We start from the raw sequence: 104741 nt of genomic DNA, 5'->3' as shown, positions 1-104741 counted from the left end.
AATTCTCCAGATTTTGAGCGTCACCTGTTTTGAGAAAACTTCGATTTATCAAATACTTACGGAATCAGCGCGCGAGCCGTCCAACGACGATTCCGGTAACCAATTGCAGCTATTCAACTTCTAATGGGACACTAGTGGACGCCACCCTATTTCCTGCCTGACTTGCCCCTAACTCGCCCATCGTGGCAGGAAATAGGGTGGCGTCCCGGTTTCCTAGAAGCTACCGAGCCGGGAAGGGACTCGATCGCTTATTTTATGGGAAGGGGAACACAGGCGGACTGTGTTCCCCTTCTGGTTCGCGGTAGTAGTTAGAAGTTGATGCGCAAGACGAGCTGGACCAGGCGTCCGCCTGGATCCTGTTGCTGGTTCGCATCGGTATACGCCGATCCCACCGTGCCGCCGCCCAGGCTGGAAACGCTGGTGCTGGGGCTCCAGAAATTGATATTGTTGAAGGCATTCAGGAATTCGGCGCGGAGCTCGAAGTTCTTGCTCTCCGAGAACCGGAGCCTCTTCACGAGGCTCAGGTCGAAGCGCATGAGTCCGGGTCCCCGGAAATAGTGGTGCGAAGCAACGCAGTCGCCGCTTACAACCTGATAGCAGCCGGCGCTGTTACTATTCGCGGGTGCAATGTAGCGTCCGGTGGGCGCGCTGTAGGTAAAGCCCATCGGATTGGACGCGCTATAGTTCGTCACGCTGGACTGATTCGCGAAGTAAGACTGATCGAGGAAGTCCTGCGGGTAGTAGTAGATTTTCTTGTTGGCATCATCGAACCGGAGGCCGGTAATTTTCTGCAAATCCGCATCGGTCATGCCGACCAGCAAGACATTGCCGAGGTCTGTCAGGTTGCCGGCCTGAACGCGCGTCGTCCCCTGGAACTCCCAACCGCCGATAATGCGGTCGACCACACCATGGGTACCGCCCAGGAGCGTCCTCCCACTCCCAATCGGAAGCTCGTAGAGCCAGGTGGCCTTGAAAGCATGCGGCAGTGTGCCGCCAAGAGAGGGTATCAGGTCCCTGCGGAACGAGCGCCGCTGCGAGCCAAAGCTTTTGGCCCAGGTGTAATTGGCCTGAACCATCAGCCCCTTGGACAGGCGCCGGCGCACTTCCACCACCATGGAATCATATTTGTTCCAGCCCTGGTTCCCGTAGATGTAGCCACCGCCATTCTGCACTGTGGGATTCAAGAGGAAGAAGTTGGACGGCAATCCCGCGGTAATGGCGTTGGCCCGGCGGGTTGCGTCACCCTGCAGGTTGCTCGCAAGGCTGCTTGCGTTCGGGCTGTACTTGCTCAGGTAGCCGTTGTAGGAGGCATTGGTAAAGAACCCGCCCTGGCTGGTGCCCAGCTTGGCGGTAGTGTAGCTGGCCGGATCGCTCGGGTCGAGCTTGCCGCCGAGGTACGCGATCGTGATCGGCAACGGATACGTGCCGGTCCCGGTCCCGTAATAGCGGAAGTTTGTCCCCCGTTTGGCATCCATGTTGGCGTACAGATTCTTCTGTGCCAGCCAGAACTCGTTCAGCCAGCCATTCTCGAGCATGTTGTATTCGGTCGAGTTGTAATTGGGTTGAACCCAGTTCTGGACGCTTTTGTTGGCGACATAGCGGATCTCGATCGCCGTGTCTCTGGTGATCTCGCGCTGATAACCGAAGGTCCATGACAATGTGTATGGCGTTCGGATATCCGGATCGAAGGCGTTGATCGAATCGTTGATGGAGGGCGTGAGCGGATACACCGGGGACGCCGCGAAGGAAGGCGCGCCGAGACGGCTCTTATCACGGTACAAGACCGGATAAACGTCGGTCCCGACAAATGTGACCAGGTTCCCGAGATCCTGGCTGCGGCTGGCATCGATGCTCCCACCCGGATTGGAACCGAAGATGCTGTCAAAATATTGCATCCCATAGCGGTTGTAGGCGATCGAGAAGCCGCCGCGAAATACTGTCTGCCCGCCGCTGCCCACGAGTTTCGCCACCCAGCCGCTTCTCGCCTGTGGGCTCCAGGCAAAGCCGATGGTAGGCGAGATCGATTTATAATCCTGGTTATATCCTGGATCGCCGGGATTGTACTTGAAAACCTGTGTCGGCACACCGCCGGTTGCGCCCGGTTTCATGAGGTTGTTATACCCCGATGGCCCCCAAACCTCGGCCGGCGTGGCCCATGAATAGGCATTGTTGAGCGGAACCCATGGCATCTGGATTTCCCAGCGCGCGCCATAGTTGAGCGTCAGGCCTGGACGCATGCGCCAGGAATCCGAAATGAAAAATCCCATTTCCCGCAGATGCGAGCGTGTTACCGAGGGTCCCTGATATGCGTATTTGTCGGTGATTTCATTCAGGTTCGCGCTGCCGCTGATACCGGTTACGCGCCCGGTCATGGACGCGTACAAGCTTGCGGCTGAGCTGATCTGCGACGTGGTCGCCCCGGGGAAATTCTTCGGGCCATTCGTCGCATCGAACATGACGTAGGCCGGGTCATAGAGGCTCGACAAACCGAAGCTGACGGAGGACAACACAGTCTTGCTGTATGTCCACGAACCTACATCTTGCCAGGAGCCGCCGAAGCTGAGGTTGTGAGCACCCTTGGTCCAGGTTAAAGTGTCCTCGAACATGACCACCGGTGTGCAGCGGCGTGATGTGCCGGAGGTAGCATAGGCAGCGCCGGTGTAACTCGGGGTGAAGCGCCAGCCGCCATAATTGGCGATCGGGCCGGAGAACATACCGTCATTGACGTTCGCGCTCCAGAGTGTGGTCCCGCCGTTAAAGCCGGTGCGTGCTTCGTTGACGAATCTGGGCGTCAATGTCGAACGCACAGCGATCGAGGTGGAGAAGCGGTTTCCGCCCTGTGTGCCGAATACCGGGAAGTCCGGGTATCTGGGGTCCAAGCTGTTGAGCATGTCGACGCCGGGTACGAAGTACTGGTAACTCCAGCTCCCCTCCAGGCGATGCCTGCTCGTCAGATTGAAGTCGAAACGAGTGGTAAGGTAGTGGCGGATCCCCAGGGCCTTATTGGTGAAGAGCAGGGTTTGAGAAGCCGGATCGCTCACAATCGGGTAGCTCTGTATGGTGCAGCTGCCACAAGATGACGATGCCCGGATATCAGAATACAGCTTCTGAATGGTCGGGTCCCAGGTCGATACTTGTCCGTTGGCAGCCGCCAGGCCATCCGATCCCAACAGCTTGACCGTCCGGACCTCCTTGGTCCCGCCCCCCTGGTACAGGTACACGTAGTTGCCTTGCTCGATCAGAGGATTCGGCATAGACACCGATCGTGTCCTCTGAGCCGGCAGGCGGAATTGCTCATAGTTGACAAAGAAGAAGGCCTTGTCTTTGCCGTCGAAGCCCAGGGGGCCGAAGAGCTTTTTCGGAAGACTGATCGGGCCGCCGATGCGTCCGCCCGGCTGGTTGAACAGCACCCGGTCGCGCGCCGCTTTGCACTTATCGAATTCCGTCGCGACCTGCTGCGGCGTGCACAGCTGGCCATGGGATGGCCCGTCGCCATAATACGTCGGCTGCTTGTCGCGGTTGTTGAACCAGTAGTTGGAATTGAGCGCCGGGTTGCGGTGATACTCATAGGCGCTGCCGTGGTACTCGTTGTTGCCAGAGCGTGTGATGAACTTGATCTGGACCGCACCCGTACCTGAACTCTCCGCCCCAGGAGTGGCCGTGGAAACGGTCACTTCCTGGATGGCATCCAGGCGCGGGTGAATGTAGCTGAACATATCATTCTTGAGATAATTGTCCTGTGTGTTCACGCCGTCCACGGTGATGTTGAGGGCGGAATAATCCATGCCGGAAATGGTGGAAGCCCGCGCGCCCCCCGTCGTGTTCACGCCCGGGAGCATTACCAGGAAGTCCATGGCGTTGCGGGTCGCCAGCGGAAGGTTAGAGATGTAGTTGGTAACCAGCGTGGTCGCGATGGTGGCCGATTGCGACTGTACGATCTCGAGGCCCGCCTGCACCACAACGGTCTCGGCGGTGCCGCCCACCTGGAGCTGGACGCGGATATTGTGGGGCGTGCCGGCAACCAGGATAATGTTTTTGACCTCCGCCTTTTTGAAGTTCGGCACAGTGACGGTCGCGGTGTAGGTTCCCGGGCTCATGGACGGGATGTAGAAGGTCCCGTTCTCCACGGTGACGGTTTTTAACTCCGCACCTGTGGCATCGTTCTTGACCAGAACCTCCGCACCTGGGACGACTGCACCCGACTGATCGACAACTGTTCCCGCCAGCGAAGAGCTGGAGCCGCCGCCCTGCGCAAACGCAAAGCAGCCGAGCACAGCGATCAGGAAAATTGCTGAAGCCAGCCTGAAAAGACAATGTTTCATAACAGTTCCTTCGTGTAGAAGTTAATAAAACCACGGAACAGGATAAAACCCCCCCCACTCCGTGCCGACAAGCTTTGCGATCGGGCTATGCCCGTTGTGCACGGTCGATCTGAATTTCCTTGCGGTCATATTGAGGTGATCCATCGTGTAATGATCGCGGCCCCGCCGCAAGCACGCCCTCCGAAGTACCGCTGCAAAGACAGGCCACGAAATAATGCGGGATCTGTCAGGGGAACCCGCGTGGATCAGGGGCGTTTCCCCGTTTCAGAGCGTATCTCTGAAAAGCGGTCCCTTCTCCGCCCCCTGGATGCCAAGGACATCCTTTTTCCCATTCTTAATGTTTGAGGCCATCATAGCCATGATGATCCATCGAAGCAACACTTTTATTGGTTATATCTTATCTTTTAATTATTGGTGATAGCCTCAAGCTAATCTAATGCCAGAAATAGAGTCGCGCATCGTCGCTTATGTATCTGAATTCAAAAGATTATTTGGCATTTTCCGGAAAACATGCCACTAGAACTATTTAATTAGTTGATTGGTGGTACCTTAATGATATGTTAGGCGCAATTGTGGTTTTCTAACTTTCCAGCATCTCGCAAACAACACCAATTTCTCCGGCACGACTTGCGCCGGCAGCAGCTCGACCTGCGGCCTGGTGACCTCGGCCTATACGGACCCGAACCAGCAGCAGGATCCGGGCGGACGCCTGATCCAGTTCGTGGTTCGCATCAACTTCTAACCCGCTTTTCTCGGAAGGGGGAGATGGTTGTGCCGTCTTCCCCTTTCAAAATCTCAACGCTGAGGGCGCAGAGATCGCAGAAAAAGAACAAAATCTCTGCGTCCTCCGCGTGCCCTGCGTTGGGATTCTTCCCTGCCATTGCGACAAGCAAAATCCTATAGATTAATAGCACTTAACATTCTAGTACTTTAGCCCCTGTTAAAAGAACTCCTGGCCTGTGGAGGCATGCCAAAAAGGCGCGCCGGCAGCGCGCATCCAGCCGTGACGGCTCATTAGTGACAACTTGCCGGTCGAGATTCCTGGCAGCCCTCCAAATAATCTGGTTAAGTTTTTATAATAAAAACCTTGTAACGCCCGGCCGGGGTGGTTATCATCGCCGCATAATTTGCTGATTTAACGGATCAGCACTCGGATTTTCCATGACAGGGATGGGGAAGCGGGCGCGTTACGGGGGCTCAACGGACTGAGGAAACGCGTGCTCGGCTCATGATTCCGTAGCCGAAAAACTATCCCTGATTCTGGCGGGTTCCCTGGCAAATCCCGCAACCTTAGACGTTCCTGCCCTTGTGGCGCAGGCAAGATGCGGATTCCGCAAAAGCAGGGCGCAGCTGTCACGGGCGAATGTTTTTGCCCAAGTGCATCTGACGATGTTCGCCGGATCACTGAATTTACTCCTATGAGGTCTGTTCGGCCAAAGAGAGAGCGTGGGGCGAAACCGGGCTGCGGCCCGGATTCGAGTAACAACCATTTCAACCCAAGGAACCCTTATGAAACATTATGCATTCAGGATCATTTTCGCACTGATCGTGATTGCGGCGGTGAGCTGCCCGGGCTTCGCGCAGGGCGGTGTGAGTTCAGCGCTGACAGGAACGGTCGTAGATCAGTCCGGCGCCGTGATTCCAGGTGCGGAGGTTGCGGTCAAGAACGACAACACCGGCGCCGAGTATAAGGCAATCACTGCGGACAACGGGACTTTCCTGATTCCGTCCCTGAGCGCCGGCAGCTACACTGCCACCGTTTCGGTGCCCAACTTCAAGCAATCGATCACGAAAAACATCGTCCTGGTCGTAGGTGTGCCCACTACGGTCAGGATCGTTCTCCAGGTCGGCGGCAGCACCGAGACCGTAACGGTAGTCGCGGGCGCGGAGATCATACAGACGGCCTCGGCAACGATTTCGACGACGCTGTCAACTACTCAAATCGCCCAGTTGCCGCTGGCCACGCGCAATGCCCTGGACTTCCTGGTATTGCTGCCGGGTGTGAACACGACGGGAAGCTCGCGCAACGCCACCTTTATGGGCCTGCCGAATTCGACGCTGCATATCACCGTGGATGGCGTTCCCACGCAGGATCAAAACTACATGGGGCAATATGGCGGAGACGGCTTCTATTCCATGATTACTCCTCGGCCGGACTCCATGCAGGAAGTGACCGTTTCCACGGCGGCCTCCGGTGCGGATGCCACGGGCGCCGGAGCAGTCCAGATCAGGTTTGTCACCCGCTCGGGGAACAACGACTACCACGGCAGCCTCTATGACTATGAACGCAACACGGCGTTCAACTCCAACTACTGGTTCACAAACCGTGACGCCGCGGCCGTCTACTGGGGTGACGGCCCCAACCATGGCCAGAAATGCACCCAGCAGCAACTCGCCACCGAGTTTGACAACTGCAAAGCGCCGCGCAGCCGGTTCATTTTGCATCAGGCCGGCGGTCGCTTCGGCGGGCCGATTTCCATTCCGAAGCTCTTCTCCGGTAAGGACAAGGCTTTTTTCTTCCTCAACCTCGAAACCTTCCGTTTGCCTAACTCGTCGACTCGGAGCAATCAAATCTATTCTCCAGCGATGGAACAGGGCATCTACTCTTATGTCTACAAGCAGACCGGCCAGCCCGACCAGGTGAAGACGGCTAACCTCCTCTCCATCGCACAGGCTTTTGGCCAGACATCAACCATGGACCCGACGGTGCAGAAGCTCATCACCGACATCCGCAACTCAACGACGACAACAGGAGGCATTCTCTCGTATCCGACGGTTGCGGATCCTAATTATCAGAGCTACATCTGGCAGAGTAAGGGGCTGGAGACGCGCAACTACATGACGACCCGCTTCGACTTCAACCTGACCAATAAGCACAGGGTTGAACTGAGCTGGAATGGTGAAACAAGAACCAGAAATCCCGACTATCTCAATAGCAGAGGATGGCGCTATCCCGGTTTCCCCAGCTACGGGAGGGTGGACCAAAACCGGGGTGCGATTTCCTATGCGCTGCGCTCCACGATCACTCCCCGGCTTGTGAATGAAGCTCGCGGCGGCATTCTCCTTGGGTCAACGCTTTTCAATCCGAATGCATCCTCCGGGGATTTCTCTGGAAGCAGTCAAGGGGTCGGCAACCTTGGCGGATTTAACTGGACCCCCTACAACATCACTGGCGTTATCGCCGTCACGCAACCGAGCCGCCGCAACGGGCCGGTCAAGTCGGTTGACGATACCTTGACCTGGACGAAGGGTTCGCACAGCATGAGCTTCGGAGGTTCGTTCATGCACATAGGCAGCTGGGAGTGGTGGCAGTCATTAGCGCCTTCGGCCGGCTTCGGCCTGAATTCCACCTACGATCCTGCTTACCTCATGTTTGATACGGTCAACGGGCCGAAGAACTTCCCCAATGCGAATTCAAGCCAGTACGGCACTGCCGGCACGATTTACGCGTCTCTGACGGCACGCGTTACCTCAATCGGCGCCAGCGCGATCATCAATGAGAAAACCAACCAGTACACCTACATCGGGCCGTATACAGAGCGCGCGCGCCAGCGTGAGATGGGGATCTTCGCGCAGGACTCCTGGCGTATGTTTCCCAACTTCACGCTGAACTACGGGTTGCGTTGGGAGGTGCAGTTCCCATGGACGCCGCTCAACAATGGGTTCAGCTGGGCTTCACCTGCGGAAGCCTGGGGGCCCTCCGGCATCGGCAATATTTTCAAGCCGGGTGCAACCGGCGGCAAGCCGACGCTGCTCTACCAATTTCAGCCGGGAACCCATGCCTACAACGTCGACTACAAGAGCTTCGCTCCGAGTGTAGGCTTTGCCTGGAGTCCGAAGGCTACGGGCTTTCTGAAGAAAATCGTCGGCGAGAGTTCCCAGACGGTTATCCGCAGCGGTTTTGCCATTGCTTACAACCGCATGGGGATGTTCGATTATGAGGATTATTTGTTTGCCTCTAATCCCGGCGGAACCATCGATGCCTCACGCAGCCAGAACCTTGGCAATCTGATCAGCGGCGTTGGCACAGATACGTGGCCGCTCCTGTTCAGTCAAAAAAGCCGGCTCGGCCCGCCTCCATTCGCCGCCACGCCAACCTGGCCGCTTAAGCCGGCGATCACCGATTCGATCAACGCGATCGCCACGGACATCCGCACGCCCTATACCATGTCTTGGACGTTCGGGCTTCAGCGTGAAATCACGAAGGACACGGCGTTAGAGGTGCGGTATGTGGCCACACGCAACCTGCAGACATATTTCCAGCGCAATCTGAACGAGTACAACATCGTGGAGAACGGCTGGCTACAGGAGTTCCGTCTGGCGCAGCAGAACCTGTATGCGAACAGGGCAGCAGGCAAAGGGAGTACCTTCCGCTACGACGCCTCGGTTCCCGGCACATCACCTTTGCCGATTACTCTGGCGTTCCTGGGCGGTAAGCTGGACCCGAACAACTCAGCCAATTACACCTCCGCAGTGCTGGGAAGCTCGCAGTATAGCTTCTTCACCAACTCAACTAACGTGAATAGCTACCTGAATAACTATAGCCCTAACGCCGGAAGCCTGGCGAGCTCTCTCTACGGCGATCCCGCGCGGCGGGCAAATGCAGTGGCTGCAGGCTTGCCGGCCAATGAGTTCATCGTGAATCCGGACGTGCTGAGTGGCGGCACCTATATTTACATGAATGGCGGCGGCAACATCTATGACTCGATGGTCGTGGAGCTGCGCCGCCGTCTATCCAAGGGGCTGCTGGTTCAGGCGAACTACACCTGGGCGAAAGCCTTTAGCCGGACCATCATCTCCTGGCGCGCGCCATGGCAAAAGGACCTGGGCGCCACCTTGCCGCACGCCTTCAAAGTCAACTGGGTCTATGAGTTGCCTTTTGGAAGCGGCCAGATGCTGTTCGCCGGCGCTCCCAAAGTGGTCGATCGGGTCATCGGCGGCTGGCAACTCCAGGGCACGAGCCGGATTCAAAGCGGCAACCTGTATGATTTTGGCAACGTCATCGTGGTGGGCATGACGGACCAGCAACTCGCGGATGTTGTGGGCCTGCGGTTTGATGATGCCAAGAGGATACTATATTACGTGCCCCAGGACATCATCGACCAGACGTACAAGGCTTACAGCTTTGACGTCGGCGGGTTTACTTCAGGCGCGCCGTCGGGACGTTACATTGCACCAGCCGGCGCCGCGAATGGCGGCAATTGCGTTCAGGTTGTAGCCGGGGATTGTGCCCCACGGCACCATTACGTCAGAGGACCCGGCTTCATGCGCTTTGACCTGAGCCTGGTGAAGCAGATCAGGTTCACCGAGTCGAAGAACTTCGAGCTCCGTGCGGAGTTTCTGAACGCCTTCAATAACATCAACTTTGCCGGCGCGACCTGCGCCAGCTCCAGCTTAAGCTGCGGCCAGGTTACGTCGGCTTATACCGACAGCAGCAACCAGCAGGATCCGGGCGGACGACTGATTCAGATCGTCATGCGCATCAACTTCTAACCCGCCTTTCTCGGAAGGGGGAGACGGTTGTACCGTCTTCCCCTTTCAAAATCTCAACGCCGAGGGCACAGAGATCGCAGAGAAAAAACAAAATCTCCGCGGCCTCCGCGTCCTCCGCGTTGAGATTCTTTCATGATAGACTGACGCTCATGTCGAGGACTCCGTCGGTATTTGAGTGTCAGTCGTGCGGCTATGCTTCCCCCAAGTGGCTCGGGCGCTGCCCGGACTGCGGCAGCTGGAATTCGTTCGCGGAGGAGAAACCGAAAACCGTCTCAGGGAAGAGCCGGCCCGGCTCAGCCGCAAAGCCGATCCGCCTGAGCGAGGTCTCCACTTCCGACGCCCCTAGAATTATCACCTCCAACACCGAGTTCGATCGCGTTCTCGGCGGCGGCCTTGTCCCCGGATCGCTGGTTCTGCTGGGCGGTGAGCCGGGTATTGGGAAGTCAACCCTCCTGCTTCAGATCGCGCAATCCCTCCAGAAGAAAGGACGCCGCGTCCTTTATGTGTCGGGGGAAGAGTCAGCCCAGCAGATCAAGATGCGCGCCGAGCGCCTCGGCTCGGAAGATGCCGGTGAGATTTACCTCCTGGCGGAATCCTGCCTCGAGACGATACTGGCGGCGGTTGCCGAGGTGTGTCCTACGGACGTGGTCGTCGATTCGGTGCAGACAACGTTTTCCGAAGCGCTCGATTCGGCTCCGGGGAGCATCAGCCAGGTGCGCCATGTTGCTGCCGAGTTTTTGGCCCTGGCCAAGACGGAAAACATCCCCGTGTTTCTGATTGGGCACGTGACCAAGGACGGAAGCATTGCGGGGCCCAAGGCGCTTGAGCACATCGCCGACACGGTTCTGTATTTTGAAGGGGAGCGCCACCACAACCACCGGATCGTGCGGGCCGTCAAAAACAGATTCGGCGCGGCCAACGAAGTCGGGGTCTTCGAAATGACGGGCCGGGGATTGATGCCGGTGCAAAATCCCTCGGATCTGTTCCTGCGGGAACGGGAAGAGGCGGCGCCCGGAAGCGCTGTAGCGTGCGCCATGGAAGGGACACGCCCGATCCTGGTCGAGATCCAGGCTCTGGTGCTGGCCACTCAGTACGGGACTGCGCGGCGCACGGCCACCGGCCTCGATTACAATCGCATTTCCTTGCTGGTCGCCATGCTTCAAAAGAGGATGGACATCCCGGTGATGGGCTGCGACATATACGTGAACGCGGCCGGCGGGCTGCAAGTTGATGAGCCGGCTTCGGATCTCGCGCTTTTTGCAGCCATTCTCAGCAGCTTCCGCAACCGCCCGCTTCCTCCACAGACGGTACTCATCGGAGAATTGGGGCTCTCCGGAGAGGTACGCCCCGTCAGCCAGGCGCATCTGCGCGTGCGCGAGGCGGCTGCGATGGGCTTCCGCCGCTGCATCCTGCCCGCAGGCAACCTCCCGCTCCATGATCCAGTGGAGAAGGTCGAACTGACGCCCCTGCGCACCGTTTTGGACCTGTCGGATGCTATCTTTGATTCCTAGGGCCAGGACGCCGGAAGCATTGCAAGCAAGATAAAGGGTTACCACAAGCAGGCATCCTGTGATAGATTTTTATCCAGTGCTGTTGGACTTCGTCACGGGGCTGTCTCTATCAAACGAATCATTCAGTTGCGCCCCGTGCGCCGGCGAGCCTTATCTATGATCACGATGGACGAACGGTCATTACTCCCGGTCTTGCAGGCGGCTCTGTTCGCGGGTTGCCTGTTGCTCCCGTTGTTTCTCCTCCCGCGCCTCGAATCTGGCCGGCAATTCATCCCCAAAATCATAATGCCCATGCCGAAGGAGCTGATTCATGGACCTCTGGATTATTCGTATCTTACTTTTCTTGACAATCCTGGTGACCGGATATCTGGCCAAACCTTTTGGCCTCCAACCGCCCTTGACGGTGGCAATCAGCGCCGCGCTTGGCCTCCTGGTCGTCTGCGCTGAACTGCGTGTTCGGAGACTCTCCCTCAAGACTCTGATCGGAGCGGCGCTTGGATCCATCCTGGGGATCATAGGCGCAACCCTGATCAGCCTCATCATCAATCACATGGATCTCCATGAAGGCGCCCGCAACTTCTCCCAGGTTTTGATCCTGATTCTCATGGCCTACGTCGGGCTGATTTTGGGCGCCGATAAGGGCGAGTATCTGGATCTCTCGGGCCTCGGAGGTTTTTTCACCGACCGGAGCATCCGCGGTTCCTACAAGGTCCTGGACACGAGCGTCATCATCGACGGCCGCATCGCCGACATCTGCAAGACCGGCTTCCTCGAGGGCACACTTGTGGTGCCTCATTTCGTCCTCAGGGAGCTTCAGCAGATCGCGGACAGCGCCGACTCGATCAAGCGCAACCGCGGCCGCAGGGGACTGGAGATACTCGAGAAGGTGAAGGGAGCGCCGGGCATCACGGTTCAGATCCTCGAGAAGGACTATCCCGAAGTGAAGGAAGTGGACCTGAAGCTGATCGAACTGGCCAAAGAGCTGAACGCCAAGATCGTCACCAACGATTTCAACCTGAACAAGGTCTCCCAGTTGCGCGGGGTTGATGTCCTGAACATCAACGAGCTGGCGAACTCGCTTAAACCGGTCGTTCTGCCGGGCGAGACCATGAAGGTCTTCATCCTCAAGGAAGGCAAAGAGTACAACCAGGGCGTGGCGTACCTGGATGATGGCACCATGGTTGTGGTGGACAACGCGCGCAAGATGATCGGAAAGACAATCGCCACGCAGGTCACCTCGGTGCTGCAGACGACTGCGGGCAAGATGATCTTCGGACGTTTCCCGGAGGAAGAGGCCGGGAACTCGTCGTCCCGCCAGGACCGGCGTCCCTATGACCGGGTGGTCGCGACGGACCGCATTGTCGAAGACGACAAAGAACGGGCCAAGGGACAGGGTCGCCAGTAATTGAGTTTCGATCTGAGCTTATTTGCGACCCAGTCCCTGGTGGGCGGCCACTCGCTGCCGCCTTGTCAAACTGCGATGAAGGCAAGGCGCAAGCAAGCTTGCGCCTTCCAGGGACTTCGTCGCGATTTCGCCCGGGTGTGCAATGCAGGCGAATAGTAGCGACGATTCCACACGGATTACGATCGCTGCAGTCATTGCAGCTGGAGGGACGGGAACCAGAATCGGAGCTTCCCTGCCGAAGCAGTTTCTCCTGCTGGGCGGCAAACCGATTCTGGTGCGCGCGGTCGAAGCCATCCTGGTTTTAGAGGGCATCGTTCAGGTTGTCATTGCCCTGCCCGATGAACACATTTCCCAGGCAGAAGCGATGCTGGCCGGCCGCTCATGGGCGGTGCCGGTCGTGTGCGTGCCCGGAGGGCTGACGCGCCAGGAATCCGTGCGGCGAGGCGTCCTCCATGTACGTTCGGATGTCGATCTCATCCTGGTTCACGATGCCGTGCGCCCTCTTTGCGATCGCGATACCCTTCGCCGTGTTGCGGAAGCCGCCTGGCGCACCGGGGGCGCAGTCCCCGGCCTGCCCGCCACCGAGACCATCCAGCGCGTGTCGTGCCACGGTCGTGTGCTCAAGACGCCGCCCCGGGAGGAGCTATATGCCATCCAGACCCCGCAGGGTTTTCGCGCCGCTCTGCTGCGTTCCGCCCTCGAGCGCGCCTTCCACGAGGGGTTTGAGGGGACCGACGAATCCTCCGTTTTGCGCTGGGCAGGCCACCCGGTCGCAGTCGTAGAGGGATCCCCGGCAAACATCAAAATCACGCGCCCATTTGACCTCGAGATCGCAGAGCGCATTCTCGCGCGCAATCCGGGGCAGGATTCGCGGCCTCCGCGGGCCACAGGAGGAGACGCCATGCTGCGCATCGGACACGGCATTGATTACCACCGGCTGGTGGAGGGGCGCAAACTCATCCTCGGAGGAGTGGAGATCCCTTATGAAAAAGGTCTGGAGGGTCACTCCGACGCCGATGCCCTTATCCACGCCGTTTGCGATGCGCTGTTGGGCGCAGCCGCCCTCGGTGACATCGGTCGGCACTTTCCTGACACGGATCCGGCGCATCGAAACCGCCCCAGCCTGGAGTTTCTCGGCGAGGTCAGGAGCAGGGTCGAGACTGCAGGGTGGACGATCCAGAACGTCGATGCTACCCTCCTGGCACAGCGTCCTAAACTGGCGCCTTACTTTGACGAGATGCGCTGCAATATCTCACGAGCGCTCGGCCTGACGCCGGATGCGGTGAGCATCAAAGCCACAACCACCGAGGGGATGAACGCGGAGGGGCGCGGCGAGGGAATCTCGGCGCAAGCGGTCGCCCTGGTGATGAGTCATGAGTGTTGAGTGAGAGAGAACAAGCAATCGTAGTTTATGCTCATGACTCAAGACTCATCACTTGTAGCGGGGACAAATCATGGAAGCACTAAGCCCACTTACTCGAGTTCGGGTGAGGTTTGCGCCCAGCCCAACCGGATTTCTCCATGTAGGGAATGCGCGCACGGCGTTGTTTAACTGGCTCGTGGCCCGGCACCTTCGTGGAGCTTTCATTCTGCGCATCGAGGACACCGATGCCGAGCGCAGCAGGCCGGAGTACGAAACGCAGCTCATGGACGACCTCCGCTGGCTCGGCCTGGAGTGGGACGAAGGCGTGGACAAAGGCGGCGCCCATGGCCCTTATCGCCAGACCGACAGGTACAGCCTCTACCGCGACCATGCGGAACGCCTGCTGGCGCAGGGCCGCGCCTTTCCCTGCTTCTGCACCGAGGAGGAACTGGAAGAGGTGCGCCGGCAGCAATCGGCCCGGGGTGACATGCCGCGCTACTCCGGGAAATGCCGGAACCTCACATCCGGCCAAGTCGAAGCTTTCCAGCAGGCCGGCAAGCCGTCGGTGCTGCGCCTGCGCGTCAGGCCGGGAACTGTAGGCTTCTCCGATCTGGTCTATGGCCGCATCGACATCGACACACTGCAGATCAGCGATCCCGTGCTCCTGCGCAGCGACGGCAGCCCGACATACAACTTCTCGGTTGTGGTGGACGACATCGCCATGGAGATCTCGCATGTGATTCGCGGCGACGGCCATATTTCCAACACCCACCGTCAGATCCTGATCTATGAGGCCCTGGCGGCTCCCGTGCCGTTGTTTGCGCACTTGCCGACGGTGCTGGGACCCGACGGGAGCAAGCTGAGCAAACGGCACGGCGCCACATCGTTGGAGGAGTTTCGCAGCCAGGGATATCTTCCCGAGGCTCTCGCAAACTATCTGTCCCTCCTCGGCTGGTCTCCACCCGATGCAGGCAAGGAGATCATGGATTTGCAGGAGATCGTCGCGCTTTTCGAACTCGCGCGCGTTTCCCGCAGCCCGGCCATTTTCGACAGCGCCAAGCTGGACTGGATGAACCGGAGCTACATCAACAAGATGCCAGTGCAGGCGCTGGCGGAGCGTGCGGTGCCCTATTTTGCGGCTTCCGGGCTGATCCCGGCCGATGCGGACGCCAGGGTCCGCGCCTGGCTGGCACAAGTCGTGGAGGCTGTGAAGTCCCATGTGGACCACCTCGATCAGCTGCCCCGCGAAACCGCCGTCATCTACGGGTTCCCAGCCGAGCCTCCGGAATTGGACGAGGTGGCGCGCGCGACGCTGGCGGAACCGGGAGCCATCCAGGTTGCCAGGGAGTTTGCGCGCCTCGTCGTTGAGCGGGAAACACTCACGTTCGAGGCGTACAAGGAAATCGTCGGGCTGGTAAAAAAAGCGACGGGCCAGAAGGGCCGGCAGCTGTTTCACCCGATTCGCGCCGCGCTTACCGGATTAGGGTCAGGGCCGGAGCTGGATCGCCTGATTCCAATCTATGAAGAAGGGAGCCGTCTGAACCTGCCGCGACGCGTGATGTCATGCCGCGAGCGCATTACTGCCATATTCAAAACCTTGCGTGATGAGTCATAAGCGAGGGGTCATGAATGAATGATGGCTGCTGAATATTCGTGTTTTTGCTCTTCATTTATCACTCATGACTTATCATTTCTTTTTCGCATATGTCGATCGCATATGGGATTCATTCGGTCATAGAGGCATTGAACGCGGGCGGTGTGGAGAAGGTCTGCATCGAGCGCGGGCAGAAGAATCCGCGCATCCGGGAGATCGTCGACCTCAGCCGGCAAAAGAAAATTCCGGTTTCCATCGAGGAAAGGGCGTGGCTGGACCGCAGAGCAGCGGGTGAGCGCCATCAGGGTGTTGTCTGCTATATCTCCGAAATGCCCACGCTCGGTGTCGAGGAGATCCTTGCGCAGGCCCACGCGCCGGGCCTCCTGCTCGTCCTCGACGGCATTGAGGATCCCCATAACCTCGGCGCCATTCTGCGCTCGGCTGAGGTGGCGGGAGCGCACGGCGTGTTCATTCCGCAGCGCCGCAGCGCCCCGCTCAGCGCGGCAGCGATCAAGGCCAGCGCGGGCGCGGCTTCCTATCTCAAAGTCGCGCGCGTTGCCAATACCGTCAGGCTCCTGGAGCAGTTGAAGGCAGCGGGCTATTGGATTGCGGGGTTCGACGCCGAGTCAGGCCGGCCTATGTGGGAGATCGATTTCACGGTCCCAACCGCATTAGTGCTGGGAAGCGAAGGTAGTGGCCTGCACCGCCTGGTCAAGGAAAAATGCGACTTCCTGGCATCGATCCCTATGCGCGGTAACGTCGCATCTTACAACGTCAGCGTCTCCGCCGGTATCGCACTCTACGAAGTCATCCGCCAGCGCTCAAAAAAATGATGAGTGAGGGGCCTCTATTGGGCCGGTGGCGGGAACGGCATGCTCCAATCCGCACGCATCAGTGAGGTCATTGCCAACCTCAATCGCCGACCTTTATCAGGGGCTGTCACCGGGTTTCGGGCATGCCGCAAGCATTAGAATCATCTAAAAATTGCGTTGCCACGCGCGGTGAAATCGACTATGATTCTGTCATTCTAGATTTATTAGCATACACGAAGGTTGCGGATCTGAAACATCAAGTTTGTGTTTTCCCCAATCGGGAAGCGCGAAAGGGCCGTGATCGGAAGTTCATGCGGTAGTAGATAACACGGCTCCGGCTGGCACTTTCGAACACGATGTGGCGCTCCTGATGCCTGCGGGCGATCCCCGGCACCCCCGCATTCTTTGCCGTTCGTCGTAGTGGCGATTTTGTAGAGGCAGTGGTCGATTCCACCGGCGGCTGCTCTGCTGATTACCATGCTCCTCATGGCCTGCCCGCTGCCTGCACTCACTTCGCCGACTACGACTTGTCTGGAAAAAAGGAGCGAAACTGACCCAATCCAAGTCAGTTGCAGGGTCAACCTTCAACCTAAGGAACCTTCTATGAAACAATGTCTGTTTGTGGTGACACTCACAGTTTTCCTGCTAGCAGCGGTGAGCCCTCCAGGGTATGGGCAGGGGGCAACAAACTCGTCGCTGATAGGAACAGTTGTCGACGCATCCGGTGGCGTGATACCCGGTGCCAATGTCACGATCAAGAACAACGCAACAAGCGAGGAGTTCAAGACCGTGACATCAACGGATGGCACCTTCACGGTCCCCTCGATGTTAGCCGGGACTTACACTCTGACCGTCTCTGCGCCGGGATTCAAACAAGCTCTCCTGAACCAGGTCAGGATTCGTGCGGCCACGCCGGAGACCATCCGTATTCCCTTACAGGTTGGCGGCTCTAACGAAACGATCACTGTTGAGGCGGGCGCGGAGATCGTGCAGTCGCAGTCGGCGACCATAGGTGCCACATTGGAGGTCAAGCAGATCTCCCAGCTTCCGCTTCAGGCCCGCAATGTAATTTACTATCTCATGCAGCTACCGGGGGTGAGTTCGGCGGCTACAGCCAGCCCACGCAACTCCACGGTCAACGGCATGCCTTCCACCGCGTACAACATTACCATCGATGGTCTGAACACGCAGGACAACCTGCTTAAAGATAGCGATGGGTTCTTCAGCTATATCTACCCGACGATGGATGCGATACAGGAGGTAACACTCACCACCGCGACACCAGGAGCTGAGAGTGCCGGCCAAGGCGCGGTTCAGATCAAATTCGTCACCCGCTCGGGAACCAACGATTACCACGGGAGCATATACGAATACCACCGCAACCCGAAATTCAATTCCAACTACTGGTTCAACAACCGGGACAGAACGCCACAGCTGGACGCTTTCCCCCACTCCTATTGCGGCATAGACGTACCATGGGACTCGTCCCAGTGCCATGCGCTGCGCGACCGTGTGCTATTCAACCAATTCGGAGGCCGCGTGGGCGGACCAATATCCATTCCCGGGCTGTTCAATGGCAAAGACAGGGCTTTCTTCTTCGTCAACATGGAAAATTTCCGTTTGCCTAATTCGATCAGCCGAACCCGGACGCTGTTCAATCCGATAACCCAGGCAGGCAACTTTCGATACAATGTGACCTCCGGCGGTCAAACCACCATCCAGTCAGTTCCTCTGCTTACGCTGGCAGCAGCCAATGGGCAGACGGCAACTATGGACCCGACGGTTGCGAAACTGCTGGCCGACATTCGAACGGCGACCGCAGGCGCAAGCCTCACGCAACAGAGCAATCCCAATCTGCAGACCTTCACCTTCGCCAACTACGGCATACAAAAGCGCTACTATCCAACCGTTCGCTTCGACTTCAATCTGTCTTCGAAGCATCGCCTGGAGAGCACCTGGAACTATCAGAGCTTCCTCAGCTTCCCGGACACTCTCAACAACATGGACTCGTCCTACCCAGGTTTTGTGAATGCCGGCGGCCAGAACTCGAACCGGTTCGCCTATGGGCTCGCACTGCGTTCCACCTTGACTCCAAGGTTGGTCAATGAATTGCGTGGCGGGTTGACCGGTGGCACCGTGCTTTTTGCCACAGAGGTAAATCCCGGGCAGTTTGCCAATATTCCGGTCGCCAACCAGGACGGCTTCAGCTTGGGCATCAATGCGGCGGGCATCACCAACGCCACGGCCCGCAACAGTTCAGAGCGGCGCAACACGCCCATTAAGGATGTCGCCGACACCCTGAATTGGTCTCATGGTTTGCACAACCTGAGCTTCGGCTTCCAGTTCACACAGATCAACGGGTGGATTAACGATATCAGCCCCGTTGTGCCCACGATCACCTTTGGTATTGCTACTGGCGACCCGGCGGACAGCATGTTCACGACAGCGAATTTCCCGGGTGCCTCCTCGACCAACCTCAGCGACGCCCGAAACATTTATGCGGTCCTGACCGGGCGCGTTACTAATATCGGTGCCACTGCCTATCTTGATGAGATTACCAACAAATACCAATACCTCGGGGCAGAGGTCCGGCGATGCCGCATGCGTGAATGGGGATTCTTTGCATCGGATTCCTGGCGCGTCCAACCGAATCTGACGCTTACCTACGGTTTGCGCTGGGAATTGCAGCGTCCTTTCCGCACGATCAACGGAGTCTATTCGACTGCCACGGTCGCCGACATGTGGGGAGTCTCGGGAGTAGGCAATATGTTCAAGCCGGGGACGCTCACGGGGAAAACTCCGATGTTCGTTCAGTTCAAAGAAGGGGATGCTGCGTACAATCCTTCGTGGCGTGACTTCGCGCCCAGCTTCGGCTTCGCGTGGAGTCCCAGGGCGCAAGGCGGATTGATGGGACATATCCTGGGTAGTGCCGGACAAACGGTGCTCCGTGGCGGCTACTCGATTGCCTACAATCGGCCCGGAACAAACATGGTCCTCACCATGTTCGACAGCAACACGGGCCTCTATGTGGATGCCACGCGCAGCACCACGCTGGGCAATCTGGTGACGGGCACGGGCACGGATGTCTTGCCGGTTCTGTTCCGCGACAAGAGTCGCCTGAGCGCGCCTTCCTTCCCGGCTGCGCCGAGCTATCCGATGTCGGGAAACATCACGCAATCGATGAACATCTTTGACCCGAACATAAGGACGCCCTATGCCCAATCCTGGACGTTCGGCATTCAGCGCGAGCTCACAAGAGAAATGGTGCTCGAGGTGCGGTATGTTCACAATTTGAACCTCCAAAACTGGCAGCAATATCAGCTTAACGAGGTCAACATCGTAGAGAATGGGTTCCTCACTGAGTTCAAGAATGCAATGGCCAACCTGCAGGCGAACATCGCGGCGGGGCGGGGGAACAACTTCAAGTACTACGGATCCGGGACCGGCACGTTTCCGCTGCCGATCTACCTGGCTTACTTCAGCGGGCTGCCGGCTTCCCAGGCCAGCGATCCGTCGAAGTACACAGCGTCCCAATTCAGCAGCAGTTCCTGGTACAACTCCCTGGCCGCGAAGAACCCGTCTCCTTACACTCCTGCCTCAACAAGTTCCTCAGCAGGTCTATATGGCAGCCAGACGTTCCGCAACAACGCCATAGCTGCAGGCCTGCCCACCAACGAATTCGTCGTCAACCCAGACTACCTGGGCGGGGCCTGGATAATGAGCAATGGCGGTTCCAACCGCTATGACTCAATGCAGGTAGAGTTGCGTCGGCGCATGGCGCGTGGATTGCTGATGAATGCCAATTACGTCTTTGCCAAAGCCTACGCCGGTTCGCGCTATTCGTTCCGCACGGGATGGGTGAACCTTCTCAACACCAGCAATGGCGGCACCGTGCAGCATTCGTTCAAGGTAAATTGGATCTATGAACTGCCGATTGGCAAAGGCAAAGCGCTGTTCAACAATCCCGGCAGCTCTTTCGGCGCTCTGCTGGAACACATCGTCGGCGGTTGGGAGTGGGATGGCACCGCGCGCGTCCAGACCGGGGCTATGCTCAGCCTCGGCAATGTCAACCTGGTAGGGATGACACAGAAGGACCTGCAGGATGCCTACGGGCTATACTTTGACGACGCGAAATATGTCTGGGCGTTCCCAAAGGACATCCGCGACAACACCTATAATGCCTGGAACGTGAGCGCGACTTCGTCTACCGGTTATAGCGCGTCAGGCGCGCCCACGGGACGTTACATCGCGCCCGCCAACAGCAACGGGTGCATTCAGGTCGTGACGGGTGATTGCGCCCCTCAGGCCGTCATTATCCACGGCCCGTTGTTCACGCGCTTTGATATGAGTGCGGTCAAGAGGTTCCGCTTCACCGAGAATGCCAACATCGAGGTGCGGGCCGAGTTCCTGAACGCCTTCAACAACATTAACTACCTGGCCAATACCAACCTGACCGCCTTCACCAGCGCGAATTTCGCCAGGGTGGATTCAGCTTATCGTGACGTCAACAACACACAGGATCCCGGTGGACGGCTGATTCAGTTCGTCCTGCGGATCAATTTCTAACTTTCCAATCGGGGAGAGGAACCCGCCCCTGGCCGGGTTCCTCCCCTCATTACTCATGACTCAAGATGAGGTTGCGGTAAGCATCCACTATGCATAGATAGCCCGGCGGAATTGCGGCAGTGGCGCTGTACTCGAAGATGAGTGCGGGCCCGGTAATGCGGTGGCCGGCACGCAGCAGGGCGCGCTCATAGATCCGAGTGCGTTTGGACTTTCCCTCGAAACGGACGTCTTTTTCCTTGATCAGCGCGCGCTTCGGGTCGGGCGGGCCCCGGCGATCCTTCGGCATGCGCGGTTTGTCGGATAAACCCCGGACACGGACGCGCATGGTTACAATCTCCGACTCGCGCGACGGATCGGCATAGCCGTAGCGCTGCTCGTGGCGCCGGTGAAACTCACCGGCGAAGCGCCGGGAATAGGGGAAGCTCAGCTCGTAGCTCTGGCCGTGATACCGCATATCGATCCAGCGCTCGAGTCGGATTCGCTGTGCCGGGAAGCCTTCGGCCATCATCGACGCCAGTGCTTTGCGCTCGAGTTCCCGGTAGCGCTCCTCCAGCGCGGCAATGCCGGCCTCCTCGCTCGCCAGCATCACGGTGCGGGAGAAATCCTGAACGCTGTCGGACAGCAGGACGCCCAGCGCGGACAGGAGGCCGGGATTTTCGGGGATGAGGACCCGTGGTATCGACAGGCTGGCCGCAAGCTGGACGGCATGCAGACCGCCGGCTCCGCCGAATGTCACCAGCGTGAAATCCCGCGGATCGTAACCTCGTTCGACCGAAATTACTCGCAACGCGGCCTCCATGTTTGCATTGGCCACATCGACCACACCTTGGGCCGCAGCAGCCGGGCTTGCGGCGCCCATCTTGCGCGCGAGAGCGCGGAATGCCGGTTCGATGCGCTGGTCGTCGATGTGCAGCCTGCCTCCCAGGGGGTAACCGGTGTCGAGCTTGCCCAGATAGAGATTGGCATCGGTGACCGTGATGCGTTCTCCCTTACCGTAGCAGATCGGTCCGGGATCGGCTCCGGCGCTCTCCGGGCCCACCCGCAGAGCTCCGCCCTCGTCGACGCGCGCAATGGAGCCGCCTCCGGCCCCGACCGTGTGGATATCGATGACCGGTACGCCGATCGGGCAGTTTGCGATCACAGACTCGCTGGTGATGCGGATTTCGCCTTCGCACAGGGAAACATCCGTCGAGGTGCCGCCCATGTCGAAGGACAGGATGTCGGGGAAGCCTGCCTGGCGTGCGACCTCCCATGCCCCGACCACTCCGCCCGCCGGGCCGCTCAGGATCGTCCGCACCGGCTCGCGAATGGCCCCGCGCGCGGAGACTGTGCCGCCGTTGGACTGCATGATGCGCAGGCTGGCGGTTTTGCGCCGGCGCCGTGCGCGCAACCTCTCTTCGAGATCGCCCAGGTAGCGTCCCATGACCGGCGCCAGGTAGGCATTGACTACCGTTGTCGAAGTGCGCTCGTATTCCCGGTATTCCGGCAGTATGATGTGGCTCAGGCTGATCGGAATCTTCAAGTTTCGCAGCGCGTTGCCGATCTGTTTTTCGTGAGCCGAGTTGGCGAACGAGAAAAGGAGGCAGACAGCGACGGACTGAACTTTGGCGCGCCGGAGCTTGTCGACCAGGGAGCGGAGTTCACCGGGGTGCAACGGAACCAGCACGCTGGCGTCGTGCAAGATTCGCTCCATCACGCCGAACCGCCGGCGCCCGGGCACCAGCGGGTCCGGCCGTGATGGGTAAAGGCTGTAAATCTTCGGACGATTTTGCCGTCCGATTTCGAGGACATCCTCGAAGCCGGCAGTAGTGATCAGGGCCGTTACCGCCCCCTTCCGTTCCAGCAGTGCATTGGTAGCCACGGTCGAACCGTGTCGGATGTCGCACTCGCGGTTGTCCAGAAGCTCCTGCAGGCCCTGGAAGATGGCCAGAGCCGGATTGGACGGCGTCGACAGAAGCTTGAGCGTCCGAACGCGCTTGCCATCGAGAACAATGAAATCCGTGAAAGTGCCGCCGGTATCGATCCCTATTTTGAGCATAGCGGGTGATTATAGGACATTCGTCATTAATGTGTAATTGCCTTTAGCCCGGCTTATTCATGCATATGCGACCAAGATGCAGTCTTGGACGCGGAAAAACGACGACAAACGCCGACGGTTCGGTCTGGGTCGGCGTGCAGGGGCTTCCAAATACGCTATGGCCATCATCGAAATTGAAGGTCTGACAAAGGATTTCCAGGTTGGCTTCTGGAAGAAGCATCCCGTGCGGGCGCTCGATGGGCTGAACCTGTGCGTGGAACAGGGGGAGGTTTTCGGTTTCCTCGGGCCGAACGGTGCGGGGAAGACCACGACCCTGAAGCTCCTGATGAACCTCATCCGGCCCACTGCGGGCTCTGCACGGGTTTTCGGCGAACCCGTTTCATCCGTGTCGATGCGCCAGCGCATCGGATTTCTGCCCGAGAATCCTTATTTCTACGACTATCTCACGGCGGAAGAACTGCTGCTGTATGTCGGGAAGCTCTTCGGCATGCGGGGATCTGCGCTGGGCAACAAGGTGCGCACCTTGTTGGAGAATGTCGGGCTGCTGGATGCGCGCAGGCTACCATTGCGCAAGTTCTCAAAGGGGATGATCCAGCGCATCGGGCTGGCTCAGGCCATGATCAACGATCCCGAGGCCGTATTCCTCGACGAGCCCATGTCCGGGCTCGATCCGCTGGGCCGGAGAGAGGTCCGTCGGGCGATACTGGGCCTGAAAGGAAATGGAGTCACTGTTTTCTTCAGCTCGCACATCCTGCCCGATGTCGAAGCATTGTGCGACCGGGTGGCGATCCTGAACCGGGGGCGCCTGCAACAGGTGGGAGCGTTGCACGACATCCTCAAGGTCAGAATCGAAGCGCATGAGATCGTGCTGGCCGGCATCAGCACCGAGACTTCCGCGGGTCTGAAGCCCATGTGCGAGGAGATGATCCCCATGGGCGAGCGCATCCAACTCCGCGCAGCCAGCCCGCAGCAGGTGGAATCGATCATCTCCTATGCGCTTGCGCACGGCGCGGGTCTGGTGTCCGTGAATCCGATACGGCCCTCGCTCGAAGACCACTTTTTTACACAAGTGACCGGTGACCGGGATAATTGAAATTCTCTTGAAGGAGTCAGGTGCCAGTAGAAAAACCTTTGTAGAACGGCCTTCGCGGCGAGAGTGCTCTTATTCTGACTCCTGACTTCTGAGGCTCTTATGCGGGTACTCACCATTGCCGGGAACACCTTTCGCGAGAATATTCGGGACAAGGTGCTTTACAATCTCATCCTTTTTGCGCTGCTCATGATCCTCAGCTCGTTTGTGCTCGGGCAGCTGACGCTGGGTTATGAGGACAAGGTCATCATCGATCTTGGCTTGTCGTCCATTTCGGTATTCGGGACCCTGATCGCCATCTTCATCGGCATCGGCCTGGTCTACAAAGAACTGGAACGGCGGACGGTTTATGCGCTTCTGGCGAAACCGGTACATCGATGGGAATTCATTCTGGGCAAGTATCTGGGGCTGCTTTTCACACTCCTGGTGAATGTCGCGATCATGACCGTCGGCCTCGCCCTTACGCTCGCTTACCACGGCGGTGTCTCATTGTCCGGCTATCTTCATCTTCTCCCGGCTGTCTATCTCATTTTTCTTTCGCTGGCACTGACCACCGCGGTAGCGCTGCTGTTTTCCGCTTTTTCGACGCCGGCACTGTCGGCGCTGTTCACCTTCTTTCTCTGGATCATCGGTCACTTCAATGCGGATCTCCTGCAGTTCGCGCGCCTGACCAAGTCGGCCGTCGCCGAGTTTGTTTCCATGATTTTCTATTATGTTCTCCCCAACATCTCGAATTTCAGCACTCTGGACAGCCGCAACGTCATCCAGAGCGCAGCCTACTATGAACCGATCAACGCGGCCGCAATCGGCTGGGCTACAGTTTACGCCATTCTCTACTGCTCGGTTCTGCTGGCCGCCGCCGCAACCATTTTTTCGCGCAGGGATTTCAAATGAGATCGGGATTCTCTCTCCGGGTGCAGCGCCGATGGCTTCTGGGTGCGGCTTGCCTGGCGGCCGCATTCCTGATTCGGCCGGTGCAGGATCGAATCGACGCCAGCCTGTCGGATTCTTCAGTCGACCCGGATCTGCTTTATTTCTCATCGTCCTCCCTGGTGAGGGCCCTGGCCCTCGGCTACGACGGCCTCGTGGCGGACATTTACTGGATGCGGGCCATTCAGTATTACGGGCGCCGCGAGGAGGCGGCCCGCAGGCAGGTGCCATATAAGAATCTTCCCGCGCTGCTCGACATCGTCACGACGCTGGATCCGAAGATGCTGGATGTCTATCGGGCCGGCAGCATTTTCCTCGCCGAGCCCAAGCCCATAGGGGCTGGGCAGCCACTGGAAGCCATCCGGCTGCTGGACAAAGGAATCTCACTGCAGCCTCAGGAATGGCGCCTCCGGTTCGACAAAGGCTTTACCTGCTTCTGGTACTTGAAGGACTTCAAGCAGGCAGGGGAGGTGTGGCTTGAAGCCAGCCGCATTGCGGGCGCGCCGCCATGGATGGAAGCGCTCGCGGCCCGGGGGCTCTCGCAGGGCGGTGCCATAGAGACGGCCAAAGACCTGTGGCGCCGGCAGCTCGAGAATTCCGCGCGTGCTGACGTGAAAGAAAACGCCCGAAACCATTTGGCCAGCATCCAAGTCGACGAGGACCTGTGGACCCTGGAGTTTTTCCTCGAGAAGTATGCCGCCGCGCACGGCGATGCGCCGCCAGGCCTGGAGAGCCTCGTGGCCGCGCGATTCCTCACCTATGTCCCCAAAGACCCTTCCGGTGTGCCCTACCATTATGATCCGGCCACGGGCGCGGTCCGCCTGAGCGCTGAAAGCAAGGTACGCTATATTGCCCTACCCTATGCTTACCGTGAAACATTCAGGGACAGGCTGGGGCGGCTATACGACTCGCGAATCCGGCAACATTGAGAAATCCTGTGAAGGGAGTCAAACCCGGATTCCGAGGTTGGACCAAGTCATTGGAATGGGATGAAATCTTGATCCCGCGCCGGAGGCGCGGCAGTTCATAGACCCGGCCGTGAGGCCGGGGTAGGAGAGAAGACCTTTATGAGCGCCGAAGGCTCGGTTGTGGTCGGGATCAGGTCCATAAAACAACTTCGGAATCCGGGTTGCACTACCGGGACGCCGGGAAGAACATGGCTGTTTCTGGCATCCTCGCGGTTTATTACTTTGCGGTGGTGACGTGGTCGCCGCCGAAATCCTTGCTCTGATAGAGTGCGGCGTCGGCCGCGAGCAACAGGGCTTCGGCGGTGCGGCCGTGCTCGGGGAAAATGGCGACTCCCAGCGATGCGGTGATGCGGCCGAGCGGCCGGCCCCGATGCAGCACATCCATGTGCTTGATCGCCTCGCGCAACGCCTCCGCCCGCTGCTGCGTCACATCGGCGCTCCCTTCCGGCAGGATCAGGGTGAACTCTTCCCCCCCGTAGCGGCAGGCGATGTCTTCGCCCCGGATGTTGGTTTGAAGTAAGGTGCCCAGCTCGCGCAGCAGAGTGTCGCCGGCGTCGTGGCCGTAGCTGTCGTTGAAATGCTTGAAGCGATCCAGATCGAGCATGATCACGCCGAGGGGACGCTGATTGCGTACCGCACGCCGCAACTCGAGCGCGAGCGACTCCTCCATGAAACGCCGGTTGAACAGGCCTGTGAGCGGATCGCGGATCGACTGGCTGCGCAGGGTTTCGTGCAGCTTGAGGTTGGAGAGGGCCATCGCGATGTGCTCGGCCATGGCCACGGCCAGCCGCTGCTTCGCCTCCGTCAGGCGGGCGCTGGCAGGCTGCGTGAGATAGAGGATTCCGAGCGCTTCGCTCTGGGCCATCATGGGGACGCAGAGATAGCCCTCGGGGGCTGGGTGCGGAAGGTGCTTGCACAGCAGGCCGACGCCGGAGTCCTCCACCCAGTGAACCCGGCCGCGGCGCAGGCCCCAGCATTCGTCCGGTGCAAACACGCGCTCGACCATGGAGGAGTCGCCCCACACGGCAACGGCTTCCACGAGATTGCGCGACGACGTGATGGCATACAGGGCTCCTGCCTGCACCGGGAAGATCTGCTGTGCCACTCTGACGATAACCGTGTACGCCTCTTCGGTCGTGAGGCAGGCGCGCAGCATGTCGCCCATTTCGCTGAGGAGGGTCATTTCGCGCGTGCGCTGTTCGAGTTCGTGTACCCAGGCCTCGAGGTTCTGCTTTGCTTGCTGGAGCGCCTCCTCGGTTTTCTTTCTTTCCGTAATGTCGCGGGCGATGCCCTGCACCCCTACAGGCTTGCCGTCGTGGAAGATGATGTGGGTGCTGATTTCGAGCGCTACCCGCTGGCCTTCCCTGGTGATGATCTCCAGTTCGTAAGTCGCGGGGCTCTCCTGGCGCGCCATCATCTTGCGGGCGACCTCCTGGCAATCGAGGGCTACAAACTGCGAAAGCTTCATCTGGAGCGCCTCTGCGCGGGAATACCCCGTAATCCTCTCGGCAGCCTTGTTGAGCGAGGTGAGGTTGCCACCGAGGTCCATGGTGAAGACCATGTCGTTGGCATTCTCGAACAGCTCCCGATAGCGTTCCTCGCTCGCGCGGAGTGCCTCCTCGGCCTGCAGCCTGCGGCGGTCAGTGCCGAATTCCCAGAAGTAGTTCCGAAAAAGGGAGGCCAGTCGCGGCTCGTCCCGCAGCATGGTGAGGAGGTGCGCCCGGACCTGTGGGTCGGAATGGTAGGAAATCTCGGGATGGGCCTCCAGCCACAGGTGGGACGCCTTCACATAGGCGAGAAAGCGGATCAGATGCTCGTAGTTTATCGTCGTCAGAAGACGCCGGAGTTCCACATGGGATGCTTCCGCTTCGGCGGGTTTGAGGTAGAAGAGGATGCAGGCGAATACGAGAGTCTCTTCCAGCTCCGAATCCGGATCAGGCCAGCCGGGCAGGGGGTGAGATACTCCCGATAAAATGCCGATAATGTGTGCCAGATCTCCCTCGGTCGAAGGAGCAGGCTTCTGCAGGAGGACGAGAATATCCGTGGCCGGGATCCCAAGGCCGTGGAGATTGCAGCTGTGCGTGACGATGGAATAGGGTGCGGCACAATAGCGCGCGAGCTGGATAAACAGTTTCTCCTTCAGCAGTTCGGGGATGGGATTGTTGTAATATCCCGCGAGGCTCTGCCGCCAGAGGTCCTGGAGCACTTCCGGGAAATCGGCTGCAGGCGCGAAAAAGAGCGGGAAATAGCCAAGCCTCTTGGTGATCTCGTTTTTGATCTGGTCCGGGGTCGCAGGCGCCGCATCCGCGGCCGCATGGCTCAGCGCCAGTTCCGCCTTGGCCAGTTCGAACTCGAGGCTTTCAAGATCGGCGATCTTCTGACGCAGCGATTCGATTTCCTGACTGATCCTGCTTTTGGGCAAGATCGGGTCTTCGAGCTTGTCTCTGTTCCAGAGCGGCGCCAATTTCACCTCGCCATTTCAGGTTCGCTGAACTGCCCGAAACGATCCCAGACTAATACTGATGAAATTCTTAGGGCAGAGACCTTGCCTCAGCGATGAGAGAGAGCCTCAAGACAGCTCAAAGCAAGACTTGGGGAGAGTTGGAGCCTTCCCCGGTTTTGCCAATGCAAAACCCTATCCATCATAAATATGCGGCCGCGTTAAGTCAATCGTTCACATCGATCATTTCTTTAGGGAACGGGCATATTCCAGATTGCGCCGCGCCTCCTCGGAGTCCGGGCTGAGACGCACTGCTTCCGAAAATTCCGCGATCGCTTCGTCGATACGTCCCAGGTTGGCCAGCGCGCTGCCGAGATTGTTGTGCGCGCCGGCATAGTCTGGTTTCAATCGGATCGCGGTCGCGAACTCGGCGATCGCCCCACTCATATTGTCCTGGCGGGCCAAGGTGACGCCCAGATTGTAGTGAGCCTCGGCATTATCGGGCTCCAGCCGGACCGCCTGATAAAATTGAGCTGTAGCTTCGGACAGTCGTCCCACACCGGCGTAGACGTTGCCCAGGTTATAGTGGGCATTCGCGGAGCCGGGCCATATCCTTACTGCTTCGAGCAGTTGCGCTATCGAGTCGTCTGTCTTTCCGAGGGCGCCTAAGGCGATGCCCAGATTAATGCGGGCCTCGGGAGAATCCGGATTCAGGCGTATGGCCTCCGAGAGCTGCTGGATCGCCTCGCCGGTCCGTCGCAGCCTGAGGTAGACATCCCCGAGGTTCGCATGCGCTTCCGGATAGTTGGGTCTTATCCTGATTGCCTCCTGGTAGTGCCAGATGGCATCGTCCATCTTCCCCTGCTCCACCAGCGCAACACCCAAGCCGTTGTGCGCCACCTGATTGTCGGCCGTAATCCTCAGCGCATGCTGGAAGAGAGATGCACTGTCCTTCCAATATTGTATCTGAAACCAGGTGAGTATCAGGCAGGCCGCACAGGCCGCCGTCGCCAGACCCGCGAGCACATATTTCCCCCGCGGCCGGCGCTCGAAAAGGTCGGCCGCACCCCAGGCCAGCATCAGGAGGATCCCGACCGAGGGTATGTAAGTGTACCGATCAGCGCGAGCCTGCATCCCGACCTGAACCAGTCCGATCACAGGGACCAGCGTGCCCAGATACCAGAACCACCCTACAGCAAGATAGGGAAAACGCCTGATGGAGCGCAGCACCAGAACCGAGATGCCCGCCACCGCGAGACCGGCCGTTATGACTTGCCAGGCCGGCAACTCCAACGGATGCGGGTAAAAGGCTGCCAGCCTCCAGGGCCAGAACACCTTCGCGATGTAGACGATATAGGAAATGAGGGCGGTTGCGAGGCGAGTGCCCAGAGGGATCCAGTCCAGCGAGATCACGGCTCCCCCGCGTCGTTGGACCATGAAAGTTACGGCCGCCATGCAGGCCGAAAGCGCGAAGAATGGCACCTTTTCCCGAAGAACACTGCCGACACCAGGCTTCGCTTCAAGGTCGAGCCGCAGCTTTTGCTTCGGCTCGCCCGGCACCGTGGATCCCGGAACCCGGATGCGCCGCAACGGCCAGAAGTCCAGCAGCAGCAAAACAAACGGCAGGGTGATGATCATCGATTTGGACATCAGGCCCAGGCAAAACGAAACGAGAACGATCAGGTATCGGCCCGGCCTCGGCCGCTCGACATAGCGAAGGTAGGCCCACAGAGCCAGAAACCAGAAAAAACAGCTCAGGACATCTTTGCGTTCCGTCACCCATGCAACGGACTCGACGTGCAAGGGGTGAAGCGCGAACAGGCATGCGACAAAGGCACTGCGCCAGCGCGACCCGGTCATGCGCTTGAGGAACGCGAAGAGAAGCAGCGTGCTCAGGGTGTGAAAGAGCACGTTGGTCAGATGGTGCAGCCCGCTGCGCAGCCCGAAAAGCTGGCAATCCGCCATGTGCGAAAGCCAGGTCAACGGAAGCCAATTGCCGTCATAGTCGGAGGTGAAGGCCCAAACCATGCTCTCCCAGGTCAGTCCGGCGCGCACGTGGGAGTTTTCGCTGACGTATTCGCGGTCATCGTAGTTGACGAAATCGTAGCTTCGAACCTGACTGTAGACGGCGAGCGTAGTAAGGAGCAGGAGGATGTATACGAGAATGTCAAGCCGCTGGGCGGGTTGCCGCTTATCCGACCGGACTGCTCCGGCTTTTCGGTGAGTCTTAGCCATGCACCGAGTAGGCTAACAAAAAACCGTCCGGAAAATCAAAAAATCTCCGCAGTCCCACGCACCCGGCCGCACCTACTCGCATATATAACTCATGCATCTCTGGTTGACGAACGTCGGGATCGGTATCCCAGTCGCTGTGGCAATCGCAATCGGAACTCTTAACCGGCAAAAGCCGATCGCGATCACGATTGCGATCCCGATCCCGATGCCGATCTGTCTATTTTCGGAGCCTCACCCCATGCCATGCCAAAGGCAGTCAAGGTGTTCCTGTCATCTGGTGCTGCTTTTGCATTTTCGAAGGAGTTCTGATTCCGGTTTTATTGCGCGGTGACTATGCGGTCGCCGCCTTCCTGTCTGGCGCGCTGGAGGGCGGCATCAGCCGCCCGCATGATGGTCTCGACGGTTCGTCCGTGCTCCGGGAATCCGGCGATGCCGGCGGATGCCGTGACATGGCCGAGCTGGCGGCCGCGATGCCGGATCTCGAGATTCCTGATCATCTCGCGCAGGCTCTCCGCCCTCTGCGCCGTAATTTCGAGGCTTCCCTGGGGCAGGATGACCGCGAACTTCTCGGCGCCGAAGCGGCATGCGATGTCTTCCTTGCGGATGATGGTCTGCAGAAGGCCGCCGATCTCGAGCAGGATGGCGTTTTCAGCGTCCTCGCCGAAGGCCCGGCACTGGTCCTGATAGTTGTCGACTTCGAGCATGATCACGCCGAGGGGGCGCCGGTTGCGGGCTGCCCGTCGCAGCTCGAGCTCGAGCGACTCTTCCATGAAACGCCGGTTGAAGAGGCCCGTGAGCGGATCGCGGATCGACTGGCTGCGCAGGGTCTCGTGCAGCTTGAGGTTGGATAGGGCCATTCCGATATGTTCGGCCATGGCCAGGGCCAGGCGCTGCTTTGCCTCGGTGAGGCGGGCGTTTGGAGGCTGGGTGAGGTGCAGGATCCCGAGCGCTTCGCTCTGAGCCATCATGGGCACGCACAGGTAGCCTTCGGGAGGTGGATGGTGCAGGTGCTTGCACAGGAGGCCGACGCCGGAGTCCTCCACCCAGTGAACCCGGCCGCGGCGCAAGGCCCAGCACTCGTCCGGGGCGAAGGCACGCTCGACGAGTGAAGATTCGCCCCACACAGCCACGGCCTCGACGAGATTGCGGGCAGGCGAAATGACGTACAGCGCTCCCACCTGGACGGGGAAGATCTGCTGCGCCACCCGGACGATGACCATGTAGGCCTCTTCGGTAGTAAGGCAGGCGCGCAGCATATCGCCCATCTCGCTGAGCAGGGTCATCTCACGCGTGCGTTGCTCGAGTTCGTGCACCCAGGCCTCGAGGTTATGCTTGGCCTGCTGGAGCGCCTCCTCGGTTTTTTTTCTCTCGGTGATGTCGCGGGCGATGCCCTGTACGCCCACCGGCTTGCCGTCGCGGGTGATGATGTGAGTACTGACCTCGAGCGCCACACGCCGGCCGTCCTTGCAAATGACATCGATCTCGTAGGGCGCCGGGCTCTCTCCCGCAACCTGCCGCTCGATCATCTTGCAGACAGTCTTGAGATGCTCGGGAGCCACCAGATCGCTTGCCTTCATCCGAAGAGCCTCGGCGCGCGCGTATCCCGTGATGCGCTCGGCAGCCTTGTTGACGGAAGTGAATCGACCCTCGAGGTCATGGGTATAGACGATATCGTTGGCGTTCTCGAACAGCTCCAGGTAGCGATCCTCGGTGGCGCGCCGGCTCTCCTCTGCGTTTCTGCGCTCCGTAATGTCCTGAACAAAGGCGATACCACCGCTGACCTTTGCGGCGGCATCAAACAAGGGGCCGTAATAGGCGTCGCAGAACCCCTCTTTGCCCGTTGCTTCGATGCGAAAGGGGCGGTTCCGGACCGTCACCGTCTCGCCCCTGAGAGCCTCCAGCAGATACTTGTCGTCCCCGGTCTCCGCCAGGAATGGAAAGACGTCAAAAATGACGTGGCCGACGGCATCCCCTTCTTTGATGCCGAATATCCGTTCCATTGCAGGATTCCAGAGTGAACAGACCAGGTCGCGATCAAAGGCAAAAATGCCGTCCTGGCTGTCGTGCAAGACCCTTTCGGCGATCTGCTTTTCCCTGACCAGCGTCTCTTCCGCCTGCTTGCGGTCGCTGATATCCTCGACAAAAACCATGCTGTAGAGCGGGCTGCCGTCTTCGCCGCGAACGGCGGCAGCCGTCAACTCGACCCAGACAAACTCTTTCGTCTGTTTCAGGCAGCGTTGCTCCACCCGCGCACGCGCACGGGCACCGCTCAGGACCTGATCGATGACGTGAATGCAGGGGCTGACGTCCTGCGGGTGAGTGATGGCAGGGAGGCTGAGAGCCTCCAGTTCCTGCTCCGCGTAGCCCAGCAACCGGCAGAGCGCCTGGTTGGCTTTCATGATCCGGTAGTCGGGGTCCAGAATGGCTATGCCAAAAGGCCCCTGCTCCAGGATTAGGGGCAGCAGCGATTCCTCTTTGCCGGTCGCCGCGTCGGCTGTGGCGGCCGGCCGCCAGGGCGGCTGCTCCTCATAATAGCCCCGCAGGAATGGGGCCAGGCGCGGCTCCTCCTCCAACATGGGGCGCAGATTCGTTCGGATGACCTCATCCTTATCCTGGGCCGGCTCTGGGTAGGCCTCCAGCCAGATATGGTGCTGTCGCACATAAACGAGAAACGCGTTGAGCCGGGCGTAATTGGCGGGCCCCAGAAACCCACGCAACTCATCCCGGCATCGTGCGCTCCTCTCCGGATTGAGAAAGAGGTAGATCGAACAGTGCAGCAGCGCCTCCTCGAGCGGCGAGCCAGGCTCTGGCCAGCCGGACAAAGGGCGGGGGGTGGAGGCAAAACGGGCAAAGAATGTCCCGAGATCCTCTTCCGATGCCGGCGCCGGCAGCTCGAGCCACCGCAGGATCTCCCCTGCGTGCATCCCCAGGCGTTTGAGGCCGCAGCTATGCGCCAATATGGCATAAGAAACCGGGCAAGAGCGGGAAAGGCGGGCGAAGAGCTTCTCCTTGGTCAAGGGAGGAATAGGGTTTTTCAAGTAGGAGGAGCGCATCTGTTGCCAGAGCGAGGCGAGGATTTCCGGCACATCCGCTACGGGATCAAGAAAGGGCGGGACGAAGCCGATCTGGGTCTCGATTTCCACCTTCATCCGCTCCAGCGCTCGCCTCGAGGCTTCGGACAGCTGCGTGCGCGTCCCTGCGGCAGGAATAGACTCGAGCACCATACCCTTGAGCTCGGCAATCTGCTTCCGAAGCGATTCCAATTCCTCGGCCAGTCGGTCCTTGGGACTTTCCCCGAAGTCCATTCTCTTTCCCCGTGAGAACGAAAGCTCAATTTTTGGGTGGCACTTATAGCAAATCGGCTGCCCTCTGACGGTATATTACAGAATTTCGCCGACAAGATCCGTATTTCGCGATTTCATAGAGGGGTATAATCTTAGTGACTGATCGGGCGGGAGTCGGAAAACACGTATCCGGCCACCAAATTTCCGGTTTTTGAAATTTGATTCCAGGAAGCTTCCCAAAATTGGGCAAGATGGTATACTTTTCACTTGCTGGTCCCCGAAATGGCATAATTGCCTGGCGCTGCATTTGGCAGGGAGGTCGTTGATGAGCGGTCCTAGACTGAAGTTTGTGGTGGGCGGAGTCGTGATTGTGGGAGCCCTGATCTGGCTGGGTTTCACCGGCTATCAGGAGAGCAAAGCCTACTACATCACCGTCGATGAGTTCCATGCCATGCAAGGCGCGCTTCAGGGAAAGACGGTCAAAGTCGCCGGGGATGTGGTCGAGGGCTCGATCGATCGGGGTAGGAAGCCGATGGAGTTCGTCATCAGCAATCAAAGCACAACACTGCGGGTCCGGTATGTCGGCAAGGACGTGATTCCCGACACTTTCAAGGATGGATCAAAGGCCGTTGTTGAGGGGAATATCGGCCAGGATGGTGTTTTTCAAGCCCGCCGTATTGAGGCGAAGTGCGCTTCCAAGTACGAGGCAGAGTACGAGAAAAGGGTCAAATAAATCCCGGGACCGTCGCCACTGACCCTAAATTGGAGAGGTTTTACATGAGTGAGTTCGGCAACTTCTGTCTGTTGCTTGCCCTGGTTCTCGCCGTCTATGCTTTGCTCTCCTCGCTTTTGGGCGCGGTGCGCAAGCAACATCGCATCGTGCGCAGCGCCGAGCGCGCCGCTCTGGCTGCCTGCGTGAGCATCACGCTCGCAACTGCGAGCATGCTGTATCTCCTGATCACCAGCGATTTCTCCGTATCCCACGTCGCCAGCGCCAGCAACCGGGATCTGCCGCTCTTTTACAAGATCGCGGCGCTCTGGGGCGCGCACGACGGTTCGATGTTGCTGTGGGTGTTCGTCACCTCGATCTTCAGCGGGGCGGTTATTTACCAGAATCGGTACCGCTATCGCGACATGATGCCATACGTGATCGCGGTACTGATGCTGAACCTGTCGTTCTTCCTGGCATTGAATCTCTTCCTGTCCAATCCCTTCAACCAGCTCATGCAGGTCAACGCCGACGGCAGCATGTTCAGATACATTCCAGCCGACGGCCGGGGGCTCAATCCTCTGCTGCAATACTGGGCGATGGTGATTCACCCGCCGATCCTGTATCTGGGGTTCATCGGCTTCGTCGTGCCGTTCGCCTTTGCCTCGGCAGCGCTGATCACCCGCCAGCTTGGCGATTCCTGGATCCGCACGACCCGGCGCTGGACTTTGCTCACCTGGCTGTTCCTGGGAACCGGCCTCATTCTTGGGGCCAAGTGGGCTTACGTGGTGCTCGGATGGGGGGGATACTGGGGATGGGATCCGGTTGAGAACTCCTCTCTCATGCCCTGGCTGATCGCGACGGCCTTCCTGCACTCGGTGATCATCCAGGAGCGCAAGGGGATGCTGAAGGTCTGGAACATGATCCTGGTGTTGATGTGCTATCTGCTGGGTGTCTTTGGCACCTTCATTACCCGCAGCGGCGTTGTGAGTTCGGTCCACGCCTTTGCGGACTCGTCTTTGGGCCGGTACTTCGTCCTCTACATGGGCCTGGTGGCGCTGGGCACTCTCTGTCTGATCATCGATCGTCTCCCTTACCTCAAGAGCGAGCGGCCCCTCGACTCCGTGCTCTCGCGCGAGAGCGCCTTCCTGTTCAACAATCTCATTCTCGTCGTGGCATGCCTCACTGTGCTGTGGGGAACAATGTTCCCGGTTCTCTCGGAGTTGCTACAGGGCAGCAAGATTACTGTGGGGCCGCCGTTCTTCAACAGGGTGAACATTCCGATCGGACTGTTCCTGCTGTTCCTGACGGGCGTAGGACCACTCTTCGCCTGGCGCAAGACATCGATCGAGAGCCTGAAGAAGGCTTTTTTCTGGCCCGGAATCCTGTCGGCTGCATCCTGTGCGGCGCTGCTGGCGGCGGGGATGCGCGAATTCTACACGGTGGGCTGTTTCACGCTCTGCGTATTTGTGACGGTGACTATCTTCGAGGAGTTCTACAAGGCCACCCGCATCCGCGCCAGGATTAAGGGCGAGAACTTTCTCGTCGCCATCACCCGGCTCACGCTGAAGAACAAGAGGCGTTACGGCGGCTATGTCGTTCACTTCGGCGTCGTACTTACCTTCATTGGCCTCGCCGGCAACGCGTTCAACCGGGAGGTCAGCCAGACGATGATCCCTGGTGACGAATTGAAGATCGGCGACTACACGTTGAAGCTGACCGGCTATAAAGAGGGCGAAACCCCGAATTATGTGTACGGCGTGACGATGCTGGATGCGTACAAGGACGGGAAGTTCCTGCGCACCATGAAGCCGGAGAAGCGTTCCTACAAGACCGGTGAGGGGCAGACCACAACCGAGGTGTCGCTGCGGAGCACGCCCAAAGAGGATTTGTACACCGTGTTCAACGGCGTCTCCAACGACGGCCGCGGGTATGAAATCAAGGCGCACGTCAATCCGCTCGTCTTCTGGGTCTGGTTCGGGTCGGCGGTGATGGTTTTCGGCACGCTGATAACGCTGCTTCCCGACCGCAAAGGCGCATTTGGCACGCCGCAGCTCTCTCTGGGCCGGAGCGCGGCCTTCGAAGAGAGCATGAAGCTGAAGTAGGGCAGAGATCCCTGGAGTGCGGCAGCCTGGCGCCGCCTTTCGGTCACGGGCCAAGGCGCAAGCAAGCTGGTGCATTTCAGGGATCTCATTTCGGATTGAACAAGATATGAAAAGGACGGCAAGCACGTTCCTGCTGCTTGGTCTCCTGGTCTTGCCGCTTTGGGCGCAGGCGCCGAGAGACATAAGCAAGGAGTACAAGGAAGCCTGCGACCGGCTCGTCTGCCAGTGCGGCTGCAATGAGCAGCTCAGTGTCTGCGCCATGCAGAACTGCAGCTCGGCCACCCCGATGCGCGCCGAGGTCCGCGGCCGGCTGCTGAAGGGTGAACGCGTGGACGCCATTGTGGAAAGCTTCGTCGCCCGTTATGGCAAGAAAGTGCTTTCGGCCCCCACGATGAAGGGCTTCGACATCACGGCCTGGATCATGCCATTTCTGATCTTTTGCCTGGGCATCGTCGTGGTGAGCCGGATTGTCGTGCGCATGGTGAGGCCCATTCCGGCTACGGAACAGGCCCCCCTTGCGGTCGACCCCAGGGTCGAGCAGGAACTCAAGGATTTTGAAGAGGAGAGTTGATGACATTCCTGGCGGGAACAATCCTGACGGTATTGATGGCCATCTACGTCCTTATGCCTCTATTCAAGGAGCCGAAGGGAAACCTCGAGGTCGAACTGCTGGCGGAGACGGAGCTGGACCGGCTGCTGAATCGAAAGGCGGTCGTCTACAGCAATATCAAGGATCTGGAGTTCGAATACAAAATGGGCCGCCTCGGCGATGCGGACTTCCACAGGCTCGAAGCCGGCTTCAAGGCGGAGGCGGCCGAGATCCTGCAAAAGCTCGATCATTTGGGAGTCGAGGAAAACCTCGATGAAGGCCTCGAGCAGGCCATCGCCGCGCGCAAAGCGAAGCTCACATCCGGGCGGGGGCAGGAGCCCAGGGCTTGTCCTGCCTGCGGTTCCGAAGTCGCTCCCGGCAAGCAGTTCTGCGCCGACTGCGGCCGCCGTCTTTAGTGCGTGCTTAGCCCACGGCCTCTCGCCGTGCGACCCTGGCAGGCTCAGCCGTTCCGGCGAGCCGTGGACTGCTATTAGCCCCGCAGGGGCGTCCGCAGTTTACAACCCAGGCCGCAAGGCCTGGGATTCGACCAGAGTCCAGAGGATGAGCTGACAGGGCGACACAGAAAAAGCGGGTGAGTTGCATCGCCCCTTCAGGGCTCCTTTTTTGCGATCGCCCGGACCCAGGGCTTGCGCCCTGGGCTGTTGGCTGCGATCGCCGCTGCGGGGCGGGGTGAAGATGCTGGGGGCGCGGGGCTGGGTGAAGGGGCGTGGAACTGATGAGAAGACGATTGGCTGGGGATGCGGTGATTTACAGTCTGAACGGCCCCAACGCAGCTTTCTGATATGTAGCTCGCCCCGTTTTGCGGGGCCAGCCAAAGCCACGTACTCCAGGCGTGGTCGATTATTCATGAGTGATGAGTCATGAGTGATGAGCAAGAACGACAATAATCCGGGCTTGGTTACTCATCAATCATGACTCATCACTCGTTACGCGCCATTCTCGGCGGTCGCTGCGGTGATGTTTCTAAAAAAGTGATTCTCATGAAAGAAGTCTTTGATTCCAAGCACTTATGGATTAAGTTTGCCCGCATGACTCTTGTCAGAAGGGCGTTATTGCTGGTGCCGGCGGCTGTTCTGCTCGTGCTCCCAGCCTGGCCGCAAGGGCAAGGCGTCCTGGATGGCCGGCTCGTGAACGCAACGGCCGCCGCGAACACGCCTTCGGGAGTGGCGCTGGATGTTATCGGACTGGCGGGTGGGATGAACGTACTGAAATCGTCGGTCACGGACTCGGCAGGCAGGTTTCGCATCGACGGATTGCCGACCAATACGCCGCTCCTGATCCGCGCCGACTACAAGGGAGTCTACTACTACGGCCAGGTCAACCTCGACGCCGGGGGAAAGGCGCATCTTGAGATCCAGGTGTTCGATGAGACCACATCTGCGCAGGGGATCCGGCTCGAGAGCGTCCGGATCGCGTTCAAACTGACCGGCACCGGCCTGAGTTCCCTCGAATCCTACACCTTCAACAACGAAACCAAACCCCCGCGCAGCTTCATGCGGGAAGACGGCAGTTTCCGTTTCTCCAAGGCGCCCGGAATCACCGAGCCTCCGCGCCTCGACGTAACGGGCCCCGGAGCGAGCATGCCGGTGACGCAGTCTCCGCTGGAAAGCGCGGACGGCCAGAGCTATTACAGCCGGTATGCGCTGCGGCCGGGCATTACGACTTTCGATGTCGCGCAGATGCTTCCCTATCAGAATGGCAGCTACAGCTATCGCAAGAAGTTCTTCCAGGATGCAACCTCCTTGAAGATCGGTGTCATCCCTCAGGACTTGAGGGTGTCGGGGGAAGGGCTGGCGAAGGTGCAGACCGACGCGGCGCAAAACTTCGCCGTCTATTCCGCAGGTCCCATCAAAGCGGGCACGGAAGTGGTCTGGACCCTTTCGGGGGGCACGCCTGTGGTGGAAGCCCCGGTCCCCGCGCCGGAGCCGGAGGCAGGCCCGGCGGTTCGGCCCATGCCCACACTGGTGGGGCAGAACGCGCTGACCATCGGCCCGCTGCTGTTGATCGGCCTCATCATGATACTCTGGTATGCGCACAAGCGCGTTATCCCCGCGGCTGCGAATGGTAAGGAGGCGCGTACCCGGGAATTGCGGGAGCGCCGCGAACAGCTGTTGAACTACGTTGCCTCCCTGGATGCGCAGTTCGAGAGCCATGCCTTGGATCAGCGCGCGTACCTGCGGTTGCGCGAGCAAAGCAAGCGCCATCTGCGCCGCATCGCCACGCTGCTCGCGAAAACAGGAGTCGGGAGTCAGGAGTCGGAAGTCAGGCGAAAAGCGAACTCATAACCCCCGACTTCTTCTTTCCTGAGGTCCGATGGCTGAAATGATTGAAGTGCGGGGGTTGGCGAAATATTTCGGGCGCTTCTCGGCCCTGCGTGATTTGTCCATCACCGTTTCCCAGGGGCAATTCATCGCGCTATTCGGCCGCAACGGTGCCGGCAAGACCACATTCCTCAGAATCCTGGCGGGGCTGTCCCGCGCCTCGGCAGGCTCGGTCAAAATTCAAGCGGCCAGGCCCGGCAGCCAGGGTGCACGCGGAATCACCGGCTATCTCTCGCACAACACCGCACTCTATCTGGATCTGACGGCACTCGAAAACCTGCGCTTCTACGCCCGACTCCTCGACCTCGCCAGCAACGACGCGGACCTGGAAGAGCGCATCGCGCGCGTGGGGCTGGCCGGGCGCGCGCGCGAGCCTGTGCGCAACTACTCACGCGGTATGCAACAGCGCCTGGCGATCGCGCGTGCATTCCTGCACGATCCCGGCGTCCTGCTGCTGGATGAGCCGTTCACCGGCTTGGACCGTGAGGGGACCGAATTTTTGAGAACCTACTTGAGTGAAGCCCGCACGCGCGGCAAGACTTGCCTCATGGCCATCCACGATGCTCCCCTTGGCTATGCTTTGGCGGACCGTCTGGTCGTGATCGAAAAGGGTGTGGTGGCGCTGGATCTGCCCCGGCAGTCCGGCAGTCTCGATGAGTTCCAAAATCACTACCGGGCACTCACGGAGGGGCGCTGAGATGCTGGGCAAAGTCTGGGCGGTCTTCCGCAAGGACCTACTCATCGAGTTGCGGACGAAGGACTCGCTCAATGCCATGCTGTTCTTCGGCATCGTGGTCCTGGTGGTCTTCAACTTCGCGCTCGAGGCGGCAAGCGACTCGATCCGCGATGCGGTGCCGGGCGTGCTTTGGGTGGCCTTCGTTTTTTCGGGAACTCTCGGGCTAAATCGAATGTTTGCCTCGGAAAAAGAAAACAGCTGCCTGCAGGGATTACTGATGGTGCCGATGGATCGCGGGATCATCTATCTTGGGAAGATGCTGGCGTCCGTGGTCTTCATGTTGATTGCGGAGGTTGTTATCTTCATGTTTGCCCTGATTTTCTTCAATCTGACCGTATGGGCTGAGATCCCCTATCTCATTCTGGTATTCTTTATTGGTACTCTCGGTTTTACGGGGGTGGGAACCCTCTTGTCGGCGATTGCGGTTAATACCAAACTGCGGGAAGTGTTGCTTCCTCTAATCCTCTTTCCGGTGGTCCTGCCCATCCTCATTAATGCGGTCGAGGCGACAAACGTCATTCTCAATACTGGGGATTATCGGGCTTTGAAGCTCCCCCTGACGTTCATGTCCGCCTTCACGATCATATTTGGTACACTTGCGTATCTGCTTTTCGATTTTGTTCTGGAGGATTAAGTAATGAATCAGCCAAGACACGGGCATTTCGATGCCGCCTTATGGGCACTCCTCCTGATCAGCATGACCCTGGCTCTCTATATGGCATTGATTGGAGCGCCACGCGCGGACGCGAAAGCACTGTGGGATCTCCAGCGCATTTTCTACTTTCATGTTCCGTCGGGGATTATGGGGTTGACCGCATTCGCGGTGAATTTCGTCGCTTCCCTGATGTACCTGATCAGGAAGGACCGCAAGTGGGACAGCCTTGCACTCTCGGCGGCGGAAATCGGAGTGATGTTCTTCACCATTGTCCTGGTGACCGGGCCGATCTGGGCCAAGCCTGCCTGGCTTCGCTGGTGGACGTGGCAGCCGCGATTGACCTCGTCGCTGGTTCTCTGGATCCTCTATCTTGCTTACATGCTATTGCGCAGTTATCTTTCGGATCCCGAGAGAAGAGCGATGATTTCGGCGATCTTCGGGATTATTGCCTTTCTCGACGCCCCAATCGTCTGGTTTTCCATCCGTTGGGCGGCAACCAATCCCAAGTTTCGCGGTTCACACCCGGAGGCGATGTTGGAGACAGGAGGGCTGGATCGTGCCATGTGGCCAGCGTTTCTGACGTGCCTCGCAGCCTTTGCGATACTGCTCGTGTACCTGATTCGCCGTCGCTTCTTCCTGGAGTCGGCGCGCCTGGAGGCGGAGCGGCTCGAACGCATGGCGAACCTGGCACGCTGAGTATCAAGAAAGGGACCGAATCACTATGGGAACAGTCAACACCATGAATTACCTCTTTGCGGCCTACACGGCCATCTGGATCATTCTCGCCGTCTACCTCTTCTCGATCCAGTCCCGGGAAAAGCAGCTGCGCGCAGAACTCCAGAGCTTGCGCGAGCTCGTGGAGCGGCAGTCGGCAGGCAAGCGATAAGTCCGCGAGCTGCAAAGAATCTCAATGCAGAGGACGCGGAGGTCGCAGACAAGAACAGGGCCCGGGTGTATGTGCCTTTGTTTTTTCCTCCGCGCCCCCTGTGCCCTCCGCGCCGAGATTTGATGCTCCGCTGAATTCGGCAATCCCAAATTGAAAGTTCTGCTTGAAAGCCGGCGGACACGTATGCCAAGTTGGAGGCCGCTGCGCGCATAATCTTTCCTTACATAAGGAGCAATGCTGATGGCCTCTACCAGTCCTCAGCCTCTGGCGGAATTCACTCTGAAGGCCGTTTTGGCCGGGATTGTGCTCGGGATCGTATTTGGCGCCGCCAACGCCTATCTCGGATTGCGTGTCGGCCTGACGGTCTCGGCATCGATTCCGGCTGCCGTCATGACTGTGGCGATCTTCAAGCTTTTTGGCGCCAGGGGTACCATACTCGAAGCCAACATCTCGCAGACCATCGGCTCGGCATCGACGGCGCTCGCCACCGGCACGATCTACACCATCCCTGCCCTTTTCCTCTGGGGCATGATCCCCCCCTATTTCGAGATGGTCGCGCTTTGCTTCCTGGGCGGCGTTCTCGGGCTGGCGGCCATGATCCCATTGCGGCGGCTGCTCATCGTGGAAGCACACGATGAATTGCCCTACCCGGAAGGGACCGCGTGCGCAGTCGTCCTGAGGGCGACAACGGCAGGCGCCTCCGGGAGCGCCTGGATTTTCCGGGGCATGGCTGTGGGCGCACTCATCAAGATCCTCGTCTCGCTCGCATTCCTGCTCCCCAATGCTGTCAGCGTTGCCATTCCCGTGCTGCCGCACGCCGAGCTTGCTCTCGAACTGGCGCCTGCGCTCCTGGGCGTCGGATTCATCCTGGGCTATCGGCAGTCAGGAGTGCTTGTGGCCGGCTCCCTGGTGTCATCGCTGGTTCTGATCCCGCTGATCTCGTGGATCGGCAGCGGGCTGGCGGCGCCGCTGTATCCGGAAACCCAGCGGCTTATCTCGGCAATGACCACGAATGACATCTGGGCGCGCTATGTGCGATACATCGGTGCGGGTGCCGTAGCCACCGCGGGGATTCTCACCGTGCTTCGCGGTCTTCCGACCATGGTGGGTGCATTCGCAGCAGTGGTGCGCGGCATCCGGAGGGCCGGCAGCTCAGTGGCTGCCGGCATCGTACCCAGCACGGAACGCGACCTGCCGGGAAGCTTCGTGATCGGTACGATCGTCACCGTTGTGGCGGTCGCCGCGCTTGTGCCCGGGATCTTTGCCGGAGGGATGGGACTGTTGCCGCGTACGATCTGTGCGTTAGGTGTCGGCATTTTCGGCATGCTGTTTGTTGCGGTTGCGGCGCGCATCGTAGGCATCGTAGGTGTAACCTCGCAACCGACTTCGGGCATCGCGCTGATCACCCTTCTTGGTGTCGCATCGGTGTTTGCCGCCGCCGGCTGGACGAGCGGGGCGGCGCGAGCCGCAGTGTTGACCGTCGGCACGATTGTCGCGATTGCCGCTTCCAAGGCCGGGGATATCTCCCAGGATCTGAAGACGGGATATCTGGTCGGCGCAACGCCGGCGCGCCAGCAATTCGGACAGGTTATCGGCGCATCCTTTGCGTGTTGGGCAGTGGCCGGCACAGTGCTCCTTCTGGGAACGGCTTATACATTCGGATCCCGGGATCTGGCCGCACCCCAGGCCACTCTAATGAAAACCATCGTGGAAGGAGTGCTCGCCGGCCAGCTTCCGTGGGGCCTCGTGCTCTCAGGCGGCGGGGTGGCGCTCTCAGGAATTTTGTGCGGAGTGTCCGGGCTCGCGTTTGCCATCGGCGTCTATCTGCCCCTTTCGACCATGGCATCGATTTACGTGGGCGGCTGCGTGCGCGCGCTCGTGGATCGCCGCCGGAAAGGCGCGGCCAAAAATGAAAGCGATCCCGGGGTCCTGGCTGCTTCCGGCCTGGTTGCGGGCGAAGGATTGGCTGGCGTCTTTATCGCAGGGCTGGTCGCGGCCAATGTCGCTTCCAAATCGATGGATCCGCGCATCCCCGGCCTTGCGGGAGCACTGCTCGCAGTCGCGGCTCTGCTGCTGATCGGCCTCTTCCTCTACCGCGGCGCCCTGAGTGTGGCGCGGGCAAACAACAACCTCTAAAACTCAAAGACTCGAAGGCTCCAAGATGATTGTTTTGGAGTCTTCGAGTCTTTGAGTCCTGGAGGTTATGCTTTCGGGCGCATTAATTCCCTCATGACGCGGTCCATGTTGGCGACCGCCTTGTGCAGCTTTTCCAGCGGGCTGGTCAGCGCCAGCCGGATGTGCCCGGCGCCGTTTTTGCCGAAGCACTCGCCTGCGACGGTTACGACACCGGCCTTCTGCAGCAGCACGTCCGCCAGCCTGTAACCGTCCAGGCCTGTGGCGCGCGCGTCGACGAACACATAAAAGGCGCCCTCCGGCATCAGGCAGGAAAAGCCGGGAATCTGATTGACTGCCGGGGCCAGGTAATCCCTCCGCCTCTTCAATTCGGCGACCATGCTGTTGGATGGGCCCTGGTCTCCGGTCAACGCCGCCAGCGCACCATATTGGGTGAAGGTGGCGACCGAAGTGAGCAGATACAGGTGGTAGCGCAGCATGGGATCGATCATCTGCTGCGGTCCAAGGACGTAGCCCAGGCGCCAGCCGGTCATCGACCAGAATTTGGAAAAGCCGTTCAGCAGGAGCGTCCTTTCCTTCATTCCGGGCAGGCAGGCAATGCTGTGGTGCCGGGCCGGCGGATAGATGATCTTCTCGTATATCTCATCGCTGACCACAATCAGATTGTGCTTTTGCGCCAGGGCGGCGATGCCCTCGAGGACTTCGGGCCTCGTGACCGACCCGACGGGATTCGAGGGGCTGACGAGCATGATCATCCTGGTTCGTGGCGTGATCTTGTCTGCGATTTCTTCGACATCGGGCTGGTAGCCGTTCTCTGCGGAGAGCGTGTAGCCGATCGGCTCCGCGTACGCACAGACTGCGTCAACCTCGTAGTTCAGCCAGCCCGGATCGGGGATCAGGATCTGATCGCCCGGATTCAACAGCGCATTCATCGCCAGATAAACGGCCTCGGCCACCCCGTTGGTAACGATCACACCGGACGCCGGGTCGTATTCGAGGCGGTACTCATCGGCAAATTTGCGCACGATCGCCCGGCGCAGTTCGGGAATGCCGGCATTGGGGCAGTAGTGGTGCCTGCCTGCCCTCAGGGCTTCCACGCAAGCCTCGACTACGTGCGCTGGAGTGTTGAAGTCCGGCCTGCCGATTTCGAGATGAACGACTTCCCGGCCTTCCCGCTCCATTCTCTCGGCGGCTTCTACCATCAGCCGGATTGCAGAATTCGGGATTCTCTGCGTCTTGATCGATTCCATGGCCGCTCCTCTCGTCCTGGGTCCGGCGAGCTCTACTTTTCGTGACTGAGAGTTTTTCGTTTCCGGGACCGGCCGGACCTGATGATGGATTTGCAGATTACGGCGGTGATGTCGTCGACCTGCGGAAGGCCATCGGAGAACTCCCGGACTGCCTGGTAGAGGCCATCGACGATTTGCCGCGCGCCTTCCTGGCGGTGCTGCCGGATGAAATCGAGCGCACGGTCAACCCCGAATGGAGTCTGGTCGGGCCTCTCGGCTTCCGTGATGCCGTCGGTGAGCAAAGCCAAAATCTCGCCCGGCTCCAGCAAAACTTCATCGCTGCTGGTGAATACCCGTCCAGGCAGGAGTCCCAGGGGAATGTCCGTGCTGGGGAGGATCTGTTTGATGCCGCCCTGGGCATCGAGGATGTATCCCGGCACGTGGCCGGCACTGGCGTAGAGCAGGGATCGCGACGGCGGGTGCAGGCGACAGAACAACAGCGTGGCATATCGCTCCTGCTCCAGATCGGAGACCAGCGCACTGTTTATCAGGGTGAAGATCTCCCCGACGTTCAGGCTCTTCCGGGCAAAGGCCCTCAGGCAGGCCCGCAGCTCGACCATCAACAAAGCGGAAGCGACACCGTGCCCGCAGACGTCGCCGATGGAAACGCCGATGCAGCCCTTCGGCAAGGGCACGAAATCAAAGTAATCCCCCCCGGTCGCGTCGGCCGGAAAGGCGGCGCCGGCGATATCAAAGCCGTTGACCTCGAGCGGCGCAATCCGGTAGAACTGCTGCTGCACCGCCCGGGCCAGTTTCATCTGGTATTCCTGTTCCTGAAGTCTCCGCTGCTCCGTGACATCCTTGACTACGGTAACGTAATGAGAGATCTGGCCGGCGGGATCCCGCATGGGCGTGATGGTTTGCTCGGCAAAGTAGATTTCGCCGTTTTTCTTCCGGTTGGCGATGGTTGCCCGGAAGACTCTTCCGGATTGAATCGTGGCCCACAGCTGCTGGTAGAACGCCGCGTCGTGGACGCCCGACTTGAGCATGCGCGGGTTGCGCCCCAGGATTTCGTCGCGCGCATAACCCGTGGTCTGCTCAAATGCCGGATTGACGTACTCCACCAGCCCGTCTTTGTCTGTGATCAGGATGGTGTCGGCGGTCTGCTCCACGGCGCTGGTGAGCGTCCGGACCTTCGTCTCGGTCTCCTTCTTTTTCGTGACGTCGCAGAACACCACGACTCCGCCGCACAAGTCCCCCTTTTCGTCGCGAAGAGGGGTCGCCTGCGCCAGAATCCAGACGCCGCCGGGCCGCGCCGAATTTCGAATAAAAATTTCAGTTTCACCTACGTTCTGGCCGGAGATGGCTTGCGCCAGGGGGAGTTCCTGGGCCGGGTAGGGCGTCACGCCGTCGGGCCGGAAGCAGCCGTAGACTCCGGACCAGTCCTCCGGCGCCGCAGCCGTCAAGCCGATGCCGAGGATTGACTGAGCTATCCGATTGAAGTAGAGGAACTTGCCGTCTCGATCGGCGACAATCACACCGTCGGCGAGGTCCTGGATGATTGCTTTCAGGGTATGAAGTTCGGCCAATAAGGAAAGAGGAGACCGTTCGCCAAACGCGTAAGCCATGGATCAATGCCTGAATTTCAGATGCTGAACTCTGCCGACGATTGTATGAAAAGTAAGACTTAGCACGATTCCGGGTTATATTTCAACCCAAGGATGCGGCCATGCGTGCATCTGACAGAGTGTACGGGCCTTGGCCGTACCTCACTATTCGCGCGCGAGCCAGACCGCCATCTCGCCGTTGCCCCGGTGCGCCCAGGCATAGTACGGGATCATGCTGAAAACCAGGAAAACCGCGCACGGACGCGGACTTCGACCGTCGTCATCCGCTTTTATCGGCGCCCTGATTTGAGTTAGTATGGGGCTACTTCTCCATCGTTATTGACAGGATGCGGCCATGAGACCAGGAACGCTCACATTCAGCCTGTGCCTTATTTCGCTGTTACCCGCCTTCGCCGCCCCACTGTGCGCGCAACAGGTGCGCTATGGGACCGGCACCTGGGACGCAGAAACGCTCGGGAATCACAGGGCGGTGCTGAAGGTGGCCGAGAAAGCCGCCGCTGTCTGGGCGCACATCCCCTGGCGCCGCCGCGATGCGGAGCCGGAGAAGAAAAACATCATCGTGATCGAAGAAAACACCGGCAAAAAAGTGGCGAATCTCCGGCGCATCAATGTAAACAGGTCTTACGGGGACATTGTGTTTCAGGCGCTGAATCCCGGGACTTATGATGTTTACTATCTGCCTTACAGTTCCAAGGGACGAAACTATCCCGTAGTCACCTATCAGGCACCGCAGGATAGCGCCGATCCAGTGTGGTCAAAGAGCATCGAGGCTTCTTTGCTGCGATCGGACATGCACTTTCCCCAAGCGCTGCTGGTTGAGATCCAGGCGATCGACGAATTCGACAGCTTTTACCCGATGGAAGTCATCGCCACGCCCGAGGAATTGAAGGGACTTCTCACCGCCCAGTCGGGCAAAAAATTCCTCCTCTTTCCGGAAGACCGCTCCCGCCCGATACGGATGACCGGAGATCTGCCTCAAAAATGGATAACCGAGGGGCCGAGACCGGAGCTGACCGGCAATGCCGCACGTGGAGAATTCTACGCATTCCAGGTGGGCCTGTACGCGAGTGCTGCCGACATCCAGGACATCACCGTACGATTCAGCGACCTCCGTGGCGGCAGCCGCTCCATCCCATCCTCCGCTTTGCGCTGCATCAACACGGGCGGAATCAATTGGGACGGCGCGCAATTCAAGAAGACCGTTGCGGTCAAAAAGGGCCAGGTCCAGGCACTCTGGTTCGGCGTCGAGATTCCGCAGGACGCTGTGGCCGGAGAATACCGGGGGCGGGTGAGCATCGAGCCGTCCGGCATGCCGGTGCAATCCGTCGATCTCGACCTAACAGTGAGTCAGACTGTCATCGCCGACTCCGGGGACGACGAGCCGTGGCGCCACTCGAGGCTGCGCTGGCTGGATTCCATGCTTGCCTTCGATGACGAAATCGTCCGCCCCTTCACTCCGGTCCGGGTCTGGCAAAATACGATTGGAATTCTCGGCCGGCGACTCACCCTGGGTGCCTCCGGTCTCCCGGCGCAAATTGAAAGTTTCTATTCGCCCGAGGTTACACGCATCCAGGAAACCGCCAGACCGATCCTTTCGGCCCCGATGGAGCTGATCGTGGAAGATTCCGCCGGCCGGCGTCTGAAATGGGCCGTGGGCGCGCCCAAGTTCACCAGACAGAACAATGGCATCGCTGAATGGAAGGCGGGCGGCACTTCCGGGCCGCTCAAAATGGATGTCAGCGCAGGGATGGAGTTTGATGGCTTTGTACAGTTCAAAGTCAATCTCAGTGCTTCGAAGCCCGTCGATGTCCGTGATGTCCGGCTCGTGATTCCGCTGGTGAAAGTTGCCGCTAAATACATGATGGGTCTGGGACTCAAAGGTGGATACCGTCCCTCGAGCTATGATTGGACTTGGGACGTCAAAAAGAATCAGGACGGCGCCTGGCTGGGTGACGCCAATGCCGGCCTGCAATTCAGCCTGCGAGCCGAGAATTACTCGCGCCCGCTGAACACCAATTTCTACCAATCCAAGCCTCTTAACATGCCTCCTTCATGGTTCAACGCCGGCAAGGGGAGCATCATGATTCGCGAGGCCGACAACGAGACGGTGCTCATCAGCTGCTCTGGAGGGAACCGGACACTGCGGCCCGGGCAGGATCTGCATTTTGATTTCAACCTGCTTTTGACGCCCTTCAAGCCGTTGGATACACAATTCCAGTGGAGTACCCGGTTCTTCCATGCCTTCAAACCGGTCGATGACGCAATCCGCTCCGGCGCCAATACCATCAACGTTCACCACGCCAACGACGTGAACCCGTACATTAATTATCCCTTCCTCCATCAGGAGCAGATGAAGGCCTACATTGACGAGGCGCATCAGAAGGGAGTCAAGGTAAAGATCTACAATACGATTCGGGAACTGTCGAACCGCGCGCCGGAACTTTTTGCCCTGCGCAGCTTGGGCAATGAGATTTTTTCGGCAGGGCCCGGCGGCGGCTTCTCCTGGCTCCAGGAGCATCTGGGATCCGACTACATTGCCGCCTGGTTCGTCCCCCAGCTGAAAGACGCCGCCATCATCAACAGCGGCATGTCGCGCTGGCACAATTACTACATTGAGGGGCTGAACTGGCTGGTAAAGAAGATGCAGATTGACGGGCTGTACATTGACGATGTCGCTTTTGACCGCATCACGATGAAACGTGTGCGCAAGGTCCTCGACCGGGGCCGGCCCGCGGCCATTATTGATCTGCATTCCGCCAACCAGTACAACCCCCGCGACGGATTCACCAACAGCGCCAACCTCTACCTCGAGCACTTCCCCTACATAAACCGGCTGTGGTTCGGGGAATATTTCGACCCGAATTCGCCGCCGGACTTCTGGTTTATCGAAATGTCGGGCATCCCCTATGGGCTGATGGGGGAAATGCTGCAGGACGGCGGAAACAGATGGCGCGGGATGCTGTACGGCATGACCAGCCGCATGCCCTACGATGGCAACGATCCGTCGCCGATCTGGAAAGTCTGGGACGATTTCAGGATTCAGGACAGCGACATGATCGGCTACTGGTCACCGCGATGCCCGGTGAAAACCGACAACAAGGATGTTCCGGCAACTGCCTATGTGAGGCAGGGTAAGGCAACGCTGGTCGCGATAGCTAGCTGGGCGCCGGAAGATGTCGATGTCCGGCTGGCCATCGATTGGCGCGCCTTGGGCATCGATCCTGCCGGGGCAAGTATCACCGCCGTGGAGGTCAAGGATTTCCAGTCTGCCGCCAGATTCAGCCCCAACGATCCGATTCCGGTCTCGAAGGGCAAAGGCTGGCTGCTGATCATTTCATGATCAAGTGGGCCCCGGCTGCGACCCCTGGAATTTAAGCCTTTCCAACCGTGTATTCGGGGCCGCGAAGCGGCCTTGGAGTGCGGTGGCTTCCCACCGCTTTTGCGGCCGAATATTGCCGGATCCGGCGGCATGCCGCCCTGTCCCGACTACGCTTACTAGCGCGTCGAGAAATTCTTGTGGTCTGTAGTATTTAGGCGTGGACTCTTGAAACCGGCGGCAAGCCGCCGCTCCAGGGCCAAGTTTTGGCTGGCAAAGCGGTGGCAAGCCACCGCACTCCAAGGCACGGGCGGAACGCCCGCGCTGGGTCGCGTCGACGGACGCGACCCACGAGGCACGCTGAGGAGATGAGATGAAACAAATACTGGTGTTTCAGATCTTCATTATTTCTCTCATGGCCACTTCCTGCAACTTGGTGATGCCTAAGGCGACGATCACCGAAGAGAATCGGATCATCAAGACTTACCCGTTCAGTGACCCGGATCCGGTACCGATCCTGGCCAGAAGCAGGAATGCGGCCACCTACCCCTACTTCAGATTTGACGGATTTTCAAGCGCGGGCCGGGATCAGGAATGGAAGGTCGTGCGCCTGGAGAACGCATTCATCAAGGTCTATGTCCTGCCCCAGGCAGGCGGCAAGATCTGGGGCGCCGTCGAGAAGTCGACTGGGAAGGACTTCATCTACCTCAACGAGGTCATGAAGTTCCGCGACGTCGCGATGCGCGGCCCGTGGACTTCGGGTGGGATCGAATTCAATTTCGGTTTGATCGGACACACACCTTCGACTGCGACTCCGGTGGATTATGTTATGAAGGAGCATGACGATGGCAGTGTGAGCTGCACTGTCGGAGGGATGGACCTTCCCAGCAGAACCCAGTGGCGCGTGCAGATCCGTTTGCCCGGGGACGCGGCAGAATTCGAGACCACCAGTTTCTGGTACAATCCCACGCCTTTGACCCAACCCTATTATCACTGGATGAACGCCGCCGTGCATGCGCGCGACGACCTGCAGTTCTATTACCCCGGGCAATATTACATAGGTCACGGCGGAGACGCTCACCCCTGGCCGGTCAACGAAAAGGGGATCGACCTGTCGCTATATAAGAACCACTACTTTGGGGGCCACAAGTCCCTCCACGTGCTCGGGAGGTACTCCGACTTTTCCGGCGGCTACTGGCACGACCTCGGATTCGGCTTCGGCCACTGGTCGAAATATGACGACATGCCTGGCCGGAAAATATGGATCTGGTCGCTCTCGCGCTCGGGCGCAATCTGGGAGGATCTGCTGACTGATCGCAATGGACAGTATGTCGAGGTTCAGGCGGGACGGCAGTTCTCGCAGGCCCAGCTCTCCAGCGGCAGCGACACCCCGTTCACGCAGGCGGCATTCCTTCCCTATGCCGCGGACACCTGGAAGGAAGTCTGGTTCCCCGTCAAGCAGATCGGAGGATTGGCCGGCGCCAATCCCGACGGAGCCCTGAATGTCTCCCGGGATGCGGACAAAACTCGAATCGCATTCAACGCGCTCAGGCCGATTCATTCGGACCTGGTCGTCACTGCCGGTGACAGAACGGTTCTCCGGGTGCCCTTGAGACTGGGGCCGATGCAGGTGTTCGAGCGCGAGGTTAAGATTCCTGCTTCAGAACAGGACGTCAAAGTTGCCCTGGGAGACCAGATGCTCTGGCATTCCGGCTTTGAGCATGTGCCTGCGTTTTCGCGGCCTGTTATTTCGCCCCCCGAAAAAGCGGGCACCACAGCGGAGAAAGCTTATCTCCTGGGCCGGCAGCAGGAATTGTTGCGCGACTACCCCAGGGCACTCGAGTTCTATGGTGACTGCGTCAGGAGCGATCCACTCCATGTTGCTGCCATGGTCCGCCTGGCAGAGATCCATTACCGCCGGGCCGAATATGACCGGGCTCGGGTCTGGGCTGGCAGAGCCCTCGCGATCGACACTTATGATCCTGCAGCCAATTTTGTCTGCGGCGCAGTCCTGAAGAAAGTCGGGAATTTGACTGCCGCCAGAGAAACATTGAGCTGGGCGGCCCGTTCACCGGAATATCGTTCTGCGGCTTACACCATGATCGCTGAAATTCATCTCACGGAGAAACACCTCGAGGAAGCCGTGGAGTATTCCCGCCGGGCACTGGATTTCAACCGATACGATATTCCGGCTCTGAGTGCCCTGGCCATAGCGCAACGACTGCTGGGCCGCTGGGAGGAGGCGACGCGGGCTCAGCGCGACATCCTGGAGATTGATCCGTTGAGCCACCTGGCGCTGGCGGAAGCGTGGTTTACCACTGCTTCTGAGCGGGCCCGGAATCAACTCAGTTCCTCCATCAGGTCCGAACTCCCGCACGAGTCATACCTGGAGCTGGCTTTGTATTATGCGGGAATGGGCATGACGCGGGAGGCGGTTCAGATCCTCCGGCTGTCACCTCCTTATCCGATCGTTGATTATTGGCTCGCATACTTGACCAGGGATGATTCGCCTGCCGAGAGCAAGCGCCTCCTGGAAAAAGCGGCTCAGGCCTCTCCCCGGCTGGTTTTTCCCTTCCGGGACGAAACCCTGCCGGTGCTTCATTGGGCTTCAGGCCGGAGCCGCAACTGGAAAACTCTCTACTATCTTGCCCTGATCTACTGGAGCAAGGGGCGCTACGATGACGCGGCCGGCCTGCTGAACGAATGTGCGGCGAATCCCGAATATGGCCCCTTCTACCTCACGCGGGCGGAACTTCTCAGAAAAACCTCGCCGGACGCGCCGATTGAAGACTACCAGAGAGCCCTCGATCTGGCTCCTCAAGAGTGGCGCTCGTGGCTTGCCCTGGCCCGTTGGCAATCGGGATCCTCTTCATTCGACGAAGCCCTGGACACCGCCAGGAAGGGATTCGACAAGTTCCCCGAAAACTTCGTGCTCGGCATGGAATACGCAAAGGCCCTGATCGACACGAAGCAGTATCAGGCAGCTTTGGAAGTCCTGGATCGGCTGGTCGTGCTTCCCTATGAGAATGCCTCCGAAGGCCGGGTGCTCTACGAGAAGGCACACCTGCTTCTGGCCGGCGAGAACATCCGGAACAAAAAATACGAGGAGGCACTGGCCCACATCGCCAAATCGAAGGAGTGGCCCGAACATCTCGGCGTCGGGCGGCCTTACGACCCGGACGAGGGCCTGCAGGCGGTCATGGAAGACTACTGCTACAAAAAGCTGGGCAGGGAAGCCGCCCTGGCCCCGGATCGCGGTGCGATCGAGAAACTCAGAGCCGTCCTGAAGCGATCCAACTCCTGGAAGTCTGAGCTGCTGACCGCCTTGCGTTGAACCGCCAAGGGCTCCCTTGGAGTGCAGCAGCTTGCTGCCGCACTCCAAGGATCTACACTTTCAGGACATCGCTTTTGCGGGCGACGAGCGCGTAGAGGACGGGCGCCAGGAATATCGAGAGCAGCAGGCGCGACGAAGTCTATTTGATTCTTGTCAGCAAGGAAACCTTTACTCCAGGCCGGTCGACCTTTACTTCAATATGCCGATATTTTCCATCCCAGTTGTCATCCCTCGGGTAATAGCCCAGGAGATACTCGACACGCGTCGCCCCCTCGGTTCGAGCCAACGCCTTGCCGATATCTTCATAGACCGCCGAGCGTCCTCCTGTCTGTTGCGACACATTTCTTACAGTGGCGAGCCCTGCCGATTCCGCCCATTTCCCCCTCCCAAAGGCAGGGTTGCCCGCATTCATCGCTTTGGTGATCTGATATTTTGACCGCTGAGACAAGCCAATACCGTGCGCCAGATTGTGCGGCAGGTTGATTCACACCTGGCGATCTATGGACTGGAAACGCAAGTGGCGCATATCGACCAGGCGATCAGTCAGGAGATCACGCTTGCCCGGCTTTGTACGGCGTTTGCCGTACTGGCGCTGTTGATTGCGTGCGTGGGTTTGTATGGAACTGTCGCGTTTAATATCGAGCGTCGGACCAGCGAGATCGGCATCCGTGTGGCACTCGGTGCACAGGCTGCCGGGATTATCTGGATGGTGATGCGCGAGGTCTTTGCTCTCGCTTTGGCAGGATTGGCGATCGGAGTTCCTGCTGTGCTGGCCGGAACGCGCGCCGTCAAATCGTTTTTGTTTGCGATTCAGCCAAATGATCCGGTATCCATAACGGCCTCCGTCACAATCCTGCTTCTAGCAGGATTGGTTGCCGGCTATCTGCCTGCTCGCCGAGCTTCGAGAATCGACCCGATGGTGGCGGTTCGCCATGAGTAGCTAATCGAAAGGAAACGTCCGTTACCCTGCGCGCACACCTTCGGCCCCGCCCTCAGGGCGATCTCACGCCCATCAGACACCCTCCGATTTGAACAGCGGATCGGGAAAGCTATGCTGCATCAGAGGCTGTCGTGGTACGCGCTGACATCAATCAGTGCGTCTCCCTGAGAACTGATGATCATGAAGCCAGACTCGCGGCAGAATATGCTGCAGCTGAGGAATTTCTTGATGAATTTACGGATTTCCCAGATCAGGAGCAATGATCCTCACGGTTGGAAAATAGGCACGGTATCGAGAAGAATCGCGCGTAAGCAGATCCAATTTCTCCACGGCCGCGTGAGCCCCAATGAAAAAATCAGGCAAGGGCGCGGTCCTGGTCCCGCCCACGCGACGATACTTCACGAAGCACTTACCCGCCAGAAATGCCGCCTCCCAGGGAATATCGCGCCGTTCGAACATCCCTTTCGGCAAGGCGTCCTCCAACTCCTCGATCGTCTTGAAGCGAATGGAGACCTCCGCATAAACAATGGGATTGATGACCAACATGGAATCATCCGCGCACCGCACGAGAGCCTCGGACGACCAATCGAACCACCGCGGATCTTCGGTCATGACGTCGAGGAGAACATTGCTGTCGATCAGGACGCCGTTCATCGTTCGCCTCGCGTGAGCGCCATGATCTCATCCGTGCTCATTTTGACGCTGCCCCGGCCGCGCAGGCGCTGGATCGCGCGTTCTCCCCGGAGCGGCTGCCGGGAAGCCTTGCGCAGGATTGCCTGGTTGCCTTTGACCTTGAATTCCACCTCGCAGTTGGGCAGCAGACCGGTCGCCTGTCGCACCGCCATAGGGATGGTCACCTGGCCTTTGCTGGTAATGCGCATGATTGCCCCCTCCTCGCCAATGTATTACTCTTACCAGTAAGATTCTAACCCGGGATTGCCGGTGCGTCAACCGCCATAAAGTCGATCGCTCCTACATTGCTACTCGTGTAAATCCGATCCAGATAATCCGGCGCGAGTAGCGCGAGCGTCGGGACTGTCCGCGAACCATACGCGCAGGTTGTGGTTCCAGATCAGCCGAGCTGGATCGAGGCATTCTTCGAGCTCTTGGATCTGTCAACGGGCCGGGGTCGTCGAAGGCAACAAGCAGCCACTCTACACTTTCAGGACATCGCTTTTGCGGGCGACGAGCGCGTAGAGGGCGGGCGCCAGGAATATCGAGAGCAGCAGGCGGGAAAGCAGTCCGCCGACGATTACGATGGCGAACGGCTTCTGCGAGTCGCTGCCGATCCCCGTCGACATGGCCGCGGGCAGCAGGCCGAGGCAGGCCACGAGTGCGGTCATGAGAATGGGGCGCAGGCGCAGCAGCGATGCCTCGTACGTGGCAATCAGGATGTCCTTCCCCTCCAGGCGAAGCTTGTTGATGAACGAGTAGAGAATCACGCTCGTCTGGACCGTCACTCCCATCAATGCCACGAATCCAAGCCCCGAGGAGACGCTGAAGGTCGTGTGCGTGAGCCTGAGCGCAAGCAGGCCGCCGACGGGCACCGTGACCAGAACGCTGAAGATGATGAGCAGAGGGAACTTCAGATTCCCGTAAAGCGCGAAAAGGATCAGCATGATCAGGAGCACGGTCAGCGGCATGATGATCTTGAGCTGAGCGATGGCGGCCAGATAATCCTTGTACTCGCCGCCCCAGTCCAGCGTGTATCCGATCGGGAGTTTGACCTGTGCGTCCACGGCGCGGCGCGCCTCGCCGATGGCGCTGGCCAGGTCGCGGCCTTCCACACTGAACTGAACTCCGATATAGCGCGAGTTGGCCTCCCGATAAATGAACGATGCGCCGTTAGTCACCTGGATGTCGGCAAACTGGCTCAAGGGCAGATGCTGGCCATCCGGTGTGGCAATCAGGAGGTTTTTGATGGCATCCATATTCTGCCGGTAAGGCTCCTGCATCCTGACGATGAGATCGAACTGGCGCTCTCCCTGGATGACCTGGGTTGCCGCTTTGCCCCCCACCGCGGTCTCGATCAGCGTGTTGATGTCGGAGACGTTGAGGCCGTACTGAGCGATCTTGTCGCGGTTGGGCACAATAGTCAAACTGGGCTGGCCGAGCTCTTGAACGATGGTGATGTGCGTGATCCCGAGAACATTGGAGATCACTTTCTTGACTTCCTTCGCCTTTCCCTCGAGAGTCGCAAGATCCGGACCGAAGATCTTGACGGCCAGAGAGCTTTTCAAGCCGGTCTCCGCTTCGTCTACGGCATCCTCCGCAGGCTGTGTGTAGTTGAATATGATGCCGGGGAATGCCGAGAGCTTCTGCTGTATGGCATCGATGAGCTGCGGCTTGGTGCGAATCTCCCCCTTCCAGGCAGGATCGTCGTAGGGTTTCAGCCCGACGTAGAACTCATCGTTGAAAAATCCTGTGGGATCGGTGCCATCGTCGGGCCTGCCCAGCTCGTTGCCTACCACGGTCGTCTGGGGGAAGCTCATCAGCACTTGCCGGATCTCGGGCGCCAGCTTGGCAGCCTCATCGAATGAGATCGTGTAGGGCGTCGTGGCGCGCACCCAGAGAGCGCCCTCATCGAGGTGGGGCATGAACTCCGCGCCGATGGTGGGGATCAGCAGGAGCGAGGCGCCGAAGATGCTCAGGCAGACTGTCAGGGTGATCAGGCGATGCCGGAGGCACCAGCCGAGGAGAAAGCCGTACATGGCCCGGACCCTCTCGTAGAGGGGAATGCGCGGCTCCTTAATGTGCCTGCGCAGGAAGTATGCGCAAAGCACCGGGAGCAGGGTCAGCGAGCACAGGAGCGAGCCCAGGAGTGCAAACGACATCGTGTCGGCCATGGGATCGAACAGCCGGCCCGACGGGCCGGTTAAGGCGTAGATCGGCAAATAGCCCGCGATGATTACGGCGATCGCGTAGAATATCGGGCGTTCCACATCGCCGGCCGCGGTCCGAATCACATCGATGACGCTGAATTTCTGGCCATGGCGTTGCGCCAGCTCGCGGAAAATGTTTTCCACCATCACAACCGCGCCGTCGACGATGATGCCGAAGTCGATGGCGCCAATGGAAAGCAGGTTGGCGGGAATGTTCCTCCAGTCGAGGCAGATGAAGGCAAACAGCAGCGAGAAGGGTATGGTTACGGCCACGATCAGGGCCGTCCGGGCGCTGAACAGTAGAAGACCCAGGATGATCAGAACCAGCAACATGCCGCGCAGGAGATTGCGCTCCACCGTCTTGGTAGTCTCGGCAATCAGCTGATGCCGGTCATAAAAAGGGACCACTTTTACATTCGGCGGCAGCACATGCTTGTTGAGATCCTCGGTGACCTTTTCCACCTTATTCAGAACAATCTGCGCCTGCTGGCCGACCCGCATCAGGATCACGCCCTCCACGGCATCATCCTGGTACATATAGCCAAACTGCCCGAGGCGCGGGGCATGCCCGATTTCCACTTTGGCGATGTCGCGCACATAGGTGGGAATCCCGTTGTGGGCGGCAAGGACGATGTTGCCGATGTCCTGCAGGTTGCGCACCAGCCCCAGCCCCCGGATGTAGTAGAACTGCCCTCCCTGCGAGTAGAATCCGCCGCCGGCGTTGGCGTTGTTGTTGCTCAGCTGCTGGAAGACCTGCGGCACCGTGACTCCGTAGGAAAACAGCCTGGTCGGATCCAGCAGGACCTGATACTGCATCGTGGTGCCGCCCAGGCTCGATTCGTCCGCCACACCGTCGACGGCGCGGTAGCGGCGCTGGATCACCCAATCCTGGATGGTCTTGAGTTCCTGGGGCGACAGGTCGGGGCTCTGCAGAACATAACGATAGATCAAGCCGCTCGGGCTGAAGAGGGGAGAAAGCGACGGGCTTACGCCCTCCGGCACCGCCGCGTCGGCCATGCGCTCGTGCGCCTGCGCGCGCACGAAGTACGGATCGACGTCATAGCCGAAGTTCATCTGAACCGAAGACAGGCCATAGAGCGATATGGAGCGCAGCGCCTCCATATCGGGAATGCCGTTCATTTCGATTTCCATCGGAATCGTGATCAGGCGCTCGACCTCTTCGGCTGCGTGCCCGGGCCATTGCGTGATAATCTCCACGTGCGGCGGCGACAGGTCGGGGTAGGCGTCGATGGGAAGCTTCTGAAAGGAATAAACTCCCCAGATCATCAGGAACAGCATCGTCATGATGACCAGGAAACGCTGCGCAAGTGCGAAGGAAACGATTCGATGGATCATACAGACCTTAGCGAGTCAGGAGCCAGCACGCAGACAGTGGGGCGCCTGCGGCGCGGCAAAGGCTCCTGCATGCCGACCAAGACCGAACGGTCGGCGTCGGTCGGCGTTTTTCCCCTCCAAAACTGAATTTTCGTCGCACATTCATGAATAATCCGGGTCAAGCGCCGCCTTTTCTTCTGACTCCTGGTTTCCTGTTACTTTCATTACCCCGGTTCCAGCGAACTGCCCGCTACTTTTGGAATGTGTTGGCGAACTGCAAGAAGACGGCTCCTTCGGAGACCACCTTTTCGCCCACTTTGAGCCCAGTCAAAACCTCGAACTCGCTGTCTCTCTGTGCTCCCGTGGTTATCTGGCGTTGTGCAAATCTGCCGCCGTCCGTCTGGACATAGACGAAGGGAAGGTTGCTGGCGTCGTAAAGAACCGCCGACGTCGGCACTGCCAGGATGTCCCGCTTTGTTCTCGTGTGAATGACGATGTCGACAAAGAGATCTTTCTTCAGGAGCCCCTTTGGATTCGCGGTTGCAATGCGAACCGGGGTGGTGCGGGTTGCGGGATCGACCATCGCTCCGATGTTGGAGATGACGCCGTGCAGAATTCCCGGAAGAGATGCGTTGCTCACCTCGACGGGATCGCCCAGGCGCAGGGACGTCAGGTCTTTCTCGTAGATGTGGCCCTGCACCCAGACTGTCGACGGATCGCTGATCAGGAAACAGGTGGTGGCGCCCGCCTGTATCAGCTGGCCCGGAAAAACAAGCTTTTGCACCACCATCCCTCTGATGGGAGAGCGCACGGCAAGCTCCGGATTGATCGGCACTCCCTGATGTTCCGCTGCATCGATCTCGTTCGAGGTGATTCCGAGTATTCGCAGAGCCTGCAGGGAGTTCTGGAGGTCGGTCGAAGCGTCGTTGTAGTCGGCCTGGGCGCTTTCGAGATCTTTTTGAGCTATGGCCCGGTGATCGAGCAGATCTTTGCTGCGATCCAGCGTGCGGGTCTGGAAGTCCATGCGGTTGCGGGCCTTTCGATAGGCAGCGATGGCATTGGTGATGTCGGGGCTGGAGACGGAAAGCAGCGGATCGTTTGCCTGCACGGAGGATCCGGTGTCGACCAGGATCCTGGTGATGGGTCCACTGACCTGCGCGATCGCTTGTGTAGTGTGGTCGGCGTCCCAGTCGACCGTCCCGGTAGTGTGCACCGTGATCGGCCAGTTCACTTTCCGCAGCGGATTGATTTGCAGGTGCGCCAGCTGATTTTCCGGCACCGTAAACAGGGTCGGCTGCGTGGTCTGATATTCCTGCGCTGCTGCGCTCGCCCTGGCGCCCGGACTGGAACAGGAACTGGAGCCCATTGCCATTGCCGGAGCAAGCGCCAGCAGCATCCAATTTCGAACCGGCCTTCGGATTCTCATTGCATCACCTTCCTTCCAACCGCAAGGTTGATTTGTTCAACGCTGACCATGAAGGCGGCCAGCGCCTGGCGGTAGGCAAGCTGCGTCGCCCGGTAACTCCGTTCGGCATCGAGCAGATCCAGCAGGCTCGCCGCGCCCCGCTGATATGCATAATTGCTGATTTCGCGGGATTGTGTCGCCTGGCTCAGATAGCCTGACTCATAGAGCGCGGCCACCTCTTCGCTGGTCTTATAGCCCGCGTAGCCGCTCCGGACATCGGTCAGAACGCCGACGCGCGTTGCCTCGGCGGCTTCCACCGCCTGGCCGGCGGCCGCCCGGCTGCGTGCGATTTCACCCTGATTCCGGTCGTGAATGGGAATCTCGATTGAAAGGCCGACTCCTATGCCGTTGATGGTGCCGTTTCGTTTGTATTCTGATTCCACAGTGAGGTCCCGGGCGCGGTTTCCGTAGGCCAGCGTCACCGCGTCATCAGCGAGCTTGACTGCGCTCTGCGCCGCCAGGAAATCCGGGCGCGAGAGCAGGGCCTCCTTTTCGAGATCTCCCTGGGCAATGTTGTACCTGGTGTGCTTGAGTTCTCCGTCGAGGTCGAAGTCCTCGGGGACGGTATCGTATCCGACCAGTTGCCGCAATGCGGCCTTGCCCTGCACCAGAGCCACCTGTGCCGCGGAAACGTCCTGCTCGAACTGAAGCTGTTGCAGCGTGATCTTCAGATAATCCGCCTCAGAAATATCCCCCGCCTGCATGCGTCGTCTGTTGATGTCCACTACCTGCGAGAAGTCTTTCAGGTCTTCCTGCGCGAAAGCGAGATTCGATTTGGCCAGCAGCACGTTTATGAACGCCTGGGCCACCTGAAATCTCAGCTGGCGTTCACTGTCGGCGATGGCCTTGATCGTGACGTCGGTCGTGTCTTCCGCGACCTGCACCCTTTTCAGCCTCTTTCCGCCGCGCTCAATGGTGTAGGTGACCGAGCTGGTGAACTCCTGGTTGGTTCTGAGGTTCTGCAAAGTGAGGTTGCTCGGACTGAAGATCTGAAAATCCTCATTCAGGTCGGTAAAAACGGGATTCGGTTTGAGTGCCGCGGTGATTTCATTGGCCTTGGCCTGGTCAATGGCAAGGCGTTGTGCGCGCAGAGATTGATTATGTTCGAGTGCCAGTCGGGTCGCGTCCTCCAGGGTGAGCCTCGATGCCGTTTGCGCGCTTCCTTGCGGAGGCGAAACCTGGTCGCATCGGGCCTCCCCGGCAGAGGCAGTCAAAACGAGGAAGATCGATAAGGCGGCGAACCCGATAGAGACTGAAGTCATGGAGGTTATCCTCGACTCAATAAATGCCGTCGCGTGGTCCATGCAGCACAGGGTAAATGGAAGCCGCGCGCGATGCAGGGCAGCTTGGGAAAGCTGCCGGGACCAAAAGCAAAAAGGGCTTAGATTGCGGAAGACAAGGGGGGACCACGCTTGGCGGTGGACTGGAAGAAGTCCGTGAGCGTCCTTATGGGAGCATGGATGAGAATCGCGGAGGGCGTAACCGTGCGTTCGACGGCCAATTCCACGGTTATGTGGCTCGGATAAAGTGTCTGGGACCAGAGGCAGGCCTGACAAACGGCGTTTCTTTGGTCGGGTGTCTGCTTCGGGTCGTGATCTGCCATCACCCCCGGCGCCACATACGCTGCCGCCGAATGCCAGCTATCTGCATACTGATCAAGACATACGTGACCCAGCGGGAGGCAGACGGCACAATAAAGGAAGCTCGCGATAACTGCCCATACGAGTGTAGCCTGACTTCTCATCTCGGACAGTGCCTCTCAGACCAATTCCCGGGCTGTTGGCCCACCCGCCCGCAACTCAGAATCAGCCAGACGGCACTGGGCCTCCCCAAGCCACCAGCTATTAAGTTGGAGGATCGGGAAAAAAGTTTCGCGGATACTTAAACAGGGATGCACTGGGACAACACACAGGCGAGACCCGGCAGATGTTTCGGAAATCCGGCGAGCAGGCCATAACGAGGAACCCACTGTGAGAAAAGCACCTTACGTCCACCCTCAAAATAGATTATCGTGCCCGGGCCTGATCTTCGATTCTGGGCGCAAACGGTCGCAATCGGCGACCGGCGGGGCGGCATCGGGTTGAGAGTGGCCATCTGCGGCACCACATTGACTTCCAGCCAAGGCTGCCCTATAAGGATCTCGACCTGCCGTCGTTCGGTACATCCGGCGGCCGGGGTGTGCTCCAAATCTCTGAGATGCCTGAGAAACCATGATTCCCTTCTATCTCAAGAAGTGGTATCTCGATCTCATCAGTGATGACGGCGTCATACTCTACATCTATTTCATTGCGGCCAGAATCGCCGGCATACGCTGGGGGAATGTCTCGGCGCACCTTACACCGGCGGACGGCAAATCAATTCGCTCTTCGATCAACCGCAGAGTCGCGCTGCTTGATTCGAGCCGAAGCGCCGCGTGTGGACGCAGCTTTTTAGCCAATGAGAGCGGTGGCTCACACGTCCATCTTGAACTCCCGCAACTCGAGATCGATCTCCGGTACCAATCAGCGGGGGAATCCTGGGCTCCCGGAGAGGACGGGGTGCTCTTGCGCAGGAACGGACAATGTCTCTCATGGAACGTGCCTGCGCCGGCGGCGGCCGCCGAAGGCGTGATTCGATCCGATCGGCAGGAGTGGCACGTGAGGGGAACGGGCTATCAGGATATAGTGGAGATGACGCTGCCACCCTGGCGGCTGCCGATTGCCGAACTCGCCTGGGGCCGCGCCCACTGCGGCGGCCACACGGTGGTGTTTGATCGCATGCGCATGATCGATGGCACCTGCCTCCAATTTGCCATGTTGCGGAGGGGGATTGCCGACCCTGCGACGGAGGAATTCCAGGAGTTTGCCATCGAACCTGATAAGAGTGATCCAATAACCGTACTCCGGCACGAGAGCTTCACGTTGCACCTCGCGCAGAGGCATATACTCGAACAAGGGGCGATTGCCGCCGGAGGGGAGATAAAATCCCGCTTGCTTGCGAAGTGTCTGGCAAGATCGTCGGGCAATCCCATCGAGAAGAAAATGGCCGCCGAAGCGGAATTGAGTATCGGCGGGGGCGTCTTCAGAGGCTGGGCAATTCATGAACGAGTTTCGTGGCGTTGGGCGTAGGCAGGAATTTTGAAAGACGGCGACATGTCGCATTCGGCTCTGCCGGCACAGAAGAGCGTGATAACCGGGCGCGCGGTGCGCACGGCTTTCACCATAGTTGCCTATGTCGCGGTCTTCTGGGTGCTGCTGCCTGTGCTTCTCTTCACGACAGGATTCCGGCTCGACGTGCTCTTGCCGGTTTCTCTGGCTGAGAACACGATCATGAGAGCCGTCGGCTGTTGCCTGGCCCTCTCCGGTTTCCTGCTTATGATCCTTGCCATGGCGCAGCTATGGTCGCGCGGTAAAGGGCTGCCGATTTCTCACTTGCCACCCACCAAATTCGTAACCGGCGGCTGCTACAGGTACCTGCGGCACCCGATCTATGTCGGCTACAATGCAGTGTTTGCCGGTGCGGCCCTCCTTATGAATTCCTTCTGGTCGCTCGCCTTCAGCGGTCCGCTTCTTTTGATCGGCTGGACCGCCTATGCGTTGTTCTATGAAGAGCCGCTTCTGATCGACCGGTTCGGCAGCCGCTACCGGGACTATCGTAGCGCCACGCCCATATGGCTGCCGAAGGCCCTATCGCGACCGGTTGCCCGGGTGACGCAGTCCGTCGTTGCCGGCCTTCTCCGATTACTCGGCAGACGAAATGTGCGGGACGGGGGGCGGCAGGCGGCGGATGAGAAAAAACAGGATGCAGGAGAGGATTCTCCAACACACACTTCGCGGTTTGAACCGCCTCGCGATGCAGCGGCAAGCAACGAGCGGGGATTTTACATCAAGTTGGGTCTTTTGCTGTACCTTCTGTGGATCATCGCGTTTGAAGCGATTGGCCGCTATACAGCGACGCTTCCAACCCACGATCTGACAGGTTCGCTGGATCGGATGATCCCCCTGATCCCGGCGTTTATCTGGCCCTATCTGTTTTGCTATGTTTTTCCCTTCCTGGTTGCTTTTATCGCGAGAGACTGGCATCGCGTCAATCGCGGGCTGCTGAGCCTGCTGTTTGCCAACCTGACAGCGTTCGTGGTGTACGCAGCTTTTCCGGTCGCGTTTCCCAAACCCGAACTCGGCAGGAGCATCTCCGAACGTGCTCTCGAGCTTGAATATGTGATCGATTTCCATCCCGGAGCCAACAATTTGCCAAGCCTGCACGTCATTTTCCCGTGGTTGGTCTACTTCATATGCAGGAAACAGGGGCTGACCAGGGTCGCTGATTTTTCATTGTTTCTTGCGGCCTCACTCATCACGCTGTCTACCGTGTTCGTGAAGCAGCATATCGTGGCAGATGTGGTTGCGGGAATCCTATGGGCAGTTGCTTCGTGGATCGTGGCAGGCTTTTTTTATCCCCGGTGGCTAGAAGCAGGCTCCGGGGCAGTGGTTGCATTCCGACGGATGGTGCACAAGTCGGCGCTGTTTGTCGTCATTGCCATCTTTCTAACGGCCTTTTTCGCGTTTCGACGATGAAGGGCATGATGCGCGACATCTCACCATGGAATCTTGAACGCCGTGGGCTGGAGCTGTTCTGGAACGGCTGCAGCCTGACCGCGCTCGCCCGAACGCACGGCACGCCTTTGTATGTTGTCAATGCGGCTCTCCTTGAACAATCTCATGAGGCCCTGCTGGGAGCCTTTCGGGCTGAAGGCCTCGAGGCCAGGCTCTTCTTTTCTTATAAAACCAATCCGGTTCCCGACCTTCTGCGATCTATCGCCGCATTGGGATGCGGCGCCGAGGTCATTTCGGAGTTCGAATTCTGGCTGGCCAGGGGGATCGGCGTCGCCGGCCGCAACATGATTGTGAATGGGTCGGTGAAATCGCCGGAACTTCTGCGTCAGGCGGTCCTGCAGGATGTGGCGCTGATCAATGTGGAGAGCGTGGAGGAGCTCCGCAGCCTGCGGCAGATTGCCGCTGGGCAGGAAAGACCCGTGAATGTAGGCCTGCGCATCAACCCCTGTCTGTCGAAGAGTCGTTTCGATTTCACCCTTTCCGCCGGCTCGCGGCAGAGCCACATCGGTTTTACCTCGGAGGCGGGCGACTGGAAAGAAGCCCTGCGCATTTTGCACGGGGACCCTTTGCTCAGGCTCAGGGGATTGCATTTTCACATCGGTTCGGGTGTACGCTCTGCCCGGCCTTATGAAGCAGCCCTGAAGACCGCCCTCAAAATGTGGATGGAGGTGAACGACAGAGGATTTCAGCCCGCGATCCTGGACATAGGCGGAGGCTTCAGCACGCCTACGCTTAAGGAGTTCGATCTGTGGGAAGCGATTCGCTTCTTCGGCTGGGGCCGCCCCCCCAGGCAGCCGGACAGATACACACAGGACACCCTTCTGAAGGAGATCGCCGGCGCGCTCTCGGCGACTCTGCACGGCTTCGCGCGCAGGCATGGAGTCGGTATGCCGGCCATTTATGTCGAGCCGGGGCGCGCGCTGGTGGCTTCCTCACAGCTTCTGCTCATGAAAGTCGTTCTTCTGAAAAAGAGGACGAACCGCACGGAGGTCGCTGTTTGTGATGCCGGCGCGATGAGTCTTTCGCCGCTCCTGCTCGGTGAGCGCCATGCAGTGCTGATTGCGAACAAGTCCGAAGGTGGGCGGACCGCAAGATACGACCTCGTGGGCAATCTTCCGGCACCGCTCGATCTGGTCGCCATGAAACAGGATCTCCCAGTCCTCGAGGCCGGCGATATCATCGCAGTCATGGATGCCGGCGCCTACTTCACGGCGCTCGGGAACAACTTTGCCGGGCCGCGACCCGCAATCGTGATGATCGAAAAAGGCATGCCGAGACTCGCGCGCAGGCGCGAGACGTTTGAAGATGTGGTGTCCAGAGATGTCTCGACGAGGATCGGCCGCGAACTGAACGAGGAGGCCCGATGAAGGCGATCTCCAAGCCGACCTTATCGTCCTGGCCCGATCTCACCCTGCGCGCGCGCCGGAGCCGCATCGCGCATCTGGGAAAGCTCATCGCCCTGCGTCACCGGGAGATCGCGCATGCCGTCACGGAGGAGACCGGAAGGCCGATCACGGAAGTAGTCAACCAGGAACTGACCGGTGCGCTGGAAATGCTGCGATTTTCCGCAAAAATGGCTCCACGCTGGCTTCGGGACGAGCGGTTCCGATATTGGCGTCCTGGATTTTGGGCAAAATCCAACACCGTTCGTTTCGAACCGCTGGGAGTCGTCCTTATAATCGGGCCGTCCAACTTTCCCTTCTCGCTTCCGGTCATGCAGGCGTGCGCAGCGCTGCTCTGCGGCAACTGCGTTGTCATAAAACCCTCCGAACGCTGCCCGCGAACCGGATCCTTGATAGGTGAACTGTTCGTGGCGGCCCGTCTTCCGGCAGGCGCCGTCGAAGTGGTTGAAGGCGGGCCTGACGTCGCGGAACGACTCATCGCGCGCACGGACGTTCAAAAGGTCATTTTCACCGGAGGCTGTGAAACCGGGCGCAAGGTTGCGGAAGCGTGCGCCCTTTATTTCAAGCCGTGCGTCCTTGAACTCGGCGGCGGCAGTTCGGCCATCATTTGCGCGGATGCCGACCTTTCTTTAGCCGCCCGGGGAATTGCCTGGAGCGCGTTCTATGCCGACGGGCGCAGCTGTGTCGGAACCAAGCGAGTCTTTGTTCACAAGAGTGTAAGCCGCATGTTTCTGGACCTGCTGACAAACGAGGTTGCCGCAATCAACGTCGGCGATCCGTGGGATCCGGCCACCGAAGTCGGCACTTTTTCAGGGGGCACGGCCGCCGCGAGGGCGCGTGAATTGCTCCGGGATGCGATCAGCAAGGGAGCGCGAGTCTGGTCGCCCGCGGGGCCACTCCGCGATCTCGACGCAGCCGGCTTCGGCGCGCCGTTCATCGTCGCGGCGGCGTCACCCGGCATGCGCGTCATGCAGGAAGAGCCTCAGTTGCCGTTGGTCGCCGTTCGCGAGGTGAGCGGTGATGAACAGGCCTTGCAGGAGGCAAATCAATCAGCCGCCGGACTGGGAGCATCGGTGTGGAGCAGGAACTTGAACCATGCCCGCCTCACGGCTCAAAAGATCCAGGCCGGAATGGTCTGGATCAACGACAGCAGCGTCGGCCTGCCCCAATTTCCGTGGGGCGGCAGGAAGCAAAGCGGTTGGGGAAGGATGTTTTCCCGCTACGGGCTGATCGAGCTCACAAACATCAAAGTGATCAGCGCCGAACGTCAAAGGCTGTCCAGGTCGAAGCTGTGGTGGTTTCCCTACTCCAGAAAAAAGCTCGACATTTTCGGCACGGTCAACGACTTGTACTCCAATTCCCGCAGAACAAAGACGTTGATGCGGCTTGTCCTCGCCCTTGCTGATCTCCGCCGTTTTGCACGCCACCCCCGGAAAAGCTGACGACCCAACCCACGTTTCAGTCTAGGAACTCGGCCAGCTTGCTGTGTTTGCGTTTCAGGGCGAGGATGTGGCGATCGTATCGATACAACCGCCGCATGGCCGCGATAATCAGCCACACGGCAAGGACCACAAGCGCCGCGGTCAGGAGGATGAGCGGGACCAGCAGATTCACGACTTTCAAGGCGTCGTAAAAGCGGGATGTGGCAATCAACACGCTCAATACCGACAGCGGCAGGGCGAGGATGGCGATGCCGGTGCGCAGGGTCGACAACGAGGTCCGCTTCTCCGACAGGAGCAGCTGGGCCTCGTTGAGGATCAGGTTGTCCAAATCCTCGTCCTGCTGGATTTCCGGTCTTGGTTTCATGTGCTGATCACAGTGCGGATTAGACTGCTACCTTCTGGAACCTCGCAGCCGGCGTTCCGCAAATCGGGCACGCCGAAGTCGGCTGGCCCACCTCAATATGACCGCAGACCGGACAAAGATAGAAACTGGTTTCGGCCAGATCCTTGCCCTGGGCTACGGCATCCAAGGCCACCTGGTAAAGCCGGGCATGGACGGCCTCGGCTTTCGCGGCAAATCCGAACATGCGCTTGGCCTTGTGGTCTTCGGCTTCCGCCTGCTTCAACATCGGCGGATACATTTCGGTGTATTCGTAGGTCTCCCCCGCGACGGCGGCGCGCAGGTTGTCGGCGGTGGAAGCGACGCCGCTCATGGCGTTCAGGTGCCCCAGCGCGTGAATGGTCTCGGCCTCGGCAGCCGTCCGGAACAGGCGCGCTACATTGATAAATCCTTCCTGTTCCGCTTTCCGGGCGAAAGCCAGATACTTCCGGTTCGCCTGACTCTCTCCTGCAAATGCATCCTTCAAATTGCTTTCGGTCGTGGCCATATTGAATCTCCAGAAATAAGCGAGTTGCTGTGCAACACACCCGCATTTTAAGAGACTTAGCCGGGAATTGCACGAATTTCACAAAGCAAATCGGCGTGGAGGCGGACAAAATACTCTGTGAACAATGCGCGATTCATGGCAAGTTGTATGTCGGGGGGCAACTCATTCCCGGATGGAGAAAGGGGGCATTCCTGTTTTCCTCCCCGCTCCCAGGATGGCTGCAAGAGAGACGATGGATAATCGGGATGTCCCTTTTTCACAAAGGGGGAATTATGAACAAGCGTGAACGCGTCGAGGCGGCACTGCGCGGTGCCGAGGTGGACCGGGTGCCGATCAGCTTCTGGGGCCACAGCTATCTCCGGGAGTGGAGCGCCGAGGAGCTGGCAGAAGCCATGCTCGAAAACTACCGCACTTACGATTGGGACTTCATGAAGGTGAATCCGCGCGCCAGCTATCATGTGGAAGACTGGGGCGCTGTGCTCGAACGCTCTCGAGATCCCGTCCACGGCCCAAAGTTCACGCAGGCGCCCGTGAGGTATCCGGAGGACTGGCGAAACCTGCGCCCGCTCGAGCCGGACCGCGGCGTCCTGGGTGAGCAGCTGGCTGCCTTGCGCTTGATCCGCGCCGGCCTGGAAGGCGACGCGCACTTTGTCCAGACGATCTTTTCTCCGCTCTCGGTAGCCGAATATCTGGCGGGACACCGCAGCGAACCTGTCAAAGAATCGATCGCCGGGCACCGCAAAGCAATCGAGGCGGCGCTGGATACGATTACGCGCGTTTTCGCCGAGTTCGCGCAGGCCTGCCTCGAAGCCGGGGCTAGCGGGATCTACTTCGCGACCACCGGCTGGGCCAGCCGCGACCGGCTGCGCGAGGATGAGTATCGCACCTTCGGGGTGCCGTACGATCTGCGCGTGCTCGAGGCGGTCGCCGGAAAAGCCCCTTTTCATGTATTGCACAACTGCGGCAGCAACATCCACTTCGATCTGCTGGCGGATTATCCCGTGGCAGCCATCAGCTGGGCTGCCACCCTGCCGGGCAACCCGACGCTGGCCGAGGGACAGCGGCGCACGCGCAAGGCCGTCATGGGCGGAGTCAGCGAAAAGACCACGCTGCCCGACGGCACACCGGAACAAGTAGCCGCCGAAGTGTCGAGAGCCATCGAGCAAACCGGCGGCCGGCGCGTGCTGGTAGCCCCCGGCTGCTCGATCCCGCCGCAAACCCCGCGCGCCAACCTCGAAGCCGCCGCCAAAGCCGCGCGGTGAAAAACCTCAACGCAGAGCAAGAAGGGCCTTTCGGTGATTGGTGCCGGACCGAAAGTCCCTTGGAGTGCGGCAGCTTGCTGCCCCTTCCGGATAAGCCGAACTCTCGTACACGACGCATTCCCCGGATGATGAAGGCGCAAGCAAGCCTGCGCGCTGCAGAGGCTTCGCCCACGCCAGCCTTAGGGATTGGCCAGGAATCCGGAGTCACGCCTGGAAGATCCAGTTTTGGGCTCCCATGACACCGGTGGAACAATACCGAAAGGAGAAATCTTTCAGGCCTTCGGTTGTCTTCCGATCTTGGTTGATCGGGAATCCCATGGGAGCTATTATAGCTTCATGAAAACGACGATTGATATTCCAGAGAATGAGCTAAGGGATGCTATCAAATACGCCAGGGCGAAGACCAAGCGCGACGCCGTTGTGACGGCCGTGGTGGACTACAATCGCCGGCAGCGCATGGCGGACTTGATAAAATACTCCGGCTCTTCGGACACTCTCATGAGCAATCCTGAGATCGAAGCTCTGGATGAAAATGATTCCCAAACCGATAAAAGCAAGCCGCGACGCCGGGGGCGCCGGTCATGAAGCTGGTGGACACATCGAGCTGGGTGCACCAGATCAGACGCCGGGGCGATCCGACCATCCGGGCGCGTGTGGAACAGCTGCTCCGCACCGGCGAGGCGGCCTGGTGCCCCATTGTGCGCCTTGAATTGTGGGCGGGCGTGGGGAGCGATACTGACCGGACACTGCTGCGCGATTACCAGCAGCGCGTCCCGGAAGTGTGCATTACGGACGAAGTCTGGCAGAAAGCCTGCGAACTGGCCGACCGCTGCCGTCGCGCCGGCAGGACCGCGCCGCCTCATGACATAGCGATCGCAGCCTGCGCCTGGCATCACGGCCTGGAAATCGAACACGATGACGCTCACTTTGATCTGCTGGCAGCCCTGCAGCCAAAACATCCATCTTCCCTGCGCCCTCAGCTTCCTCTGCGTTGAGGTTTAAAAAATCCTCTTTCTACTTTCCTGCCAGTTTATACGCCACTCCCAGCTGATCGAACAGGAAGGCATAGACATCAGCTTCCTGGCTGATTCTGTCGCTGAGGCCGGTGCCGATGCCGTGCCCGGCCTTCGGGTTGGTTCTCAGCAAGACCGGCAGTCCCGAGCTGGTCGCCGCCTGGAGGCGGGCGGTCATCTTGCGCGAGTTGGCCGGGTCCACACGCCCATCGTGATCGCCGGTCAGGAATATCACCGCAGGATAGGCCATGCCATCCTCTACATGGTGATACGGCGAGTAGGCATAGAGCGCCTTGAACTGCTCGCGGTCCTTGACGGTTCCATACTCCGTGACGTTGAAAACGCCGTTGGGGAAATTCTCGAATCGGAGCATGTCATAGATCCCCACATAGCTCACGGCCGCGCGAAAGAGTTCCGGGTGCTGGGTCAGCACTGCACCCATGAGGAGCCCGCCGTTGCTCCCGCCTTCGATGGCGAGGCGCGCCGGGTTCGTGTACTTCTTGTCGATCAGGAACCGGACGCATGCTGCGAAGTCGTCAAAGACATTCTGCTTTTTTGTGAGTTTTCCGGCCTCGTGCCACGCCTCGCCGAACTCCCCGCCGCCGCGCAGATTGGCAATGGCATAGATTCCTCCCTGCTCCAGCCAGACCCGCTTCACCGGGTCGAAAGAGGGCGACTCGCTGATCCCGAAGCCGCCGTAGCCGTAAAGGATCGTGGGATTCTGCCCGTTACGGGGAGTTCCTTTCTGCATCAGGATGTTTACCGGGACTTTGGTGCCGTCCCGGGAAGTGGCGAAGTCGCGGCTCACCTCAATATTACTCAAGTCCACTGATGAAGAGCTCGAAAGCGCCGTCTTCGTTGATTCCAGAGTCGCGGGATCATAGCGATACCATCCGGGAGGATCCACGTAGCTCTGCGCGCCATAGAGAATCTGATCGCCTTCAAGACGGAGCACACCGCTGACTGCGGAAACCGGCTTGAGAGGGATGGGTTGCTGCTCCTTGCCGGTAAGATCGAAGACGCGGATTCTGTGCGGCCCGCCCACGACATCGGTAACAAAGAGACGCGTCCTGGCCGGCACGAATCCGCTGATCGAAACGTCACTCTCGGATACGACAAGTTTAGCCTTGTCGAGTTTCGGGCTCGAAGGCTGGACCGCGAGAATCCTGCCGTTGGGCGTATCTTTCCTCGTGAGCAGGTAGAGCGCATTGTCGGGCCCGAACTGCGCCGAAACCACCTTATCCGGGAACTGCGTGATTTGCGCCCACTTGCCCGAGGGGGCCTTCAGATAATGGGCGAACTCTCCTCCATCCCCGTTCGCCACCGTGATGAGCACGTACTTACCATCTTCTGTCGAGGAGATTTTGCATTCGGCGATTTTCGGAAACTCCCTGCCGATCACGTAAACATCTTCGAAGGACGGGGTGCCGAGTCTGTGAAAATAGATCTGCTGGAAGAAGTTGATGTCTTCCGCAGGCCTCTCATTTCCCTGGGGGTAGCGGGTGTAATAAAAGCCGGTGGACTCGCGATTCCAATCGACATCGCCTCCTCCGGTAGGGAATTGAACCCGCGGCACGATATCCGCCAGTCTCCTTCCGCTCTCCACTTCAAACACGCTGACCGATCCATCCTCGCTCCCGTTCTCGGAGAGTGACACGGCGACCAGACGCCCATCGTGGGACGGGACGAACCAGTCGATCGCCGTAGTCCCCTTCGGATTCAACTCGTTTGGATCGACCACGACCCGCTCCGAGCCGGCATCCTCTGCTGACTGGAGCACAACCAGGAACGGCTGGTTTTTCGACGGTTGCGATTTCATCGCGAAGAGCTTCTTCTTGTAGACCAGTCCGTAGTAGCGAGTGCTCTCCTCTTCATGGATGCCCTTGAGGCGTCGGTATATCTGGTCCTGGAACGGGATCTGGTCAAGGTAGGCGCGCGAATATAAGTTCTGGGCATCGTTCCACGCCCGCACGGACGGATCGTCGAGATTGTCAAGCCAGCGATAGTTGTCGACGACCTTTATCCCGAAGTATTCCTCCGTCACTGGCTTTCTTTCGGTCGGCGGGAACGACGTCGGGCTCTTCAGGCAACCCGCGAAGATCACGGACATCGCGATTGCAATCGCGAGCGACAGAGCGTGCTCCGGCACATTCCAGGATGCGGGCATCGTGATTCCTCCAGTCAACGATATGGTCATCATCCGCTTATGTTACCTTACCTGGTATGGGCGCGAGTGACGTAATGACCAATGAGGTAGCCGAAGACGCTCCCGACCAGCACGTCGGAGGGAAAGTGCTGTCTGGATGTGAGGCGCGATACGCTGACCGCTACGGCCAACCCATAAGCGGTATATTTGACGACTGGTTTGTCGGGATATCGGGAAGCGAAGAAGGAGGCCAGTGCCCAGACGCTGATTGAGTGCCCGGAAGGAAAGGAACTCCCGCCGGCCCAGAACTTTCCTCGCGCGTCGTCCAGCCGAAGCCGGCCATTATCCTGAGTCGGCCGCTCGCGCTGGGTCGCAATTTTCAGCACCCCCTGTACGATTCCTGCATCCGCCAGCACTTCGAAGGAAAGCAACGCGGTCTCCCGCATGCCCTCGTTGCGGGTAAGCCGGGATACGCCGTAGAAGGCGCCGGCAAAGCCGATGGTGCTCGCCGGAGATCCCATGTACGAGATGTACCTGCTGGCATTGAAGCCCCCACCTGGCGGACGTTCGCTGATTTCACGGGCAGCGAATTTATCGGTTGCAATCAAAACAGCCGTTGCCCCAGCGAAGGGGAGAACAAAGCGCAGGCGCCTCGGCGCGCGCAACGGGGCAGTCCAGATCACCTTTTGATCGCACCAGAGATTTTTGAGGAAGGCTTTCTCCGAGACTACCCTGGGGCATGGGTTGGCATCTGCCGGCTTTTTCTCAGGCGGTTGCCAGTCGCTCTGCGGCACAGCCAGAGCGGCGTGCTCCGGCGCCTGGCCGAGACCTTCTTGAGCCCAAGCCGGCGCAATCATGATGAAGGCTGCGAGCACTGCTGCGATCGGGGTGCGAATCCCGAGTTTCAGGCGAGTTCCGGGCACTCCTGTTTTCATAAGAATCTACATCCCTTAGCCTGTTCGACCGGCCAATCGCATCAAATTACCATAATGCGGATGCAGTGTCGTACCTGCAATTTTCCAGAAATGCAATTCAGAGAACATCATGGTGACCGAAGGCGGGACGGCGAAGATTCTCGACTTTGGCCTGGCCAAGCTCATGGAATCCGCAGCAACTGCTGAATCCGCCGCTACGGCTACCGAGCGCACGGAGAATGGCGCGATTGTCGGGACGGTGGCTTACATGTCGCCGGAGCAGGCCGAGGCCAGGAAGATCGACACCCGCTCGGACATTTTCTCGTTTGGATCGGTGCTGTACGAAATGCTCACCGGTCGGCGCGCTTTCCAGGGAGAGACGAAGGCGTCTACCCTCGCCTCGATCATCCGCGAGGAGCCGCGGCCGCCCAGGGAACCGATCGAGGATTTGCCCCAGGAGATCGAGCGCGCCGTCATGCGCTGCCTGCGCAAGGATCCGCAGCGGCGCTGGCAGAACATGGCCGATCTGATGACCGTCCTGCAGGACCTGAAGGAGGAATCGGATTCCGGAAAACTCTCCGGCGCAGAGCGTCCGGCTCCGGTTCGCAGCGGTCGCCTGCTGCGGTAGAGGGTATTAATCTGTACCGGACAACCCTGTCGCCAGGCAAATGGAAATTCTCGGATCAGTCCCGGCAACTCACGTCGGGACCCGGGTTGCGGATCAGCGCTGCCATGGCGGCCGATGGGCATGTGCTATTCCCAAGCTGCAACATAGCAATGAACCTCGCCACCATGGCTCTCGATGCCAACGCGGGAAAGGTTTCCGGAGAGCCGCGCGTCATCACCCAGGATAGCAGCGATCGCGGAGGACGCCCGTTACCTGGGTTCGCCGAGATTTTCGCCGGACGGAAACCTGCTGTATTTTCTGTCTGAAAGGGATGGTCATTGCTGCGTCTGGGCACAGCGCCTGGACGCCAGGACCAAAAAACCCGTGGGTCAGCCCTTTGGCGTGGCTCACGAGCATCGGGCGCGCTACTCGATTCCTCTCTATGCACCGAAAGGGCCGAGGGCCATGGGGGTGGCGAAGGACAAGCTCATCTGGTATGTGGGGGACATGACCTCCAACATCTGGCTGATGCAGCTGCCAGCCAAATGAAACCATCGTAAAAGGACAGCTCTCGATCTCGCCGCAGGCTTCGTGAGTGCTCGCACACCACCTCCAGTTGGCGCTGGAGAGAAGCCGGAAAAACCTCACGATTGGGTTCGAGGATTGCGCTCACGTCATGAACGGAATTTCTGCAGACTCGTGGGGCGGGATTGTGTACACTTGGCTCCAATTCTCACTTCTCTGCGCGGAGGAATGACCATGAGACTCAGGTGCCACATCTTCGCAATCGTACTGGCGGTGCCGCTGCTGATCACCGCCGTTTCATTTGTTGCCGCCCAGCAGTACGACACCAGGCTCTTTGGTGAGATGCGCTGGCGCTCGATCGGCCCGTACCGGGGCGGACGCACCAAGGCCGTGGCCGGGGTTCCCAGCCAGCCGAACGTCTTCTATATCGGCGTCTGCAACGGCGGTGTCTGGAAAACGAACGACTATGGGCGAACCTGGAAGCCGATATTCGACGACCAACCGACCGGCTCGATCGGCTCGATTGCCGTCGCCCCCTCGGACCCGAACATCGTCTACGTCGGCAGCGGCGAGGGCTTGCCGCGGCCCGACCTCTCGACCGGCGACGGCATATATAAATCGACGGACGCCGGGAAGACGTGGACACATCTTGGCCTGCGCGACGGCCAGCAGATCCCGCAGATAGTCGTGGATCCGCGCAACCCGAACCGCGTTTTCGTCGCCGTTCTTGGGCATCCATATGGTCCGAATCAAGAACGCGGCATATTCCGCTCGATCGACGGCGGCCGGACGTTCGAAAGGGTCCTCTATAAGGACGAGAACACCGGCGCCTATGATGTCGATCTGGATCCATCCGATCCCAACATCATCTATTCGACGCTATGGGAGCAGCGGCAAGGTCCCTGGGAAGATGGCTCGTGGTCAGGCACCAACGGAGGCATCTTCAAATCAACCGACGGTGGCGCGACCTGGAAGCAGCTGACCAACGGCATAAGCGTCTCGCAAGCGGAATTGGCCATTGCGCCGAGCAATCCGAAGCGCATTTACGCCTCGGTGACCGCCCCGTCTGGCGGAGGTGGCCGTGGCGGCGGCGGGGGTGCAACCGGGATCGGCCCTGCTGGAGGACCGGCAACCCCAAGCGGCATTTATCGCTCAGATGACGCAGGCGAAACATGGGTGCGTGCCACGACCGATGGCCGTCCCGCTGCGCGCATCGGCGGCGGCGATCAGTCCGTACCCGCGGTCGATCCGAAGAATCCCGACATCGTCTATGTGGCGAGCACGGTGACCTGGAAATCGACCGACGGCGGCAAGACCTGGATCGGCTTCCGCGGCGCGCCCGGCGGCGACGACTACCAGCGCATCTGGATCAATCCGAACAACCCGGGTGTCATCCTCATCGCTGCGGACCAGGGTGCAATCATCACCGTCAACGGCGGCGAGACCTGGAGCTCATGGTACAACCAGCCGAGTGCGCAGTTGTACCACGTCGCTGCCGATAACGCTTTTCCGTACCGCCTCTGCAGCGGACAGCAGGAGAGCGGATCGGCCTGCGTGTCCAGCCGCGGCAATGACGGGCAGATCACCTTCCGCGAGTGGCATCCGGCGGGCGCTCAGGAGTATGCAACCGCCGCCCCCGATCCGCTCAATCTCGATATTGTCTATGGCGGCAGCAGGAGCGGCGTAACGCGCTACGACAGGCGTACAGGCCAGGTGCAATCCGTCGGACCTCCAGGCGTACGCGCAAGACGCACCGCGCCGGTGGTTTTCTCGCCGGTGGATCCTCACATCCTCTATTTTAGCGGGGACACACTGTGGAAGACCGGTGACGGCGGGCATTCATGGCAGCAGATCAGCCCCAACCTCGCGCGAAAAACCTGGGAAGTCCCGGCAAGCGTCGGCAAATATAGGGATAATGTGCAGCCGTCACAGAGCGGAGTCATCTATGCCGTGGCGCCATCGTACTTCGACGTCAATCGCATCTGGGTTGGAACCGACGATGGTCTCATTCATGTTACCGTGGATGGCGGTGTCAACTGGACGGATGTGACGCCGCCGGATCTCAAACCCTGGGCCAAGGTCTCGATCATGGACGCCGGCCGCTTCGATCCGCTGACTGCCTATGCGGCCATCAACACTATCCGATTGGACGACATGCGCCCGCATATCTACCGCACTCACGACGGCGGCAAGACCTGGACTCATATTACCAACGGCATCCCCGACGGGGGTACGGTCAATGTCGTGCGTGAGGATCCAAAACGCAAGGGCCTCCTGTATGCAGGAACAGAGCGCGAAGTCTACGTTTCCTTCGATGACGGCGACCACTGGCAGTCATTGAGGTTGAACATGGCGCCGTCGTCAGTCCGCGACCTGATCGTCAAGGATGACGATCTGGCGGTCGCGACTCACGGGCGTGGATTCTGGATCCTCGATGACATCACACCGTTGCGCCAGATCGATGCCAAGGTCGCAGTGGCGGATGCCTTCCTGTTCCGTCCGACAACCGCGATTCGGGTGCGCTGGAATATGAACACCGATACGCCGCTGCCGCCCGACGAGCCGGCCGGGCAGAATCCGCCCGAAGGGGCCATCATCAATTACTATCTGAAGTCGGCTTCCCTGGAGCCCATCACGCTCGAGCTCTTTGATGCCGCGGGCAAGTTCGTGCGCCGCTATTCCAGCACCGATCCGGCCGTAATGCCGGATAACGCGACTGCTTCGGTGCCGCTGTACTGGTACCGGCCGCCGCGGGTGCTGTCGGCGGAGGCCGGCATGCACCGATTCTTCTGGGATATGCGCTACCAGGCCCTGCCCGGCGGCGGTGGCGGACGCGGTGGCGGCCTTCCGATGCAGGCCATCGCTCACGACACGGCTCCGGCATCCAACGCTCCCTGGGTCGCGCCCGGGCAATACACCGTCAAGCTGACCGTCGGCGGCAAGACGTACTCGCAGCCGATCACGGTGAAAATGGATCCCCGCGTACGGCTGTCGGCCCTCGAGATCGCAAACATCGCATCGCTGTCGAAGCAGCTGTATGATGGCGTGCTCTACGCGCAGACGGCGCTGCCGCAGCTGCAATCGATGCGGGATCAGGTAAAATCGCTCCAGGAGAAGGCCGGCGGGCACGGCGCCGTGGTGAAGGCGCTGGACGCATTCGACCAGAAGGCAGTGGCACTCCAGGGTACGCCAAGCGGCGGCGGCCGCGGCGGTCGGGGTGCGGGGGCTGCGCCCCCTGAAGGATTTACCACAGCTACAGCATACCTCGGACCGGGTGCGAGAGGAGGCGCCGGCGGCACTCCTCCTCAGGCCGCCGCTGGCACTCCTCCCCAGGGTACTGCCGCGAGAGGTGCCGCCGGCACTGGAGCCGCCGGGGGCAGAGGGGCTGCCGGAGGCAGAGGTGCCGGCCCCGCCGGCCCGCCGGACACGCTGTCGGGCATCGGTCCGGCGCTCAGCTCGCTCATCAGCCCATTGCAGGCTGCCGAGGCCACGCCGACAGCCCAGACGCTGAATTCGATCAACACAGGTCTCAAGGCTCTTGCAGCCCTGAAAGCGCGCTGGACCGCGCTCAAGACCGTGGACCTCCCGGCCCTGAACGCCCAGCTAAAGCAGGCCAACCTCCCCCCGATCGAGGTCAAATAAGGGTCAGAGGCGGAAGCCGAAGACTTCAGGAAGGTGAACGGACTCCATCATTGAAAATGAAATGCCGTCGATCAGGTCAGCGTCTGTATATCATGAGCATTCCTGGCTCCTTGCCGGACAATCTGTTTGCCTCCGGCCGATGTTTTCCCCTCTGGCGATTTTGGCTTCTGCTTAGAACAGACGACAGCTTACGGGAATAATTAGCCCCATTGTGGGGGGCGCAACATCCCGGTCGCGCCGATCATCTCGCGCGCCGGCTCAAGAGATCCTGGGCTTGGCTGATCAAGAAGGTGTACTAAGCGGATTCTCTGGTTTGCCCGCTGCTCCGGCGCCCTTAAGATCATCAGCCTGATCGGCGACGGCCCGGTGATTGAAAGGATCCTGCGCCACCTGAAGCTGTGGCACCGGCCCGAGCGTCCGCCGCCGCGCCCCCTCCCCGTCTCCCCTCCTGGGGCCCCCTTTCAAGGACGCGGCAGCTGCTTCCCATCCGCAATCGGGGATATTTTCGAGATGCTTCCAGGCCAGGTGGACCATCCCAACCGACCCGCTCCAAAACAATTCCCTATCATTCGAGGGATAGGTCATAGCTGCGTATATTGATTCCGCTCGAGTAGCCGGGTTTCTCAAAAAGCAGGCGCGGCTTGCTGGCCGCGAAGCCGCCGCCCGCCTGGACATTCGCCGCCCACACTTGATCCTGCCATCGGTAGAAAAGCCGTTTGCCATTTCTGGACCACAGCGGCTGAACGCCACCGCGCGGTTGAAGTTTTTGTTGTATGCGCGTTTATTGTGAGCCTGCCCTTAGAACACACGGACTGGTGGCAGAGGCTTCTACTTTATCTTTTGGCGGGGGTTTACCTATTCGTATCCTTCCGCTGGTTTCATGAATAGGGATGCGAGTGGACCGCTCAGCATTTCGGCATCAACCGCCGAGTGGAGAACCTCGCCGATTGAGCGCCTGAGGTTGACCTGGGCCATTCCCAGGGCTCTCTTTTTCTTTCTTGAAACCGCATTAGCATCCTATAATAGCCGCACCACATTGCATCACACCCTGACGTGCCGTGCCAGAGGGCCACATGCCCGAGATCGGCAAGACACACGCTCCTCACCGACCAATAATTCACTTGGAGTTCATGCCATGAAGACAATCTATGCGGCAATCCTTTGTGTGTTGCTTTTGCTGCTTTCTGCTTGTGCTCAGAAGGTCAATGACCCTGCCGACATACAGGCGATTAAAGATACAGGGTCGGCATGGGACAAAGCCTATAATGCTGGGAACACCGAAGCCCTTGCATCGGGATACTATACGGACGATGCGGTCACAATGGATCCATACCAGCCTCCTAACGTGGGTAAAGAGGCCATTCGGTCTGCGCTCCAAAAAGCCTTCGACCAGTTCAGCGACGAGGGCCGCTCCGTTGTGGAAGATGTCCGCGTCTCGGGAGATTTAGCAGTCGCAAGGGGAACGACTGAAGGCAAGTCGAGCCTTAAGGCGGGTGGTTATTCCGCCCAATTTAAGTCCAAATGGATAACAGCTTTTCAGCGTCAACCGGACGGATCTTGGAAAGCCTTCTGCGATATTTACAACAGCGACCTGCCCATAGCTGACTCTCTAACCCCGGGGGTGGAAGAGCAGGCTCTCATGCAAATCGAACGTGATTGGGCGGCAGCGAACGCGAAAAACGACTCGGCGGCGATTGACAAGATACTCGCTGCTGAATATGCGAACAACACCGATGGACTGATTACGACCAAGAAACAGGCTTTGGCAAACATGAGAAACGGTGCATCCAAGGTCGCATCCGCAGCTGCTGGCGAAATGAAAGTGCTGGTTTTTGGTGAAACAGCGGTTGTCCATGGCCTGTGGAATGAGAAAAGTACCCTCAATGGCAAGGACACAAGCGGCACCTACCGCTATACCGACACTTTTATTAAGCGCGATGGGCGCTGGCAGGCCGCAACGACTTATTCAACGAAGATGCAGTAGTCTCAGATCAGCCTCAGATTGGCGCTCTATCTGAGGATTCATGCCTACGTTGACGTTTTTTTTGCGTTTCACTGACTTACCGGATTCGCTGAGAGGCAATAGTAGGCACTGCAAATCCGTCTGTTGGTTTCCTTCCATCCTTCAAGGAGGACTTTATGAAACGAATCCTCATTACTGTTGTGTTGGTGATGTTGCTCGGTGCAGTTGCATCGCAGGCACAGGCTCCAGCTCCGAAACCCGGACCGGAGCAGAAGAAGCTGGAAATCTGGGTCGGGGATTGGACCTATGAGGGGGAGTACTATGCGACTCCATACGGACCCGCTGGAAAGTGCACCGGAAAACTGAGCGTCAGACCAATACTAGGCGGCTATTTCGTTGAGTTTCGATCAGAGGAGAAAGGAACCGCAGGAACCGTACAATACCATGAGATCGATGGTTACGATCCGGTGGCCAAGAACTACACCTGGATCGGTTTTGACAGCAATGGTAGCAGCCAAGCGGTCACATATACCTTCGCAGGCAACACGGTGACCTACTCGGGAACCCAGATCATCGGAGCGAAGCAGTACAGAATCAGAGGCACTATTGTATTCGCCCCTGACTTAATGAGTGATGTCTCAAAGAACGAGATATCTGTCGATGGCAAGACGTGGACGCCGATTTTTGAGGGCAAGTTTACGAAGGCGAAATCATCGCCGAAGTAGGAGCTCGGTGCAGGGGATCTGGCCGGGTTGGAAGCTGTCTCAACTCAGCCGCTCCATACAGACGAGATTCTCGACCTGGCAATGCAGATTGCGGATGGATTGGACGCCGCCCACGCCGAGCGACTTATTCATCGGGATATTAAACCAGCCAATATCTTTGTCACGAAGCGGGGCCGGGAAGACCGCGAAGCGATTGCGCCAGTTGCTGCAGCGTCCCTATAGTCGCCGCCGAAGGTGTTTCTGCCCTTCATGCCATCAGAAGCGCGCCCTGCTCTTTGCCGAGCACGTCGACGAAGACCTTTTGGGCGATCTCCCCGTACGCCAGTACGTCGTCACGATTCCCAAAATGCTGCGCCTCTGCTTCAAGTACGACCGCAAGCTGCTCGGCCTGTTGAGCCAGTGTTTCTACGCCTCGGTCAAGGAGCTCTTTCAGGATGCAGCCGGCGATCGCCGCTCGCTGCCCGGCATGATCGCCTCGTTGCAGAGCTACGGTGACGATCCCACACGGTTTCATCCTCATCTTCATAGTCTGGTCACGGATGGACTGGTTTTGCCCGAATGACACTGAGGTTATTGACTTCGACGGCCTCCGCCCATTGATAGATCCGAGAGCTTGAGACTCCCAGGAGCCTTCCTTCTTCCATGAATCGCGACGGTTCAACCCCAGGGGTCGCGGCATTAAGGAAAGGTATGAGTTGAAGAAGGTGCCGATGGGGAGGGGGAGCGGTTTCCGATGTCGGAAACCGCTCCCCCCCGATTTCGGGTTTCAGGTCAATGCCAGGTGCGCCAGCCCCTTCCCAGCGGCACTCCGGGAGAATTCCGGACGCTTTCCTCCGTGCTCCGCGACAACCGGATACGACCCTCTTGCTTGTCTTACGGCTCGGCCTTTTTCCGATTTTTCGGCTGCTTGGCCAAAGATGGTCCTGCGCCGTCGTGTCTGAGAGCGATGACGATTAAGGGTAGATCCTCGACCCGTGCCTCAACGATATGTTTTAAGGCATCTGCGAGATTTGGCCCTCTGTCAGTCAAGAAGACTCCCAATTGGTCATCGGGAACGATAAGAATGCCGACATCAATCTTACCGTCGACAACACTCTTTCTCAGATGGATCAGGTCGACAACTACCAGATCACTTCTTGCTGAGAACTGAACTTCCACCCCAACACAAACCTTGGCTCCATTGATCTCCAGGCACTTTGTCCAATCCACACCGCCTGTCTGCTTCTTGGTCCAGCCGCCGGCTCGCTCAAATTGTGCATCAATCAACTTTCTAACCGCAGCGCCACCATTAGCGTCACGTTCTTCCTTGACCAGGAGGGTAAAATCGGTAAGAAGCGAGCGCACTTGATCAAGAATAGGATTGAGGCCAAGCCGTTCGATTCGCTCCAATGCTCCGTCGTATGGGATCTCGTTCATTATTCTTGGCATAATCGCGGGACGTTCCTGATTCGGCCTGATTCACGGCAACGCTTCGTAGCCGGTACATGCGGTGACTAAGAGATCCTTCGCGCAACAAGCGTTTGAGAGGGTTCAACAAAGATGTCCACCAGCCTGGAGTTTGGCTGGAGTCCTTCAAAAGGGAGGCGCTCACAAAATCGCTCTCGAATCGGCGTGCAGTCGCCGATCTCAGACCCCACCCAAAGGCGGCCGTTTTTCTCGGCTTCCTCGAAGGTGGAGCCTCCTCCTCCAAAAGGATCGCATACGATGTCCCCCTCGCTACTGGCAATCAGGATGGCGCGGCGAGGGATGAGGGGCTTGAGCTCATTGGAAGCGCGCTTCTTGAACTTCGAATGCCTTACAGGCGAAGTGTCATCCCAGAAGTCAGTGAGATTGAGGCCGGCCGGATTCAGTTTGTCGCGATGCCCGCCGTAGTCTCTTAGGTCTTTTCCGCAATGTCTACAGCTGGGCACCGGAACACGGAGCCGGTTGAATTTGAAACTCTTCCCTTTGACGTAGTACAACAATCCATAATGTGCCGGGTAAAGGCGGTTGCCCCTGGGATAGTTGTTCTTCATCGTGATGGCAATCCAATGGCGAAATTCTAATAACTCATTCAAATAGGCACCGATCGGAATCAGCCATTTAGGAATGTTGTAGACGAACAGGCTACCACCGGGCTTCAATACTCTTACACACTCCGCGAGCCATGTCTTTGACCATTCCAAATAGTGCTTATCCGGTTGAGCATCGTGAAACCTGGAGGTTCCATAGTCCTTTCCCAGATTAAAGGGAGGATCCGCGAAGATGAGATCCACGCTCTCGCTTCGAATTCCTGAGAAGAGGAGCATGCAGTCACAATTGAAAAGCACACCGCTTGCAGTCATCAATTCCGGAATCAGGGTCAGCCGCTCGGCCGTTTCCCGGATTACACTGATGCCAAATCTGTCATTCGATCTGAATCTCATAGAATGGGATTATGCCCCACCACGCATGGGAAACCACAACAATAATGATGAAATGCGGGACAAAAACCTGAAAATCATGGATGTCCCAGCTGTTTGTTGTTTTCCGTTGCTATCAGCAGATCAGGCTGTCAGATCGTCAAACGGATGCCCCCGTTTTTCTCCGTACCTTAATCGGGGAGCACGCGGAATCCATACTGAACGAAGTGTCGATCAAAGCCAAATGCTTCGCGGATGCCAAAGGACTCCATCATCGAAAACGAAATGCAGTCGATCAGGTCGTAATCTTTATCGCGATGGCGAGAGAACAGGCTCCAGGCTTCCTCGCGCATGATTGGTGTGGCTTCTTCGATTCGGATTGAGGGGCTGGTCCGCAATCCGTGTCCAAAGGTAACTGCGACCTCTTTACCAAGCCGCTTGGTCAGCAAGGACATTGTTTCCGCAAATATAAAGTCCGTTGTCAGCATGACAGCGTTGAATCCCTCGAGGAAATGCGCCGCACGGCTGTGTGCCGGGTCACGTCGGTCCGCCAACGCATAAAACGCACCCGTGTCCACGAAGACAAGCCTCAATTCTTTTCTCCATACAGGAAGTCTTCATAGTTTTCGGCCACTGCGCTGCCGTCGCCCGATCCGATGCCGATGACGCGTCGGAACGGGTCCTGAGCCGTCAGGGTTGCCGACCCACCGAAGTAGGCGTCGATGCTGTCCCGGATCACCGCCGCCAGGGACCTTCCCTCACGTCTGGCCCGCGCTTTCAGCAGTTCGTATTGGCCCTGGTCCAAATAAACCTGTGTTCTGTGCACTTTCGCAACTCCACTGCCGATTTAATTATACAGCGCGATGTATAGATGTCAAGCTGCTCTTAACCGGCACCAAACGCCAGATGATGAAGATTCGGTGCGAATCCTGCAGACCTACGCCATGTCTCCTTACTGAAACCGGCTTCTGAACCCCGTTCCTCGTGTCTTCCGCGACACGCTGTGTCAAACGGTACACGCCCGACGATGTCCTATTGTTCTCTAACATCTTTATTATCAACTAATTAATGGTTGGCCTGCTGTTTGCACATGACCATGCTGAACAAGGAGGCGGTCATGAGGCAAGCAGCAGGAAGAACGGCAACAAGGGTAGCGGTTGCGCTGATGCTTCTCGCCGGGAAAGTCAGAACCGCGGAAAATCCGGCTTTGGCGGCAGGAAATCCTGCAACGGCGCCGGTACGCCGCATTGTCGTCAGTCTAACGGATCGAAAGCTGGCGGTACTCGAAAATGGCGCCGTTGTTAAGATCTATAACACCGCTGTCGGCGCCCCCAAGAGTCCGAGTCCTGCCGGCACATTCCAGATCGCGAACCGCATTGTGCTTCCCACCTACTACGCGCCCGGCAAGGTCATCCCGCCGGGTGCGGAAAACCCTCTGGGCACACGGTGGATCGGGCTCAGCCTCAAGGGCTTCGGCATCCATGGCACCAATCGTCCCAAGTCGATCGGCCGGGCGGAATCGCACGGTTGCATTCGGCTTCGCAACCACGATGTCGAGGAACTATTCGAGATTGTCAGGCCGGGCGATGTCGTGGAACTGCACGCAGAACGGAACGACGAACTGGAGCGCCTATTCGCAGCAGGCCGGAACACGCCTCCCGGGCGACCATCTCAAAACGTGGCGGCTCGTGAATCAACAGTTCGCTGATCTGGAAAGGAGTCGTGTCATGACACTCGTGCAATCGGCGGCGTTCATCCAGGTTTCCGCAGCGGTCTTGATCTCCATTCTGTTTGCGTTGCTCGTTTCGTGGCTGCTTCTGGCCGGACTGCTGCATTGGATGAAGAGATCAGCAAAGTAGGCTTCCGCCGCAGAGGCGCGGAAGGCGCAGAAAAATCAACGTTCACCTTTCAAGGAGAGGATCATGCTTTCGCTAAAGTACACACTACTCACACTGGCAATCGGCTTGTTTGTTTCGTCAGCTGCGGTGCTGCTGTATGACCTTTACAGGATCTACAGAGAGATGCGCACCAAGCCGGAAGCGGAGAAAATCACGCTGCCGTTCGGATTGCTGAACTGGCGCATGGCCGGACAGCTTGCAGGGCTTGCCTGCCTGATGCTGGCGGCGAGCCTGAGCATCGTAGTGGTGCCGACTGGTATGGCAGGCATCAGGATCAGCCAGTTCTCAGGCTCCAGGCCTGGGACCCTCTATCCGGGTACGCACCTGGTGCTTCCACTCATCCAGCACGTTGAGACCTATAATGTCCGCGACCGCTTGTTTACCACCAGCGCACCGGACCCGAAAAAAGAGGACGGCAGCCTCCGAGTTCAGAGCAGGGAAGGACTGAGCCTGGGACTGGTGATAGCCGTCCGCTACCGCCTTGACCCGAGGCGACTTGACTACATCCATGACAACCTGCCGCACCCGGTGGATTCAGAACTCATACCGCCGGTGGTAGCCAGCACCTTCCGCGAGGTCGTTCCCAACTACATGGTGCGCGAGGTTTTCTCGACCAGGCGAGCCGAGGTGCAACGCAGCTCGACCGAGGCGATCGTGCGCAGGCTGGCGGCGGACGGGATTCTGGTGAAGGAGGTCATGCTCCGCGACATCATCCTGCCGCCGGAATATGCGAGGGGGCTCGAAGGGCTGCTTCTCAAGGAGCAGGAAAACGAAAGAATGGGGATCGAGCTGGAGGTCAAGCAGAAGCAAGTGCACACAGCAGAGCTGGAAGCTGAGGCGGACAAGGCCCGCGAAGTAAAGCGCGCCGAGGCGCGCGCGCAGACGACTGTAATCGAGGCCAAGGCCCAGGCGGATGCCATGCAGCACACTCTCCCGCTCAAAGAGAAGCAGATACAGCAGACGCGCCTGGAAGCCGAGGCGCGCAAGGAAGCCACCGTGATGAATGCCGAGGCCGCGGCCCAGGCCAAAGTAATCGACAGCCGTGCGGAATTGGAGCGGCAGAGACTGCTGGCCGAGGCCGAGGAGCACCGGGTGCGGCTCATGGCGAGCGCCGACGCGGAACGCATGAAGTCTGAAGCCCAGGTCCTCAAAGACAACCCCCTTCTGATTCAGAAGATCATTGCTGAGAGGTTGTCCGACAAGGTGCAGATCATGATGGTACCTATGGACGGCAAGTTCTTCTTTGCCAATGATGTTCTGCGCACAAATCCGATGCCCCTTGGTGTCCCGGTTCAGAAGTAGCCGGTCCGCGAACGGAACCATGAAATACACGGCGTGGCTCACCCGCACCCAACAATTCTTAATGCAGAGTTCGCTGAGACCGCAGAACATCCGATGTTCTTGCCCACCGGGCAAGGACCTGATGGTCAGTAACATGAAACACACGAAAAAAACGAAACCGGCTTCGCGATTTTCGTGTGTTTCACGGTTTTTGAAGCGCTGACGCAATCTGCAGTACCGGTCTCTGCCGCTAAGTGTGAGGCCGACGGAAGGTGTGATATGATGCCGCGCTGTGAAGATTTCGACCCCTTTTCATTGCCGGTTTTTGGCGATGCCACTCCTGTTCTGGCTCATCCTCGCTCTCGCGCGCACAGGCACCTCCATGCTGCAGGAGCCATCCCAGGGTCCGGCGCGCGAACTGGCCGCCAAGATTCTTGAATTCACCGGCTCAGCGGAGAGCATCCATGTCGTGGTGCAGAACAAAGGGCGGGGCGGATCGGAAGCGGCGGCGGCATTTCAACGAGAACTGGAAAACGCGCTCAAGAGTCTCGGCATCCGGCTTGGGCCGGCATCGGAAGGAACGGCCGAGGTGGTTGTGACTATGTCGGAAAACTTCCAGGGTTCCGTATGGATCGCAGAAATCAGCAAAGGTGAGGGCCGCAATGTCGCGATGGTTTCCTCGGCACTGCCATCGCCCGCCGCGGAAAAGGATTCGCTCTCACCGGTACTGCAGGTTCGTCCTGTCTTCGAGCAGAAGCAGCCTATCCTCGACTTGATCCGCCGGGATAGCGAGCTGATCGTTCTTGATCCCTACAGCATTTCCACTTACCACTGGGGTGAGGGTTGGCAAATCCGCCGGTCTGCGCCATTGGTGCATCCCCGCCCCTGGCCGCGGGATCCAAGGGGGAGGTTGATCGTCGAAGGATCCACGATGCTGGCGTATCTCCCGGGAGTCGTTTGCAGGGGATCTACGGACCGGTCCAGCGTGGACTGCACGGACACTGACGCGGCATGGCCATTGGATCTGCCGGACTCCAAACTCGCGGAAGGGAGAAATTATTTCAGATCCGCGGGCCTGCCCCCATTCTTCTCGGCAGTGCGCGATGGTTCCCAGCCAGATCCGCGCTCATTGATTACGGCTTTGGATGGGAAAGCCTATCTTTACAGTCAGGCACGCGAGGTGCTGGCGATCTTTGATGGCTGGGGGAGCGATCTGGCAGTGTTTCGGCCAGGCTGCGGCGAGAGCACGCTTGTGCTGGCCGTTCTTCCCGGTGAAAACGACCAGCCGGATTCCATTCAGGTTTTCAAACTGGCCGATCGGCGGGCGGCACCTGCCGGCATGCCGGCGCAGCTGCCCGGTACTGTGACCGCACTGTGGCCTGCTGCCGGCGGCGCCGCGGCCGTGCTGGTCTGCCACAATTCGCAGGCAAAGCGGTATGAAGCCTTCCAAGTCTCTGTTTCTTGCGACCGCTAGCTTATTGGCGGCCGCGAGCACAATCCTGGCCGCCACGCGCCCACACTATGGCGGGGCGCTGAGGGTGGAGATGCGCGCGGCAATACGCGACCTGGATCCAGCCGCAGCCACAGTGGAATCCGAAAGCCGGGCCGCCAGGGCAAAGCTGCTGCCGCTGGTTTTTGAAACCCTGGTGCGTTTCGACGAAGAAGGCCGCCCGGAACCGCTGCTCGCAAGCTCCTGGCAGCCGGACAGCCGCTTGCAGCGCTGGGAATTCCGGCTACGCACGGGTGTGAGGTTCCAGGACGGAACCGCGCTGACGCCCGGCCTGGCGGTTGCTGCTCTCGGCGTTGCGAACCGGGGCTGGCAGGTGACTGAAGCAAGAGATGCCGTTGTCATCGAGTCGGAACACCCGATGCCCCAGCTTCCCTGGGATCTTGCCGACCCTTCCCTTGCCATCGTGCTCCGCGGCGCCGGCGGCGCCCCGGTTGGCACCGGTCCCTTCCGGATTGCAGAGTGGGAGGCGGGCCGTCGTGCGCGCTTTACGGCCAATGAAGAATACTGGGGGGGACGTCCTTTTCTGGACAGCGTCAATCTGGAAATGGGACGCAGCCCCCGCGACCAGCTTCTCGATCTGGAACTCGACAAGGCCGATTTCGTAGAACTTCCGCCGCAGGAGACACGGCGAACATCATCGCGGCCTGCGATGGTCTGGTCTTCGGCGCCGGTTGAACTCGTGGCGCTGGTGTTTGATCGCGGCCGCGCGAACTCCATTGATATCAAGACGCGCAAAGCGCTCGCACTCTCCATTGATCGATCCGCCATACACACGGTATTGCTGCAGAGACGAGGGGAACCGGCTGAAAGCCTCCTGCCGGCCTGGTTGAGCGGATATGCCTTCCTGTTCTCGGGGGGGCGCGCGCCCGGCCAGGCGCCGCATCCGGCCTCCTCCATAGCCGCCGGGGCAGCCGCGCTCGAGCTGTCTTTCGATGCCACGGACCCGCTGGCCAAAGTCATCGCCGAGAGGATTGCCGTCGATGCTCGTACGGCCGGCATTGTGATCCAGTTGGCGGGAAAAGGCGGCGCGACAAAACCGGGGACTGCGGATCTCCGCCTCGAACGCGCAAAGATCAGGCCGGCCACGGCGGCAACGGCTCTTTCGGAACTGATCGCCGCACTCGGGCTGAACGACTACCGGCTTGAACCGGCGCCGGCATCGCTCCAGGCCGTCTATGCTTCGGAACGGTCCGTGCTGGAGGACTATGTCGTGATACCGCTTCTGCATTTGCCGGAGACCTACGCCGTGAGCCAACGCGTTCGATCGTGGAACACGCCGGCCGTGCTCCGCACCGGAGAATGGCGATTCGAAGACGTGTGGCTGTTCCCGGAGAAACCATGAAGCTGCGCACGAGGTTGCTCATCCTGGTAGCCATCACCGTGGCCCTGACCGTTGCGCTGGTTACCTGGATCGTAGTGGCCTCAACCCGGCGCTCATTCGAGGAGCTCGACACCCAGCGCACTTCGGCACTCCTGGCCCAGTTGCGAACCGAGTTCAACCGCCGCGGCGAGGAGATCGTGCGGCGTGTGGAAGGCATCGCCGGGTCAGAGTCCTTGCTGCGGATTGCGATCGAACTGAGCCGGCCCAATGCCGATTACGCCCCCTGGGTGAACGAAGCCTCTGCATTCGCAGAAGCCCACGGGCTCGACTTCCTCGAGCTGATCGCTCATGACGGAACCATCGTTTCCTCTGCCCAATGGCCCGCACGGTTCGGCTACAAGGAAAGCTGGATTCTGCAAGAGGTGGATTGGCAGAAGGAGGGTCCGTTTCTGAGGAGCGAGGAACTGGCCACAGGGATGGCACTGGCGCTGGTCGCGATCCGCACCGTGCCGGCGGGAAACCAGTATCTGTACATCACTGGAGGCATGCGGCTCGATCAGAAATTCCTGGCATCCCTGGTACTGCCGGAAGGAATGCGCGTGTTGCTCTATCAGAATTTCGGTGACAGCTTCTCGCCGCAGAATGTCATCGACGCCACGGGGAAGCCGGTTCCGGGAGCGGAATTGAAGCCGCTGGTCACGCAGGTGATTCTGGCCGGCCGGGAAGCCTCCCAGACGATTGATTGGGCCGATGGCCCGGAAGCTCTCCACGGCATTCCCCTCATGGGCCGGGAAAACAAGCTTCTGGGTGTGCTGATGGTGGGCAGCTCCAAACGTGAACTGGCAAGGCTGACCGCAAGGATTCGGTGGGCCGGAGCCTTGCTCGGTGGGCTGGGCATTCTCATCGGTGTGATACTGAGTTATCCGGTCGCCGCGCGTTTTACGCGGCCGATCGAGCGTCTGGCGGAAGGTGCGCGCGCCGTTGCCGGAGGAAACTGGAACACCAGGGTCGATGTCGTCTCCACGGGCGAGGTCGGCCAACTGGAAGGCGCATTCAACTCCATGACACGACAGCTGATCGATCAGCGTGACCGTCTGCTCCAGGCCGAACGAGTCGCGGCCTGGCGCGAGCTCGCGCGGCGGCTGGCGCATGAATTAAAGAATCCACTCTTCCCCCTGCAGATCACGGTCGAAAACCTGCGGCGCGCCAGGAAGCAGGCGCCCGAGCAATACGACGAGGTGTTCGAGGAGAGCACTGCCACACTGCTCGCGGAATTGGAGAACCTGAAGGCGATCATCGGCCGCTTCAGCGGCTTTGCCAAGATGCCGCAGCCGCAAATCGAGCCCGTGCAATTAAACGAAATCCTGAGCCATGGTCTCAAGCTGGTTGAGGCTCAGCTCCATATGCCCGGGCGGCCGCCGATTGCCACGGAGCTCCAACTCAATCCGGACGTAGGAGTGGTTCAGGCTGATCCGGAGCTGTTAAACCGCGCGTTTCAGAATCTCTTTCTTAACGCCGTCGACGCCATGCCCGAAGGCGGCCGGCTGACTGTGCGCAGCTGGCGGCAGGACGGGGTGCACATCGAGGTCTCAGACACGGGCGCAGGATTGACCCGGGAGGAGTGTGAAAGGCTGTTTACTCCTTACTACACGACCAAGCAGCATGGCACCGGGCTTGGTCTGGCGATTGTGCAGTCTGTCGTCAGCGATCATACGGGCAAGATCGGGGTGGAGAGCAGCCCCGGGCAAGGCACGACTTTTCATATCGAGCTGCCCGGATAACCTTACCGCGAGGTAGAGCACCTATGAGTCATCTGCTGCTGGTGGATGATGATCCCAACACGCTGGCATCTCTGGCGCGCGCCTTCCGTCTTGCCGGATACGAAGCGACGGTGTGCGACAATGCGGCGCGTGCCATCCAGCTGATCCTCGACCACCGGTTCGATGTGATTCTCTCCGACGTGGTCATGCCCGGGATGGACGGCATCCGAATGCTGGAGGAACTGCGCTCGAGCGGCATCTCCACTCCGGTCATCATGATCTCCGGCCAGGCGAATGTTGAAATGGCTGTGCGCGCCACACGCCTGGGCGCCGTTGATTTCCTGGAAAAACCGCTCTCTACCGATAAGCTGCTGCTGACAGTCGGAAATGCGCTGCGGCTGGCGTCGCTGGAGGAGGAAAACCGCCAGCTGCGGCTCCGCGTCGGAAAACACGAAATGGTCTGGCGCAGCGAGGTCATGCACCGCCTGATGCAGCAGGTCGAGCGCGTCGCGGCGAGTGAGACGCGCGCCTGCATCCTGGGCGAGACCGGCACCGGGAAGGAACTGATTGCGCGCACCCTTCACGATAAGAGCACGCGCAAGGATGGCCCGTTCGTCTCCCTGAATTGCGCAGCCGTGCCCGGGGAGTTGATCGAGTCCGAGCTTTTCGGCCATGAGAAGGGAGCATTCACGGGCGCTTCTGCCAGGCACAACGGGAAGTTTGAGCAGGCCCACAAGGGGACGCTCTTCCTCGACGAGATCGGCGACATGCCCTCTGTCATGCAGGCAAAGCTCCTGCGGGTGCTGGAGGAAGGAGAGATGGAGCGTCTCGGCGGCGAGCGGCCCATCGCAGTGGATGCCCGTGTCATTGTGGCTACGCACCGGAATCTGGAAGAGCTCGTGCGCCAGGGGAGCTTTCGCCAGGACCTCTATCATCGGATCTTTGTCTTTCCCCTCATGATCCCGCCGTTGCGCGAGCGGCTCGAAGATATACCCGTGCTCGCCGACTACTTCGCCCGACTGATCGCGAATCAGAACGGCTGGAGGCCGAAGACCTTTACCCCGGAAGCCATCGAGGTTCTCGGACGGTACTCATGGCCGGGAAATGTGCGCGAGCTGCGTAACGTCGTGGAGAGGCTGCTGCTTCTGGCCGGAGCTCAAGTGGATGCTGAGTCCGTCGCCCTGGCGCTGCCGCACCCCGCCGGCGGTTCGGTGGCCGGCCGCGCCGGAATCGGCACGTTGAGTGAGCGTATGGAAGCGCTCGAGCGGGAGGTCCTGCTGTCCACCTTGCAGCATCATGGTTACCGGATGGCTGAAACGGCTCGTGCGCTGGGCCTCGAGCGCAGCCACTTGTACAAGAAATGTCAGCACCTGGGCATCGACCTCAAAGCCGCCCGCCGCCACTAGCCTGAACTACCCACCTGCACCCCTACTGCCCGGGATCGTCTGCGGACGGACCGTAGATCGAAGGCACCTTCCCTCCCATCGGGCGCAGATACGTGCTGAGTTGCCCGCGATGGTGGATGGCGTCGAACAGAAATCCCCACACCATCTGGGAGAGTGTGTCCTCCCAGGCGCCGCCGCCGCCCATCAGCAAGCGGACCTTCTTCTCCCACGCCGTCTCATCGAGACGCCCCAGCCGTTCGTTGACCTCGGCGGAGTCGCGCTCGAAATTCGCCAGGATCCTATCGATACGCGCTGGCGGGGCCGACTCCTTCCATTCGACGACACCGGCATCAAGAAGACTGATCAGGGCCGCTTCCTCAGTCGCCAGCAGCCAGGCCAGTTCAGCAGCCGTGCGCGACTTCGGATCGGGTCTGTATTCGAGTCGCCCCTGAGGGATTGCCTTGATCACACGGATGAACGCGGGCTGCTCGGCTTTGCGACGGGCAATGCAAAACTCGAGATTGGTCATCACGCCTCCTCTCGCTCAACTGGAACTCTGAACGTCTATTCGGTAGCAGTCCAATGGGGAGATCATAGGTGAAGGAAAAGCGGAAGTCAAACGTGCGCCTTGGGATGCGGGTCTGCCGCTCGGGCCCGGATAAGCGCTGGCGCCTGCGGCGCGACAAACCTCTGGACATCGAGGAATTGCCCTGCCCAGATCCGGGAGTCCAACTTGGAAGACATCCTTGCTTTTGAGTCAGTCGGGTCGGGAACCAGCCTGTTCGAGGGACTGCAGGAACGCGGACTGGATCTGCCGCTGCCTGAGAAACTGGATGAGCAGCAGAGTGCGGAAAAAGCGACGGAGGTGCTGCACGCATTGGCATGCCTGAGGGTGTACCTGATCGGTTTTGAGAACATGACCGCGCGCGAATTCTACTCAACGCTCTGGAACCAAAACACACAAGAGGGTTTCGTGTTTGGTGGTTTCGTCGCTTTGCGGCCGCGATCCTGCCGGCCTCTCACCTCTGGCGCTTGTCGAACTCCTCTTTAGTAAGGCGGGCGATGGGGGCAAGATTTGAGGCTTTGAGCTTCGCATTGAGCGGTTCAAGGTCCCGGGCGAGCAGGCGCTCCAGACCGGAGTTCACCTTCTCGGCTTCCTGTTCAAGGACGCCGGCGCGTTCGAGCTGGGACTGGCTGGGCCGCCCCCCGTAGCCGGAAACGTCGCCATACAGCTCGCCGGCCATCTCCCGCAGCCTGGCTTCGGGGAATGCGGCGCCCGGCGTGCCTTCCTGTTTTTGCGCGGCGATGGCGGCAATCTGCTTGTCGAGTTCGTCGGCGAAGGCATCGAGGCCTTTGGCCAGCCCTTCGTCAATGGTCTTGGTGCCGGTGACGGCCCGGACCTGTTTGGCGCGGTCGCGAGCCTGATCCCGTGCCTCGGCGATCGAGGCCGACACGAAAGCGATGCGCTCGATGAGCCGGTAGAGGCGCAGCACGGTCTGTTGCTGCAGCTTGCGGTCTTCCTCCGAATGAGGCGAAGCGGGATCGGCCACGAGCCTGATGGGCGCGGTGAAGGTTTCGCCGTCCATGATGAGTCTGGCGGTGTAATTCCCTTCCGGCGCGGAGGGGCCGAGCATCGAATTGCCTTCGAGGGTGGCCGCCGTGGCCACACGCGGCGGCTTCAGGCGCATGGGCCAGGCAACGCGGTTGATACCGCGGCGCGTGCCAGCCGCGAGCTTTGTTACCATGTTGCCCTGGCTGTCATAAATCTCGATATTGAACTCGCCGATCACGTGGCGTTCTTTGAGGTAGTAGGTAATCCAGGCGACTTCCTGCGGATTCTGGCCGACAAACTCGTCGTTGCCGCCGAAAGCCTGCACGCGCGAGACGAGGCGCACGGGCGACGGCTTGTTGTTGAGAATCGTGATCTTCGACTCAAGCACCTCCTGCGTGATCTGGCGGATAGGGGTAATGTCATCGACCACATAGATGCCGCGGCCATGAGTGGCGATGATGAGGGCATCATCGCGCCGGTGAATTGCAAGGTCGCGCACGGCCACATTGGGCAGGCCGCCGGTGAATTGCGCCCACTGTTTTCCGCCGTCGACGGTGAGGAAAAGCCCGAACTCGGTCCCGACAAACAGCACATCGGGCTTGACCGTGTCTTCCCGGACAACGTGGGCGTAGCCTTTGATGTCCCCGGTCATGATCGGAGTCCAGGTCGCTCCGAAGTCGGCCGTCCTGAAGACGTATGTCTTGCTGTCGCCGAGCATATGGCCGTCGAAAGAGACGTAGGCCGTGCCCGGTGCGTGCCGGCTGGCTTCGATGCTCGAGACCTGGGTGCATTGGGGAACACCCGGCACGTTGACCACGAGATTTTTCCAGGTCTTTCCGCCGTCGCGGGTGAGCTGGAGGTTGCCGTCGTCTGTGCCGGCCCAGATAATGTTCGGATCCCTGGGCGACTCGGCAATGGCGTAAATGGTGCAGTGGTTCTCGGCGGAGGAATTGTCGGCGGTCAGGCCGCCGGACTCCTGCTGCTTCTGTTTTTCAGGGTTGTTGGTGGTGAGATCGGGCGAGATCTTTTCCCAGCTTTCGCCCCGGTTTCGGGAGCGGAAAAGGAACTGGCCGCCCAGGTAGAGCGTGTCGGGATTGGCAGGACTCAGCGCGGCGGCGGCGTTCCAGTTGAATCTGAACTTCGGATCGCCCGCAGCCGGCTGGGGCATGATCGACTTGATCTCGCCGGTTTTCTTATGGAAGCGCAGGATGCGGCCGCCCTGGTATTGGGAGTAGAGAACGTTCTTGTCGGTGGGATGGGGGAAGACGTAGAAGCCGTCGCCGATGCCTACGGAACGCCAATCCTTGTTCTGCACACCGCCGGGCGCCTCGCTAGGACCCATCCAGCTGCCGTTATCCTGGAGGCCGCCGTAGACGTTGTAAGGAATCTCCATGTCATAGGAGACGTGGTAGAACTGTGAGACCGGGAGGTTCCTGAGGAAATTCCAGCTGGCGCCGGCATCTGAAGACTTATAGACGCCCCCGTCGGTGCCAAGGTAGAGGGTAGCCGGGTTGGCGGGATCAATCCACAGGGCGTGCAGGTCCGGGTGGTAAGAAACGGAGCCGAGACCTACGCCGCGCACAACGAAGCTCTTGCCGCCGTCGTCGGAGAAGCTCAGCATGAGGCCGGGCTTGTAGAGGCGCTTATAATCCTTCGGATCGGGGACAATCAAGCTGAAGTAAAAAGGACGGGCGGTGACGGCGGCGGCGGTGCTGACGGTGATCCAGGTGCGGCCCATATCATCGCTTCGGAGCAGGGCGGTCTTCTTGGCTTCCATCAGAGCCCAGACTGTGGAGGGGCGCGCCGGAGAGACGGCCACGGCGATGCGGCCGAGTTCCCCTTCAGGCATGCCGTCCTTGATGCGATCCCAGGTCTTGCCGGCATCGCTGCTGCGATAAAGACCGCTGCCGGGGCCGCCGGACTTGAAGAACCAGGGCCGGCGGCGGAACTGCCACATGCCGGCGTACAGGACCTGGGTTTCCTGCGGATCGATGGCGATGTCGGAGCATCCGGTGTCGGAATCTACGTAAAGAATGCGTTTCCAGGTTTTGCCGCTGTCGGTGGTCTTAAAGAGGCCGCGCTCTTCGTTCGCGTCCCAGAGATGGCCGAGGGCGGCGACATAGACGGTCTTGGAATCTTTGGGGTCGACGACAATGCGCGCGATACGTTCGGAATCGGGCAAACCCATGAACTGCCAGCTTTCACCGCCGTCAGTGGTCCTGTAGATGCCCGAGCCGATCGAGACGCTGTTGCGCACCCAGGATTCGCCGGTGCCGACCCAGACGGTCTCGGGGTTGGATGGGTCGACCGCGATAGCGCCGATGGATTGGTTGTACCTGTCGAAGACGGGTTTGAAAGTGATACCGCCGTTGGCGGATTTCCAGACGCCGCCTCCGGCTGCGCCGACGTAGACGACCCGGCCGTCGCGCGGGTTGCCGTCGATGGCGGCGATGCGGCCGCTCATTGCGGCGGGGCCGAGGGCGCGGGCTTCCAGAGCCCCAAAGGTGCTGGAGTCGATCTTGACCTGGGCGGGCAGGCTCAGCGCGGCGAGAGCCAGCAGGACCAGGCTCCCGGGGAACGCATGTCGGAAGTGCATGAAGACCTCACTTTTTCACTGGCATCTTGAAAATGCTGTCGTCCATGGGCGTGTCGATCTCGATCTTCTCGATGCTCATCTGCCCTAAGGAGCGGCCACCGGCCTGCTGAGCGATCGAGTGAGCGAACATGAATCTTCCGGATTCTGATTGAAAAATCAATCCCTCGGCGCATGGTACGCGACAGCGCTCCCATCGGTTGACATCGATATGCGGAAACCGCGAGCAAGCCATTTTGATAACCACACTTTAGGTCAAAATGCGCATCTTTGCCAAGGCGATCGCGGACTCAAGGCATGGTGCGCAGCGTTTTTAGCATGTCCCGGGAAATGGAATGTCCTGAAACTGCTCAAGATTGATCTGGCGCCACGAGGCAGGCAATGTGGGTCGGTTTCCGCGCAGTTGCTACTCAACGGAGGGAGGCCAGACACGAAGGCCTGCCCGACCCGCCGCGGCCCACACACCCCGATCAAATGTTGCCAGCGTTACGGGCTCAGTCAGAAAGTCCTGCCAGAGAAGCGCGCAGGCCAGGTGAACGTGCAGATGCTTCAATGGGGCCGCGATCAATTGATCGCGGAAACCAGGATATGGGGCTTGCTCTCCTCGGAAATGGCCGGGCTTCAATGGGGCCGCGATCAATTGATCGCGGAAACTTGCCATGCGCCGTCGCGTACTCAATCTCGCTGCGGGTCGCTTCAATGAGGCCGCGATCAATTGATCGCGGAAACGCGGGAGTTGACGGATCGCATGATCGCGGAAACGAGCATCCGATCCTGGCGGCCGAAGCGGAGCATGAGGTGCTTCAATGGGGCCGCGATCAATTGATCGCGGAAACTGGAGCGTTACGGTGAGGACTACGCCACGACTAAGGTGCTTCAATGGGGCCGCGATCAATTGATCGCGGAAACAAGTGTAATAGAACCAAGCGATTTCATTCTACGCAGCTTCAATGGGGCCGCGATCAATTGATCGCGGAAACATCCGATTTGAGGACTATACCGCCAGTGACCGCAAGACGCTTCAATGGGGCCGCGATCAATTGATCGCGGAAACATCCGATTTGAGGACTATACCGCCAGTGACCGCAAGACGCTTCAATGGGGCCGCGATCAATTGATCGCGGAAACGCGCAATTAAAAAAGGAAGGAGCAGGAAGTGGCTAAGAGCTTCAATGGGGCCGCGATCAATTGATCGCGGAAACCACCGGGCGCCGGCGCGGGAAATACCGCGGTTCAGGCTTCAATGGGGCCGCGATCAATTGATCGCGGAAACTTGCCCAGAAAGTGACGGAATCGTGAACATCAGCGAGGCTTCAATGGGGCCGCGATCAATTGATCGCGGAAACGTCCCGGCGCGAAGTGCGGGTACGGCGGACTTACTTGCTTCAATGGGGCCGCGATCAATTGATCGCGGAAACACGCTCCAGATCCCCGATCTTGTGTGGCGGCACGCGGCTTCAATGGGGCCGCGATCAATTGATCGCGGAAACTGTCGACGCCGGTGACATGGGCGGCGCCACCTTGGGCGCTTCAATGGGGCCGCGATCAATTGATCGCGGAAACTCTGGAATGCATCTTCATGACGTTTACTCCTTATTTGGCTTCAATGGGGCCGCGATCAATTGATCGCGGAAACCCGCCGCACGCGCACGCGCAAGCCGAAGAAGACGGCGCTTCAATGGGGCCGCGATCAATTGATCGCGGAAACTCCGCAAACTCCACAGAAAAGAGTTAAACGAAAAGGGGCTTCAATGGGGCCGCGATCAATTGATCGCGGAAACCAGTTAAGCCCGGGAAAGTGCAGTTGTCCGAGTTTGCTTCAATGGGGCCGCGATCAATTGATCGCGGAAACACGATCAAAGCTGCCGGAGAAACCCTTTCAGAGACGACGCTTCAATGGGGCCGCGATCAATTGATCGCGGAAACAATGAGATTCCCTGAGTTTGCCGCGACTTATCTCAAGCTTCAATGGGGCCGCGATCAATTGATCGCGGAAACGAGGAAGGTTCGGATTACGCCCCATTCAAGTACACCGCTTCAATGGGGCCGCGATCAATTGATCGCGGAAACTAGGACAGGATGCAAGGGTCGTGCGCGTGAGCGATGCTTCAATGGGGCCGCGATCAATTGATCGCGGAAACCGGCATCGGCGTTGATTGAGGGGTCCAACGCTCTAATGCTTCAATGGGGCCGCGATCAATTGATCGCGGAAACTCGCCTTCTTCAAGGCGGAACTCTATGCGGATCTGAGCTTCAATGGGGCCGCGATCAATTGATCGCGGAAACTCGGCCGTCCGGATCCCGACATTGACGTTGCGCGCGAGCTTCAATGGGGCCGCGATCAATTGATCGCGGAAACCGGGCATCATGGCGCGTGAGACGGAAGGCGGCACGAGGCTTCAATGGGGCCGCGATCAATTGATCGCGGAAACCGCATTCTTACCCGGCCCAACCTTCGGCACATCACAGCTTCAATGGGGCCGCGATCAATTGATCGCGGAAACTACCATTGACGCCAAGAATTGCAGACTTCAGGACTTCGGCTTCAATGGGGCCGCGATCAATTGATCGCGGAAACCGGCAACAATGCCGTGTGCTCAACCTTTCGGTGCTGATGCTTCAATGGGGCCGCGATCAATTGATCGCGGAAACGCGCTTGCGACCGATAAACGTATGCTCCAAACCCTGAGCTTCAATGGGGCCGCGATCAATTGATCGCGGAAACTCGGTTCCCAGGAGCGGTCTGGGTGCTCGCTCACGAGCTTCAATGGGGCCGCGATCAATTGATCGCGGAAACTTGCTGCAAAAAATGCAGGAGTGAGTTTGCCAATCCTTGCTTCAATGGGGCCGCGATCAATTGATCGCGGAAACCTTGGGACCTGTCCCGTAATTCCAACCGCTGCGCAAGGCTTCAATGGGGCCGCGATCAATTGATCGCGGAAACCAGGACGAAGGATAGCTATGTTGAACTGCGGATTGGGCTTCAATGGGGCCGCGATCAATTGATCGCGGAAACTGGAGCTGGTGACAAAGCGAACCAGCGTGGGTCCAAGGCTTCAATGGGGCCGCGATCAATTGATCGCGGAAACCAGAAGTGTTTTATTCGGCCATTCCGCCCGCCATGGTGCTTCAATGGGGCCGCGATCAATTGATCGCGGAAACCACGCCCAGATTCAAGTCTTCCGCCACTGCCTGTTCGGCTTCAATGGGGCCGCGATCAATTGATCGCGGAAACCATCGACCGGATAAAACGGCGCAAGCAGGCGATGATGCTTCAATGGGGCCGCGATCAATTGATCGCGGAAACATGCAGATTTATAAAGATTCATCACCAGCTTTTTGTAGCTTCAATGGGGCCGCGATCAATTGATCGCGGAAACCCGCCTTGGCGCGAGTCGCAAATGCACCGTGAAATTTGCTTCAATGGGGCCGCGATCAATTGATCGCGGAAACCGCAAGCCGGGCTCCCGGGTTTATATGGAGGCCGGAGCTTCAATGGGGCCGCGATCAATTGATCGCGGAAACTTTGCGGCATTATAGGGAACGTCTATAAGAGTAAATTCGCTTCAATGGGGCCGCGATCAATTGATCGCGGAAACCTCGGTGGTACACGTTGCCACGAGTGCGCAGCTGAAGCTTCAATGGGGCCGCGATCAATTGATCGCGGAAACTCCGTGAGTCAAAGAATTCCTTGTCCTTGAACTCGCCGCTTCAATGGGGCCGCGATCAATTGATCGCGGAAACATCTGATAGGAACGATAGTCTTCGACCAACGCAGCAGGGCTTCAATGGGGCCGCGATCAATTGATCGCGGAAACCAGATGAACTTTATGAGGCTCTGTTCGTGATCATTCGTGCTTCAATGGGGCCGCGATCAATTGATCGCGGAAACTCGTCTGCTCAGCAGGCTGCCGGCGAACCTATACCGGCTTCAATGGGGCCGCGATCAATTGATCGCGGAAACCCGGCGCGGGAGATACCACGGTTCAGGGGATGGTGAAGCTTCAATGGGGCCGCGATCAATTGATCGCGGAAACGCGTCTCCAATACTTCCAGCTGCCGGGTAGCCGCTATGCTTCAATGGGGCCGCGATCAATTGATCGCGGAAACCGGCCATGTCCAGAACAGACCCAACCATTCCCGTGGTGCTTCAATGGGGCCGCGATCAATTGATCGCGGAAACCAGAAACCCGGGGCCGATGCCGTCTATTACCTCGAGGCTTCAATGGGGCCGCGATCAATTGATCGCGGAAACCAAAGTTTCCAAAATCGAAGGCAATTTCATGCTGCTGCTTCAATGGGGCCGCGATCAATTGATCGCGGAAACTTGCGAATATCAAGGCTGAGGTGGTGACGGTTTAAGGGGCTTCAATGGGGCCGCGATCAATTGATCGCGGAAACGCCCGCAAGCAGGAACATGCTCTGCTAAAGCAGATCGGCTTCAATGGGGCCGCGATCAATTGATCGCGGAAACCAGTACCGAGCAGATTGCCCAAGTGGTGGCCAGCATCGCTTCAATGGGGCCGCGATCAATTGATCGCGGAAACCTGCAGGCCGGCCAGCAAGCGGCGCTGGGCATTCTGACGCTTCAATGGGGCCGCGATCAATTGATCGCGGAAACCAGCAACACGCGTCCAAACTTGGATTGCGACCCACGGGCTTCAATGGGGCCGCGATCAATTGATCGCGGAAACTTGCCTCCGGTCATATCGCCGGCCTCGTCCAGAGAGAAGCTTCAATGGGGCCGCGATCAATTGATCGCGGAAACCCGATCTCCCCGAGTGATCCTTGTCCAAATCTGAACGCTTCAATGGGGCCGCGATCAATTGATCGCGGAAACCTCCCCAGTCGGGGCATGAATCCACCGGGCTATATCTCGCTTCAATGGGGCCGCGATCAATTGATCGCGGAAACGGGAGTTTATATGAAGAGACTTAGTGTATACGTTGTATGCTTCAATGGGGCCGCGATCAATTGATCGCGGAAACCGGACCTTTTCGTGCTTCTCCTGCCATTCAGTGAATCGCTTCAATGGGGCCGCGATCAATTGATCGCGGAAACCGGAAATCTGCACGATCATGCTTTCGACGATTATCGAGCTTCAATGGGGCCGCGATCAATTGATCGCGGAAACTCGGGCGGATCGGCGGCTTTCGTCCCCAAAGTGGTCGCTTCAATGGGGCCGCGATCAATTGATCGCGGAAACCCGCGGTGGCGATCACTGAAGCGCTTTTAGCCGCAATGCTTCAATGGGGCCGCGATCAATTGATCGCGGAAACTGGTTGCGGTACTGCAGGCTGCGGATCGGAAATATCGCGCTTCAATGGGGCCGCGATCAATTGATCGCGGAAACAAGCGCCATACAAAATCGCCGTGGCGCAGGCATCGGGCTTCAATGGGGCCGCGATCAATTGATCGCGGAAACCTGGAGGATTATCCGGCCATCGCCCCGCACAACGGCGCTTCAATGGGGCCGCGATCAATTGATCGCGGAAACTGCGATACAGGATGGTCGTGTGAGGGCCGAGATCGCGGCTTCAATGGGGCCGCGATCAATTGATCGCGGAAACGCCCCTGCGCTTCACCGCGCAGATGATCAAGGGCGGGCTTCAATGGGGCCGCGATCAATTGATCGCGGAAACACCAATCGCAGCACAGAAAGGCCCCCAACCTTTATCGCTTCAATGGGGCCGCGATCAATTGATCGCGGAAACCGGTTTCGAGTCGAGAGGATTATATGATCACGAAAAAGGGCTTCAATGGGGCCGCGATCAATTGATCGCGGAAACCCGGCACTGTGATCGAAGAGCCAACAATCGCGAGCTGCTTCAATGGGGCCGCGATCAATTGATCGCGGAAACCTTTCCTTCTCATTTCCTCCAATTCCATTGACACATGCTTCAATGGGGCCGCGATCAATTGATCGCGGAAACCATCCCAGTGCTGGACACGACGATCATCTCGCGCGGGCTTCAATGGGGCCGCGATCAATTGATCGCGGAAACCCGCCCGGGGCAACGGCGACCCGCTAAGCGTGTCTGGGCTTCAATGGGGCCGCGATCAATTGATCGCGGAAACTCTGTCTTTTGGGCTTAAGGCTATCTGGTTTGCCTAGCTTCAATGGGGCCGCGATCAATTGATCGCGGAAACTTGCCGATTGTGTGTCTATTTTCGTCCAGCTCTTGACGCTTCAATGGGGCCGCGATCAATTGATCGCGGAAACCATACCGGGAAACCGGGACCGGCGCCCTCCTGACCCTGCTTCAATGGGGCCGCGATCAATTGATCGCGGAAACCTGGAAAATCGTTTTTCCCAATCGAACCCCACTTCAGCGCTTCAATGGGGCCGCGATCAATTGATCGCGGAAACAGGTGCTCCACCAGGGCTGCCCGTCATCGCGCACCCAGCTTCAATGGGGCCGCGATCAATTGATCGCGGAAACTTTATTCGATTACGCCGGTCACGGAGGAGCTGGCGCGGCTTCAATGGGGCCGCGATCAATTGATCGCGGAAACCAGCAGGAAGAAACTATGTTGTTCTTTACATTGCCCTGCTTCAATGGGGCCGCGATCAATTGATCGCGGAAACACGCAATGACGGCCCTGGTCAACAGCGGCCTGTTGAGCTTCAATGGGGCCGCGATCAATTGATCGCGGAAACATAAGATTTCCGTTGACTGCCCCCAAATCGCCGCCAGGCTTCAATGGGGCCGCGATCAATTGATCGCGGAAACGTGAGGTTACCACGATGAGAATTCACTCGAGAGATGCTTCAATGGGGCCGCGATCAATTGATCGCGGAAACCTGACGCAGATTCATTCTTTTCCCCTCTCCTGACACGCTTCAATGGGGCCGCGATCAATTGATCGCGGAAACGGGATGTCCCGGGCCTGCCCGGAGTGACCGAAAGATGCTTCAATGGGGCCGCGATCAATTGATCGCGGAAACTACCTGAAAGAGCGTTAATAGGACAGCGGCACTATGGCTTCAATGGGGCCGCGATCAATTGATCGCGGAAACCCGAGCCCGATGGTTTCAGACTGCACGGCGATGGTCGAGCTTCAATGGGGCCGCGATCAATTGATCGCGGAAACTTGGAAGTGCGCGCAGTATCAATGGGACTCCAAAAGCTTCAATGGGGCCGCGATCAATTGATCGCGGAAACCCGTCGCGGAAAACGGTCCCCAACCATAGTCGAAATGCTTCAATGGGGCCGCGATCAATTGATCGCGGAAACCTGGAGGATTATCCGGCCATCGCCCCGCACGACGGCGCTTCAATGGGGCCGCGATCAATTGATCGCGGAAACTCCGGGATGCGGCGCCTGTGTGTGAATCATGCATGAGGCTTCAATGGGGCCGCGATCAATTGATCGCGGAAACGACCGCGCCGACGGCGGAATTGCTCTCCGAGCTGAAAGCTTCAATGGGGCCGCGATCAATTGATCGCGGAAACCAGGCCTCCATGAGGTCGGCCCACTCGATATTATCCGCTTCAATGGGGCCGCGATCAATTGATCGCGGAAACAAGTTACCGCAAGGAACTGCCGCCGGGAATCGCGTCGCTTCAATGGGGCCGCGATCAATTGATCGCGGAAACTTGT

General features: G+C 59.1%; 66 protein-coding genes, 1 pseudogene and 1 CRISPR repeat array (1 of these 68 only partly in view). Of the genes and pseudogenes, 43 read left to right on the top strand and 24 right to left on the bottom strand.

Features of this window, described 5'->3' with window-relative positions; translation table 11 throughout:
• Positions 1-308 precede the first annotated feature (308 nt).
• Complete coding sequence (locus LAP85_05415; GenBank protein ID MBZ5495820.1) at positions 309-4322, bottom strand: carboxypeptidase regulatory-like domain-containing protein; 4014 nt, start codon at positions 4320-4322, stop codon at positions 309-311.
• A 1509-nt stretch (positions 4323-5831) separates the two neighbouring features.
• On the opposite strand from LAP85_05415, the gene LAP85_05410 reads away from it, so the two are divergent.
• The 7 genes from LAP85_05410 to LAP85_05380 all read left to right on the top strand — a co-directional run bounded on the left by LAP85_05410 (position 5832) and on the right by LAP85_05380 (position 21066).
• Positions 5832-9815 (top strand): carboxypeptidase regulatory-like domain-containing protein, encoded by a 3984-nt coding sequence (locus tag LAP85_05410; protein ID MBZ5495819.1) that lies wholly within the window; start codon positions 5832-5834, stop codon positions 9813-9815.
• A gap of 149 nt (positions 9816-9964) precedes the next feature.
• Entirely contained in the window at positions 9965-11326 is a 1362-nt protein-coding gene (gene radA, locus LAP85_05405) for a DNA repair protein RadA (GenBank protein ID MBZ5495818.1), read from the top strand.
• Between the two features lie 310 nt (positions 11327-11636).
• A complete protein-coding gene (locus LAP85_05400; GenBank protein ID MBZ5495817.1) occupies positions 11637-12731 on the top strand; it encodes a TRAM domain-containing protein in 1095 nt (364 codons plus the stop codon).
• A gap of 142 nt (positions 12732-12873) precedes the next feature.
• Positions 12874-14115, top strand: a complete 1242-nt coding sequence (gene ispD / locus LAP85_05395; protein MBZ5495816.1) for a 2-C-methyl-D-erythritol 4-phosphate cytidylyltransferase — start codon at positions 12874-12876, stop codon at positions 14113-14115.
• A 70-nt stretch (positions 14116-14185) separates the two neighbouring features.
• Positions 14186-15709: a glutamate--tRNA ligase gene (gene gltX / locus LAP85_05390; protein ID MBZ5495815.1), complete on the top strand. Its 1524-nt coding sequence runs from the start codon at positions 14186-14188 to the stop codon at positions 15707-15709.
• Positions 15710-15798: 89 nt separating this feature from the next.
• Positions 15799-16521 carry a 23S rRNA (guanosine(2251)-2'-O)-methyltransferase RlmB gene (gene rlmB / locus LAP85_05385; GenBank protein ID MBZ5495814.1) on the top strand — a complete coding sequence of 241 codons (723 nt, stop codon included), beginning with the start codon at positions 15799-15801 and terminating at the stop codon, positions 16519-16521.
• Positions 16522-17103: 582 nt separating this feature from the next.
• Positions 17104-21066 carry a carboxypeptidase-like regulatory domain-containing protein gene (locus LAP85_05380; protein MBZ5495813.1) on the top strand — a complete coding sequence of 1321 codons (3963 nt, stop codon included), beginning with the start codon at positions 17104-17106 and terminating at the stop codon, positions 21064-21066.
• Positions 21067-21115: 49 nt separating this feature from the next.
• Here the strand turns inward: LAP85_05380 and LAP85_05375 are convergent, their stop codons facing one another.
• Positions 21116-23104, bottom strand: coding sequence for a hydantoinase/oxoprolinase family protein (locus tag LAP85_05375; protein MBZ5495812.1), 1989 nt, complete (start codon positions 23102-23104; stop codon positions 21116-21118).
• A gap of 157 nt (positions 23105-23261) precedes the next feature.
• Between LAP85_05375 and LAP85_05370 the strand changes: the two genes are divergently transcribed.
• From LAP85_05370 to LAP85_05360, 3 genes are all read left to right on the top strand, one after another.
• On the top strand, positions 23262-24197 hold the full coding sequence (locus LAP85_05370; protein MBZ5495811.1) for an ABC transporter ATP-binding protein: 936 nt from the start codon (positions 23262-23264) through the stop codon (positions 24195-24197).
• Between the two features lie 99 nt (positions 24198-24296).
• The gene (locus LAP85_05365) at positions 24297-25088 is read left to right on the top strand and encodes an ABC transporter permease (GenBank protein ID MBZ5495810.1); all 792 of its coding nucleotides are present in this window, start codon (positions 24297-24299) and stop codon (positions 25086-25088) included.
• The gene (locus LAP85_05360) at positions 25085-26053 is read left to right on the top strand and encodes a hypothetical protein (GenBank protein ID MBZ5495809.1); all 969 of its coding nucleotides are present in this window, start codon (positions 25085-25087) and stop codon (positions 26051-26053) included. Before LAP85_05365 ends, LAP85_05360 begins: the two co-directional genes overlap by 4 nt.
• Positions 26054-26309: 256 nt before the next feature.
• Here the strand turns inward: LAP85_05360 and LAP85_05355 are convergent, their stop codons facing one another.
• From LAP85_05355 to LAP85_05345, 3 genes are all read right to left on the bottom strand, one after another.
• Complete coding sequence (locus LAP85_05355; protein MBZ5495808.1) at positions 26310-28562, bottom strand: diguanylate cyclase; 2253 nt, start codon at positions 28560-28562, stop codon at positions 26310-26312.
• A gap of 213 nt (positions 28563-28775) precedes the next feature.
• Entirely contained in the window at positions 28776-30767 is a 1992-nt protein-coding gene (locus tag LAP85_05350; protein ID MBZ5495807.1) for a tetratricopeptide repeat protein, read from the bottom strand.
• A gap of 317 nt (positions 30768-31084) precedes the next feature.
• Complete coding sequence (locus LAP85_05345) at positions 31085-34072, bottom strand: PAS domain S-box protein (GenBank protein ID MBZ5495806.1); 2988 nt, start codon at positions 34070-34072, stop codon at positions 31085-31087.
• Between the two features lie 304 nt (positions 34073-34376).
• Between LAP85_05345 and LAP85_05340 the strand changes: the two genes are divergently transcribed.
• The 10 genes from LAP85_05340 (at position 34377) to LAP85_05295 (ending at position 44209) form a co-directional block, all read left to right on the top strand.
• Positions 34377-34784 carry a cytochrome c maturation protein CcmE gene (locus tag LAP85_05340; protein MBZ5495805.1) on the top strand — a complete coding sequence of 136 codons (408 nt, stop codon included), beginning with the start codon at positions 34377-34379 and terminating at the stop codon, positions 34782-34784.
• A gap of 44 nt (positions 34785-34828) precedes the next feature.
• Positions 34829-36865 (top strand): heme lyase CcmF/NrfE family subunit, encoded by a 2037-nt coding sequence (locus LAP85_05335; GenBank protein MBZ5495804.1) that lies wholly within the window; start codon positions 34829-34831, stop codon positions 36863-36865.
• A 106-nt stretch (positions 36866-36971) separates the two neighbouring features.
• Positions 36972-37436, top strand: a complete 465-nt coding sequence (locus LAP85_05330) for a cytochrome c-type biogenesis protein CcmH (protein ID MBZ5495803.1) — start codon at positions 36972-36974, stop codon at positions 37434-37436.
• Positions 37436-37870: a hypothetical protein gene (locus tag LAP85_05325; protein ID MBZ5495802.1), complete on the top strand. Its 435-nt coding sequence runs from the start codon at positions 37436-37438 to the stop codon at positions 37868-37870. The genes LAP85_05330 and LAP85_05325 overlap by 1 nt, the downstream gene beginning before the upstream one ends.
• 633 nt (positions 37871-38503) lie before the next feature.
• Entirely contained in the window at positions 38504-39760 is a 1257-nt protein-coding gene (locus LAP85_05320; protein MBZ5495801.1) for a hypothetical protein, read from the top strand.
• 28 nt (positions 39761-39788) lie between these two features.
• On the top strand, positions 39789-40493 hold the full coding sequence (gene ccmA / locus LAP85_05315; protein ID MBZ5495800.1) for a heme ABC exporter ATP-binding protein CcmA: 705 nt from the start codon (positions 39789-39791) through the stop codon (positions 40491-40493).
• Between the two features lies 1 nt (position 40494).
• Positions 40495-41166, top strand: a complete 672-nt coding sequence (locus LAP85_05310) for a heme exporter protein CcmB (protein MBZ5495799.1) — start codon at positions 40495-40497, stop codon at positions 41164-41166.
• A gap of 3 nt (positions 41167-41169) precedes the next feature.
• Complete coding sequence (gene ccsA, locus LAP85_05305; GenBank protein ID MBZ5495798.1) at positions 41170-41883, top strand: cytochrome c biogenesis protein CcsA; 714 nt, start codon at positions 41170-41172, stop codon at positions 41881-41883.
• A gap of 25 nt (positions 41884-41908) precedes the next feature.
• The gene (locus tag LAP85_05300) at positions 41909-42073 is read left to right on the top strand and encodes a CcmD family protein (GenBank protein ID MBZ5495797.1); all 165 of its coding nucleotides are present in this window, start codon (positions 41909-41911) and stop codon (positions 42071-42073) included.
• 240 nt (positions 42074-42313) lie between these two features.
• Complete coding sequence (locus tag LAP85_05295) at positions 42314-44209, top strand: oligopeptide transporter, OPT family (protein ID MBZ5495796.1); 1896 nt, start codon at positions 42314-42316, stop codon at positions 44207-44209.
• Positions 44210-44274: 65 nt separating this feature from the next.
• Here LAP85_05295 and LAP85_05290 read toward each other — a convergent pair whose 3' ends face one another.
• Both LAP85_05290 and LAP85_05285 read right to left on the bottom strand, forming a co-directional pair.
• On the bottom strand, positions 44275-45456 hold the full coding sequence (locus LAP85_05290; GenBank protein MBZ5495795.1) for a pyridoxal phosphate-dependent aminotransferase: 1182 nt from the start codon (positions 45454-45456) through the stop codon (positions 44275-44277).
• A 32-nt stretch (positions 45457-45488) separates the two neighbouring features.
• Positions 45489-47063, bottom strand: coding sequence for a SpoIIE family protein phosphatase (locus tag LAP85_05285; GenBank protein MBZ5495794.1), 1575 nt, complete (start codon positions 47061-47063; stop codon positions 45489-45491).
• 334 nt (positions 47064-47397) lie between these two features.
• Here LAP85_05285 and LAP85_05280 point away from each other — a divergent pair, with 334 nt between their 5' ends.
• Complete coding sequence (locus LAP85_05280) at positions 47398-50403, top strand: DUF6067 family protein (protein ID MBZ5495793.1); 3006 nt, start codon at positions 47398-47400, stop codon at positions 50401-50403.
• Positions 50404-50752: 349 nt separating this feature from the next.
• Positions 50753-53713 (top strand): DUF5107 domain-containing protein, encoded by a 2961-nt coding sequence (locus tag LAP85_05275; protein MBZ5495792.1) that lies wholly within the window; start codon positions 50753-50755, stop codon positions 53711-53713.
• A gap of 139 nt (positions 53714-53852) precedes the next feature.
• On the opposite strand, the gene LAP85_05270 is transcribed toward LAP85_05275, so the two are convergent.
• A complete protein-coding gene (locus LAP85_05270; GenBank protein ID MBZ5495791.1) occupies positions 53853-54053 on the bottom strand; it encodes a hypothetical protein in 201 nt (66 codons plus the stop codon).
• A gap of 99 nt (positions 54054-54152) precedes the next feature.
• Between LAP85_05270 and LAP85_05265 the strand changes: the two genes are divergently transcribed.
• Positions 54153-54653, top strand: coding sequence for an FtsX-like permease family protein (locus LAP85_05265; GenBank protein ID MBZ5495790.1), 501 nt, complete (start codon positions 54153-54155; stop codon positions 54651-54653).
• Between the two features lie 234 nt (positions 54654-54887).
• Here LAP85_05265 and LAP85_05260 read toward each other — a convergent pair whose 3' ends face one another.
• The 5 genes from LAP85_05260 to LAP85_05240 form a co-directional block, all read right to left on the bottom strand.
• Positions 54888-55307 (bottom strand): type II toxin-antitoxin system VapC family toxin, encoded by a 420-nt coding sequence (locus LAP85_05260; protein ID MBZ5495789.1) that lies wholly within the window; start codon positions 55305-55307, stop codon positions 54888-54890.
• On the bottom strand, positions 55304-55534 hold the full coding sequence (locus LAP85_05255; GenBank protein MBZ5495788.1) for an AbrB/MazE/SpoVT family DNA-binding domain-containing protein: 231 nt from the start codon (positions 55532-55534) through the stop codon (positions 55304-55306). Before LAP85_05255 ends, LAP85_05260 begins: the two co-directional genes overlap by 4 nt.
• A 273-nt stretch (positions 55535-55807) precedes the next feature.
• On the bottom strand, positions 55808-58891 hold the full coding sequence (locus LAP85_05250) for a CusA/CzcA family heavy metal efflux RND transporter (GenBank protein ID MBZ5495787.1): 3084 nt from the start codon (positions 58889-58891) through the stop codon (positions 55808-55810).
• 229 nt (positions 58892-59120) lie between these two features.
• The gene (locus LAP85_05245; protein MBZ5495786.1) at positions 59121-60296 is read right to left on the bottom strand and encodes an efflux RND transporter periplasmic adaptor subunit; all 1176 of its coding nucleotides are present in this window, start codon (positions 60294-60296) and stop codon (positions 59121-59123) included.
• Entirely contained in the window at positions 60293-61597 is a 1305-nt protein-coding gene (locus LAP85_05240; GenBank protein MBZ5495785.1) for a TolC family protein, read from the bottom strand. The genes LAP85_05245 and LAP85_05240 overlap by 4 nt, the downstream gene beginning before the upstream one ends.
• Before the next feature lie 948 nt (positions 61598-62545).
• Between LAP85_05240 and LAP85_05235 the strand changes: the two genes are divergently transcribed.
• The 4 genes from LAP85_05235 to LAP85_05220 are packed head-to-tail and all read left to right on the top strand — an operon-like array spanning position 62546 to position 67772.
• On the top strand, positions 62546-63442 hold the full coding sequence (locus tag LAP85_05235) for a hypothetical protein (protein ID MBZ5495784.1): 897 nt from the start codon (positions 62546-62548) through the stop codon (positions 63440-63442).
• A 24-nt stretch (positions 63443-63466) separates the two neighbouring features.
• A complete protein-coding gene (locus LAP85_05230) occupies positions 63467-64888 on the top strand; it encodes a phosphatase PAP2 family protein (GenBank protein MBZ5495783.1) in 1422 nt (473 codons plus the stop codon).
• A gap of 5 nt (positions 64889-64893) precedes the next feature.
• Positions 64894-66294, top strand: coding sequence for a hypothetical protein (locus LAP85_05225; GenBank protein MBZ5495782.1), 1401 nt, complete (start codon positions 64894-64896; stop codon positions 66292-66294).
• A complete protein-coding gene (locus LAP85_05220) occupies positions 66291-67772 on the top strand; it encodes an aldehyde dehydrogenase family protein (GenBank protein ID MBZ5495781.1) in 1482 nt (493 codons plus the stop codon). The genes LAP85_05225 and LAP85_05220 overlap by 4 nt, the downstream gene beginning before the upstream one ends.
• A gap of 16 nt (positions 67773-67788) precedes the next feature.
• Here the strand turns inward: LAP85_05220 and LAP85_05215 are convergent, their stop codons facing one another.
• Together LAP85_05215 and LAP85_05210 are read right to left on the bottom strand one after the other, a co-directional pair.
• Positions 67789-68136: a hypothetical protein gene (locus tag LAP85_05215; protein ID MBZ5495780.1), complete on the bottom strand. Its 348-nt coding sequence runs from the start codon at positions 68134-68136 to the stop codon at positions 67789-67791.
• 19 nt (positions 68137-68155) lie between these two features.
• Positions 68156-68659 (bottom strand): rubrerythrin family protein, encoded by a 504-nt coding sequence (locus LAP85_05210; protein ID MBZ5495779.1) that lies wholly within the window; start codon positions 68657-68659, stop codon positions 68156-68158.
• A gap of 272 nt (positions 68660-68931) precedes the next feature.
• Here LAP85_05210 and LAP85_05205 point away from each other — a divergent pair, with 272 nt between their 5' ends.
• The 3 genes from LAP85_05205 (at position 68932) to LAP85_05195 (ending at position 70916) form a co-directional block, all read left to right on the top strand.
• The gene (locus LAP85_05205; GenBank protein MBZ5495778.1) at positions 68932-69921 is read left to right on the top strand and encodes a uroporphyrinogen decarboxylase; all 990 of its coding nucleotides are present in this window, start codon (positions 68932-68934) and stop codon (positions 69919-69921) included.
• Between the two features lie 336 nt (positions 69922-70257).
• Positions 70258-70506 (top strand): type II toxin-antitoxin system VapB family antitoxin, encoded by a 249-nt coding sequence (locus tag LAP85_05200; protein ID MBZ5495777.1) that lies wholly within the window; start codon positions 70258-70260, stop codon positions 70504-70506.
• The gene (locus LAP85_05195; protein MBZ5495776.1) at positions 70503-70916 is read left to right on the top strand and encodes a PIN domain-containing protein; all 414 of its coding nucleotides are present in this window, start codon (positions 70503-70505) and stop codon (positions 70914-70916) included. The genes LAP85_05200 and LAP85_05195 overlap by 4 nt, the downstream gene beginning before the upstream one ends.
• Positions 70917-70935: 19 nt before the next feature.
• Here the strand turns inward: LAP85_05195 and LAP85_05190 are convergent, their stop codons facing one another.
• Entirely contained in the window at positions 70936-73044 is a 2109-nt protein-coding gene (locus tag LAP85_05190; protein ID MBZ5495775.1) for a prolyl oligopeptidase family serine peptidase, read from the bottom strand.
• Between the two features lie 104 nt (positions 73045-73148).
• Positions 73149-74015, bottom strand: a complete 867-nt coding sequence (locus LAP85_05185; GenBank protein ID MBZ5495774.1) for a phosphatase PAP2 family protein — start codon at positions 74013-74015, stop codon at positions 73149-73151.
• Between the two features lie 109 nt (positions 74016-74124).
• Between LAP85_05185 and LAP85_05180 the strand changes: the two genes are divergently transcribed.
• The 6 genes and pseudogenes from LAP85_05180 (at position 74125) to LAP85_05155 (ending at position 81678) form a co-directional block, all read left to right on the top strand.
• Complete coding sequence (locus LAP85_05180; GenBank protein ID MBZ5495773.1) at positions 74125-74622, top strand: protein kinase; 498 nt, start codon at positions 74125-74127, stop codon at positions 74620-74622.
• A 174-nt stretch (positions 74623-74796) separates the two neighbouring features.
• Positions 74797-75150: a hypothetical protein gene (locus tag LAP85_05175; GenBank protein ID MBZ5495772.1), complete on the top strand. Its 354-nt coding sequence runs from the start codon at positions 74797-74799 to the stop codon at positions 75148-75150.
• Positions 75151-75468: 318 nt separating this feature from the next.
• Positions 75469-78168, top strand: a pseudogene (locus tag LAP85_05170) (glycoside hydrolase).
• A 1735-nt stretch (positions 78169-79903) separates the two neighbouring features.
• Entirely contained in the window at positions 79904-80752 is an 849-nt protein-coding gene (locus LAP85_05165; protein MBZ5495771.1) for an SgcJ/EcaC family oxidoreductase, read from the top strand.
• Positions 80753-80907: 155 nt separating this feature from the next.
• The gene (locus LAP85_05160; protein ID MBZ5495770.1) at positions 80908-81456 is read left to right on the top strand and encodes a DUF1579 domain-containing protein; all 549 of its coding nucleotides are present in this window, start codon (positions 80908-80910) and stop codon (positions 81454-81456) included.
• A gap of 18 nt (positions 81457-81474) precedes the next feature.
• Positions 81475-81678 (top strand): protein kinase, encoded by a 204-nt coding sequence (locus tag LAP85_05155; GenBank protein ID MBZ5495769.1) that lies wholly within the window; start codon positions 81475-81477, stop codon positions 81676-81678.
• A gap of 25 nt (positions 81679-81703) precedes the next feature.
• Here the strand turns inward: LAP85_05155 and LAP85_05150 are convergent, their stop codons facing one another.
• From LAP85_05150 to LAP85_05130, 5 genes are all read right to left on the bottom strand, one after another.
• Positions 81704-81970, bottom strand: coding sequence for a hypothetical protein (locus tag LAP85_05150; protein ID MBZ5495768.1), 267 nt, complete (start codon positions 81968-81970; stop codon positions 81704-81706).
• A gap of 359 nt (positions 81971-82329) precedes the next feature.
• Positions 82330-82872, bottom strand: a complete 543-nt coding sequence (locus tag LAP85_05145) for a hypothetical protein (protein MBZ5495767.1) — start codon at positions 82870-82872, stop codon at positions 82330-82332.
• Positions 82873-82949: 77 nt separating this feature from the next.
• Positions 82950-83861 (bottom strand): site-specific DNA-methyltransferase, encoded by a 912-nt coding sequence (locus LAP85_05140; protein MBZ5495766.1) that lies wholly within the window; start codon positions 83859-83861, stop codon positions 82950-82952.
• A gap of 167 nt (positions 83862-84028) precedes the next feature.
• The gene (locus LAP85_05135; GenBank protein ID MBZ5495765.1) at positions 84029-84415 is read right to left on the bottom strand and encodes a PIN domain-containing protein; all 387 of its coding nucleotides are present in this window, start codon (positions 84413-84415) and stop codon (positions 84029-84031) included.
• An 11-nt stretch (positions 84416-84426) separates the two neighbouring features.
• Positions 84427-84663, bottom strand: a complete 237-nt coding sequence (locus LAP85_05130) for a ribbon-helix-helix domain-containing protein (GenBank protein MBZ5495764.1) — start codon at positions 84661-84663, stop codon at positions 84427-84429.
• Positions 84664-85002: 339 nt separating this feature from the next.
• Between LAP85_05130 and LAP85_05125 the strand changes: the two genes are divergently transcribed.
• From LAP85_05125 to LAP85_05100, 6 genes are all read left to right on the top strand, one after another.
• A complete protein-coding gene (locus LAP85_05125; protein ID MBZ5495763.1) occupies positions 85003-85545 on the top strand; it encodes a L,D-transpeptidase in 543 nt (180 codons plus the stop codon).
• 214 nt (positions 85546-85759) lie between these two features.
• Positions 85760-87037, top strand: a complete 1278-nt coding sequence (locus tag LAP85_05120; GenBank protein ID MBZ5495762.1) for a hypothetical protein — start codon at positions 85760-85762, stop codon at positions 87035-87037.
• A gap of 271 nt (positions 87038-87308) precedes the next feature.
• Positions 87309-88490 (top strand): hypothetical protein, encoded by a 1182-nt coding sequence (locus tag LAP85_05115; GenBank protein MBZ5495761.1) that lies wholly within the window; start codon positions 87309-87311, stop codon positions 88488-88490.
• A complete protein-coding gene (locus LAP85_05110) occupies positions 88453-89868 on the top strand; it encodes a hypothetical protein (protein MBZ5495760.1) in 1416 nt (471 codons plus the stop codon). The genes LAP85_05115 and LAP85_05110 overlap by 38 nt, the downstream gene beginning before the upstream one ends.
• The gene (locus tag LAP85_05105; protein MBZ5495759.1) at positions 89865-91628 is read left to right on the top strand and encodes a HAMP domain-containing protein; all 1764 of its coding nucleotides are present in this window, start codon (positions 89865-89867) and stop codon (positions 91626-91628) included. The genes LAP85_05110 and LAP85_05105 overlap by 4 nt, the downstream gene beginning before the upstream one ends.
• A 23-nt stretch (positions 91629-91651) precedes the next feature.
• On the top strand, positions 91652-93013 hold the full coding sequence (locus LAP85_05100) for a sigma-54 dependent transcriptional regulator (protein ID MBZ5495758.1): 1362 nt from the start codon (positions 91652-91654) through the stop codon (positions 93011-93013).
• A gap of 22 nt (positions 93014-93035) precedes the next feature.
• Here the strand turns inward: LAP85_05100 and LAP85_05095 are convergent, their stop codons facing one another.
• On the bottom strand, positions 93036-93521 hold the full coding sequence (locus LAP85_05095) for a DinB family protein (GenBank protein MBZ5495757.1): 486 nt from the start codon (positions 93519-93521) through the stop codon (positions 93036-93038).
• Between the two features lie 204 nt (positions 93522-93725).
• On the opposite strand from LAP85_05095, the gene LAP85_05090 reads away from it, so the two are divergent.
• On the top strand, positions 93726-94043 hold the full coding sequence (locus LAP85_05090) for a hypothetical protein (GenBank protein MBZ5495756.1): 318 nt from the start codon (positions 93726-93728) through the stop codon (positions 94041-94043).
• Here LAP85_05090 and LAP85_05085 read toward each other — a convergent pair.
• Positions 94012-97140, bottom strand: a complete 3129-nt coding sequence (locus tag LAP85_05085; protein ID MBZ5495755.1) for a glycosyl hydrolase — start codon at positions 97138-97140, stop codon at positions 94012-94014. The two genes, LAP85_05090 and LAP85_05085, sit on opposite strands and share 32 nt — an antisense overlap.
• Positions 97141-97683: 543 nt before the next feature.
• Positions 97684-104741: direct repeats of the CRISPR family, unit length 36 nt; unit sequence GCTTCAATGGGGCCGCGATCAATTGATCGCGGAAAC; it runs 1304 nt beyond the window's last position.

Source organism: Terriglobia bacterium, from assembly GCA_020072565.1.
In the GTDB taxonomy this organism is placed as follows: Bacteria; Acidobacteriota; UBA6911; order UBA6911; family UBA6911; genus JAFNAG01.
The sequence above is the reverse complement of the archived record's forward strand: the minus strand, read 5'-3'. Positions and strand labels throughout refer to the sequence as shown.

Excerpts from the sequence above, each read along its gene's own strand:
- LAP85_05415 (MBZ5495820.1), bottom strand. The coding sequence starts at position 4,322 with ATGAAACATTGTCTTTTCAGGCTGGCTTCAGCAATTTTCCTGATCGCT.
- LAP85_05410 (MBZ5495819.1), top strand. The coding sequence starts at position 5,832 with ATGAAACATTATGCATTCAGGATCATTTTCGCACTGATCGTGATTGCG.
- radA (MBZ5495818.1), top strand. The coding sequence starts at position 9,965 with ATGTCGAGGACTCCGTCGGTATTTGAGTGTCAGTCGTGCGGCTATGCT.
- LAP85_05400 (MBZ5495817.1), top strand. The coding sequence starts at position 11,637 with ATGGACCTCTGGATTATTCGTATCTTACTTTTCTTGACAATCCTGGTG.
- ispD (MBZ5495816.1), top strand. The coding sequence starts at position 12,874 with ATGCAGGCGAATAGTAGCGACGATTCCACACGGATTACGATCGCTGCA.
- gltX (MBZ5495815.1), top strand. The coding sequence starts at position 14,186 with ATGGAAGCACTAAGCCCACTTACTCGAGTTCGGGTGAGGTTTGCGCCC.
- rlmB (MBZ5495814.1), top strand. The coding sequence starts at position 15,799 with ATGTCGATCGCATATGGGATTCATTCGGTCATAGAGGCATTGAACGCG.
- LAP85_05380 (MBZ5495813.1), top strand. The coding sequence starts at position 17,104 with ATGAAACAATGTCTGTTTGTGGTGACACTCACAGTTTTCCTGCTAGCA.
- LAP85_05375 (MBZ5495812.1), bottom strand. The coding sequence starts at position 23,104 with ATGCTCAAAATAGGGATCGATACCGGCGGCACTTTCACGGATTTCATT.
- LAP85_05370 (MBZ5495811.1), top strand. The coding sequence starts at position 23,262 with ATGGCCATCATCGAAATTGAAGGTCTGACAAAGGATTTCCAGGTTGGC.
- LAP85_05365 (MBZ5495810.1), top strand. The coding sequence starts at position 24,297 with ATGCGGGTACTCACCATTGCCGGGAACACCTTTCGCGAGAATATTCGG.
- LAP85_05360 (MBZ5495809.1), top strand. The coding sequence starts at position 25,085 with ATGAGATCGGGATTCTCTCTCCGGGTGCAGCGCCGATGGCTTCTGGGT.
- LAP85_05350 (MBZ5495807.1), bottom strand. The coding sequence starts at position 30,767 with ATGGCTAAGACTCACCGAAAAGCCGGAGCAGTCCGGTCGGATAAGCGG.
- LAP85_05345 (MBZ5495806.1), bottom strand. The coding sequence starts at position 34,072 with ATGGACTTCGGGGAAAGTCCCAAGGACCGACTGGCCGAGGAATTGGAA.
- LAP85_05340 (MBZ5495805.1), top strand. The coding sequence starts at position 34,377 with ATGAGCGGTCCTAGACTGAAGTTTGTGGTGGGCGGAGTCGTGATTGTG.
- LAP85_05335 (MBZ5495804.1), top strand. The coding sequence starts at position 34,829 with ATGAGTGAGTTCGGCAACTTCTGTCTGTTGCTTGCCCTGGTTCTCGCC.
- LAP85_05330 (MBZ5495803.1), top strand. The coding sequence starts at position 36,972 with ATGAAAAGGACGGCAAGCACGTTCCTGCTGCTTGGTCTCCTGGTCTTG.
- LAP85_05325 (MBZ5495802.1), top strand. The coding sequence starts at position 37,436 with ATGACATTCCTGGCGGGAACAATCCTGACGGTATTGATGGCCATCTAC.
- LAP85_05320 (MBZ5495801.1), top strand. The coding sequence starts at position 38,504 with ATGACTCTTGTCAGAAGGGCGTTATTGCTGGTGCCGGCGGCTGTTCTG.
- ccmA (MBZ5495800.1), top strand. The coding sequence starts at position 39,789 with ATGGCTGAAATGATTGAAGTGCGGGGGTTGGCGAAATATTTCGGGCGC.
- LAP85_05310 (MBZ5495799.1), top strand. The coding sequence starts at position 40,495 with ATGCTGGGCAAAGTCTGGGCGGTCTTCCGCAAGGACCTACTCATCGAG.
- ccsA (MBZ5495798.1), top strand. The coding sequence starts at position 41,170 with ATGAATCAGCCAAGACACGGGCATTTCGATGCCGCCTTATGGGCACTC.
- LAP85_05300 (MBZ5495797.1), top strand. The coding sequence starts at position 41,909 with ATGGGAACAGTCAACACCATGAATTACCTCTTTGCGGCCTACACGGCC.
- LAP85_05295 (MBZ5495796.1), top strand. The coding sequence starts at position 42,314 with ATGGCCTCTACCAGTCCTCAGCCTCTGGCGGAATTCACTCTGAAGGCC.
- LAP85_05290 (MBZ5495795.1), bottom strand. The coding sequence starts at position 45,456 with ATGGAATCGATCAAGACGCAGAGAATCCCGAATTCTGCAATCCGGCTG.
- LAP85_05285 (MBZ5495794.1), bottom strand. The coding sequence starts at position 47,063 with ATGGCTTACGCGTTTGGCGAACGGTCTCCTCTTTCCTTATTGGCCGAA.
- LAP85_05280 (MBZ5495793.1), top strand. The coding sequence starts at position 47,398 with ATGAGACCAGGAACGCTCACATTCAGCCTGTGCCTTATTTCGCTGTTA.
- LAP85_05275 (MBZ5495792.1), top strand. The coding sequence starts at position 50,753 with ATGAAACAAATACTGGTGTTTCAGATCTTCATTATTTCTCTCATGGCC.
- LAP85_05260 (MBZ5495789.1), bottom strand. The coding sequence starts at position 55,307 with ATGAACGGCGTCCTGATCGACAGCAATGTTCTCCTCGACGTCATGACC.
- LAP85_05255 (MBZ5495788.1), bottom strand. The coding sequence starts at position 55,534 with ATGCGCATTACCAGCAAAGGCCAGGTGACCATCCCTATGGCGGTGCGA.
- LAP85_05250 (MBZ5495787.1), bottom strand. The coding sequence starts at position 58,891 with ATGATCCATCGAATCGTTTCCTTCGCACTTGCGCAGCGTTTCCTGGTC.
- LAP85_05245 (MBZ5495786.1), bottom strand. The coding sequence starts at position 60,296 with ATGAGAATCCGAAGGCCGGTTCGAAATTGGATGCTGCTGGCGCTTGCT.
- LAP85_05240 (MBZ5495785.1), bottom strand. The coding sequence starts at position 61,597 with ATGACTTCAGTCTCTATCGGGTTCGCCGCCTTATCGATCTTCCTCGTT.
- LAP85_05235 (MBZ5495784.1), top strand. The coding sequence starts at position 62,546 with ATGATTCCCTTCTATCTCAAGAAGTGGTATCTCGATCTCATCAGTGAT.
- LAP85_05230 (MBZ5495783.1), top strand. The coding sequence starts at position 63,467 with ATGTCGCATTCGGCTCTGCCGGCACAGAAGAGCGTGATAACCGGGCGC.
- LAP85_05225 (MBZ5495782.1), top strand. The coding sequence starts at position 64,894 with ATGATGCGCGACATCTCACCATGGAATCTTGAACGCCGTGGGCTGGAG.
- LAP85_05220 (MBZ5495781.1), top strand. The coding sequence starts at position 66,291 with ATGAAGGCGATCTCCAAGCCGACCTTATCGTCCTGGCCCGATCTCACC.
- LAP85_05215 (MBZ5495780.1), bottom strand. The coding sequence starts at position 68,136 with ATGAAACCAAGACCGGAAATCCAGCAGGACGAGGATTTGGACAACCTG.
- LAP85_05210 (MBZ5495779.1), bottom strand. The coding sequence starts at position 68,659 with ATGGCCACGACCGAAAGCAATTTGAAGGATGCATTTGCAGGAGAGAGT.
- LAP85_05205 (MBZ5495778.1), top strand. The coding sequence starts at position 68,932 with ATGAACAAGCGTGAACGCGTCGAGGCGGCACTGCGCGGTGCCGAGGTG.
- LAP85_05200 (MBZ5495777.1), top strand. The coding sequence starts at position 70,258 with ATGAAAACGACGATTGATATTCCAGAGAATGAGCTAAGGGATGCTATC.
- LAP85_05195 (MBZ5495776.1), top strand. The coding sequence starts at position 70,503 with ATGAAGCTGGTGGACACATCGAGCTGGGTGCACCAGATCAGACGCCGG.
- LAP85_05190 (MBZ5495775.1), bottom strand. The coding sequence starts at position 73,044 with ATGTCCGTGATCTTCGCGGGTTGCCTGAAGAGCCCGACGTCGTTCCCG.
- LAP85_05185 (MBZ5495774.1), bottom strand. The coding sequence starts at position 74,015 with ATGAAAACAGGAGTGCCCGGAACTCGCCTGAAACTCGGGATTCGCACC.
- LAP85_05180 (MBZ5495773.1), top strand. The coding sequence starts at position 74,125 with ATGGTGACCGAAGGCGGGACGGCGAAGATTCTCGACTTTGGCCTGGCC.
- LAP85_05175 (MBZ5495772.1), top strand. The coding sequence starts at position 74,797 with ATGCCAACGCGGGAAAGGTTTCCGGAGAGCCGCGCGTCATCACCCAGG.
- LAP85_05165 (MBZ5495771.1), top strand. The coding sequence starts at position 79,904 with ATGAAGACAATCTATGCGGCAATCCTTTGTGTGTTGCTTTTGCTGCTT.
- LAP85_05160 (MBZ5495770.1), top strand. The coding sequence starts at position 80,908 with ATGAAACGAATCCTCATTACTGTTGTGTTGGTGATGTTGCTCGGTGCA.
- LAP85_05150 (MBZ5495768.1), bottom strand. The coding sequence starts at position 81,970 with ATGAAACCGTGTGGGATCGTCACCGTAGCTCTGCAACGAGGCGATCAT.
- LAP85_05145 (MBZ5495767.1), bottom strand. The coding sequence starts at position 82,872 with ATGAACGAGATCCCATACGACGGAGCATTGGAGCGAATCGAACGGCTT.
- LAP85_05140 (MBZ5495766.1), bottom strand. The coding sequence starts at position 83,861 with ATGAGATTCAGATCGAATGACAGATTTGGCATCAGTGTAATCCGGGAA.
- LAP85_05125 (MBZ5495763.1), top strand. The coding sequence starts at position 85,003 with ATGCTTCTCGCCGGGAAAGTCAGAACCGCGGAAAATCCGGCTTTGGCG.
- LAP85_05120 (MBZ5495762.1), top strand. The coding sequence starts at position 85,760 with ATGCTTTCGCTAAAGTACACACTACTCACACTGGCAATCGGCTTGTTT.
- LAP85_05110 (MBZ5495760.1), top strand. The coding sequence starts at position 88,453 with ATGAAGCCTTCCAAGTCTCTGTTTCTTGCGACCGCTAGCTTATTGGCG.
- LAP85_05105 (MBZ5495759.1), top strand. The coding sequence starts at position 89,865 with ATGAAGCTGCGCACGAGGTTGCTCATCCTGGTAGCCATCACCGTGGCC.
- LAP85_05100 (MBZ5495758.1), top strand. The coding sequence starts at position 91,652 with ATGAGTCATCTGCTGCTGGTGGATGATGATCCCAACACGCTGGCATCT.
- LAP85_05095 (MBZ5495757.1), bottom strand. The coding sequence starts at position 93,521 with ATGACCAATCTCGAGTTTTGCATTGCCCGTCGCAAAGCCGAGCAGCCC.
- LAP85_05085 (MBZ5495755.1), bottom strand. The coding sequence starts at position 97,140 with ATGCACTTCCGACATGCGTTCCCCGGGAGCCTGGTCCTGCTGGCTCTC.